General features: G+C 69.7%; 90 protein-coding genes, 1 tRNA gene and 1 rRNA gene (1 of these 92 running past the window's edge). 37 read left to right on the top strand and 55 right to left on the bottom strand.

Annotation, left to right across the window (positions count from 1 at the left end; all coding sequences use genetic code 11):
- From ABIA33_RS27800 to ABIA33_RS27770, 7 genes are all read right to left on the bottom strand, one after another.
- Positions 1-617 carry the 5' portion of a shikimate dehydrogenase gene (locus tag ABIA33_RS27800; RefSeq protein WP_370085366.1) on the bottom strand. Its footprint begins 220 nt before the window's first position, so only the first 617 of its 837 coding nucleotides appear in the window; its start codon is at positions 615-617; its stop codon lies beyond the left edge, outside the window.
- A 14-nt stretch (positions 618-631) separates the two neighbouring features.
- Entirely contained in the window at positions 632-2,167 is a 1,536-nt protein-coding gene (locus tag ABIA33_RS27795; RefSeq protein ID WP_370085365.1) for a hypothetical protein, read from the bottom strand.
- Between the two features lie 11 nt (positions 2,168-2,178).
- Complete coding sequence (locus ABIA33_RS27790) at positions 2,179-3,882, bottom strand: radical SAM protein (protein WP_370085364.1); 1,704 nt, start codon at positions 3,880-3,882, stop codon at positions 2,179-2,181.
- A 59-nt stretch (positions 3,883-3,941) separates the two neighbouring features.
- Positions 3,942-5,663, bottom strand: a complete 1,722-nt coding sequence (locus tag ABIA33_RS27785) for a carbamoyltransferase (RefSeq protein ID WP_370085363.1) — start codon at positions 5,661-5,663, stop codon at positions 3,942-3,944.
- Between the two features lie 17 nt (positions 5,664-5,680).
- The gene (locus ABIA33_RS27780; RefSeq protein WP_370085362.1) at positions 5,681-6,763 is read right to left on the bottom strand and encodes a Gfo/Idh/MocA family protein; all 1,083 of its coding nucleotides are present in this window, start codon (positions 6,761-6,763) and stop codon (positions 5,681-5,683) included.
- Positions 6,760-7,653, bottom strand: a complete 894-nt coding sequence (locus ABIA33_RS27775; RefSeq protein ID WP_370085361.1) for a sugar phosphate isomerase/epimerase family protein — start codon at positions 7,651-7,653, stop codon at positions 6,760-6,762. Before ABIA33_RS27775 ends, ABIA33_RS27780 begins: the two co-directional genes overlap by 4 nt.
- 72 nt (positions 7,654-7,725) lie before the next feature.
- The gene (locus tag ABIA33_RS27770) at positions 7,726-8,163 is read right to left on the bottom strand and encodes an ATP-binding protein (RefSeq protein ID WP_370085384.1); all 438 of its coding nucleotides are present in this window, start codon (positions 8,161-8,163) and stop codon (positions 7,726-7,728) included.
- An 850-nt stretch (positions 8,164-9,013) separates the two neighbouring features.
- Here ABIA33_RS27770 and ABIA33_RS27765 point away from each other — a divergent pair.
- Positions 9,014-9,247 (top strand): hypothetical protein, encoded by a 234-nt coding sequence (locus ABIA33_RS27765; RefSeq protein ID WP_370085358.1) that lies wholly within the window; start codon positions 9,014-9,016, stop codon positions 9,245-9,247.
- A gap of 115 nt (positions 9,248-9,362) precedes the next feature.
- Positions 9,363-9,734: an NUDIX domain-containing protein gene (locus ABIA33_RS27760; RefSeq protein ID WP_370085357.1), complete on the top strand. Its 372-nt coding sequence runs from the start codon at positions 9,363-9,365 to the stop codon at positions 9,732-9,734.
- Positions 9,735-9,753: 19 nt separating this feature from the next.
- On the opposite strand, the gene ABIA33_RS27755 is transcribed toward ABIA33_RS27760, so the two are convergent.
- Positions 9,754-10,302 carry an HD domain-containing protein gene (locus tag ABIA33_RS27755; protein ID WP_370085356.1) on the bottom strand — a complete coding sequence of 183 codons (549 nt, stop codon included), beginning with the start codon at positions 10,300-10,302 and terminating at the stop codon, positions 9,754-9,756.
- Positions 10,303-10,379: 77 nt separating this feature from the next.
- Positions 10,380-11,072, bottom strand: coding sequence for an HAD family hydrolase (locus tag ABIA33_RS27750; RefSeq protein WP_370085355.1), 693 nt, complete (start codon positions 11,070-11,072; stop codon positions 10,380-10,382).
- A gap of 99 nt (positions 11,073-11,171) precedes the next feature.
- Between ABIA33_RS27750 and ABIA33_RS27745 the strand changes: the two genes are divergently transcribed.
- Both ABIA33_RS27745 and ABIA33_RS27740 read left to right on the top strand, forming a co-directional pair.
- Positions 11,172-11,918 carry an XRE family transcriptional regulator gene (locus ABIA33_RS27745; protein ID WP_370085354.1) on the top strand — a complete coding sequence of 249 codons (747 nt, stop codon included), beginning with the start codon at positions 11,172-11,174 and terminating at the stop codon, positions 11,916-11,918.
- Between the two features lie 5 nt (positions 11,919-11,923).
- Positions 11,924-12,391: an NUDIX hydrolase gene (locus ABIA33_RS27740; RefSeq protein WP_370085353.1), complete on the top strand. Its 468-nt coding sequence runs from the start codon at positions 11,924-11,926 to the stop codon at positions 12,389-12,391.
- Positions 12,392-12,429: 38 nt separating this feature from the next.
- On the opposite strand, the gene ABIA33_RS27735 is transcribed toward ABIA33_RS27740, so the two are convergent.
- Both ABIA33_RS27735 and ABIA33_RS27730 read right to left on the bottom strand, forming a co-directional pair.
- The gene (locus tag ABIA33_RS27735; protein WP_370085383.1) at positions 12,430-13,008 is read right to left on the bottom strand and encodes an AAA family ATPase; all 579 of its coding nucleotides are present in this window, start codon (positions 13,006-13,008) and stop codon (positions 12,430-12,432) included.
- Positions 13,009-13,041: 33 nt separating this feature from the next.
- Entirely contained in the window at positions 13,042-13,233 is a 192-nt protein-coding gene (locus ABIA33_RS27730; protein WP_370085352.1) for an AbrB/MazE/SpoVT family DNA-binding domain-containing protein, read from the bottom strand.
- Between the two features lie 154 nt (positions 13,234-13,387).
- Between ABIA33_RS27730 and ABIA33_RS27725 the strand changes: the two genes are divergently transcribed.
- The 3 genes from ABIA33_RS27725 to ABIA33_RS27715 all read left to right on the top strand — a co-directional run bounded on the left by ABIA33_RS27725 (position 13,388) and on the right by ABIA33_RS27715 (position 15,035).
- On the top strand, positions 13,388-13,567 hold the full coding sequence (locus ABIA33_RS27725; RefSeq protein ID WP_370085350.1) for a hypothetical protein: 180 nt from the start codon (positions 13,388-13,390) through the stop codon (positions 13,565-13,567).
- Between the two features lie 122 nt (positions 13,568-13,689).
- The gene (locus ABIA33_RS27720) at positions 13,690-14,070 is read left to right on the top strand and encodes a very short patch repair endonuclease (protein WP_370085382.1); all 381 of its coding nucleotides are present in this window, start codon (positions 13,690-13,692) and stop codon (positions 14,068-14,070) included.
- 89 nt (positions 14,071-14,159) lie between these two features.
- Positions 14,160-15,035, top strand: a complete 876-nt coding sequence (locus ABIA33_RS27715; RefSeq protein WP_370085349.1) for an NgoMIV family type II restriction endonuclease — start codon at positions 14,160-14,162, stop codon at positions 15,033-15,035.
- 8 nt (positions 15,036-15,043) lie between these two features.
- Here the strand turns inward: ABIA33_RS27715 and ABIA33_RS27710 are convergent, their stop codons facing one another.
- Positions 15,044-15,937 carry a NaeI family type II restriction endonuclease gene (locus ABIA33_RS27710; protein WP_370085348.1) on the bottom strand — a complete coding sequence of 298 codons (894 nt, stop codon included), beginning with the start codon at positions 15,935-15,937 and terminating at the stop codon, positions 15,044-15,046.
- A gap of 244 nt (positions 15,938-16,181) precedes the next feature.
- Between ABIA33_RS27710 and ABIA33_RS27705 the strand changes: the two genes are divergently transcribed.
- Positions 16,182-17,039, top strand: a complete 858-nt coding sequence (locus tag ABIA33_RS27705) for a hypothetical protein (RefSeq protein WP_370085347.1) — start codon at positions 16,182-16,184, stop codon at positions 17,037-17,039.
- Between the two features lie 40 nt (positions 17,040-17,079).
- On the opposite strand, the gene ABIA33_RS27700 is transcribed toward ABIA33_RS27705, so the two are convergent.
- Entirely contained in the window at positions 17,080-18,240 is a 1,161-nt protein-coding gene (locus ABIA33_RS27700) for a DNA cytosine methyltransferase (RefSeq protein ID WP_370085346.1), read from the bottom strand.
- Between the two features lie 430 nt (positions 18,241-18,670).
- Between ABIA33_RS27700 and ABIA33_RS27695 the strand changes: the two genes are divergently transcribed.
- Entirely contained in the window at positions 18,671-19,729 is a 1,059-nt protein-coding gene (locus ABIA33_RS27695) for a DNA cytosine methyltransferase (protein ID WP_370085345.1), read from the top strand.
- Between the two features lie 98 nt (positions 19,730-19,827).
- Here ABIA33_RS27695 and ABIA33_RS27690 read toward each other — a convergent pair whose 3' ends face one another.
- Both ABIA33_RS27690 and ABIA33_RS27685 read right to left on the bottom strand, forming a co-directional pair.
- Positions 19,828-22,182 (bottom strand): hypothetical protein, encoded by a 2,355-nt coding sequence (locus ABIA33_RS27690; RefSeq protein ID WP_370085344.1) that lies wholly within the window; start codon positions 22,180-22,182, stop codon positions 19,828-19,830.
- Positions 22,183-22,254: 72 nt separating this feature from the next.
- Positions 22,255-23,418: a DNA sulfur modification protein DndB gene (locus tag ABIA33_RS27685; protein WP_370085343.1), complete on the bottom strand. Its 1,164-nt coding sequence runs from the start codon at positions 23,416-23,418 to the stop codon at positions 22,255-22,257.
- Between the two features lie 446 nt (positions 23,419-23,864).
- Between ABIA33_RS27685 and ABIA33_RS27680 the strand changes: the two genes are divergently transcribed.
- The 7 genes from ABIA33_RS27680 to ABIA33_RS27650 all read left to right on the top strand — a co-directional run bounded on the left by ABIA33_RS27680 (position 23,865) and on the right by ABIA33_RS27650 (position 32,860).
- Positions 23,865-25,763, top strand: a complete 1,899-nt coding sequence (locus tag ABIA33_RS27680; RefSeq protein ID WP_370085342.1) for a DEAD/DEAH box helicase family protein — start codon at positions 23,865-23,867, stop codon at positions 25,761-25,763.
- The gene (locus ABIA33_RS27675) at positions 25,742-27,103 is read left to right on the top strand and encodes a hypothetical protein (RefSeq protein WP_370085340.1); all 1,362 of its coding nucleotides are present in this window, start codon (positions 25,742-25,744) and stop codon (positions 27,101-27,103) included. The genes ABIA33_RS27680 and ABIA33_RS27675 overlap by 22 nt, the downstream gene beginning before the upstream one ends.
- Before the next feature lie 262 nt (positions 27,104-27,365).
- Positions 27,366-28,469, top strand: coding sequence for an MrcB family domain-containing protein (locus ABIA33_RS27670; protein ID WP_370085338.1), 1,104 nt, complete (start codon positions 27,366-27,368; stop codon positions 28,467-28,469).
- Between the two features lie 190 nt (positions 28,470-28,659).
- Positions 28,660-29,868 carry an HNH endonuclease gene (locus ABIA33_RS27665; protein ID WP_370085336.1) on the top strand — a complete coding sequence of 403 codons (1,209 nt, stop codon included), beginning with the start codon at positions 28,660-28,662 and terminating at the stop codon, positions 29,866-29,868.
- Positions 29,869-29,900: 32 nt separating this feature from the next.
- Positions 29,901-30,599: a transposase family protein gene (locus tag ABIA33_RS27660; RefSeq protein WP_370085334.1), complete on the top strand. Its 699-nt coding sequence runs from the start codon at positions 29,901-29,903 to the stop codon at positions 30,597-30,599.
- Positions 30,599-31,600, top strand: a complete 1,002-nt coding sequence (locus tag ABIA33_RS27655; RefSeq protein ID WP_370085330.1) for a hypothetical protein — start codon at positions 30,599-30,601, stop codon at positions 31,598-31,600. Before ABIA33_RS27660 ends, ABIA33_RS27655 begins: the two co-directional genes overlap by 1 nt.
- 144 nt (positions 31,601-31,744) lie before the next feature.
- Positions 31,745-32,860: a hypothetical protein gene (locus tag ABIA33_RS27650; protein ID WP_370085328.1), complete on the top strand. Its 1,116-nt coding sequence runs from the start codon at positions 31,745-31,747 to the stop codon at positions 32,858-32,860.
- Positions 32,861-34,394: 1,534 nt separating this feature from the next.
- Here ABIA33_RS27650 and ABIA33_RS27645 read toward each other — a convergent pair.
- From ABIA33_RS27645 to ABIA33_RS27630, 4 genes are all read right to left on the bottom strand, one after another.
- Complete coding sequence (locus ABIA33_RS27645) at positions 34,395-34,943, bottom strand: hypothetical protein (RefSeq protein ID WP_370085327.1); 549 nt, start codon at positions 34,941-34,943, stop codon at positions 34,395-34,397.
- A 1,068-nt stretch (positions 34,944-36,011) separates the two neighbouring features.
- Positions 36,012-36,085, bottom strand: a tRNA-Pro gene (locus ABIA33_RS27640).
- A 114-nt stretch (positions 36,086-36,199) separates the two neighbouring features.
- On the bottom strand, positions 36,200-37,672 hold the full coding sequence (locus ABIA33_RS27635) for an MFS transporter (protein WP_370085326.1): 1,473 nt from the start codon (positions 37,670-37,672) through the stop codon (positions 36,200-36,202).
- A 126-nt stretch (positions 37,673-37,798) separates the two neighbouring features.
- The gene (locus ABIA33_RS27630) at positions 37,799-38,659 is read right to left on the bottom strand and encodes an acyl-CoA thioesterase (RefSeq protein WP_370085325.1); all 861 of its coding nucleotides are present in this window, start codon (positions 38,657-38,659) and stop codon (positions 37,799-37,801) included.
- 256 nt (positions 38,660-38,915) lie between these two features.
- On the opposite strand from ABIA33_RS27630, the gene ABIA33_RS27625 reads away from it, so the two are divergent.
- Positions 38,916-40,877 (top strand): hypothetical protein, encoded by a 1,962-nt coding sequence (locus ABIA33_RS27625; protein WP_370085324.1) that lies wholly within the window; start codon positions 38,916-38,918, stop codon positions 40,875-40,877.
- 187 nt (positions 40,878-41,064) lie between these two features.
- Here ABIA33_RS27625 and ABIA33_RS27620 read toward each other — a convergent pair whose 3' ends face one another.
- Complete coding sequence (locus ABIA33_RS27620) at positions 41,065-42,423, bottom strand: ABC transporter substrate-binding protein (RefSeq protein ID WP_370085323.1); 1,359 nt, start codon at positions 42,421-42,423, stop codon at positions 41,065-41,067.
- A 30-nt stretch (positions 42,424-42,453) separates the two neighbouring features.
- Positions 42,454-42,789: a hypothetical protein gene (locus ABIA33_RS27615; RefSeq protein WP_370085322.1), complete on the bottom strand. Its 336-nt coding sequence runs from the start codon at positions 42,787-42,789 to the stop codon at positions 42,454-42,456.
- Here ABIA33_RS27615 and ABIA33_RS27610 point away from each other — a divergent pair.
- The 5 genes from ABIA33_RS27610 to ABIA33_RS27590 all read left to right on the top strand — a co-directional run bounded on the left by ABIA33_RS27610 (position 42,782) and on the right by ABIA33_RS27590 (position 47,198).
- Positions 42,782-43,015 (top strand): hypothetical protein, encoded by a 234-nt coding sequence (locus tag ABIA33_RS27610; RefSeq protein ID WP_370085321.1) that lies wholly within the window; start codon positions 42,782-42,784, stop codon positions 43,013-43,015. The genes ABIA33_RS27615 and ABIA33_RS27610 overlap by 8 nt on opposite strands.
- A 246-nt stretch (positions 43,016-43,261) precedes the next feature.
- Positions 43,262-43,864, top strand: a complete 603-nt coding sequence (locus ABIA33_RS27605) for a hypothetical protein (protein WP_370085320.1) — start codon at positions 43,262-43,264, stop codon at positions 43,862-43,864.
- Between the two features lie 4 nt (positions 43,865-43,868).
- Positions 43,869-45,824, top strand: a complete 1,956-nt coding sequence (locus ABIA33_RS27600) for a hypothetical protein (RefSeq protein WP_370085319.1) — start codon at positions 43,869-43,871, stop codon at positions 45,822-45,824.
- Positions 45,821-46,522 (top strand): ABC transporter ATP-binding protein, encoded by a 702-nt coding sequence (locus ABIA33_RS27595; RefSeq protein WP_370085318.1) that lies wholly within the window; start codon positions 45,821-45,823, stop codon positions 46,520-46,522. Before ABIA33_RS27600 ends, ABIA33_RS27595 begins: the two co-directional genes overlap by 4 nt.
- A complete protein-coding gene (locus ABIA33_RS27590) occupies positions 46,512-47,198 on the top strand; it encodes an ATP-binding cassette domain-containing protein (RefSeq protein ID WP_370085317.1) in 687 nt (228 codons plus the stop codon). Before ABIA33_RS27595 ends, ABIA33_RS27590 begins: the two co-directional genes overlap by 11 nt.
- On the opposite strand, the gene ABIA33_RS27585 is transcribed toward ABIA33_RS27590, so the two are convergent.
- Both ABIA33_RS27585 and ABIA33_RS27580 read right to left on the bottom strand, forming a co-directional pair.
- Positions 47,185-47,946, bottom strand: a complete 762-nt coding sequence (locus tag ABIA33_RS27585; protein ID WP_370085316.1) for a transglycosylase family protein — start codon at positions 47,944-47,946, stop codon at positions 47,185-47,187. The two genes, ABIA33_RS27590 and ABIA33_RS27585, sit on opposite strands and share 14 nt — an antisense overlap.
- Before the next feature lie 171 nt (positions 47,947-48,117).
- Positions 48,118-48,900 carry a transglycosylase family protein gene (locus ABIA33_RS27580; protein ID WP_370085315.1) on the bottom strand — a complete coding sequence of 261 codons (783 nt, stop codon included), beginning with the start codon at positions 48,898-48,900 and terminating at the stop codon, positions 48,118-48,120.
- 573 nt (positions 48,901-49,473) lie between these two features.
- Between ABIA33_RS27580 and ABIA33_RS27575 the strand changes: the two genes are divergently transcribed.
- The 3 genes from ABIA33_RS27575 (at position 49,474) to ABIA33_RS27565 (ending at position 51,848) form a co-directional block, all read left to right on the top strand.
- Positions 49,474-50,328 carry a hypothetical protein gene (locus ABIA33_RS27575; RefSeq protein WP_370085314.1) on the top strand — a complete coding sequence of 285 codons (855 nt, stop codon included), beginning with the start codon at positions 49,474-49,476 and terminating at the stop codon, positions 50,326-50,328.
- Between the two features lie 164 nt (positions 50,329-50,492).
- Positions 50,493-50,723, top strand: coding sequence for a hypothetical protein (locus ABIA33_RS27570; protein WP_370085313.1), 231 nt, complete (start codon positions 50,493-50,495; stop codon positions 50,721-50,723).
- Between the two features lie 141 nt (positions 50,724-50,864).
- The gene (locus ABIA33_RS27565) at positions 50,865-51,848 is read left to right on the top strand and encodes an acetylxylan esterase (protein WP_370085381.1); all 984 of its coding nucleotides are present in this window, start codon (positions 50,865-50,867) and stop codon (positions 51,846-51,848) included.
- Between the two features lie 107 nt (positions 51,849-51,955).
- Here ABIA33_RS27565 and der read toward each other — a convergent pair whose 3' ends face one another.
- The 4 genes from der to ABIA33_RS27545 all read right to left on the bottom strand — a co-directional run bounded on the left by der (position 51,956) and on the right by ABIA33_RS27545 (position 56,567).
- The gene (der, locus tag ABIA33_RS27560) at positions 51,956-53,401 is read right to left on the bottom strand and encodes a ribosome biogenesis GTPase Der (RefSeq protein ID WP_370085312.1); all 1,446 of its coding nucleotides are present in this window, start codon (positions 53,399-53,401) and stop codon (positions 51,956-51,958) included.
- Between the two features lie 124 nt (positions 53,402-53,525).
- Positions 53,526-54,236, bottom strand: coding sequence for a (d)CMP kinase (cmk, locus tag ABIA33_RS27555; RefSeq protein WP_370085311.1), 711 nt, complete (start codon positions 54,234-54,236; stop codon positions 53,526-53,528).
- 84 nt (positions 54,237-54,320) lie between these two features.
- Positions 54,321-55,412, bottom strand: a complete 1,092-nt coding sequence (locus ABIA33_RS27550; protein ID WP_370085310.1) for a prephenate dehydrogenase — start codon at positions 55,410-55,412, stop codon at positions 54,321-54,323.
- 177 nt (positions 55,413-55,589) lie between these two features.
- Complete coding sequence (locus ABIA33_RS27545; protein ID WP_370085309.1) at positions 55,590-56,567, bottom strand: DMT family transporter; 978 nt, start codon at positions 56,565-56,567, stop codon at positions 55,590-55,592.
- Between ABIA33_RS27545 and ABIA33_RS27540 the strand changes: the two genes are divergently transcribed.
- The gene (locus tag ABIA33_RS27540; protein WP_370085308.1) at positions 56,566-57,993 is read left to right on the top strand and encodes a PLP-dependent aminotransferase family protein; all 1,428 of its coding nucleotides are present in this window, start codon (positions 56,566-56,568) and stop codon (positions 57,991-57,993) included. The two genes, ABIA33_RS27545 and ABIA33_RS27540, sit on opposite strands and share 2 nt — an antisense overlap.
- A gap of 112 nt (positions 57,994-58,105) precedes the next feature.
- On the opposite strand, the gene ABIA33_RS27535 is transcribed toward ABIA33_RS27540, so the two are convergent.
- The 5 genes from ABIA33_RS27535 to ABIA33_RS27515 form a co-directional block, all read right to left on the bottom strand.
- Complete coding sequence (locus tag ABIA33_RS27535; RefSeq protein WP_370085307.1) at positions 58,106-59,251, bottom strand: M24 family metallopeptidase; 1,146 nt, start codon at positions 59,249-59,251, stop codon at positions 58,106-58,108.
- 21 nt (positions 59,252-59,272) lie between these two features.
- Positions 59,273-60,850 carry a glycosyltransferase family 39 protein gene (locus tag ABIA33_RS27530; RefSeq protein ID WP_370085306.1) on the bottom strand — a complete coding sequence of 526 codons (1,578 nt, stop codon included), beginning with the start codon at positions 60,848-60,850 and terminating at the stop codon, positions 59,273-59,275.
- A complete protein-coding gene (locus ABIA33_RS27525) occupies positions 60,847-62,490 on the bottom strand; it encodes an ArnT family glycosyltransferase (protein ID WP_370085302.1) in 1,644 nt (547 codons plus the stop codon). The genes ABIA33_RS27530 and ABIA33_RS27525 overlap by 4 nt, the downstream gene beginning before the upstream one ends.
- 79 nt (positions 62,491-62,569) lie before the next feature.
- Positions 62,570-63,826 carry a glycosyltransferase gene (locus tag ABIA33_RS27520; protein WP_370085301.1) on the bottom strand — a complete coding sequence of 419 codons (1,257 nt, stop codon included), beginning with the start codon at positions 63,824-63,826 and terminating at the stop codon, positions 62,570-62,572.
- A gap of 182 nt (positions 63,827-64,008) precedes the next feature.
- Positions 64,009-68,064 carry a beta strand repeat-containing protein gene (locus ABIA33_RS27515; protein ID WP_370085300.1) on the bottom strand — a complete coding sequence of 1,352 codons (4,056 nt, stop codon included), beginning with the start codon at positions 68,062-68,064 and terminating at the stop codon, positions 64,009-64,011.
- Positions 68,065-68,251: 187 nt separating this feature from the next.
- On the opposite strand from ABIA33_RS27515, the gene ABIA33_RS27510 reads away from it, so the two are divergent.
- Together ABIA33_RS27510 and ABIA33_RS27505 are read left to right on the top strand one after the other, a co-directional pair.
- Positions 68,252-68,623 carry a DUF952 domain-containing protein gene (locus ABIA33_RS27510; protein WP_370085299.1) on the top strand — a complete coding sequence of 124 codons (372 nt, stop codon included), beginning with the start codon at positions 68,252-68,254 and terminating at the stop codon, positions 68,621-68,623.
- Between the two features lie 218 nt (positions 68,624-68,841).
- Complete coding sequence (locus tag ABIA33_RS27505; protein ID WP_370085298.1) at positions 68,842-70,977, top strand: hypothetical protein; 2,136 nt, start codon at positions 68,842-68,844, stop codon at positions 70,975-70,977.
- Between the two features lie 78 nt (positions 70,978-71,055).
- Here ABIA33_RS27505 and ABIA33_RS27500 read toward each other — a convergent pair whose 3' ends face one another.
- The 11 genes from ABIA33_RS27500 to ABIA33_RS27450 all read right to left on the bottom strand — a co-directional run bounded on the left by ABIA33_RS27500 (position 71,056) and on the right by ABIA33_RS27450 (position 85,306).
- On the bottom strand, positions 71,056-72,552 hold the full coding sequence (locus tag ABIA33_RS27500; RefSeq protein WP_370085297.1) for an MFS transporter: 1,497 nt from the start codon (positions 72,550-72,552) through the stop codon (positions 71,056-71,058).
- Between the two features lie 97 nt (positions 72,553-72,649).
- Positions 72,650-73,234, bottom strand: coding sequence for a TetR/AcrR family transcriptional regulator (locus tag ABIA33_RS27495; protein WP_370085296.1), 585 nt, complete (start codon positions 73,232-73,234; stop codon positions 72,650-72,652).
- A gap of 4 nt (positions 73,235-73,238) precedes the next feature.
- Complete coding sequence (locus ABIA33_RS27490; RefSeq protein WP_370085295.1) at positions 73,239-74,405, bottom strand: pseudouridine synthase; 1,167 nt, start codon at positions 74,403-74,405, stop codon at positions 73,239-73,241.
- 62 nt (positions 74,406-74,467) lie between these two features.
- A complete protein-coding gene (gene scpB / locus ABIA33_RS27485) occupies positions 74,468-75,025 on the bottom strand; it encodes an SMC-Scp complex subunit ScpB (protein WP_370085380.1) in 558 nt (185 codons plus the stop codon).
- A gap of 956 nt (positions 75,026-75,981) precedes the next feature.
- Positions 75,982-76,857: a ScpA family protein gene (locus ABIA33_RS27480; RefSeq protein WP_370085294.1), complete on the bottom strand. Its 876-nt coding sequence runs from the start codon at positions 76,855-76,857 to the stop codon at positions 75,982-75,984.
- Positions 76,858-77,020: 163 nt separating this feature from the next.
- A complete protein-coding gene (locus tag ABIA33_RS27475) occupies positions 77,021-77,551 on the bottom strand; it encodes a hypothetical protein (protein ID WP_370085293.1) in 531 nt (176 codons plus the stop codon).
- Positions 77,536-78,741 (bottom strand): ParA family protein, encoded by a 1,206-nt coding sequence (locus tag ABIA33_RS27470; RefSeq protein WP_370085292.1) that lies wholly within the window; start codon positions 78,739-78,741, stop codon positions 77,536-77,538. The genes ABIA33_RS27475 and ABIA33_RS27470 overlap by 16 nt, the downstream gene beginning before the upstream one ends.
- Before the next feature lie 409 nt (positions 78,742-79,150).
- Positions 79,151-80,266 carry an alanine dehydrogenase gene (gene ald / locus ABIA33_RS27465; RefSeq protein ID WP_370085291.1) on the bottom strand — a complete coding sequence of 372 codons (1,116 nt, stop codon included), beginning with the start codon at positions 80,264-80,266 and terminating at the stop codon, positions 79,151-79,153.
- A 221-nt stretch (positions 80,267-80,487) separates the two neighbouring features.
- Positions 80,488-82,728, bottom strand: coding sequence for a tetratricopeptide repeat protein (locus ABIA33_RS27460; protein WP_370085290.1), 2,241 nt, complete (start codon positions 82,726-82,728; stop codon positions 80,488-80,490).
- A 72-nt stretch (positions 82,729-82,800) separates the two neighbouring features.
- Positions 82,801-83,466, bottom strand: a complete 666-nt coding sequence (locus tag ABIA33_RS27455; protein ID WP_370085289.1) for an NUDIX domain-containing protein — start codon at positions 83,464-83,466, stop codon at positions 82,801-82,803.
- Positions 83,467-83,605: 139 nt separating this feature from the next.
- Positions 83,606-85,306, bottom strand: coding sequence for a CTP synthase (locus tag ABIA33_RS27450; protein ID WP_370085288.1), 1,701 nt, complete (start codon positions 85,304-85,306; stop codon positions 83,606-83,608).
- 387 nt (positions 85,307-85,693) lie between these two features.
- On the opposite strand from ABIA33_RS27450, the gene ABIA33_RS27445 reads away from it, so the two are divergent.
- Positions 85,694-87,610, top strand: a complete 1,917-nt coding sequence (locus tag ABIA33_RS27445) for a glycoside hydrolase family 15 protein (RefSeq protein WP_370085286.1) — start codon at positions 85,694-85,696, stop codon at positions 87,608-87,610.
- A gap of 50 nt (positions 87,611-87,660) precedes the next feature.
- On the top strand, positions 87,661-88,335 hold the full coding sequence (locus ABIA33_RS27440; RefSeq protein WP_370085284.1) for an HAD-IA family hydrolase: 675 nt from the start codon (positions 87,661-87,663) through the stop codon (positions 88,333-88,335).
- A 52-nt stretch (positions 88,336-88,387) separates the two neighbouring features.
- On the opposite strand, the gene ABIA33_RS27435 is transcribed toward ABIA33_RS27440, so the two are convergent.
- Both ABIA33_RS27435 and recN read right to left on the bottom strand, forming a co-directional pair.
- Positions 88,388-89,527 carry a glycosyltransferase family 4 protein gene (locus ABIA33_RS27435; protein ID WP_370085282.1) on the bottom strand — a complete coding sequence of 380 codons (1,140 nt, stop codon included), beginning with the start codon at positions 89,525-89,527 and terminating at the stop codon, positions 88,388-88,390.
- 118 nt (positions 89,528-89,645) lie between these two features.
- On the bottom strand, positions 89,646-91,400 hold the full coding sequence (recN, locus tag ABIA33_RS27430) for a DNA repair protein RecN (RefSeq protein ID WP_370085379.1): 1,755 nt from the start codon (positions 91,398-91,400) through the stop codon (positions 89,646-89,648).
- 574 nt (positions 91,401-91,974) lie between these two features.
- Between recN and ABIA33_RS27425 the strand changes: the two genes are divergently transcribed.
- From ABIA33_RS27425 to ABIA33_RS27415, 3 genes are read left to right on the top strand one after another with little or no spacing between them, the layout of a single operon-like run.
- Positions 91,975-92,391: a GtrA family protein gene (locus tag ABIA33_RS27425; protein WP_370085280.1), complete on the top strand. Its 417-nt coding sequence runs from the start codon at positions 91,975-91,977 to the stop codon at positions 92,389-92,391.
- The gene (locus ABIA33_RS27420) at positions 92,388-94,712 is read left to right on the top strand and encodes a glycosyltransferase family 2 protein (RefSeq protein WP_370085278.1); all 2,325 of its coding nucleotides are present in this window, start codon (positions 92,388-92,390) and stop codon (positions 94,710-94,712) included. Before ABIA33_RS27425 ends, ABIA33_RS27420 begins: the two co-directional genes overlap by 4 nt.
- Positions 94,709-96,226, top strand: coding sequence for a glycosyltransferase family 2 protein (locus ABIA33_RS27415; RefSeq protein ID WP_370085276.1), 1,518 nt, complete (start codon positions 94,709-94,711; stop codon positions 96,224-96,226). Before ABIA33_RS27420 ends, ABIA33_RS27415 begins: the two co-directional genes overlap by 4 nt.
- Before the next feature lie 22 nt (positions 96,227-96,248).
- On the opposite strand, the gene ABIA33_RS27410 is transcribed toward ABIA33_RS27415, so the two are convergent.
- Positions 96,249-101,276: a PQQ-binding-like beta-propeller repeat protein gene (locus ABIA33_RS27410; RefSeq protein ID WP_370085274.1), complete on the bottom strand. Its 5,028-nt coding sequence runs from the start codon at positions 101,274-101,276 to the stop codon at positions 96,249-96,251.
- Positions 101,277-101,582: 306 nt separating this feature from the next.
- On the opposite strand from ABIA33_RS27410, the gene ABIA33_RS27405 reads away from it, so the two are divergent.
- Positions 101,583-104,579 (top strand): PQQ-dependent sugar dehydrogenase, encoded by a 2,997-nt coding sequence (locus ABIA33_RS27405; protein WP_370085273.1) that lies wholly within the window; start codon positions 101,583-101,585, stop codon positions 104,577-104,579.
- Positions 104,580-104,670: 91 nt separating this feature from the next.
- A complete protein-coding gene (locus tag ABIA33_RS27400; protein WP_370085271.1) occupies positions 104,671-106,230 on the top strand; it encodes a hypothetical protein in 1,560 nt (519 codons plus the stop codon).
- A gap of 41 nt (positions 106,231-106,271) precedes the next feature.
- Here ABIA33_RS27400 and ABIA33_RS27395 read toward each other — a convergent pair whose 3' ends face one another.
- From ABIA33_RS27395 to ABIA33_RS27380, 4 genes are all read right to left on the bottom strand, one after another.
- Positions 106,272-107,168: an NAD kinase gene (locus ABIA33_RS27395; protein WP_370085270.1), complete on the bottom strand. Its 897-nt coding sequence runs from the start codon at positions 107,166-107,168 to the stop codon at positions 106,272-106,274.
- Between the two features lie 145 nt (positions 107,169-107,313).
- Entirely contained in the window at positions 107,314-108,126 is an 813-nt protein-coding gene (locus ABIA33_RS27390) for a TlyA family RNA methyltransferase (protein WP_370085268.1), read from the bottom strand.
- A gap of 42 nt (positions 108,127-108,168) precedes the next feature.
- Positions 108,169-108,369 carry a hypothetical protein gene (locus ABIA33_RS27385; RefSeq protein ID WP_370085267.1) on the bottom strand — a complete coding sequence of 67 codons (201 nt, stop codon included), beginning with the start codon at positions 108,367-108,369 and terminating at the stop codon, positions 108,169-108,171.
- Positions 108,362-109,267: a histone H1-like repetitive region-containing protein gene (locus tag ABIA33_RS27380; protein WP_370085266.1), complete on the bottom strand. Its 906-nt coding sequence runs from the start codon at positions 109,265-109,267 to the stop codon at positions 108,362-108,364. The genes ABIA33_RS27385 and ABIA33_RS27380 overlap by 8 nt, the downstream gene beginning before the upstream one ends.
- A gap of 179 nt (positions 109,268-109,446) precedes the next feature.
- Between ABIA33_RS27380 and ABIA33_RS27375 the strand changes: the two genes are divergently transcribed.
- Positions 109,447-109,794 carry a sterol-binding protein gene (locus ABIA33_RS27375; protein ID WP_370085264.1) on the top strand — a complete coding sequence of 116 codons (348 nt, stop codon included), beginning with the start codon at positions 109,447-109,449 and terminating at the stop codon, positions 109,792-109,794.
- A 33-nt stretch (positions 109,795-109,827) separates the two neighbouring features.
- On the opposite strand, the gene ABIA33_RS27370 is transcribed toward ABIA33_RS27375, so the two are convergent.
- A complete protein-coding gene (locus ABIA33_RS27370) occupies positions 109,828-110,844 on the bottom strand; it encodes an HAD-IIA family hydrolase (protein ID WP_370085263.1) in 1,017 nt (338 codons plus the stop codon).
- A gap of 13 nt (positions 110,845-110,857) precedes the next feature.
- Positions 110,858-111,325: a hypothetical protein gene (locus ABIA33_RS27365; RefSeq protein WP_370085261.1), complete on the bottom strand. Its 468-nt coding sequence runs from the start codon at positions 111,323-111,325 to the stop codon at positions 110,858-110,860.
- Between the two features lie 86 nt (positions 111,326-111,411).
- Here ABIA33_RS27365 and ABIA33_RS27360 point away from each other — a divergent pair, with 86 nt between their 5' ends.
- A complete protein-coding gene (locus tag ABIA33_RS27360) occupies positions 111,412-112,752 on the top strand; it encodes a DUF1015 family protein (protein ID WP_370085259.1) in 1,341 nt (446 codons plus the stop codon).
- Positions 112,753-112,844: 92 nt separating this feature from the next.
- Here ABIA33_RS27360 and ABIA33_RS27355 read toward each other — a convergent pair whose 3' ends face one another.
- The 3 genes from ABIA33_RS27355 to rrf all read right to left on the bottom strand — a co-directional run.
- Positions 112,845-113,678, bottom strand: coding sequence for a hypothetical protein (locus tag ABIA33_RS27355; RefSeq protein ID WP_370085258.1), 834 nt, complete (start codon positions 113,676-113,678; stop codon positions 112,845-112,847).
- On the bottom strand, positions 113,663-114,871 hold the full coding sequence (locus ABIA33_RS27350; RefSeq protein WP_370085257.1) for a hypothetical protein: 1,209 nt from the start codon (positions 114,869-114,871) through the stop codon (positions 113,663-113,665). Before ABIA33_RS27350 ends, ABIA33_RS27355 begins: the two co-directional genes overlap by 16 nt.
- Before the next feature lie 379 nt (positions 114,872-115,250).
- Positions 115,251-115,343: ribosomal RNA gene (gene rrf / locus ABIA33_RS27345) — 5S ribosomal RNA — on the bottom strand; the annotation flags it as partial.

Raw genomic sequence — 115,343 nt, 5'->3', positions numbered from 1 at the left:
CCGGAACCCGGCGGCCATCGGGCCGCCAGGCGATCGGCCGCGCCCGGGGGCACGGTGGAGATGACGAGGTCTGCCGTTAGGTGTTGTTCGGCCTCGCTCCAGAGCCGGACCAGCAGTTCGATGCCCGTGCGCTGGGCGGTTTCCTCCAGCGGTAGGGCGCGGGCGGGGTTCCGAAGGACGGCGGTCGCCCGGACGGCCCCCAGGTTGCGCGCGGCGGCGAGGGCGGTGGCGGCGGTGGCCCCACCGCCGAGGATCGTCACCACCGTCGGCGCCGAGCTAACGATGCCGCGGAGCGCCTGGGTCATGCCGTGGACGTCGGTGTTCTCGCCGATCAGCGATGTCTCGCGTGCCACCACGGTGTTCACCGCCCCGGTTTGCCGGACGAGTTCGCTGATCTCGTCGAGCATCGGGATCGCGACCCGTTTGAGCGGCATGGTCAGGGAGAAGCCGGCCCATGCCCCGGCCCGGCACTCGGCGAGGTGGTTTTCGAGCTGGTCGGGCGGACAGTCGATTGCCGAGTACCGCCAGGGCAGGCCGAGTTCCGTATAGGCGGCCCGGTGCAGGATCGGGGACAGGGCGTCGCCGACGGGCGAGCCCAGTAGCGCGAGTTGCTTCACGGTATTTCTCCGCTTCAGGTGAAGAGGTTCTCGTACTTCCAGTACTGGATGTCCCACTGACTGGCCAGCGGGTCGGCCACGTCGTGGGCATCGAGCAGCTTCGCTTGCACCAGGGCGTCCTGCAGTGCGGTGAAGTCGTGCCAGCCCCAGGTGAGGAACTCGGAGACGTCCGCCATCCGCACGTCCGCGCGCCGCGCACCGAGGAGATCGGCGAGCTCGGGCGTCAGGTACGGCATGCGCTGTGACACCAGACGGTGCAGGGCCGGCGCTTCTGTCCCTGCGAGCAGTGCCTGCGCTTCGACGAGATGGTCCACCACCTGCTGCTGGTACCACCGGGAGGTGAAGAGGAGACCGCGCCGTGCGGCCTTGTCCGCGACGCGGAGTTTGCGCCAGATCAGGAAGTTGACGCAGCGCCAGCGCTGCCGACGGACGCGCCCGGACTCCTCGGCTAGCCCGCCCGGACCTGCGTGCTCGTCCAGCCAGCGCAGCTGGTGGGAGATGCGCATCTGTCGGTCGTAGCCGCCTCGCCCGGAGATGGCCAGGTCACTGCCGGTCTCGGAGGCCATGTACACCGTCGCGCCTGCGGCTGCGGCCTCGCGGACGGCGTGCAGGACGCGGGGCCCCGGGGCGCGCTCCCGCACCACGCGAACGGTCCCCAGCGCGTCGGTGAAGGTGTCCGCTGCACCGGCCAGCACCGACTGCCAGTCCGGCTCCGCCCGGACGCGGTCCGGCGGGCACTGGACGCCCAGGTGGCGTTCCAGGGCCGCGCTGACGGCGTCCAGGCGGTAGGGCGGTGTTGCGAGGACACGGGCGAGGTCCTGCTGGGCGGCCAGGAGCGGGCCCGCAGCGGGGTGGTCAGCAAGCAGCGTGTTGGCGTACGCCTCGCGCCACTTGGGGTGCGGTGCGAAGCGTTCGGCGCGCAGGTAGGCGGCTTCCAGGCCGGCGGTGGCGGCGCGGTAAGCCGCTCGGACAGCCGGGTAGGTCGGTCCCTGCTCAGCCAGGAGGCGGCGGGCGGTCGCGGTCCACGTGGTGATCCGGGTCCAGGCGTCGTCCTGGCGTTCGGCCAGGACGGCACGGGGCCAGCGCCCGGCCCGCCGATGGAAGGCGGAGTGCACGCCGGCGGGGTCGTGGACGGGATGGGAGTCGAGGAACCAGGCGAGCAGCCATTCGGTCTGCCGGTGCCAGTTCTCGGGGCGTTCGGGGTGGTGGAAGAGGCCGGCGAGGTCGGCGCGTGGGAGGCTCTCGATCTCAAAACGCATGCCCTTGTCGCAGATCCCCCCGTACAGCTGCTCCAGCCCCAGGCTCTCGACGAGCTTGGCCAGGGCTGAGGCGTGCTGCCGGTAGTCGCTCTCGCGCCGGAAGATCAGGAAGACGTCCAGGTCCGAGTACTGATCGGCAGTGCCGTAGGCCACGGAGGAGGTGATGGTAGCGGTGATCAGGGGCTCGACCTGCGGCAGGTGGTTGCGGATCGCGGGCAGCAGATGCTGGTGGAAGGCTTCGGTGGCGGCCTGGCGCAAGCGCTGGGAGTCGGGGGTGGGGTCTTGCGGCATCGGGTCCGTCCTCAGTCGAGTGTCTGGTGGCCGATGGAGTACGAGAGGGTGCGCGGGCGGGCGCTGACGGCTCCCAGGAGCAGGTCGCGCTCGGCGCGCGTGGGCAGGTACCACCAGCCCGGCGCTATCGGACCGGACGGGCGAATCTGTTCGAATAGGTCCTGGAGGAACAGGCGGTTGAAGCGCTGGGTGTACTCGCAGCTGCGCAGGTCGATGGCCATCTCGTCGCCGGAGTGCACCATCGCGTCGTACGCGCAGCCGTTGCCGCACATGCCCCGGGCCGCGCAGCCCTCGCAGTGCTGGTAGTAGACCGGTGAGCGCTTGCGCCACTGGGCGACCACGGTGGAGCGGTAGGCGTCGATGTCCAGGGCCCGCATGGCGAGCTTGTCCATCACCAGGAAGCTCTTGCACGGGCCGACGTTGCCCTTGGCGTCGACGTTGAGGTTGGTGCCCCCGGCTGCGCCGCAGTCGTGGAAGCGGTAGCGCTGCTCCACGAAGGGCTGGAGCTTGCGGTAGACGAGTTCAAGGAACAGACCGCGGTTTCGGAACGCCTTGTGGATGGCGTACATGCGCTCGGCGTAGTGGCCGGGGTCGATCAGCTGGTCGTAGTCCTGTTGGTCCGGGGTCGGGGGCTTCATGAAGTTCACGCCCAGTCCGGTGGGCTGGTAGGTGTCCATGAACCAGCCGATGATCTCCTCGGCCCGGCTCAAGTTGTGTTGACCCAGCACCATCGACAGCGACACCTCGGCTCCGGCACGTTGGAGCTGGCGGACCCCGGCGTCGACCATGCGCCAGGAGCCGCGACCGCCGTGGTTGCGGCGCAGTTCATCGTGGATCTCGGCGGGGCCGTCCATGGAGACGATGCACTTGACGTCGTGCTCGGCTAGGAACGCCGCCTGCCGCTCGCGGATCAGGGTGGCGTTGGTGCCGATGACGAACCAGAAGTTCTCGCCCGGACGGGCCAGGCGCTCAGCGGTGGTGACGATGTGCTGGACCTGGTGGAAGAACAGGGTGGGCTCACCACCGGTGATGTGGATGATCTTCGGTCGGGCCGGGTCGGAGTGGGTGAAGAAGAACGCGATGGTCTCCTCCAGCCGATGGGCCTCGGTGGGCTCCGCCTGCGGCGCGAGGACGTTGGGGATGACCTTGCAGTAGGAGCAGGACAGGTTGCAGACGTCCGTCAGCAGGATGCGCAGCAGCGTGAAGGACGGCTCGACGTCCTGCTTGGTGTCCTCCTGGGCCATCAGCTCTCGGTGGTACGCCTCGGGTGCGCTGCCGGCGTCGGCCAGGAGGCCGTGCTCCAGCAGGGTCCGGACGAGGTGTTCGTCGCTGGGCGTCCGGCCGACCCGGAGGTCCTCGACGGTGTCGCGGAGTAACTGTCCGCCGAAGACCTGCTGCTGGCGTAGGGCGTGGTTGAGGCACCAGGCACCGTCACCTAGGTCGATCAGCTGCGTGTTCGACTCCAGCTGGGGTCCGTCGCCCCTGACCGGGACGGGGGGTAGGGCAGTGGCGTCCAGGTAGACGGCACTGAGCGCCACAGCGCTCTGGTCTGCAAGCAGGGGCAGGCCGTCGCGGCCGTATTCGTCCGGCGCCGTGGTGGCCGGGCGCAGCCGCGGCAGGGGCAGCAGTACGGGCGTGCTGGCCGCGGCAGTTGTGCCGGTGCCGCAGGAGCCGCACCCGCTGGAGGTGGGATCGAAGGAGAGGGAGTGTGCCATGAGCGGTTCCTCCTGTGGGCAGGCCGAAGCGGAAGTGTCCGGCCCAGTGGACGGTGCGGTCAGCAGACCGAGGTGCGGGTGACGACGAGGCCGTCGAAGACCAGGGCGTCCAGGCCGAGTGCCAGGAACTCGGCGACCGCGTCGGCCGGGGTCTCGACGATCGGGTTGCCTGCCGCGTTGAACGAGGTGTTCAGCAGCACGGGGACGCCGCTCAGGTCGGCGAAGCGTTCGATCAGCGCGTGGTAGCGAGGGTTGGTCTCCGGTCGTACGACGTGGACGCGGGCGCTGCCGTCAGCGTGGACGACGGCCGGGATGCGCTCACGCTGCCCGGGGAGTGCCGCAGTGGCCTGCAGCATGAAGCCGGCCGGGGCGCCGGGTACCTGCTCGCTGGGCCGCAGGTCGAACCAGTCTGCGGCGGTCCGGGAAGTGACGCTCGGGGCGTAGGGGCGGAACGGTTCACGCTGCTTGATCTCCGTGTCCAGGCGGACCTTGGTGTCGGCGCGTCTGGGGTCGGCCAGGATGCTGCGGTGGCCCAGGGCACGGACGCCGTATTCGCTGCCGCCGGTGAACCAGCCGATGACCTGCCCGGACGCGAGTCGTAAGGCTGCCTCGGCCAGGTCGTCATTTGCGTGTTCGATGCGAACCTGGTCGCCGCGGGCCGCAAGCGCGGCGGCGACCTCGGCAGCGGTGTACGTGCGGCCCAGGGCGCTGCTGGTCATGCTCCAGCTTCGAGGCCCGTCGAGGTGGAAGCGGTGCGCCCACAGGGCGTTGCCCAGTGCCTGGCCGACGTCCGAGGCGGCGGGCTGAACGAACAGCGCGTCCAGGCCGAGTTCGCGGGTGATGCGGTGGTTGGCGACGCAGTTCAACGCCACGCCGCCGGCCAGGCACACCGAGCGGATGCCGGTCCGCTCCACCGCGTCGCCCACCAGGCGCAGCAGGGCGCGCTCCAGGGCTGCCTGGGCGAGGGCGGCGACCTCGAAGTGCACCTCGTCCAGCGGCGAACCCGGCTCCCGGGCCGCAGCGGTCACGCCGAGTTCGCTGCGGAGCCACGCTGCCGTGGCCTCGTTCTTATTCTGGTGCTGTTGCGGAAGTCGGCAGACCAGTCGGCCGTCCTGCCAGTCGAAGAGGTCGGTCTCGGCCCACTTGCCACTGCCGTAGGCGGCCAGGGCCATCGTCTGTCCGGCGTCGTGGTAGCTGGAGTAGCCGAGCCAGCGGGTGAAGTAGCCGTATGCCGCGCCCAGCGACAGCACGTCGGGGCTGTCACCGTGACTGGCGATCCGCTTCAGCTCCGGTGGCGATTCCCCGTCGTCGCGGCAGGCCCAGACCGTGGTGCGCTCCAGTGCGTTGAGCCAGTAGTCGCGGCGGCGACGCGGGCCAAGGATGTTGCCCTCGTTGTCCGCCACCACAGTGATCGCTTCGGGGAACGGGCTGGCGAGGAAGGCGCTGGCTGCGTGCGAGAGGTGATGTGAGGGGACCACGACGACCTGGTCGTCGCGTACCGCCAAGCCCTGGCGCCGTAGTGCTTGGGCGGCCCAGCGGGGCGAGGGCGACACCTCGCAGCAGATGCTCACGGCGACTGCGTCGACCTCAGCCAGGTCGATGCCCGCTGCGCTCAGGCAGTATCGGGCCGCGTTTGCCACGCCACCGCAGTGCTTGCGCCGTGTCAGCCGCTCCTCGGCGACCGCAGCGATCGGCACCCCGTTCAGCAGAAGCGCGGCGGCGCCGTCGTGCAGGTAGATACCCGTCGCGGTGCGCGTCAGGTTCAGTCCCAAGGTGTACATACTCGACCTCCTTCCGGTCATGTGCGGGGCCAGGTCGTGGCGAAGGCGGTGAACGACGGCCGATCTTCGCTGCTTACCGCCGCGGAAGCGATGCGGTACGGCAGACCGCCCAGGGCGGCGGAGTACTCGGCGGCTTCCAGTACGGAGGTGATGGCCAGCAGGTGCTCTGGTCCGGTCACGGTCGGGGTCCCGGTGCGGCAGGCGGAGGCGAACTCCTCCAGCTGGCGGTGCAGCGGTTCGACGTATCCGCCCAGTGCGTTCCGCTCGTCGCGCAGGCAACCGGAACCCAGTACTGCATCCTCCGGGCGTCCGGTGAGAGTGAGGACGTCTTGCCCGTCGAGGTGGCCGTGTCGGTAACGCAGCGCCCAGTCCTCACCGAGCAGCCGGAGCGACCGCTTCGCGCCGGGATGCCGCCAGCCGAGGTAGATCTCGCCTCGTGCCCCCGAGGCGAAGCCGAGGTCCACCGTCACCGTGTCCAGACGGCCACTGCCCGGGAATCGGTGCCCCCGTGCGGCGACCTCCACCACGGGCTCGCCGAGCAGGTGCAGTAAGAGGGAGACATCGTGCGGGCCGAAGTTCCACAGCACGCTGCAGTCGGCGCGCCGCCGCCCGCCCAGACGTTCGCTGCGCGCCAGCCACGGCCTGCTCGGACCGACGTCGCGAAGCCAGGACGCGATATTGCGGACCGGCTGGGCGTACAGGAACGTGTGTCCCGCCGACAGCTGCCTCCCTGCGCCCGCAGCGATCCGCACCATCTCGGACGCGTCGGCGACGCTCATTGCGGCGGGTTTCTCCACCAGGACGTGCCGTCCGGCCAGTAAGGCGCGGCGCACCAGCTCCGCGTGCGTGCCTGCCGGCGTCGCGACGATCACCGCCTCGACACGCCGGTCCTCCAGCGCCTGCTCCAGAGTCGACCAGGCGGGAACCCCGTGGCTCTGACCCGCCTGGTGCCGCTGTTCCGGGTCGGCATCCACGACGCCCACGAGCCGCACACCGGCGGTGTCGGCGGCGACGCGGACGTGGTTGGCCCCCCAGCGCCCACAGCCCACCACGGCGATGCCCAGCGGCGCGGGCCCCCGCGCCGTCCCGTGCGGTGTCATGCCGTCACCCACCGGCGCAGCGCCCGCAGCGAGCGGTCGATCCCGTCGAGATCGCCGCGCAGGTGCGACTCCAGCGTCACCGACCCCGTATAGCCGTAGGTACGTAGCCGTTCGAAGATCTGCGGCCACTGCAACTCGCCCTCGCCGACCGGCACATACCGTTTCCCCGCCCGGTCCTTGACGTGGACGTCCACGGTGCGGCTGAGCAGTTCAGGTGTGAGGTCCTGCAGTCCGTCCACTCCGGTGGCCAGGAAGTGGTTGCTCGGGTCGACGACCAGGTGCAGGCCCGTCGCCTGTCCGAGCGCCTCAAGTTCAGGCAGGGTCTTCACCCGGCACACGTGCTCGTTCTCGACAGCGGCTCGAACCTGGGAGGGCCAGCCGGCGATCACGCGGCTGATCGTGCCGAGCTCGACCGAAGACAACGGCCCCGCAGCCGACGTCTCGCTGTCCAGGAACGTGAAGATCCGCACTGCGGGCGCAGCCAGCATCGCCGCGACGTGACCGAGCCAGGCGGCTGCACCCAGGTGCTGCTCGAAGACGGGCGGCAGGCCGACGAAGTGCGGATCCACGAGGCCGTTCTCCGCGGCCCCCTGCGGGTGGCACTTGAACAGCGGCGACAGCACACTCGACACCTCGACGCCATACCGGGCGAACAGCTTGGCCAGACGCTCGACGTCCGCCTCGTCGCACAGCGCGATGTTCCGGCCCCACACGGAGCGCACAGCGATCTTCCGGACACCGTAGGCGCTGGCCAGCTGCAGCGCCTCCTCCGGTTCCTGACTGACCTCGTCGGTGATCAGGGACAGCTCCACAACGATCCTCCAATGGTCGGTGCTGCTACGGACGGGCCGCTTGCGCAGCTCCCGCAGTAGGTCTCCGAAAATGGGCATGGTTCTCCCGCGCCTCTACGGCGCCTGAACGAAACGCACAGTCGTACCCAAGGGAACGGGCAGATGCTGCGCCTACGCGGTCACGGTCTCCGGCACTGGGAGCTGCGACGCGAGTCGTACCAGCGCCCAGACGACCTTGCCGCCGTCAGCTGGATGCCATCCCCACCCCTGGCTGAGCTGCCCGACGAGCAGAAGCCCCCTGCCGTCCTCGCCGAGCACCTCCGCGGACCGGCGGACCGGGACGGCGCGAGCTCGGTCGTGCACTTCCACCAACAGGTCGGGACCGCTGGGCCGAACGCTGAGCCCCACTCCTTCCCCGGAGGCCGAGGCGGCGACGGCGTTGGCAATCAACTCGGTAACCACCAGCTCCAGATCGCCGAGCACATCAGGCGGACCGCATCCGCCGTAGTGCTCCCGAACCAGACGACGAGCCCTCTGGGTCGCCACTGGTTCAGCTGGAAACTCACAACACAGCGACGGGACAGCGGGCGCCGGCTCGAAGGCCACCATCGTGACGGCTGCTCCGAGGCCAGAGACCGTACGGTCTGCTGGAATGACGATCACCTCCTCCTGGCGCTTTCGCGGGCGGACCCGGAACGACGATTGGACTCGACTGCTGCTGCCTTCCTTCTCTGCGACCACACGGTTGATGTTCCAGCGCTGCTAAGGACGCCGGAACCGCAGGAAGGGACGCCCCTGGGACGTCCTGCGGACGTCCCAGGGGCGTCGAAGACCATGCCGGTGGATTGGTACCGAATCGGCCGCCTCCAAACGCCGACTCAATGAGTGAGGCATCGTCAACCCGAGGGCTGCGTTGGGGGCTTGCAGAAGGACGACCTGGGTACACCCGCTTGATGAAGCCGAACGAGCGACTGCGCGCAGCGCTTTTGTCGAAGGGGCTGACGTCGCAAGCCCTCGCAGCCGCGGTCAAGGTGGACGCGAAGACCATCGACCGGTGGATCGCGACGGGTCGCACCCCGTACCGCCGTCACCGACATGCCGCAGCCGCGCATCTCGGACTGGACGAGGACTACCTCTGGCCCGAGGCTTCCTCTGCTGATTCCCCGGCAGGTGCGAGCGGAAGCGAGATCCGCGCGGTCTACCCGCAGCGCTGGACGGTTCCAGGCGACCTATGGCGCAGGGTGTTCGAGAGCGCCGAGACGGACATCGGCGTCCTGGTCTACAGCGGCCTCTTTCCCTCCGAGGACACCGGTATCCACCGGATAATGCGCACCGAGCCCCGACTCGGCGTCCGGGTACGGATCCTGCTCGGAGACCCCGACAGCGAGCACGTCGTACAGCGCGGGACGGACGAGGGCGTCGGTGACGCAGTGGCGGCAAGATCAGGAACGCCCTGGTCATGTATGCCCCGCTGCGCGGAGTGGACGGCATCCAGTTCCGGCTCCACGACACGGTCCTGTACAACTCGCTCTACCAGGCTGACGACAAGCTGCTGGTGAACACCCACATCCACGGCTTCACCGCCGCGAAAGCCCCGGTGCTGCACCTGTGCCGAACCGAAGCTGGCAGCATGGTCGACACCTACCTGGACAGCTTCGAACAAGTCTGGGACAGCGCGATCCCCATGGAGTGATGCCGCGATGCCGAGCAGGATCGACTACTACGGTGACGACCCGAAGGCACCTGCCGCCAACAGCCGGGTTCCCTCAGTCAATGTGATCGTCGCTGACGAGTAGGGGCGCATCCTGATGATCCGCCGAACCGACAACGACAACTGGGCGGTCCCCGGTGGAGCGATCGACCTCGGTAAGTCTTTGGTCGAGGCGGCTGTACGCGAAACCGTGGAGGAGACCGGTATCACCTGCGAGATCACCGGACTCGTCGGCATCTACACCGACCCCGGCCACGTCATCCACTACACCAGCGACGACGAGGTGCGAGAAGAGTTCTCCATCGTCCTGACCGCCCGGCCGCTGAGCGGTGTGCCCACGACGAGCAGCGAGTCGAGCGAGGTGCACTGGGTCGAACCGGAAGGCGTCAGTCGGCTGACGATGGACCGGTCTATGCGGATGCGGATCGCGCATTACCTCGACGGTGGCCAACTGCCGTACCTCGGATAGCCGGTGCCACCTCGCAAGGTCAGGAGTCAGCGATGAGGTCGACGACCGTTCTGACCGAGCGCCGGATCTGCGGTGCCGCCTGCACGATGGACTCCGAAACGAGATGCCCCGGCCCGTAGCGGGAGAGGATCTCTGCGAGCCGAGCCTCGACGTCGACCGGCTCCCCGTCCGGCGAGGTCGTCATGTCGCAGAAGGTCAGTGCGGCGGCAAGCACCCCTCCGACGGGCGCGAACGCGGCGGCCATGCTCTCTGCGAGGCCGCGTCTGCTCGCCTCGATGGAAGCGCAGGAGTGATAGGCGACCAACCGGCAGACGTCCGGATCGACGCCCACCACGTCGCGCAGGTACACCGCGCCGTCCAGGGGGTGGAATCCCGTGGTCACCACGGCGGGGGCATACCCGATGTCGTGCAGCCAGGCCGCTGCGACCAGCACGTCACCGTCGTCGCCGAGCAGCCCGGCGATCGACTCCGCTTTACGGCCGACACCCCGGCTGTGTGCCCAGCGCCGCGGCAGAGGTCCAGCAAGCAGCCGCTCGGCCCGGTCACGGGCCCATCCAACCTGATCCATGGGAGTGACCATAACGATGCCCGCCTCACGACGACAGCGCGCCAGTCCAGACGTCCCGGACGTCCCGGCACCGCTACCTACCCGGTTGCCCAGGAGCGTAGTTGGGAGATCAGCCCCGCTGTGTCACAAAGATCAGGAAGCACGACTTCGGCCCCGGCCTCGCGAAGTTCCTGCGCGCCATTGACGCCGGTGGCCACAGCGACGACTTTCGAACCGGTGGCGAGCGCAGCCTCGACGTCCCGAGGCGTGTCCCCGACCAGGACCACCGGCGTGTCCGACGCAAGTCCGTAGGCGGCACCGATCCGCTGCCGGGCCACCGCCACCAGTCCGGCCCGGTCCTCGCTGTCGGCCCCGTACGCCCCTACCGTCAGGTCAAGCAGAATGTTCAGATCGAACGCGCGCAGCTTGACCAGGGCATTGGCGGCGATGTTGCCCGTCAGCACCGACGACACCGCCCAGTTCACCCCCGCCAGTGCCTTGAGCACCTCCCGTGTTCCGGGCAGTGCGCGGCCTCGTCGGCGCAGGTCGTCCTCCCGCCCGGCTCCGGCCTCCTCCAACGCCCGCGCCACCTGCTCCCACGGCGGCACCGACAGTCCGTGCCGACGGAACATCTCCGCCATGATCAGACGATCGGTCCGCCCCTCTGTCACCGCAGGCTCGCGAGACAGTTGCCCTGCTAGCGCCGTGAACGCCGCCGCGTAGATCTCCTTGCTGACACCCGAGTTCTCAATCAGGGTGTGGTCGATGTCCCAGAGCACGATGAGCGGCATCCCACCAGCCTATGCACGATCAAGGAGGCCGCCTCCGAGGAGTGGGACGTTTCGGGACGTCCTTGCGCACTGCGGTGCCGAACGGGTTGGATGACTCTCGTGAACGAGCGACTGCGCTCCGTGATGAACCAGCGTGGCGTCACCTCCGACGCCCTAGCGGCAGCCTGCGCCGTCGACCCCAAGACAGTCGGCCGATGGCTCTCCGGGCGCGTCCCCCATGCTCGCCACCGCTGGAACGCCGCCCACCACTTGGCCGTCGACGAAGCCGCCTTATGGCCTGCCGAAGCGGCGGCACCCCAGGCCCCGCAGGCAGAGATCATGTCCACGTTCCCAAACCGCGCCTGCGTCCCGCGTGACCTGTGGCTATCCCTACTCGCCGACGCTGAACAGCACATCGATGTCCTCGTCTTCTCCGGCACCTTCTTCGCCCAAAGCAACCCACACGTCGCCGCTATGCTCGCCGAACGTGCCCGCGCCGGCGTCCGGGTGCGCCTGTGCTTCGGCGACCCTGCCGGACAAGCCGTCGCCATACGCGACCGCGAGGAGGACCTCGGGGGCACACTCGCCGCCAAGGTCCGCGCATCCCTCACCTACTACCGCACCCTGGTCGACCGGACCGGCTGCGACGTCCGGCTGCATGACGCCACCGTGTACGCGTCTTTGTTCCGGTACGACGACCAGCTCCTGGTCAACCCGCACGTCTGGGGCCAGCCCGCCAGCGCCAATCCCCTGATCCACCTGCGCTGCACCCCCGACACCGGGTGGTTTGGCCAGTACACCGCCAGCTTCGACGCCGTCTGGGCCGCCTCGCGGCCCTGGAGCGGCCTCCCCGAGCATCAGGAGTGACCTGCGTGGGCCGCATCGAGTACCTCAACGACCCCACCGCCCCCAAGGCGAATACTCTCATCCCCGCTAGCAACCTCCTGGTCGTCGACGAAGCCGGCGCTATTCTGCTCCAGCGCCGCCGCGACACAGGTCAGTGGGCTCTGCCCGGCGGAGCGCAGGACATCGGCGAAACTGCTGCCCAGTGCGCCGTCCGCGAGTGCCTGGAGGAGACCGGCATCCTTGCCGAGGTCACCGGCTTCCTCGGCGTCTACACCGACCCTGGCCACATCGTCGCCTACACCGACGGCGAGATCCGCCAGCAGTACGAGAACACCTACATCGGCCGTCCCCTCAGCGGTCAGCCCACCGTCAACGACGAAGCCGACGGCGTCCGCTGGCTCGCCCCCGCCGACCTGGACACCCTCGACATCCACCCCAGCATGCGCCAGCAGATCGGCGACTACCTGAGTGGCCGATACCCGTACCTCGGCTAATCAGCGGCAGCACCCAGCGACGGTGTATGTGCTTCGCGTCAGGAATTCCGTCCCATCTCCGACCTCTGTGCCGTGCTGTGGTTCGAGCGGAGGGCAACGGGGTGCAGCATCAGGTGGGTGTCGCTCAGGATCTGCTCGACGCTCGCCTGCAGTGAGCTGGTCGCCGGGATCACCTGCTCCGCCCCGGTGGTCAGCAGATCAAGGCGGCGGTACCACAAGCGCATCTCGTCCGCACCGAATTCTCTTGAGTTCGGCTTGGTGGCATGCCTGGCAAGAGTCTCCTCGAAGGGGACGTCGAGGTAGTAGCAGCGTGATACGCCACGGTGGTCCCGAAGGAGCGCGGTCAGCATTGCTTCATAGCGAGTCGCGCCGAGGATCCCCTCGACGACTACGTGGAACCCCTGGTCCAGGGCGTATCTGGCCACGAGGTCAATCAGTCCGATGTTCGCGCCGTTGGAGACATCATGTTCTTGGAGCACACCGCGCCGGAGGAGGTCCTGGCTCACCACAGCGACGCCACGCCCGAATCGGGCGCGGATCTCCGCTGCGATCGAGCTCTTCCCTGAACCGGAGTTTCCCCGCAGCACTACCAAACGGGATGTCTCAGAGCCCACCATCATCCTGCGAGGCTATCGGGTAGGAACCGGCACCTAGGACAGGGTTCCATTGTCGACCAGGGCCTGCACGGCGTCCTCCTGCCGGCGCAGCACGACCCGGCCGTCGCCATCGCCGTAGGCCAGGACCTGGCTGCCCGCATCGAGGCCGGCTTCCGCCAGCAGCCCCAGGGGCAGGGCAACCTGCCCGCCGCTCCCGATTGTCAGTTCTACGGGTTCACGAAGCACAGGACGGAGTATGCCAGCAGGCGGACGTGGCCTGCTTGCAGCCCCGAGGCGTCGCGAAAATCGCATTGAGCTCCTGTTACGTAGCCAACGCGCCCATACTGCCGCTGTGGAACCAACCGAATCGTCCCGGCCCGACACCACGTACTCTGCTCCCGTGGGTAGTGTCGACCTCACCGCTGAGCAACGCGACGGAACACCGTACGAGATCTGGCCCTGCCACGATTGCCTGCCCTGGCACGCCGAGGCAATACGCGATGGCGACGAGATCCTGATCCGAGAGTGGCACGCCGTGGGCTGCCCCCAGTTCCAACGCCTGATCGCCGATGGACCGTGAACCGCAGACCCATGGGTGTTCCGCCCATGGTGGCTGGGCCGGGCGGCGCTCCCGCTGATCCAAGCCGATGGATACTTTGAAGTATGTCGCCCAGCGCATCCTCTCCTGCCGTCGCCGCTCGCATGAGCCGACAGGCGTCCCGTGATACGGAGCAGGAGCTCGCTGTCCGTCGTCTACTTCACCGAATCGGACTGCGATATCGGGTCAATACACCAGTTCCGGGAATACCTCGCAGATCAATCGACATTGCTTTCGGCCGCCTGAAGATCGCCGTGTTTCTCGACGGTTGTTTTTGGCACGGTTGCCCGCAGCACGCCACCAGCCCCAAGGCCAACGCCGAATGGTGGCGCAGCAAGCTCGACCGCAACATGGCTCGGGACCGGGAGTCCTCGGAACATCTCACCGAGCAGGGGTGGACGGTCCTCCGATTCTGGGAGCACGAGCAGCCGGACGCTGTCGCTGCTCGCGTGACCGAGGTGGTGCAGCTCCGTCGATCAACCTGATGCCCGCGCTCTGTCGGCGCGGTGAACCTCGATCCGGTTGTCGGACCGCGCTGATACGGTGCGCGTCCCGGCGGATGTGAGGAGTCCTGGTGACGGCACCCTTTTCAACAGCATTGTGCGGCTACCGCAATGGCTTGCCCAACACGAGCGATTCGAGCGACAAGCTCTCGATCGAGATCGGCAACGCGCTCTTCGCGCACCTCGATGTGCCGGTCGACCAGCCGGCGGTATCCGTGGCCAAGGCGTGGGCGGAGGCCATGTCCCACGACCTTCAGGAGAGGCTGACCATTCCGGCACCGCACCTGTTGGTCCGGACCGAGCGCAAGCTGCTCCAATTCGAGCAGTACGCACATCTGAACGTGGCCAGGAGCCTCGGGAACGAAGACGGTCTCGAGGTCGCCGACGCGCTGGCCGTTCTGGAGGCAGCTCTCGCAACCGATCCGTACCCTGTACATGACGGACTGGAACAGGCGGTGCTGGCGGTGCGCGCGGCTGTCGCGGGAGCCGAGGAACGCCGCAAACTGTTGATAGATCTCATGGCCGACGAGTCACCGCTGAATCTGGACCTGGCTGTCCAGCGGCCAACCACTGTTGCCGCTGAGGCGAGCACGTCGGTTCCCCCGCATCTGGTGGCGGGATTCTCCTTGAAGTGGTCCCTGCGCACCGACCGGCTCCAGGACCCGCGTACGCAGGGTTCCCAGATGGCGGCGATGCGCCGCGGACGGATGCCGCACTTCGCGGCGGTGACGATGGAGCCGCGCCCGTACTATCTCGGACGCCTGGGCATGGGCACCGGGGATCTCGATTGCGTGTACCACCTTGCCCTGCCAGAACTGGCGAAGGCAGTCGAGGATGTGTACGTCGGCCCGAAGCGTGCTAAGCAGCGAGACACCTTTCGCAGGCTCGTGGATCAGCGTCGGCTGCGCGACTACGACGATCTGGTGGCCTATCTCTCGACGCTTTGAGTCGCAGGTCAGTAGGAATCGGGAGCTGTCGTCGGTAGGTCGCCTTCGTCCTCTCGGAAGGCGACGTACCGCGTGCCGTCGATAACGACGTGCGGGCGAGGATCGCCAGGGAGCGCCAGTCCGAGGCGGACAGCAACGAAGGAGCCCTTGGTGGGCACCGGCAGATTCAGTGCGCGGGCGATCCGAGGGTGATCGTTTTGATGGCCGAGCACAAGGATGCCTTGTGGGGCCAGGAACTTGCGTGCGTCGCGTGCCCGCTTGAGCCCGTCCGCCTGGCTGGCGACCGTGACCAGCGTATTGCGATCCACCAGCTCCTCCTGGACCTGGCGAAAGAGCTCGTTGGTCCGGGACTGGCCGCTCGACTGCCGGTCCGAGCGGCGGCTGTCGTTTGAGGTGCCGAAGATCACCTGGATTGTCTCGTTCGACTGGCCGAGGAGCAGGTTGCGGGGCAACTGGCCCTCCGCCACGATCCATCGGATCGCCGCACGTCCGGCCTGGCTCAAGGACTTCTTCCTGTCCCGGTTCTCGCCCTCGTTGAGGGCCCTGTCGGTGATGCGGATCAGTCCTACGCGAAACGTTGAGTTCCTGTCATCTGCCTGCATCAGCAGGCAGATGTGGCCCATGGCCTCGAGCGGGATGGTCCAGTTGAAGGTCCTGCGCCCGCGGTTGCCGCTCCTGGTGCCGCTGGTGAACTTGGCGTCGACCTCGTAGCCCGCGACCAGGTAGTCCATCCGGTTCCCTTGGCCGAGGTCAAACTCTGCCCGGGCCACGATTTCGACCTTCGTCCCCAGGTAGGTCTTCTCCGTGGACGCCAGGGTGTCGATGTCGAAGCGGCCTGTTCGCTGGCCGTCCAGGACCTCGTCGATCGACTGGCGCAGTACCTCGCCGAAGCGACCGGCCACGTTCGGTTGCTGCCGGAACCAGTGCAGTACGGCTTCGAGACCCTCGTCCGCATCCGGACCATCAACCGTGCTGCGGGTCTCGGTGTCGCCGAAGGGCAGGGGATCGGCGACGTGCCTCGAAGGAGTGTCCACGCCAAGAACCTACCCGAGAGGCGGCAAACCGGCGCAGGAGCCTCCGGCAGTGTCAGACCCTCCTCGTACGATTGATGTGACTGATCATCAAGTACGTTCGGAGGATCGGGCTATGACGGATACGACGGCTCAGGATGTACTCGATCACTTCGCAGTGACCGACGCCGTGAAGGCGGCCTACCTTGCGTGGCAGACGGATGACCGATATCGCTCCGTGGTGGTTCCCCACGTCCTCAACCATCGCGTCGTGGCGGTCTATGCACTTACGCACGACGATGTGATGCAGGCCTGCGCGGCTACGGAGCTACCGCACGGACACGCTCTGGGCGACGTCCGCAAGGCGGAGGCAGAACGAGTTGTACCCATCAGGGACTGGAATCCGCCCTTTGCCTTCACTCAGGTCTTGCACCACCTACTGGAGCAGTCGGGCGGCATCCCGACCTGGCTGGAGTTCGTCAACTGTATCCGCTGGACAGGTGAGGGGAGGGCCATGCTCGGCGAGGACGCCGGGCGTGCAGTGGCGATTGCCCGTGCCTGTGTTGACGGCGCCGGCAACCCACGATGGACACCCAAGGCGATCAACAATGCCCTCCGGTGGCGGTTGGGCAACGCCTATTACTCATTTCTGCGTGAGCTGCACGTGCTGATCCACCTTCGTTCCCGCGGGTTGGACGTCCGCGTGCACCCTTTGGCCGATGCGCTCTTTCGAACGGATGCCTGGATCGACAGAACCGTCCTGAGTATCTACATCGGCAACCCCAGGTATCGGCACGAGCGCGAAGGGCGCAAGAAGGAGGCGCAGCGGCTCCTCGGCGGCGCGCCCCGGCCGTTCGTCTTCGAGTCGATCAACCTGCCCAACGATGCGCGGAGAGGAAAGGCCTATCTCGCGCCGGAGAATCTCTTGGAGCAGCGCAGCCAGGAGATTCTGCTGCAGCGCCGCGTCTCCGGCGCCGCAGCCGTGCGCGGCTGACCCGCGACTGTCCAGGTCGGGCAGCGCTGCGGGCTGTCGATCAAGTGGTGCTGTTGAAGCGGGAGTTCGCAGAATCCGACAGGTCGCTGGCGGTTGATTGCAGCAGGTAGGGCTTGAGGTGGTTGGCAATAGCAGTTGCCAGCACTGGAGGGACCGCGTTGCCGATCTGCTTGGCGATTTCGATCTTGCTTCCGCACCAGAGGAACTCGTCGGGGAAAGTCTGCAACCGCGCTGCCTCCCAGTGCGTGATCGGGCGATTCACGCGGTTCGCCGGATCGTGCGTATCCCACTGGGGGTGCAGATACTGCCCCTTCTCGGGCTTGAAGAACTCGGTCCTGATCGTCAGCGACGGCCGGTCCCAACGCATCCGACCCATCACGTCGGTGGTTCCGCGCTTCTTTTCGCGCCAGCATCTCGGCAGCAATCTCTCGGGCAGGTCGAACCTGCCGCCTCCGGGGGGCACATGGTCGTACCGCTCCAATGACATTGCCGTGGGCGTCCGTCCGAGGTGAAGCTCGCTGCTTCTGAAGCTGCCCGGCACCGTCGTACCGAAAATCTGGGTGGAGCCCGGCGGCAGGTCGGTCGCATGAGGAATCCTTGGCAGGTCGCTGATAGCGTCCCGAACCGTACGCCACTGTTCTGTGCCCAATAGGTCCGTCGGGCTGTGAGTTGCTGCGGGCATCGGGATCCTGCCGATCCGGGACCCGAAAATAATCGTGCGCCTCCTGCGCTGCGGAGCGCCGTAGTCGGTGGCCAGGAGCAGCCCGTAGGTGAGTTCGTAGCCGGCGAGCAGCCCGCCCGGACCAGTCGCCTGCAGGAGCATTTGGAATTCCGAGGAGGCGAGGAAGCGGTCGACGTTCTCGATCACGAAAACCTTTGGCTCCGCATGCTGCACGAAGCGAATGTACTCGCGCCACAGCCTGTTGCGCGGATCATTTGCGTCACGTGAGCCGAGATTGGAGAAGCCCTGGCAGGGCGGTCCACCGATAATCATGTCGGCCTTCGGGATCCGAGCATCCTCGATCTTCGAGATGTCAACCCACTGCATATGCGATTCGCCGAAGTTGGCTGAATAGGTGGCAGCGGCTGAGAGATCCCACTCTACTGCCATCAAGGGCTCATAGTCGAAGGCGTCCTTGAAGCCCTGAGTCATTCCCCCGCAGCCGGAAAACAGGTCAATTACTGTGATGGATTGCGTCATGTTCGACAGATTAGACGGACTCCCGGTCCGATGCATGGGACTGAATAGATTTCAAAACAGCGATCAAGTGAAAATGATAGAAAAATGCCGGAACGGCGAGGTGATCGTCGATCTTTTCTTCATTCGGTTCGCAATCGACGTCTCTCCCATTGCCTCTACGGTGTCCATCGGTGCATCCGACACAGACACAACCCCCGTCACCGCCTGGGGCCGGAGCTTCCAGCACCGGTCAAGGAGGGGGCGGCAGCCGCTCGGGGAGCCGTCCGTAGCGATCGAGAGGCGGCGAACGTTGACCGCACTCCGACCTTGCGGGCCGCGTCCCCTCCCTGTCGGTGGTCCACGGTACGCTGCGTGATTGCTGGTGAGTGGGTGGCGACTGGGCTCATCAATCTCGTGACAGCGACCTTGTTAAGACATATCTGGAGACCAAGTGCAGCCCACCAAGATCGTGGACCTATTCGCCGGCCCTGGCGGGCTCGATGTGGCGGCAGAGAAGCTTGGTATCGCCACGGCGGGGGTTGAATGGGATGCTGCCGCTTGCACCACACGCCGTGCCGCAGGCCTGGAGACGGTGGAGGGAGATGTCCGCCTGTACGGCCCGTCTGACTTCCCTGAGGCCGACGTGCTGGCCGGAGGGCCTCCATGTCAGACGTTCACCGTCGCTGGCAGGGGTGTCGGCCGCAAGGCTCTCGACGAGGTGCTGGACTTCGTCAAGCGGTTCGTCGCCCGCGAGGACCGCGACGAGATCGAGAAGGATCTCGCCAAGCTCGACGATGAGCGGACAGGGCTGGTACTGCAGCCGCTTCGTTGGGCTCTCGATGCGATCGATAAGTTCGACCGCCCCTACCGTGCGATCGTTCTCGAGCAGGTTCCAGCCGTGCTTCCAGTCTGGGAGGCCTACAAGGAGGCGCTTCTCGGCGAGGGCTACCAGGTGGACTGCGGGATTCTGCATACCGAGGCATTCGGGGTTCCGCAGACGCGTAGGCGGGCAGTGCTGGTCGCCCGGCGCGGGAGCTCCCCTGTGAAGCTCCCTGCCCCGACGCATCGGACCTATCGCAAAGGCGTTCCCCGTGCGGCAGGCGACTCGAGCCTTCGGCCGTGGAGGACGATGGCAGACGTAATTGGCCGCCCGTCCCCCTTTGAAGTGATCTCCAACTACGGAACCGGTGGCGACCCCAAGGCCCGAGGACGCAGGGGGTCCTGGGAGCCGTCGGCCACGGTCACGGGGAAGATTTCCCGAAATCGAGTCGTGGGATTGGACGGCTCCGAACTCGACCGTTTCTCCTTGTCCGAAGCCGGCCGCCTTCAGACTTTCCCGGCCGACTACCCGTGGTCAGGGCGCGACGTGGGCCAGCAGATTGGTAACGCCGTGCCTCCTCGCCTCGCGATGCATGTCCTCTCCGCGGCGTTCGGATGGGACGCTCCATCCGAGGCAACGCTGCAAAGGCTCAGCACATGGAACCTGGACGAAAGGGAACATGGCGCGTAAGGACCTCATCAGCTGATTCAAGACTCGTTCTGACCCTGGCCCTTGCGCCACGGGCCGCTGATCGATGCGCCGGGCCAACCTCCGCGGACACTTGCGTCCTAGTCGGTCAGGCCCGCTTCCTTGGCGATTTCATCGAAAGCTGGCATGACGGCGAGAACTGCATTGGCGGCGGCCCTGCGGGCTTCGTCGACAAAACCGTCGTCCGGTATCTCTCGTCCCGATGACTTCAGCTCGTCTAGTTTCTGCTGGAGGAGGAGAAGTGAAACTCCAACCCCGACAGCGTATTGCTCCCGAGGACGCTCGATGCTGGTCAGCTCCTTGTTGCGTGAGGCAAGGTACTTCTTGAATGGCGGGTATTCCTGATTGAGGAGCACTGTCGGGATGGCCGTATCGCCCAGAGTTCGCAACTCCGCGTATTCAGGTTGGAACTCCGCGAGAACGGAGGCGGGTGTGGACTCGACGCCCCCGACCGTGAGCCGCACCCACGTCTCCTCCGCCTCAGGGCTGGTCCATCTGAGTGCGACGTTCGGGCCCTCGCCGGGGCCGCCCTGGCCCTTCCCGCCCTTCGTCGGCTTACCTCTGCCGACCCCTGTGCCAGGGATCCCATCGACCAGTTCCAGTTTGGTGACGTGCTCGAGCGTGCGACCCAGTCCACCAGCGACGCGCATCCAATTCTCAAGGGTCACGCGTAGTTCGTAGGTACCAAGTTCTGCGGTGTCGGGAACGGCCACCATTACGCGTACCCGACCGCTGCGGCCCTTGCCGACGGTGATTTCCCTGTCCTCCCGGATGGCGGGATGGTCGCAAACGACGCGAAGATTGCCCCGGCCGTCATAGAAGGAGTCTTCGACGTCGACGGTGTACGTGATCGAGCGCGTTGATCCCACCACGGCGCGCGCCGTAACCGGGCCGGAGATCGTGCTGGGGTCGTGGTGGAGAAGAACCGGCTTGAGGCTGCCGCCGCCACCTCCTGCCTGCCCTGCACCTTGACCGCCGCCGTCCCCTCCTCCGGTGCCCTGTCCGGCTCCAGTTGAGAAGCCCTTCACAGAGAGGGCCCGACTGATCCGTCGCGCGACGTCGGCTGTCGGTTGACTCGACTTGGCCTGGTACGACTCCCGGATCAGCGCATTGTTGGCCTCCCTCAGTACCGCGGAATCGCGCACCAGTCCGCGTACCGCTTCCTCCAGGCGCAGGGCTGCGTCACCGCGTACGAGTTCATTGCGGTCTGCAGTGAAAAGGCTGGTACGCAGCTGAATCGGAAGCTCGTCTGTCTCCACGACCATGAGCAGGCGGTCGTAGAGCCGGTTCAGGCCAGTCTGATCGCGGACGTCACGGGGACTCCAATGATGATGGACCTGTCCGTTTGATGTGAAGAGCACCGCATGGTCGCGTGCCACGAACTTGTCGCGACCTCCCTCCTCTCGGGGGCCTGCGAGCAGCCAATATCGGACCGGAAGGTGATAGGTGGTCCCGTTGTGGTGAAATGGCAGGGCTTCTACACCCGACTCGAAGGTATGTTCCGATCGCTCCAGCCTGTGATCCAGGCCCTCAAGCGTTGTTGAACGTCCTCGTGTCGTCTCGTTCACGAAGCGGATCGGGAGCACTGGACGAAAGAGACGCGTGTTGGTGACCACGTCGAAAGCCCGCTCGTCGCCCTCACGCCGGCGTTGGTATCCGTCTACCCGGTATGAAACCAGGGCGAGATGAGTGCCAGGTTCGAAGTCCGGATAGTCCTCGGCCGGGCAGGACCATGGCTCTGCAATGTCCCCCGCTTCCGTCCACGGGCGGTCCACCAGGTAGTAGGCCGTCTGCCCCTTGGTGTTCTCCTGCCACTGGACCACTGCGACGGTGATCCGGTCCTCTTTGTCGTCCGCCAGGAGCGCGGGATCGCGTCTGGTGACCAGGACGACCGCTCGCGCGTTGCGGTAGGTCATGGCGCCGCCGAGGCCGAAGGCTCCCTGCAGGTACAAGGCATCTTCCTTGTGAGAGCCTCCGAGCCCGAATATTGTGCTGGGGACGTTGGCCGGCTCCATGCCGCATCCCTTGTCCCGGAATACTGCAGTGAGCCGCTTCGACGTACTGGCCGGGGGGTCCGAGTCCTTGAACGTCACCACGGCAAGCTTCGATTGCTCTCGGGAATCGACGGCAAGGTTCCCGAACAGGTCCCGGGCTGCCTCGTGCGGCCCACCGTAGGGAATGTCCTTCGATTTGCCGAATCGCTGGAGGGCGAACCGCTCGATGATGCTGTCCTGCATGTTCGTGACGTTCTCGATCAACTTGAGGTCGTAGCTACCCGAGGACCCCATGAGCCCGAAGTTGTTCTGCTTGTCACCGACCGGCCGACGGTACTCGTCACCGATCCCTTGCGCGATCAGTTGTTGGAGCGCCTGTGCGTCGGCGAGCGTGACAGCCTCAAGTGCGGCGTGGACGATCTGCTGAGCGGTTGGTACCACGGTGCCCTCCTGTACGGCGTATGGCTAAATCGGACGTCATGCCGGGATCACCGACACGTGAGGCGTCAACTCTCAGGACTGTGAGTCCAGGATGTGCTTTGCGATCACGTCTGCGGCACCCTCCCAGGCGCTGCGACCTGCGACTGCCTTACCCGTCTCGCGGTCAACCAGTGTGCCCGCCAAGGGGCTATCGGTACCCCGGGAGAAGTCGAAGTTGTGGAGTGCCTTCACGGCGGCGGCGATGGACAGATTTTGGTCTTCAACCGTGACTGCGTGAACGGCTGCTGCGATGGAGTACAGCAAGTTGGCGCTGAGCAGCCAGGTGTCGTTGCGGAGAAGCGCGACGCCCTTGTCACGTCCGAGCGCCTCCTCCACGGCGGGGATGTCTCCCAAGCCCTGCCAAAACTCGACGATCCTGCTGATGGTGCGCTTCTCATCCGACGCGATCTTGAGCTCTACGGTGTCTTCCCAGCCTCTGCTGTCCCGCAGACCTGTGCCGACGAGGAGGGTTCCACTTGCGTAGCGCAGCGCCTTGTAGGCCATAGTCTTGGTGCTCAGCTTGCCCGGGGCGTCGGTGAGGAACTCGATCCGCCGCCCTTCGTCGAACATCGGGATATCGTCCCGTTTGATGATCCTTTCGATCAGCACGCGGTTGAGGGCGCGCCTGCGGTCCATGGACTGGCCGATGCTTGCGCTCAGTGGCTTGGCGTTGCGCTGTAGATCGGTAAAATCCTGAGCGCGGCGGAGCTGATCATCGTCCAGCACCACGATGATCGGTTGACCGCTTGTTGTCAGGCGCTGGTACACATCGTCGCCGAGTTGGCGATGTGCGTCGATCACGTCTGTGTATGCCCCGGTGCGATGTCCACCATCGCCGACCTTGAACTTGGCGCCTGGGCGGACGTACAACACTCCGGTCTTGACCGGGAGTTCGTCGGGAGTGCCCTCGTCGGCAACGAACTTGGCGTCGCCCGCCCCGATGTACACGAGGATGGAGTTGAGGACGTAGTCCTCGGTCTCCTCGATGTACATGGCGATACCACGTCGATGGGCCTTGTCTTCCTTGCGGTTCGTCCCGCCGCCCGACAACGGGTCCCACTGCTCGCGCGGACCCACTACGCCGGTGTAGTCGACCGGCGTCATTGCGGTGGCGACCATCTGTCGTCCGCCCATCCGGTATCCGATTGCGGGGTACGGCACATAGCCGAACATCCGCTGCGGCTTTTCTTCCGCCATGTCAGCCTCCAAGAGTCAGCATCCTACGTCGAGAGTACGACTACGTGAGATGCGTGTCTATAGATTCCTGTGATCCTACGTACGACTAGCTGCTACGTAGGAGTATGACTGAAGTGCCGCGGGCTGCTGGCCAGGCCTGTAGCGCACCGCGTGACCACCGTCACACCTCAGGCCCCTAACTCGGGAGCGGTGCGGAGCCCAATGAGCGAAAGGCGTAAGCCACGAGCGATCACGCCGTCACCCGCCCGCGGCAGCGGCCGATCAGCCAGAGACGGGACCCGAAGAGCAGGCGTTCATCGCCGACGGCCCTCTGCCCAGCTGGGATGCCATCGCAGCAGAACGCCGTCCTCGGCGCCGGGATGCCGGACGGGGCCACCTTTGTCGCTGCCTCCCGATAGCCTTCGATCCGTCAGTCTCCTTCCGGGATAGGGGTACAGGGGATCTCGATGGCCGAACCTGATCCACGGCGCTTCTTCAATAGTCGTGAGCGTGTAGCCCTGTATCTCGCGACTGATGGCAGATGTACCGCGTGCGGCGCGGAGTTGTCTCCGGGATGGCACGGCGACCACAAGCGGGCATGGTCTCAGGGCGGATCGACTGACGTCAGCAACGGACAGGCACTCTGCCCCGAGTGCGACAACCGAAAGGGGACTGGCTCAATGGCGAGCGCGCTTGGACTGCGGGACTGGCAAGAAGAAGCCAGGGAGCGCTACCACGGTCGGCGGGGCGGGGCAGGCGAGAGCTTCCTCGTGGTTGCCACCCCGGGAGCCGGAAAGACGACGTTTGCGCTCACCATCGCCATGGACCTCATCAAGCGAGAAACAATCACCAAGATCGTTGTGGTCGTACCCACGGCCCACCTGCGCAAACAGTGGGCCGAGGCGTCGGCGAAGCTCGGCGTTCAGCTCGACTACCGCTTCGCCAACGCGCATGGTGCGGTCGGCCCGGATTTCGACGGCGTGGCGGTCACCTACCAGGCCGTTGCATCAGCCCCTCTGCTGTGGCGGAAGCTGTGCTCCGACCGGAAGACATTGGTGATCTTCGACGAGATCCACCACGCGGGTGAGGGCGACGAGCAGAGGTGGGGTCCTGCCCTCAAAGAAGCCTTCGATGTTGCCGCGCGTCGGCTCCTGCTCTCGGGAACTCCGTTCCGCACCGACGGGACAGCTATCCCGTTCGTAGAGTACGACGAGGGCCGCGCGGTTGCGGGCTTCAACTACGACTACGGTATGGCGCTCGCGGACCAGGACGTCGTCCGGCCGGTCGTCTTCCCTGCCATGGACGGAGAGTCGAAGTGGCGGCGGTCGGGGGAGTTGGCCGTCACCTCCATCGCCCTGGCCGACACGGACGAGAAGACCGTGCCTCCCGCTCTCCGCGCGGCCCTGGACCCCCAGGGGGAGTGGATTCCCTCGGTGCTGCGCGAGGCCGATGCTGCCTTGACGCAGGAACGCATGGACAACCCCGACGCCGGCGGCCTGGTGATCGCCTCCGACCAGAGCGCGGCCAGGGCCTACGCCAGGATCCTAGAGAGGATCACGGGTGAGATGCCGGCGATCGCGGTCTCCGACGAACCCGAGGCCTCACAGGTCATCGCGGACTTCGGGGAGGCGAGCAGTCGTTGGATCGTCGCGGTGCAGATGGTCGCCGAAGGAGTCGACATCCCTCGCCTCGCCATCGGCGTCTACGCCTCCCGCATCCGTACGCAGATGTTCTTCATCCAGGTCGTGGGGCGCTTCGTGCGCATGCGCGGCTCTGAGGACGAGACGACGGCGCGGCTGTTCATCCCCTCCATTCAACCGCTGGTTGGATACGCGCAGGACATCGAGAAGACCGTGGACGCGGTTCTTGCGCAGGAGGAGAAGCGCGTCCGTGAGGTGCAGGTGAGTGGCGAGGGTGAAAGCGGAGGGATGCCGATCCTCCTCCCGGCCTTCGAGACCGTCGGATCCTCGGCGGCGGTCCACCGGGCCACCATCGCCAGCGGCATGTCCATCACCCCAGAGGACCTCGCCTTCGCCAGGACCGTGATGACCCGGTCCGGAGCCGCTACGCCGCGCGGCACCACGCCCGAGTACATCGCCCTCCTACTGAAGACCGCAGGAGCCACCGCATCCCTGCCCGAGCAGCGGGCAAGCGCAAAGGCGACCCCGCTGTCGGACCAGAAACGGGACGTTCGCCGCGTACTGAAGCGCAAGGTCGGTCGGCTCGCGATCCTCCGCAAGGTTCCGCATGAGCACATCCACGGTGAACTGAACCGCCATTTCCGCAACCAGGTGACCACAGCGGACATGCCGTCGTTGCTCAAGCGCATCGAAATGGTGGATAAGTGGCTGGAAGAGGAGAAATGACTACACATGGCCCCACAGCAGAGGGAAACGCTGTCCTGGTCAACGTCCTCAGCTCGTCCCTGCGCTCCACGCTCAACGGTCTGGGCAGCGCCCCCGGTCTGATCCGCCAGGTTCTCGAAGAAGAATCGTGGCGCTCCTTCGTCACACCGCGGGGCGAACTGGTGGAGCATGACGACTTCGCGTCGTTCGTCACCACAGCTCCCACCGCGGGGCTCGGACAGACGCTCGACGAGGTGGTGCGCGTCATCGGTGACGACGTGTACACCCTGGACCTGCTCGCTCAGGCCCTCGGCGTGGCCAGTGATTCCCTGCGCGGGCTGCGACCTGCCGCCGACGGCACCGGCCCAATCGCGAAGGACGCACGCTTCTTCGGCGCCTACGCGCGGTCCGGCGGGTGGGTCTTCGGCCTGATGGTGGCCCGCAGTGTGCAGCCCGGCACTGGACAGCCGGGTTCCTCTTCTCGTTCCGAGCGACACGTGGCATCCAAGGTCTCGGCGAAGAAGTTCGCCCTGATGGCCGGCACCACGCCCGCCCGGGTGATGCGCTTCTACAAGGCATGGGACCGTGCGGCCCAGGCTGGGATCGTGCCCGCCTTCGAAGCCCTTGTGCCTGGGCAGGAGACCGTGCTACCCGAGCCGGAAGTGTGGGGCGAGTACTTCACCAAGTTCGAGCAGAGCACTGAGCGACGAGAAAGCATCGCAGAACAGGCGGAAGCTTCGGGCACCAGCTATGCCGAAGCGGTGAAGGTGGCCAACAATCCGGCTGCACTGCGCACGGCCATTCTGGGCGACGCGAAGACGGCAGAAGCTGCCCGCATCGCGCTCACCGATCGGATGCAGGACGACGTCGACTTGCAGATCAACATCGCCAAGACCCTGGCGCAGACGCCAGAGCTGAGGAAGGCGGTCTCGACTGAGACGCGCAGAGCGGAACGTACCGAGTACGTCCGCCAGGCAGCAGGGGACGGCAAGGTCAGAACCCCGGCCGGACAGGTCATCGAACTGCCCACGCAGGCCAAAGAGAAGGCCGCCGCGCACCTGGCCCTAGTCCAGGACCCCGGGGCAAGCCCAGAAGCGGTCAGCGAAGCGTACGAGGCCGTGCACGCGCTGATCAACGAGGCTGTGGAAGCAGACCCGGACATCCAGACCCGCGAGCAGCGGACTCGCTTCTCCAGGGCGCTGAGCGCCACAGCGAAAAGCATCGAGGGCATCGACCCCGACGATCTCATCGCGGTGGCCGACGACGACCTGAGGGAGAAACTGGCAAGCCTCCAGAAGCAGGTCAACGAGCTGGCCGGGCTGATCGTGAACGACAAGCCCGGAAATCTGCGGGCCGTGTAGTCCACGCTCAGAGTTGAGAGCCCCCCGCTCCAGCGGGGGCTGTCAACATGTCCACGGACGCTGCGCCTGTCGGAAGCCATATCCAGGGAGACCGAGATCACCGGTGCCGACCGCCGACGCCGCCCGGTGAACACATCCCCTCGACCGCGTCCACCTCGTCGGCACCCCCGACAGCAGGTTCCTGGGCCACTTCCCCGAGCCCGGAGCCCCAGGGAAGACCGGATAAGTGGGACTGTCAGACCCGATCACTAGGCTGCTTTCCATGGACTCGCTCTGGCGCCAAGCACTCGATCTACAGCAACTGTGGACGGCTGGCAGGACCCCCGATATGGACGAGCGGGGGCGGCTGATCCGCAGGGAGTTGCCGGCGAATATCAGGTCCGCTCTCCCGGATCTGGCAGCTGCCCTTGGAGTGGAAGAGAAGGAAGTCGGGGTCGAGGGAAGCGACGGTGCCGGTCTCAACGCCGAGATCCCCTGGGTCCGCGTCTTCGACCGACGACGCTCACCTGCCGCCACCACTGGTTGGTATGTCGTGTATCTCCTGAGTGCCACCGGAGACCGGCTCTACCTGTCGCTCATGCAGGGGACCACGGTATGGACGGGCGGCATGTTTATCCCCCGCAAGGCAGCGGATCTGAAGGCACGGGTCGTTTGGGCCCGCCCTCTGCTGGAGGACAGCATCGCCAGTCACGCCGACCTGCTTCATACCAGGATCACGTTGCAGGGCAACAAGTCCAAGCTTAGCCGCGGCTACGAGTCCGGCAACGTCCTTGCGATCGAGTACCGCCGTGATGCCGTCCCAGATCCGATGGTGCTAATGAGCGACCTCCGGTTCATGTGCGCGCTGTTGCGGAAGATCTACCGGGCTGAAGAAGCAGCCTCCTACATCCCCGGCGATCCGACGCCTGAGGTCGTGGAGGCGCAGGAGGTGGCAGCCCGGACATCAGGGCGCCGCCACGCTGCAGCAGGCCAGGGCTTCCGCCCCTCCGCTGAGGAAAGGCGTGTGCTCGAACTGCACGGCGTACGCCTGGCCGCCGAGCATTTCGAGAAGGAGGGTTGGTCGGTCAAGGATGTAGGCGCGAAGGAGTCGTTCGACCTGCTGCTGAAGCGTGATGGCAAGCGGTTGCACGTCGAGGTGAAAGCCACCACCTCTCCCGGCGGGCAGGCCGTCCTCACCCGGGCCGAGGTCGACTTCCAGCGGAAGCACGCACCGCACAATGCTCTCGTTGTGGTCCACTCCATCGTTCTGGACAGGAATGCTGCGCTCGTGACGGCGAGCGGAGGCCTGTTGGAATGCATCACCCCATGGACCATCGAGCAGGACGACCTGAGTGCGATCTCTTACGTCTATCGCACCGGCCTGTGAGCCCGTCGTCGCCGTACGAGGGACCGCAGTCGATCTTGTAGAGATACAGGTATTCAGATCAATTGCCCGAAATGTATGCGCAGCCACGGTCAGCGACGCCGGCCGACGGCCCCCTGGCGCGCTGGGTCGAGAGGCGCGCTTGAGGCCGCAAAGAAATAGCCCGGGAACCGGGCGTTCGGGGGACCACGCGGTGCCCACGGTCGAGGAAGGCGTTGTTCAGCTCACTGCTCGCCTCGGGCAGGAGGATGCACGAGCGGCAGGCTTTCGCGTCTCAGAGACGGCGATGAGTCATCTGCGACTAACATGCCGCCCGGAACAGGATGACCCGGCGGAGGAAGTTGAGGCAGCAGTGGGCAAGGAACCCTCGAAACTTTTGCTGGATGCGAATGCAATTGCCGATAGGTGCCAGAAGGTCATCAGGGAGGCTGCAGGGGAGCCGATGGTGCCAGCGGCGTGGCTCGAGTCTGCAGCTGAGATCGGCATTCTCTCCGCGGAATTGAGAAAGAAGACCTCCGATGTCCGCAAAGCACTGGGTATCAAATCGGCACGCGTCGCGATCCTGCTGTATCTACGTCAGCACGTCGGCGAATCCGTTCCTGGCGATGCGATCGCCGGAGTTGCGGGTATCAGCGATTGGGCGCGGCGGGTCCGCGAGCTGAGGGTTGAATTCGGTTGGCCGATCGAGTCCGGCGTTAATACGGACGGGATGTCTATCGATCACTATCGTCTGACTGCCGATGAACCCGACCCCGATCTGGCAGAGCGTTGGCAAGTGGCGAAGGGGGCTCGCAATCTCAAGAAGACTGGAGGCAAAATGGCCTCAGCAAAGGACCGCCTCATTCACTATCTCCAGGCCGTCTCGCCTCGCGTCGCCGATAAAGAGCAATTGTCCCATGTGGCGAATATCAATGAGTGGCCCCGGCGATTGCGCGAACTCGAGGAAGAAGGGTGGCGGATCGATTCAAATATTGATGATCCCAGTCTGCCTCCGGGCTCGTACAGGCTTTCCACTCTGGAGAGAAGGCCAGCTCGCGTACGTGAGGCTATCAAGCTGCGGTACGCAGTCCTGGAAAGAGATGGCAAAACCTGCCAGGATTGCGGCCGGACTCCTGGTCAAGGCGCAGCGTTGCAGATCCATCACATTCAACCAGTGCACGTCGGCGGTGGAAACGAGGAAGGGAACCTTGTCACACTGTGCTCGCAATGCCACGCAGGGCGTCACGCGCACATGAGTGGACCTGTAAAGGACGAATTGCTCAATCCCGAGTACGATCCGGCTCTCGCCGCTGAGCAGGGGCGTTTCAAAGTCTCGGCAGGCGGTGAGCCTGCCGGTAGCGATGGACAATGTGCCGGGACTGGCCCGCCACGAACGCAACGAAGCTCCGGTTGGACGGGGTGACGTCCAAGTCGCCTCGCACCACCGGAGCTTCGATGTACCGCAAGTCTGACACCGTCTGCCTGATCAAGTCGCCCGTCCTCGACGGCGTGGCGGGACTGCCGCTGGTGGAGCGGCTGAAGGTGCTGCCCGATCCGCGTCGGCGGCGAGGGGTCCGTCACCCGTTCGTGGCTGTGCTGCTGGTTGCCGCCTCCTCGGTCGTCGCCGGAGCGAAGTCGTTCGCGGCCATCGGGCAGTGGGCCGCGAACGCTCTGGGCTGGCTGGGGGCTCGCGTGACCGGTGCACTCTTCTCCCGGACAACGTGGGGCGCGGCGGGTACTACAATCGTGACGATCGCCACATTCAGGTCGATCATGGTGAGCGCGCTCAGCCCGGTCCCGGGCGGGGATGGGAGAGCGGTGCAGTCGGGCAAGCCGTCGATCACAGTGGGAAGCCTCTGGTGGATGCCAACCGTGGTGATCTCGGGCAACGACCCCAAAGAGCGTCGACCCATCGTCGTAGTGCAAGGAGTGCGGTACGGCTCCGCCCAGGTGATCACGCGCACCTCCGACGTTAAGATGAAGGGCATCCTCCACCCCGCGGAGCCCGAGATCGAGCTGAACAAGCCAGGCGTCTTCAGCATGCGGCACCTACACAGCATCGAGGAGCGCTACTTCAGCGGCAGCACGGTTCAGTACCTGGGCATGCTGGGGAACCCCTACCTGCAGCAGGTACTCGAAATGTGGGAGTCCTAGTGGGCGCTTACTCCGAACTCGCCCGTGAAGGAGCGCTGGGCAGGGACTGCGTGGACCTCCTGTACCGCACGACGTGGGCAGTAGTCCGGGCTCGACACTATCCAGATACCACCGGCCGCGGTTACTGGCTTCCCGACGAGATTCAAGAGCTCGCTCACGACATAATTGTGCACAAGCATGGCGGAGCTCCTTTCGCGGCATATCTCATCGCGCATTGCAGTGATGACTTGAGCATTGCGCGAGTCATGCAGGCTACGGTCCGCCACGAGTTGGCTGATCGGGCACGCAAGACAGAAAAAGGGCGCCTTATGCTGCGACTCCGAGAAGTGCTGAGCACTGACCCCTTTGTCAAGACGACGGGAGGCAGGGAGCGTTACACTGTTGTCCATTCGGCGCTAGCCAACGCCTCTCGTCTTGCTCAACTCGAGCCTCAAGAACAAATGCGCCAGGCTGCCCATATGGTCACGGACATCAAACTGATCAGGTGGAATCCCGAAGCGGCTCGGCGTTCTCCCATCGCGGAGAAGAAATCGATCGAGCGCATTCTGGAAGCAGCTCTGACTTCGGTCGAATCCCCCGTTGAGCTGGCAGATCTCGCGGACGTCGTCGCCGATCGCTTCGGTATTCTTCCGGCTCCCCAAATTATGTCTTGGGACTCAGAGGATGCCTTCGAGCCGATCGATACGTCGTATGTCGACGCTGGCCCCTACACGCCCGAGGCATTGCTCATCTGGTCCCAGCTTGAACTAGAAGAGCAGCTGATCTTGCCACTTCTCGGAGAGAGTGTTCGGACTGCGGCAGAGGCGTTGGGCTGGCGACGGACGAAAACTCACACTGTTATGCAACGCACAGCGTCTGTCCTGGCCAAGGCCCTCGACATCGAACATCCGGAAGCCTTGCCATCGTCCGCCTCAGGCCTTAGCGAGAGCGCCCAGATTTTCAACAGCCTCGTCGAACTGTCGGCAAGTAAATGGCGACCAGGCGCAAGCAAATCCAAGTAGCGCCCAACTGCTGGGGCATCAAGCTGCCGCTGCCCTCGCGGACACTTTAGCGACTTCCCTCGTCTGTCCATAGTGGAGGGGGTTAGACGTTGCCGAGGATCCCTCGTCGCGTCCGAATACAGCGCCACGCGAAGGGACTGGAAGATGTTCTTTGATCAACATCCCCTTGACCTGGATCTTGTTGCATTCATCGATCAGCCCAATAAAGGCACGAGCGAACGCGTCAGCGACCATATTCTCAATTGCAAGGTTTGCACAATCAGAGCCCATCAGGTTGCCTCAAATAGTTCCAGTCTTCAGCAAAGTGAGGGCGATGCCGTAGCGGTGAAGTCCTTGGCTGGTATTGTCCCAGAAGGCGCAAATTCGCGCCCTCTGGCGTCGCTTATTAATGCCGGGCGAGTTGTGGAGCCACAGCCTGGACAGCTCTGGCGACTGCACTGGGAGGATGTAACTCATCTTGCGTTGATCGCCAGCACTGCCTATGGGATTACTTTTTGGCCGGTCACACTTGACGTCGAATTGGCCGATGAGAGTTCCCTGCTTGTGCCGGCATCGGAGAGCGGTGGGATAGATCTTGAGCTTGCCATTTGGCCAGCAATTGAAACTGGCGTTGGCGCCTACGTTCTCGAGGTCTATATCACCGACATCCTGCCTCCCGAACGCCTTCAGCAGCTTCGGCGTGCTTACCGCAGTGGCGGCGATCTTCCCGTGCGGTGGCTTCCAGGCGCGGCTGGATCTGGGCCCGAGAGTCCTCGCGGGCGTCTTCGCACGGACTTGATTCAGGTAGCAGGATTCCTCGGCGAAGCCAGCTGGAAGCCTGAGGAATGGACAGAGTGCGAGTCGCCTGAACTTCCCTTGCTCGCCGACGCACTATCAGCGGCCAAAGTCACTGCCACTCAACTGGCCGACGCGCTTGGGATTCCTCCGCGCAGGGCTATTTCTTTGTGCCGCGGGCAGGTTGAGCCAACACCTCAGGAACTCGATGGAGTACGCGCTGCCTTCGGTTTGTCCGCATCAGGGCAGGCTGATGCGCCACCACAAAATGTAATTGATGCCCTAGACGACCCCCATACCCGCGGTCTGATCCTCCGAGCTGCGGCAGCAGAAGGCAAGAGCGAGATCTCGTTGCGCCGCGAGCTGGCGCAGGGCCACTTCGCCCTGGCGGCAAGGAAGTCTGGGGCTTGCGAGAATTCCACATTCGAGATGCTGGCGACGGAGCTCCGAAAGCGGATTGCCGCACCGCAGGGATCCGACGACTGAGCCTGGGGGGGTAATTTTGACAGACGAGATTCCTTTTTTTCAATCAAATGGGCACAATTACCTCGGACTGCAGGTCAAGCAGGCGGCAACTCGGTTGACGCGGAATCTCGAAGAGAGGATGCCTGGGGTCCTTGAAAGGCTGCGTGAAGACCCGTTCGATGAGCTCAGTCGCTGGGACGACATCAAGGTCATCAGGGTCTCTGCCGACGAAACCCGCCGGTCGGTTGACACTGGAAACGGATGCTCGGTCCTTGGCCAGTACAACGGGGAGGACACGCCACCTTCGATCACCGTGGTGGGCTCGACTGGACCAGGGCGGCCTTGGTTCACCGTGCTTCACGAGTTGGGCCACCACGAACAGCGGGGCGACCTCGAGTGGTTTGATTCAGCCCTCTCCCGGCAGGCAGATGATGGATGGGAACTCGAGGAGCAAGTCTGCGAAGCCTTTGCGGCCGATATTCTTCTCGGTGACGATGTTGCCACTGCAGTTCTCAACGGCAAGGCCGTAGATGCTTCGGCAGTGCCGCTACTGCACAAGGCCACGGGGGCTAGTCGGATGGCCTGTTGCGTCCGCGTATCTCAGCTCTTTGGCGGTGAATGCTTGGTGCTGATTACTGACCTGACTGGCCGAGTCTATTTCTCTGCCAGTGCAGGGGATATTCCCAGGCCGAAGATTGGGACCCCTCAAGCGTCTAATAGTCTCCCCGTTCGGGCAGCCTCTGCAGGATCGATCATCTCCTCTGACGCGGTTCTGACCTATGCAACCGGCAGGGTTAGGTCCGGATTTCGCGCGCATTCGGTCCGCGACGGCAAATACGTATATTCGATTTTTGCGACGGGATTTGCCCCATGGAGCAAGCTTGATATTTCCCGTCCCGTGGAGTGGTCGGAACTCGACTGGTTCTGCGAGAGTTGCCAGGAGCACTCTGACGGATACGAGTTGAAGCGATGTCCGACTTGCCAGCAGGGAAAATGCCCGAGCTGCAACGCCTGCCCATGCGGGGCCGCCAGCGAGAGGATCTGTTTGAGTTGTCACCTGACTTGGTCAATTGCACGATTCGCTAAGGGAAGCGACGTCTGCAGGGACTGTGATTAACTCTTGACCCGTATCGGGGACGGTCCCGTTGCCAAGTGCCAGCGGTCAGAGATTCCTCGGGTCAACGGCATCGTGGTGTCAGTCACCAGTTCATATGGCGCCGCTCCGATTCGGGTTGTGCAGGCGAGCCCCGGCTACCCAGCTGCATTCACCTGCATGGAACTACGGACTACAGGTAATCAGCTACTGGCGGTTACGGTCGCGCTTCTGCACCTGCCGCTCATCGCAGTGACCGGCACATCGCCCGCCTTCGGCGATGCGCTGACCTCCTTGGCCCCGCAGCCAGCAAGGCGAAAACCTTCGAGGAGTTCGGTATCACGGTCCTCGATGACGCCGCACTGCGCGTTCCGCTGGCAGACCTGGACCTGTTGGCCCTGTCCGCGGTCGAGCGCGAGCAGGTGCGGCGTTGGAACCCCGCGACGCTGGGCGAGCTCCTGTTCAACTGGTGGGACTGACCCCGCTGCCGACTGCGTCGACAATGTCCACCACCGCGACCATCTCCTGGTGATAGGCGTCCAGCTCCCTGTGATGGTGCTGTTCGCCGGGGCGGATGCTGTGGAACCGGAAGGTGGCGTTGCTGTCCCCGACGGAGACGATGCAGCGCACCGCTCCCGCATCCAGCAAGCGTCGCACCAGAGCGTCGAAGCCGTAGGTGATTGCCAATCCCTGGCGCAGCAGCAGAACTTGGTCGGCATCCGCGATCACCGGCGCGTCGTCCACGTAGGTGATCCGAACTGGGACGTGGCCTTCCAGATGGAACGAGCTGTTCGGGCACTCCCAGGCGGTCAAGTCGGGGAAGGAAGAGGGTGCGCCGTCGAAGCTGCTGGTGCAGTCGGCCCACACCAGTATTTGGCCGAGAAGTGCAAGGCCGATGTCGAGGCGTACGCGCAGCCCCGAAGCGAGGCCCTCGTATGAAGCAGTAACCGAGCCGCATCCAGAGGTGGCGAGTGCCGCGGCGGCAGTGTCGTTCAGGGCGATCGTCAGCACCGGCCCATCATGAACCATGCGGGCGCCAAGTTTGGCCCGCTTCCTTGTGCACCGCACCCACCTGGATGATGTCCTGGGAGACGCTGCGGGCTTGGTTTGAGGGGACATGCGGGTATGTCTGCTGGGCGGCAAGCGGGCCAGGAGCGCTCGCTGGTGGGAGCGTCGCGACGGGGTGGTGGGAGCGTGGTGGGAGCGGGGACACCGGTACGGGGTGACACCCGCCGGTACGGTCCGGCAGAGCTGACGCGGCCGACCTGCACCGGACATGCTGTCCTGCCATGGGCGTCACATCCTGATAGCGGCGAACCGGCTACGGAGCTGACTCTTAATCAGCTGGTCAGAACAGTCGTCCTCGATCATCGGCCTACGGCCGCGATGCCCCCCGAACACACCCCAGGGCAACGACGATCGGACGGTCCAACTCGCCACGCCGCCCACGGTTGAAGGTCTCGTCCAGCGCTCCCACCCGAGTGCCAATGATTCAGACGTGACATCCCGATGGGCTCCTGATCGAGCATCAGATCATCCTGATCGAGAAGATTGATGAAGATCATCCAGTGCAGCTGTACTGGTGCTATGAGGTGGCCCTCGTGGTGGTGCCCAGCCAGCAGCGGAGAGAGCGAACTCGGGGCCCCCGGGGTGCCCAGTTCCGACTCTGGGCGCCGAGAACGGATGTCTTCGCATCCCACCAGTCGCGCCGAACTGGCTGGGAGCGGCGGTTGACCTCTTTGACTACTCGTCAGGCGGACGCCCACGTGTGCAATGACCCCCTGACCCGTCGACCCCCTTTGCACTCCAGACACGACCCCATCTGCGCATCGAGTCACTGGCAGGTCAACCGGCGCATGCGCCCCCCGCACGCGCCCCCGCGAGCGAGAAAACTCCACGCCTCGACCCGATCGGGTGACCCCAGATCAACCGATGTTGACGTTGGGAGCGCTTTGGGAGCAGAGGGCTCCCAAAGCGCTCCCAATCCCAACGGCGCCGAGTAGCGCTGAAATGACTCAGGGGCCGTATCTGATTCATCAGATACGGCCCCTGAGCTGCGACTATGGACGTACGTCCGAGTCGGGACGACAGGATTTGAACCTGCGACCCCCTGACCCCCAGTCAGGTGCGCTACCAAGCTGCGCCACGTCCCGAGGCTGCGCTGCCTTGCGGCTTTGCGGCCTGTGCTCGGTCGCCCGGGCACAGGAAGAACAATACAGTACGGCGGGGCGTGCTCGCGCCCAGGTTTTGTGCGGCGGAATGGCTGGTCAGGGCGTCGGGCGGCGGGCGTCGTAGCGGGTGAAGCCGGGGTGGCGGACGGCGAGGAGGAGGATCGCGGCGACGCAGGCGAGGCCGCCGCTGACGGCGGAGACGGTCGGCGTGGTCAACTGGGCGACGGTGCCCGATTCGAAGTCGCCGAGCCGGGGGCCGCCGGCCACCACGACGATGAACACGCCCTGGAGTCGCCCTCGCATGTCGTCCGGTGCGGCTGTCTGCATGATCGTGTTGCGGAAGATCATGCTGATGGTGTCCGCGGCACCGGCCATGGCGAGCAGGAGCAGCCCCAGCCACAGCTGGCGGGCCAGACCGAACCCGGCGATGGACAGTCCCCACGCCAGGACAGCGCAGATCACCGCAAGTCCGTGCCGGTGCACTCGGCTCACCCAGCCGGAGAAGAGTGCTCCGAGCAGCGCCCCGACCGCCGGGGCGGCGGCGAGCAGGCCGACGGTGCGCGCGTCGCCGTGATAGAGGACGAGCGCCAGCGCCGGGAACAGGGCGCGGGGCATGCCGAAGACCATGGCGGCGAGGTCGGCCATGAAGCTCACCCGCAGGTTGGGCCGGTCACGGAGGAAGCGCAGCCCGTCCAGGACGGAGGGGCGCGCGGCGGGGCCGGACGGGGAGGATGCATACGCGGAGGAGTCGGGGGAGGCTGCGCCGGTGCGCTGCGGTCGCATGGACGGCAGCCGCCACATCGCGTAGAGCGAGGCGCTGAACGCCAACGCGTCGACCAGGTAGGCCGCCTGAAAGCTCCAAATGCCGATCAGCAGCCCGCCCAGCATCGGCCCGACCGTCATGCCGAGGTTCATGCTGACCGTCGACAGCGCGTTCGCTGCCGGCAACTGTTCGGCGGGGACGAGTCTCGGCACCATGGATGCCCGCGCGGGCGCGTTCAGCGCGAAGCACACCGCCTGCAGGGCCACCGCCGCGTACAGGACGCCCACCTGCCGTACGCCGAGCAGCGCCTGCACGGCGAGCCCCGCGGACAGCACGGCCAGCCCGGACGCACCGAACAGGCCCAGCTTGCGGCGGTCCATAGTGTCGGCGATCGCCCCGCCGTACAGGCCGAACGCGACCAGCGGTACCAGCGAGCACAGCCCTACCAAGCCGGTCGCGAAGGCCGATCCGGTGAGCGCGTACACCTGGACCGTGATCGCCAGGGCCGTCATCTGCTGCCCGATGGACGACACGCTCTGGCCAAACCACAGCCGACGGAAGTGCGGGCTGGTCCGGAGCGGCGTGACGTCGGCGAGCGCGCCGCGGGCGAGGCGGCGGAGGCGAGGGAGAGGGGGGCGGCCCTGGGTGGTGGCGGCGGTCGCAACGTGGGTCGCGGTGGAGGTGCTCGCGGCGGTGGGGGTGGCGGTGGTCGTCGCGGGGTCGGCCGAGCCGGAGGAACCGACCGGTACGTCGGGAATACCTGCTATGCCGGGGACGGGAGCGGGCGAGAGTTGGTCTTTGGGCACGTGACATCCTCTCCCGCGCGCTCTCGGGCACCCCGTCCGGGGCGGGGTGGGGCGGGGCGGGCGCGCGGGCACCCCGTCCGGGGGAGGGCGGGGAGGGCGCGCGAGGGGCGGCGGGGTCGGCGGGCCTCAGTCGGCGATGCGCCGGAACAGCCCCTCCTGCATCACCGACACCACGAGTTGTCCCTGCCGGTCGAACAGCTGCCCGTGGGCCAGCCCCCGCCCGCCTACGGCCACCGGCGACTCCTGCTGGTAGAGCAGCCAGTCGTCGGCCCGGAACGGCCGGTGGAACCACATCGCGTGGTCCAGCGACGCCATGTCGAAGTGACGTTTCCCCCACAGCGGCTCGACCGGGATCCGAACCGAGTCCAGCAGTGTCATGTCACTCGCGTAGGTCACCGCGCAGGCGTGGACGAGCGGGTCGTCCCCCAGCTCGCCGTTGGTACGAAGCCAGACCGCGCTGCGCGGCTCGACGCCGTCCAGTTCGTCCTTGTTCCAGCGGAGCCGCTCCACGTAGCGCAGGTCGAATGGCTGGCGGCGGCTGATGAACGGCGGCAGCTCACCGAGGACCGAGCCCACCTCCTCCAGTGCGGTCGGCAGCGTCTCCGGGTCGGGCACCGACGGCATGGGCGTCTGGTGACTGAACGGCGACTCCTCGGGCAGATGGAAGTCCGCCGTGAGCGCGAAGATCGTCCGGCCCTGCTGCACCCCGAGGACGCGGCGGGTGGTGAACGATCTACCGTCGCGGATCCGGTCGACCTGGTAGACGATCGGCACGCCGGGGATGCCCGGGCGCAGGAAGTACGCGTGCAGGGAGTGGACCGGCCGGTCCGGGGCCACGGTGCGTCCCGCGGCGATCAGCGCCTGCCCCGCGACCTGTCCGCCGAAGACCCGCTGCAGTGACTCCTCCGGGCTGCGCCCCCGGAAGATGTTGACCTCGATCTGCTCCAGGTCGAGCAGGTCGACCAGCTGGTCCACGGGGTTGCCCATAGGAAGTACGTCCTCTCGGTTGTGCGCTCTCGGATGCCATTCTCCCCGCCGCGCGCCCGGCGCGCGTCCACCCTGCGCCGGCATGCGGCTGTCCCCGACCGGCGGGGCGCGCGGTGGCGTAAGCGCGCCGCTCGTCCGGGTGATTCCTGGACCGAGCATGTCTCCCGGCATTCTTGCTGGTCAAGCGGCCGCGAAGGGCTGGTGAAGACGTGTCGGCAAGCCTCTGACGTGCCGTTCCTCGTGCCAGGATGCGCGCGTGCCCCTTGTCTCCCCCACGACCTCGGCAGGCGCAGCCCCCGACGGCCCGGAAGGCCCCGACGGCTCCGCGGCCCCCCGACGGCCGCTGCCGCGTCTGCGCCGCGGTCTCCGTGTCCTGCGCGCCCTCCGCCCGCCCGTTCTGGGCGGCGCGGCGCGGCGGGGACTTCGGCGTCCGCCCGAGCAGGTCAACCGGATGCTCACGGTGCTGGCCTGCTCCAGCATGCTGATCGGCGCCCGGGACGTGTGGAACCGCACGGTCATCAACCAGCACACGCACGCGTTCGCGGTGATCCTCTACTTCGGCGCCATTCTCGTCCTCGGCGTGCTCGCGCTGTCCGTACGGACCCGCCGCGCGATGATCCTGGTCGACGCCGGGGTACTGCTGGTCGCGGCGCTGGAATGCGTGAATCGTTTCTTCACGGTCACCGCCGCCCATCCGAACACCACCAGCCCCAGCACCCACGTCTACTACGGCACCGACGAGGGCTCCCTGGTGGACATGGCGGCCCGTACGCTGCTGCACGGCGGCCACATCTACGGAACGCAGTGGCCGCAGATCTTCCACATGTTCCATGTCGGCACCACCCCGCTGATGGACGGCGGCGCGGCGACCGGCCTTGACTACCCACCGCTCGGACCGGTGTTCACCGCCCTCCCGATGGGCCTGCATCTCAGCCATCCACCGGCCGGGCTGGCTGCGACCGCGATGCTGCTGATCGCCTCCGTGGTGATGTTCCTGCTGCTGCCGGCACCCTGGCGGGCGGTGTCAGTGATCGTCTGCTACGGCTTCGGGTGGCTGCCCAGCTACGCGCAGATGGGTTACCCCGGCTGCATGGAACTGCCCTTCCTGATGGTCGCCGTCGCGTACTGGCAGCGCACCGGGAGTGGCGGACGGCTCGGCCGCAGTGGTGTGGCGCGGGCGGTCTGCCTGGGGATCGCCGCCTGCCTGCACCAACTCACCTGGTTCCTGGCACCTTTCCTGGTGGTCGGTCTCTTCATGATCCGGCGCGGAGAGATGCCCGCGCGTGAGGCCGCCAAGGTGGTGGGCCGCTACGTCGCGATCGTGGCCGGCGTGGCTCTGGCGATCAATCTGCCGTTCATGGTGCAGGGGCCCTCGGCCTGGCTGCACGGGGTCTTCACACCGCTGTTCCAGAAGGCGATCCCCAGTGGCCAGGGACTCGTGGGCATCTCGTACTACTTCCGCAGTGGCAGCGGTGACATCCACCTCTACAGCGAGGCCGGTCTGCTGCTCGGCATGGCCATGCTGGTGCTGCTGGTGGTGTTCCCGCGCCGGCTCGGACTGGCCGTCACGGTGATGCCCTGGCTGGTCTTCTACCTGTCGGCGCGTTCCCAGGAGGACTACTTCGACCTGACCGTGCCGCTGTGGGTGCTTGCCGCGGCGACGGTGAGCGCCAGCGACTTCGAGCGGGCCTGGCATCCACGCCCGCTCCTGCTGAGGAGCCGGCTGACGCGGGCACTGCTGGTGCCGCTGCTGCTCGCGCCCACCGTCGCGTACCTGGTCGGCGCGGTGCTGACGCCGCCGCCGCTGGCGATGCGGGTCACCGCGATCGCAGGCTCATCGGGCAGCGGCGTCCAGGCACTGTCGAACGACGTGCGCCAGCTGCGGGTCGCCGTGAGCAACAGGACGGGCAGCACGCTCAGGCCTCACTTCGCCACCAGCACGGGGGCCACCATCTCCGACTACTGGACGGTGCTGGTCGGGCCTGCCGTTCTTGGCCCGCACGCCAGCGCCGACTATGTGCTGCGGGCGCCGTACGGAGCAGTCGGCGGCCCCGGTGTCCGGGGCCGGTTCCTGCTGCGCGCGGTCACCCCCGAGCCGATGAGCCTGTCCTCGGCGCTGATCGGGATCGGGCCGGAGCCGACGCCCGCGCCGAAGCCGGGGACCGTGGTCAAGAAGGCGCCGGCGCGGACCACCGCGGGTGCGGCTCAGGGACGGTAGCCGCGGGATGGAGGCATCGGTGGAAGCATCGGCGGAGGCATCGGCGAGGCGCGGGCGGAGGCATCGGCGGAGGCGCGGAGCGGAGGCGCGGGCGGAGGCATCGGCGGAGGCGCGGAGCGGTAGTGGAGAGGGGCAGGGCGTGGGGCTGAGCGCGGCGGCTGGGACGAGCTGACCTGGCCGACCCGAGTCAGGGGCGGAAGGGCAGGGCCGGCACCAGGAAGCAGTTGGTGTCCATGTCGGCCACCTGGGTGACCCAGCCGCCACCCTGCCAGCGGGCGACGTCCAGGCAGGCATGCTGCAGTCCGGTCGGCGCGGGGCGCGGGACGAAGTCGGTCGGGATGAGCAGCCCGTGCGCGTCGTAGGGCTGCGTGCGCTGCATGAAGCGGTCCAGGCAGTCGCGGCCCGCCCCTCCGTACACCTGTGCGCCGCAGGAGCCGGCCGCGTCGGTGAACCACTGCGCTGCTGCCCATCCCTCCAGCTCCCACTGCGACAGCTTCCCTTCCCTGGCTGGGAAGTAGCGACGCATCGCCGCCCGGAACGCGGCCACCGCCGGGTAGTGGACGTCCTCGTAGGAGCGGCTGTTGGCCGTGACCCAGAGTGCGTTGAGGCAGCCGGGGACGCTGCTGTAGTCGGTACCCGCCTGGGCGGACCAGTTCTGGACGTTCGTCACCTTCGCCGCCACCGAGACCCCCGCCGCCGCCATCGCCTGGCATAGGGCGACGTTCCCTCGGGTGTCCATGGCGTCCAGCAGCACCTGCGTGCCGTCGGCCTTCATCCCGGCGGCCACGGCGGCGAAGTTGGGCAGGGCGAAGTCGACAGTCTCGCTCAGCACCTGGTAGCCCTCGGCCTTGAGGCCCTGGGTCAGCTGAGCGGCATAGCGCGCAGAGTCGGCCTGGTTGTAGGAGACCACGGCGGCCGTGTGCAACCCGACTTTCTGCTTGAAGTACCGGTAGACCTCGGTGGTCTGGTACTCCGTGCCATTCCAGCCGACGGCCTTCCCGTTGCGCGGCTCGGAGCTGCCGTTGATCCCGTACAGGTGCGGGTAGAGGTCGTAGGCGTTGCCGATGGGCTCGCCGCCGATGTCGGGCACACCCTGGGCGCTGACGTACGGCGCGCCCGCGTAGTCGAGGGCGCTGGTGGCCACCAGCGCGACGACGTGGTCGTGGTCGATGAGCTTGTGGACGCAGGCCTGGTTGCCGCTTCCGCTTCCGCTGTCGTCACAGGTCACGACCTTGATCTGGCGTCCGTTGAGGCCGCCGGAGTCGTTCAGGGCGTGGAAGAACGCCTGTGCGCCGTACAGCGGCCCGCTGAAAGTCTCGGTGCCCAGGATGCTGGTCACCGAGGTGACGATGCCGATCGTGATGGGCGGTGCCGCGGCCGGTGCGGTGGCCGTGACGGGGGCGCTGCTCGGTGAGGCGAAGTCCCGCAGTGGCAGCCGACTACCGCACGCGGTCAGCGGCACGGCTGCCAGCAGCAGGGCCAGCGCGACCGATACTCCCGGCAGGGCGGCCCATGCCGGGAGCGGACGCACACGGAACGGACGCACCCTGAGTGGCACCTCGCGTCTCAGCCCGGGTCAGGCGCAGCCGGGCACGGGCGCCCCACCGCTGTTCAGCTTGACCAGGGTGCACAGCGTGGTGTCGGCGACCTTCCAGGTGCCGGACTCGTACACGGACTTGCCGGCCGAGTTCGGCAGCACGGGCGCTCCGCTCTCACAGAGGTTGAAGGTGACGTCGGCCGTGGTGGCGCTGGTGAAGCCGACCGACACAACCGTCACGGTGGCCTTGGTCGCCAATGGGTTGCTGGCGAAACCCTGCAGAACGGCGCCGAAGGCAGCGCCGTTCTGCAGCAGGCTGATCTTGGTGGTCGCCGGGGTCGCGGGGTCGAAGAACTTCTGGAAGTTCGTGGCCACCTGGGCGCCGGCCGACGCGGTGTCCGCCGGTCCGGTGCCGGTGATCGTCGGGGTACTGGTGCTGCTGCACGGCTGCGGGGCGGCGCTGCTCGGAGCGGCGCTGGTCGGAGCAGCACTGCTCGCGGCCGCGGTCGGCGTCGTGGCGGCACTGCTGGGTGAGGCCGTGGTACTGCTGCTACTGCACGCCGTTGCCAGAAGCAGGACGGCAGCGCCGAGGCCTACATAGGGGACGTACCTGTGACCGCTTGCGGAACCGTTGACCATGGAACCAACACCGCCCGACTCGGTATCCCATCTGACTCATCATCAGCTATCTTCCACGCTAACGGCTACCCGTCGTCGTGGTCCCGTCGCTGCACGTGTCGGCGAAATCGATGAAGGAACGTAACCGTCCGCAGAAGCTGGCCCGAAGGGCCATTCTACAGGGGAGACGATGACGGGTCCACGCGACTCCAGGACCGGGGCAGGCAGGATGACCAGGGCGGACGCTACTCTGCGGGCACTTCGGACGCATCTTGGGTGGATCTGTTTCGCGACCGGGGCGCTGCTCTGCGCGCTCGGTTGGTACGGCGTCTCCGGGGAGCGCTACAGCGCCCGCCAGATCCCCTACCTCGCGTCGGCCACCGCCCCCGGGACGGCTCTGCTCGTCGGCGGGCTCGTGCTCCTCGCGGCGCGCCGCGGCACTGCGGAGCCGAACCCCGAACAGGAGCGGATGCAGCGCCAGATCGCGGTGCTGTACCAGTTGCTGACGGAGACGGACGAGGCGCAGGCCGCCCGGCAGCCGACCGCCGCGGAAGGAACGGTCTCCGGGGCCCCCGGGGCCGCCGGGGGAACGGAGGGAACCGGGGGAACGGGGGGAACCGGGGCCTTTGGGGAAACCAGGGGAATCGGCTCCGGGGGAAGGAGCTCCGTGCCGTCCCGGGAAGCGCTGCTCACCATCCCTGGCGGCGGCATGTACCACCGGGCCGGCTGCCTCCTGGTCCAGGGCCGCACGGACGCGGAGGAGGTGGCGCCCGCCACGGCGACGGCACGCGGACTGCGCCCCTGCCCGCTGTGCGACCCTCCGGAGGTCTGAGCGCATGGCCACGCCGCTCGCCCTCGACCTTGCTGTCGCCGGGATCGCCGTCGGCAGCGCCGCCGCGCTCTCGGGTATCGGCCTGGTGGTCTGCTATCGCGCCACCGGGGTGCTGAACCTGGCGCAGGGGGCGGTCGCCATGGTCACGGCCTACGCGCTGCGCGAGACGGTGGTGGTGTGGCACTGGCCACGCCCCCTGGCCATCGCCTGCTGCCTGCTGCTGTTCGCGCCCGGCCTCGGTGTGCTCATGGACGTCGCGGTCTTCCGCCGGCTCCAGCGTCGCAACGCCGGGACGGCCGAGACGCTGGTCGCCGGACTGGGCGTGTTCGTGCTGCTGGTCGGCGGAGCGGCCCTGCTCTGGGGTCTGACCCCGCTCGGCGACGCCCCGGTACTGGTGCCCGCGACGCCGCTGGTGGCTCCTGGTGGTCTGCGGGTCACCCTGGACACGGTTGTCGAGCTGGGCACGGTGCTGGTCCTCGCGGCGGGCGTGGGCGCCGTGAACCGCTGGACCCGCTTCGGCACGACGCTGCGCGCCGTGGTCGACAACCGCCGCCTCGCCGAGCTCGCGGGGCTGGACGCGGACGAGGTCTCCTCGGTCGGCTGGGCCTTCGGCGCGTTCACCGCCGGTCTGACCGGCGTCCTGCTGGCTCCCGGGCTGCGACTCGACCCGTACGGGCTGCCGCTGCTGGTCATGGAGACCATGGCGGTCGCCGTCGCGGCCGGACTCCGCAGCCTGCCGCTCACCGTCGTCGTCGCGCTGGCCCTGGGCGTCGCGCAGAGCGAACTCACGGCGCTTCACCCCGCGGGCGGGAACCAGGCGTTGCTGCAGGCGGTGAGCGCGAACCTGTTCGTCCTGGCGCTGGTCGCGGCGGCGTTGCTGCCCGGCAGGCTGGCCTCGGCCGCGACGACGCAGACCATGCCGCTGCCGGGCGACCGACCTCACAGCGCGCTGGTGCGGCGCGTACTGCTGACGGCGTGCGCCGTCATGCTCCTCGGCCCGCTGGCGTTGCGCGGCGTCGACCTGCGGTCGCTGCTTCCCGGACCCGCCCTGGCGCTGGTCCTGCTCTCGCTGGTCGTGGTCACCGGCTACGGCGGCCAGATCTCGCTGGGCCAGGCCGGATACGCCGGTCTCGGCGCGCTGCTGACCGGGGCCCTCGCCGGCGGCGCGGTCCCCGGCGTGCCGCCCCTGCCCGCGCCGCTGGCGCTGCCCCTGGCCGTACTGGTCGCCGCCCCGTTCGGGCTGCTGGTCGGCTGGCCGGCGATCCGGCGACGAGGGCTCACGCTGGCTCTGACCACCTTCGCGGTCGGCACGGCGATGAGCCGGCTCGTCTTCCAACAGCCCGTTCTGACCAGCGGACTACGGCTCGACCGGACCGGTGCATGGGGCAACGACCGCGTCTTCTACGCCGTGGAACTGGTCTTGCTCGGCGTCGCCCTGCTGCTCGTTCGGGCGCTGCACGAGGGCAGGATCGGTCGCGCGCTGGGGGCGATGCGCGACCACGAGCCCGCCGCGTACGCCTCCGGCGTGGACGTGCCCCGGCTCAAGCTGCTGGCCTTCACCGCCGGTGCGGCCTTCGCCGCTCTCGGCGGTGGGTTGCTGGGACTGGGCGCGCAGGCGTTCGACCCCAATGCCTTCGATCCGATTCTCGGCCTGCTGTGGTTCGCCGCTGTGGTGGTCTTCGGCGCGGGCAGCGCTTCGGGCGCGGTGCTGGCGGCGGTCGCGCTCACCACGCTGGACGCCGCAACCACGGCCGGCGTCTCGGCGGCCGCTATCGGCGTTCTCGCCCTGCTGCGCGGACGCTTCACCTCCCCGACCGCGACCCGGGGCCAGCCGCAGACCCGGCCTCAACCACAGTCCCAACCCCAACCCCTTCCCGAACGCCCGGCCGAGGCCGCCGAAGTGCGCCTCAGCCCGCTCGGGCGGCGGCTCGCCTCCCAGCGTCACGGCAGTTCGCGATGAGCCCGCGCGGCGCCCGGGGCGCGCAGCTCTCCGCGCACGGACTGGTCCGCCGCTTCGGCGGCGTCATCGCGCTCGACGGCGTCTCCCTGGAGGTGCCGCCCGGTCGGATCACGGCTCTGACCGGCCCCAACGGGGCAGGCAAGAGCACCCTGTTCCGATGCCTCAGCGGTGCGGAGCGGCCCGACGCGGGACAGGTGCTGCTGGACGGGCGGGACATCACCCGACTGCCGGAACATACCCGGGCGCGGCTCGGACTGGCCCGGACCTTCCAGCAGATCGCGGTGTTCCCCGGCCTGTCGGTCGCCGACAACCTCCGCGTCGGCGCCGAGCAGGCGGGCCGCCGCCCGTCCAAGGAGGCCGACGCCCCGGTGGCGCGCACGCTGCGCCTGCTCGGCCTCGACCAGCTCGCCGACCTCCCCGCCGCCGACCTGCCCACCGGCACGCTGCGGCTGGTGGAGCTGGGCCGCGCCCTCGCAGCCGACCCTGGGGTCCTGCTGCTCGACGAACCGGCGGCCGGCCTCGACCGGGACGAGACCGAGCGCCTCGTCCTGCTGCTCACGGCCCTCGCCGGTGACGGACTGGCGGTGCTGCTGGTCGAGCACGACCGGGAGTTGGTGGACCGGATCGCGGACAGTGTGCACACCATGGCCGCCGGGCGACTCACCGACGGCGAGGGGAGCCGAGCCCATGGCCGTTGAGATCGCCCTGTCGCAGGCCCGCGTCCGGTACGGCCCTTTGGAGGCGCTGCACGGAGTGGACCTGGGCATCCCCGCCGGCCGCCGCACGATGCTGCTGGGACGCAACGGTGCGGGCCGCAGTACCGTCCTGCATGCGCTGGCCGGGACCGAGCCGCTGTCCGGCGGCCAGGTGCTCTGGTACGGCGGCGAGGCCGATGCCCGTGACATCACCGGGCTGGGCGCGTACCGCCGCGCGCGGCTGGGCCTGACCCTGGTCCCCGCCGAGCGGGCGGTCTTCCCGTCGCTCTCGGTGGCCGACCACCTGTCCTGGCTGGATGACGCCGCGCGGGACGCTGCGCTGGACCTGTTCCCCGAGCTGCGGCGCCTGCTCGGCCGTAGCGCGGGGACGCTGTCCGGGGGCGAACAGCAGATGGTGGCGCTGGCTGCGGCCTTGGCCGGGCCTTCGCGACTGCTGCTGCTGGACGAGTTGGGGCGGGGCCTCGCCGCGCCGGTGGTCGCGCGGGTACACGGGGCGCTGGCGGCGGCCGTCGCGGCGGGTCGGACCGTCGTCCTCGCGGAGCAGGTGCTGCCTTCCGGGCCGGCGGCACCCGATCTCGTGTACGTGCTGCACCGGGGTTCGGTGGTGTTCGCGGGCGAGCCGGGCGAGTTGGAGGGGACGGGGATCAGCGCAGGTTGAGGACCGTACCGGCTGTCAGGACGTCCGGGTTGGGGCCGACGACGGCGCGGTTGCGCTGGTAGAGCGCGGGCCAGCCGCCCTTGAGCGCGTAGCGCGAGGCGATGCCGGAGAGGGTGTCGCCGTCGCGGACCGTGTAGCGGGCGGGGGTGGGGGGTGTGGGGGTGGGGGTTGGCGTGGGGGTTGGCGTGGGCGTTGGCACGGGGGTCGGCGAGGGGGTGGGTTTTGGTGTGGGCGTTGGCGTTGGCTTAGGTGTGGACGTCGGCTTCGGCGTTGGGTTAGGCGTGGGCGTCGGCTTGGGTGTCGGCGTCGGCTTGGGTGTCGGCGTCGGCTTGGGCGTGGGCGTCGGCTTGGGTGTCGGCGTTGGCTGCGGGGGCGGCGTCGGAGTGGGCTTGGGTGTGGGCGTCGGTTTTGGCTGGAGCAGGCCCAGTTGGCGCGCGCAGTCCGGCCACGCCTCCCACCCCTGCCAGCGAAGGATCCGCTCCGCGACCGCGATCTGCTGGAGCCGGGTCGCCAGGTCCGGCCGTGCCGCGTACCGCGGTCCACCCGCCTCCCGCCAGGTCTCGGCTGAGATCTGGACGCCTCCGTAGTAGCCGTTGCCGGTGTTGATGTGCCAGTCACCGCTGCTCTCGCACTGCGCGAGCGTGTTCCACACGGCACCGGACACCCACGTCGACGCGGCGGCGTCGAAGCCCCACGGCGCGGTCCACAGCAACCCGGTGCACAACGGCACGGTCACTACGGCCGCCACGAGAACTCGTCTCCCTATGCTCACGGCAGGTGACGCTATGTCTGATCAACACACAGTCAGATGATATGACCGTGTGCCACGCCGTCAGATCACCCGTACGGCCGCCCGGACGCGCCGCAGCGCGGCACCCCCGGGAGGGGACGCCGCGCCGTGGGTCGAGCCGACGGAACGTCAGCCGATGGTGAGCTGCTGGCCCGGGAAGATCAGGTTCGGGTTGGAGCCGACCGTGCTCTTGTTGTTCTGGTACAGCGTCTGCCAGGAGGTACCGTTCGCCGCGGCGATCACGCTCAGGGTGTCGCCGGACTTCACCGTGTAGCTGGCGCCCGAAGCGGTCGCGTGGGCGTGGCTGGTGGAGCTGGTCGCCGGCGCGCTCGTCGCGCTGCTGGACTTGACCGTGCTGGAGGAACTGCTGCTGTCGCTGCTGCTCGTGGGCGCGGCGGCCTGCTTCGAGCTGGAGCCGCCCGTGCTGCTGGAGCTGCCCGTGCTGCTCGAGTTCGAGCTGCTGGAACCGGAGTTGCTGGACGAGGTGCTCACGCCGGCGGGAGCACCGCCCTGGGTCAGTCCGGCCTTGGGGCCGCAGACCGGCCACGCGCCGGGGCCCTGCGAGGCGAGGACCTTCTCGGCCACGGCGATCTGCTGGCCCTTGCTGGCCTGGTCCGCGGAGGCCGCGTACTGGGTGCCACCGTAGGCGGCCCAGGTGGACGGCGAGAACTGCAGGCCACCGGAGTAGCCGTTGCCGGTGTTGATGCTCCAGTTGCCCGTGCTCTCGCACTGGGCAACCGCGTCCCAAGTGGAAACGGAGGCGGCGGAGGCGCTGGTGGCAGCCACCAGGCCGGCCACGGGGGCGGCGACGACCACACCGGCGAGGACGACGGCACGCAGTCGGTTCCTCTTCGGGCCACCCTCGGGGGTGGCGGTGGTGCGGGCAGCGTCGGTCTCGCGGCGGAAGATCATGAAGTCCCTCTCGACAGCCCCGGCCGGACCGACGGGGTGGCGCGCCGAACGCGCTTCTCCCCCGTCGCCACGGTTCGCAGGACGGGCGGCTTCGCGGAGGCGTCGCCTTACCGTCCCGGCACCCACCACTCGCCACCGACCTGTCCTGCGGCGGCGGGCGCGCCTCCCAGGATTGAGCCGGGGAGACGTACGGAGGTGGGCGAACCCGGGTGGTGCTCGTTGCACCGGTGTCCGAACGTAGGCAAGTCTTGCTGCGCATTCAACTAAATCTGAATCACCGCATGTCAGCCTCATGTTACCCATGGTATTGATCAAGGAATCCAAGATCGTTTGCCCGGATTCATCCTCTTTTGGACAAGATCGATAGGGAATGGCGTGGGGTGCGCCACATGACCCCTCCGGTGAGCTGACCCACATTGTCGACAGAGCGTCATGCCCGACCAGCCCATCGTCACCAAGATGCCGACCTCTCCCCGACGCGGACCCCGTCAACCGTGACCCGAAGCACACCCGGTCCGTTTGTCATCACGGCGGAGGTGGACCCGCCCCGCCCCTGCGACCCAAGGAGTGTCCGTGCCCCGCTTGATCGACGTCAGTGACGAGGTACGTGCGGAGATCGGCGACGACGAGGCCGACCGTCTGCTCACCGGAGTGACCGCTCCGGACCAGTACGACTGCACCTCCTGTCGAGCCCCGGGCGATGTCACCCTCGAACCGACTGCGACCGTGCTCTTCGTCGGAGAGGAGACCGCCGTACTCGCCTTCGCCCACTCCCGCTGCATTCCGTCCCAGGTGGTGCCGGTGGCCGAGGAGCAGTTGCTCGGCGCCGTCCGCACCATCAGCCAGCAGTCCGGCGGCACCACCGCCGCCCCGGGCCCAGGAGCGGCGGCGCCGGCGGCGGTCGCCGATCCCGCAGCCGGCCCCGCCCCGGCGCAGCCGGCCGGAGCCGCTGTACTCGGCGTCACCTGCGGTCTCGTGCTGAGCCAGCGGGGCCCGTACGCGGGTGTCCCGCGGGCGGCGCTGGTCGTGGAGCCGACCGGTCCGGTGGGCCGCCCCGGCGCGGAGTCGGGTCCGGACCAGTTCGTCGAGATGCTCTTCGAGCACGGCCTCGGCCAGATCCCCGACGTGGAGCAGCCGCCCGGCCAACTGCCCGGCTGGTCGGTGCTGATGGCCATGGGCCAGCTGCACGCCATCCTCCAACCCGCCCAGGGCGGCGGCACCATGGCCTGGTGGCAGGCACACCAGCCGTTGCAGGTCACCGACGCCTGGCGGGCGGCGGCGGCCCAGCAGGGCGAGGTGATCATGTACGCCGCTCCGGCCGGCAGCATCGGCCGCCAGCCCCGCGAGGACCTGCTGCGCCAAGCCCTGGACGGCGCGGCCCGCCGCGGCCTGCTGCTCGGCGCGGTGCTGCCGCTGGCCGGGACCTGAGCTGAGCCGCCCCGGCCGCTGGAAGTCGAGCTCCCGGCCGGGGCGCATCGGTGGATGGCGCCCCGCATCCCGTGGCGCGCCCGGTCGTTGGCCATGGTGTGCAGACCTTCAACTCCCTCCCTCCGCAGCGTTGGGCCCCCGGCTACTCCCCCAGCGCCCCACTGATGCCCTCGCCCCGTTCGTACGAGGCGGAACCGCCCTCCACCACGCCCATCTACGACTCCCTGTACTCGGAGTTCCGCCGGCTCTTCCGCGCGTTGCCGGGGGACCGCTCGGGGGAGGAGGACCTGCGCTTCACCGGCTTCGGCCACTACCACGGCGCGAGCACCGAGTACGCCGCCCAGGGCGTGGGGCGGCACCGAGGCTATCTCTCGCTGCCTCCCGGCCGGAGCTGAACCCTCGCCGGGGCCAGGTGCTGCCGGGTGCGCCCGATGGGCCGGGACACCCGGCAGGGCCGTTCTTCCCCGATCCGGGGTCGGGGTGCTGGAATGACTCAGCGCTTGCTGATCATCGCCATCACTTCCCTGAGGACGACCATGCCGCTGACTGACCAGTCCTTCGAGGACCTCGTCGACTACCGCCCCGAGCTCACCGCGCCTGAGGACTTCGACGCCTTCTGGCAACAGACCCTCGCGGAGGCGCGGACCCACTCGGGCGCCCCGACGGTCACGCCGGTGCCCGACTCGCTGCTCACCACCGTCGACGTCTTCGACGTCCGGTTCCCGGGCTGGAACGGCGAGCCGATAGCCGCGTGGCTGCTGCTGCCCAAGGGCGGGGACGGGCCGCTGCCGACGATCGTGCGGTACATCGGCTACAGCGGCGGCAGGGGCCTGCCCACCGACCACCTGCTGCCGCCGAGCGCCGGCTACGCCCACCTGGTCGTGGACAGCCGGGGCCAGGGCCACGACACGCCCGACCGCGGCGAGGGCTCAGGCACTCAGTGGGTGCAGGGCTTCATGACCCGCGGCATCGAGGATCCGCGCCACCACTACTACCGCCGCCTGATCACGGACTGCGTCCGGGCCGTGGACGCCGCCGCGCAGCTTCCCCGGGTGGATCCGGAGCGGATCATCGTGGCCGGCAGCAGCCAGGGCGGCGGCCTCTCCCTCGCCGTCGCGGGTCTGGCGTCCGAACGGGTCGCGGCGGCGATGCCGGACGTGCCGTTCCTCTGCCACTTCCGTCGCGCGGCGGACATCTCCGGCGAGGGGCCCTACGTCGAGATCGCCACCTACCTGCGCCACCACAGCCGGGACAGGGTGGAGACGGCCTTCGACACCCTGGCCTACTTCGACGGGGTGCACTTCGCCACCCGCGCCACCGTCCCTGCGCTGTTCAGCGTGGGCCTGATGGACCCGATCTGCCCGCCGTCCACCGTCTATGCGGCCTACAACCGCTACGCGGGCGAGGACCGCGCCATCAGCGTCTGGCGCTTCGCCGACCACGGCGGCGGCTACGGCTCCTCGGCCCGGGTCCAGTTGGAGTGGCTGCGCGAGCGGGGACTCGCGCCCAAGTCGGTCTGACGGTTCGACACCTGCCCGACAACCACACCCGCCCGGCAACGCCGTCGGCCCCCGCGCTGACCTGCGCACGGGGGCCGACCTGTGGGCGTGTCCGCCTACTTCTTGGCCTACTTCTTGCGTCCGCGCTTCTCGCGCACCCGCACGCTGATCGAGATCGGCGTGCCGACGAAGCCGAACTCCTCGCGCAGGCGGCGCTCGACGAATCGGCGGTAGCCTGCCTCGATGAAGCCGGAGGCGAAGAGCACGAAGCGCGGCGGCTTCGCTCCCGCCTGCGTCCCGAACAGGATGCGCGGCTGCTTGCCACCGCGGACCGGGTGCGGGTGGGAGGCGACCAGTTCGCCGAGGAAGGCGTTCAGCCGCGCGGTGGGGATCCGGGTCTCCCAGCCGGCCAGCGCGGTCTCGATCGCCGGGACCAGCTTCTCCATGTGGCGGCCGGTGAGCGCGGAGACGTTCACCCGGGGCGCCCACTGCACCTGGACGAGGTCCTGCTCGATCTCCCGCTCCAGGTAGTAGCGCCGCTCCTCGTCGAGCTTGTCCCACTTGTTGTAGGCCACGACGACGGCGCGGCCGGACTCCACCGCCATGGTGATGATCCGGGTGTCCTGCTCGGCGAGGGTGTCGCTGGCGTCGATCAGGATCACCGCCACCTCGGCCTTCTCCAGCGCGGCCGCGGTGCGCAGCGAGGCGTAGAAGTCGGCGCCCGCCGTCTGGTGCACGCGGCGGCGGATGCCGGCGGTGTCGATGAACTTCCAGGTCTTGCCGCCGAGCTCGATCAGTTCGTCGACCGGGTCGCGGGTGGTGCCGGCCAGCTCGTTGACGACGACCCGGTCCTCCTTGGCGACCTTGTTCAGCAGGCTCGACTTGCCGACGTTGGGACGGCCGATCAGCGCGACCCGGCGCGGGCCGCCGACGATGTCGCCGAAGGTCTGCTCGGGCGCGGGGGGCAGCTTCGCCAGGATGGCGTCCAGCAGGTCGCCGGAGCCGCGTCCGTGCAGCGCGGAGACGCAGTACGGCTCGCCGAGGCCGAGCGACCAGAGCATGGCCGCGTCGGCCTCGCCGGACAGGCCGTCCACCTTGTTGGCGCAGAGCACCACCGGCTTGCCGGACTTGCGGATCAGCTTGACCAGCGCCTCGTCGGTGTCGGTCGCGCCGACCGTGGCGTCGACGACGAACAGCACCGCGTCGGAGTTCTCGATCCCAAGCTCGGCCTGCGCCGCGACCATGGCGTCCAGGCCGAAGACGTCGATCTCCCAGCCGCCGGTGTCGACCAGCTTGAAGCGACGGCCGTTCCAGGTGGCCTCGTACTCGACGCGGTCGCGGGTCACCCCCGGCTTGTCCTCGACGACGGCCTCGCGGCGGCCGATGATGCGGTTCACCAGAGTCGACTTGCCGACGTTGGGTCGGCCGACGACGGCGAGTACCGGCAGCGGGCCCTGGCCCGCGTTCAGGTCGCCGATGTCCTCGGGGTCGAAGCCCTCCTCGGCGGCCAGCGCCATGAACTCGGCGTAGTCCGCCTCGTCCAGCTCGCCGTTGCCGACGTTCTCGTTGCTCATTACCCGTGCCAACTCTCGTTCGTCGTCGCCCGGGAGGGGCGCGTAAAGCTCAGTGGATGTCCGAATGCGTGGTGGTGTCTGCGGTGCTGTGCGTGGTGGTGCCGGAAAGCCTGGTCGGTCGGGTCTACCGTGACGGCACGGCGGCGACCCGCTCGCGCACCAGCCCCAGGATGTGTTCGATGACCTCGTCCGGCGCCATCTCGCTGGTGTCGACCTCGACCGCGTCCTCGGCCTTCGCCAGCGGCGAGGTCGCCCGGCCGGAGTCGGCCGCGTCCCTGCGTTCGATGTCCGCCAGGATCTCGGCGATCCCAGCGGGGTCGTCCACACCGAGCTGCGCGGCTCGGCGGGCGGCCCTGGTGGTGGCCGAGGCGGTGAGGAAGACCTTGAGGTCGGCGCGCGGGAAGACCACGGTGCCCATGTCGCGTCCCTCGGCGACGATGCCGCGCGGCGCCGCCTCGGCCGAGCCGCGCTGCAACTCGACCAGCCGGGTCCGCACCTCGGGAACGGCGGATACGGCGCTGACGGCCGCGGTGACGGCCGCGCCGCGGATGGGCCCGGACACGTCCCGGCCGTCCACGGTGATCGTCGGACCGCTCGCGTCCGTGCCGGAACGGATCACCGGCTTGACCGAGGCCAGCGCGACAGCGTCGGCGTCGTCGACGTCGACCCCGTGCTGCAGCAGCCAGTGGGTCATCGCGCGGTACATCGCACCGGTGTCGAGGAAGCTGAGGCCGAGACGGGAGGCGATCTCGCGGGAGACGGTGGACTTGCCGGTACCGGCGGGACCGTCGAGGACGACGATCACCGGGGCATCCGAACGGTCGGCTGTATCCACGGTGGAAGGTCCTTCTCTGTCACGGCCTGTCGGTCCGCTCGGCGGCGGAACGAGGCACGGCACGGCTGGGGTCTCCACCCAAGGTTACCGGTCGGAGCGCACCCGCCAGCCCCGCTCCTGCAGGGCCGCGGTCAGCGGCCCCGCCGCGGCGGGGGCGACCATCAGCTGGACCAGGCCGACCTGCTGCCCGGTGGAGTGCTCGATGAGCACGTCCTCGATGTTGACCCCGGCCCGTCCGGCCTCGGCGAACAGGCGCGCGAGCTCGCCCGGCTGGTCGCCGATGACCACGGCGACCGTCTCGTAGCGGGTGGGCGGCGCACCGTGCTTTCCGGGGATCCGGGCCCGGCCGGCGTTGCCCCGGCGCAGCACGTCTTCGATGGCGCCGGCGCCCTCCTCGCGCTTGGCCTCGTCGGCGGCCTGGAGCGCGCGCAGCCCGGCGACCGTCCCGCCCAGGTCCGCCGCCAGCTCCTCCAGGATGTCGGCGACGACGCCGGCGTTGGCGCTGAGGATCTCCACCCACATCTGCGGGTTGGAGCCGGCGATCCTCGTGGTGTCGCGGATGCCGGGACCGGCCAGCCGGACCGCGTTCTCCTCGGCGTGCTCCAGACGGGCCGCGACCAGGCTCGCGAGCAGTTGCGGGGTGTGCGACACCAGGGCTACGGCCCGGTCGTGGGCGGCGGCGTCCATCACGACGGGTACCGCCCCGCACAGTGCGACCAGTTCCAGCGCGGCGTTCAGGGTGTCGGTGTCGGTGTCGGGCGTGGGGGTGAGCACCCAGGTCCGGCCTTCGAACAGGTCCGCCCTCGCCGCCAGCGGACCGGTGCGCTCGGCGCCGGCCATGGGGTGGCTGCCGATGTAGTGGACGGTGTCGCAGCCCAGGGCGGCGATGTCCTGGCGCGGGCCCGACTTCACGCTGGCGACGTCGGTGTAGCTGCGGGCCAGGCCGTGCTGCTGGGAGTCGGCGAGCACGGAGGCGATCAGTGCCGGCGGCACGGCGATGATGGCGAGGTCGACCTGGCCCGGCGGGTCCTCGGCGATGCCCGCGCCGAGCGAGGCGGCGGTACGGGCGGCGTCGGGGTCGACGTCGCGGAGGTAGACCGTTATTCCGCGCGCGGTGAGCGCGAGTGCGGCGGAGGTGCCGATCAGTCCGGTGCCGATGACGGCGGCGGTGCGCATGGCGGGCTACGTCCCTCGACGATTGGGTGTCCGTGAGATCCCATGATTCCGCATCCATGGTCCACTGTGCGGCGTGAGGCCGGTCGCCGATCGGGCCGGGGCGCAGGCCGACCCGATCAGCACGGCGGCACGACGCCCCCCACGTGGCGCCGTACTGCCTCGTCCTGCCCGTTCACACTAATCCGACCGCCCGCCATGCGGAATAATTTGTCCACTGGTCGAGACATGAGGAGGAGTGGCGACTGCCTGGGGCCGCGCCGGCCCGCTCGCCCGCTGGGTCACGGCGATGCAGGCGAGTACCAGCGTCGCGGTCGGCAGCGCGAGTGACGGCAACCGCTCGCCGATCAGGAGTGCCGACCACAGCAGCGTCAGCAACGGTTGCGCGAGCTGCAGTTGGCTGGCCCTCGGCACACCGATGGCCGCCATCCCCCGGTACCAGAGGACGAAGCCGCCGAACTGCGAGACGGCCGCGACGTAGGCCATGGCGGTGAGCGACCTGACCGTCGGGTGCACCGGCTCCGATGCCAGCGCCACCACCGTGGTCACAGCGGTGAGCGGCAGCGCCGCGACCACTCCCCAGGCGATCACCTGCCACCCCGGCAGGTGGCGGGCCAGCCGGCCCCCTTCGGCGTATCCGGCCGCGCACACCAGTAGTGCGCCGAACAGGTACAGGTCCCCCGCGGTGAGCCGCCCGTGGCTCTGCTGCAGGGCGAAGCCGACGACGATCGCGGCACCCGCGAGCGCGGCCCACCAGAACAGCCGGGGCAGGCGGGTACGGGTCAGCGCCGCCGAGATCGCCGCGGTGGCCAGCGGGAGGACGCCGATCACAACGGCGGAGTGTGCGGTGGAGGAGGTCTGCAGTGCCAGCGTGGTCAGCAGTGGGAAGCCGACGACGCAGCCGCCCGCCACCGCGACCAGCCCGCGCCAGTGCCGGCGGGCGGGCACCGGGACGCGGCCGCCGGCGAGGCAGGCCGCCGCCAGCAGCCCGGCTAGCACGCCCCGGACACCGGTCACGGTCCAGGGACCGAAGCCCTCCAACGCCCAGAACGTGGCAGGGAAGCTGAACGAGAAAAGGAGGACGGCCGCCCCCGCGAGCAGGGTCCCACCGCTTTCCGAAACCGAACGAGATCTGATAGCGCTATCGTGTTCTCTCATGAACGAGCGTAGCAGTGTGGCGAACCTGGCGGAATCGCTCAGGAGGGAGCTTCAGTGCTACTCTGATGGGCAGATACTTCCGCCGAGTCGGGTACTGGTGGATCGATACCATGTCAGCCCGGTGACCCTCTCCCGTGCCATCTCCGTGCTCGCCGCCGAGGGCCTGGTCGTGTCCCGGCCTGGTGCCGGGGTGTTCCGGGCTCGGCCGCACCGGGTGCCGTACGCCGCCGGGGACTTCTCCTGGCAGCAGGTGGCCCTGAGCTCCGAGGCAGCGGCCCGCAGCGTCGACGCCTCCGGCGTCCTGGCCACGCTCACCGTCCCGCCCGCCGACGTGATCGACCTCAACGGCGGCTACCTCCACCCCTCCCTGCAACCGGAGCGGGCCCTGGCGGCGGCCCTGGCCCGCGCCGGACGCAGGCCGGGCACCTGGAGCCGCCCCCCGGTGGAAGGACTCGCCGACCTGAGGACCTGGTTCGCTGCGGACATCAGCGGAGCCGGCGGCTCCCTCGGCGCCGCCGACGTGCTGATCACCGCAGGAGGGCAGAGCGCACTCAGCACCGCACTGCGCTCCCTCGCCCCGCCCGGAGCGCCGGTGCTGGTCGAGTCGCCCACCTACCCTGGGGTGCTGGGCATCGCCCACGCGGCCGGACTGCGTCCCGTCCCGGTCCCCGTCGACGCCGAGGGGGTCCGCACCGACCTGCTCGCCGACGCCTTCCAGAGCACTGGCGCTCGCGTCTTCGTCTGCCAGCCCCTGTTCCAGAACCCCACCGGCGCCGTCCTCTCCCCGCGGCGCCGGGGCGAGGTCCTGGCCGTCGCCCGCGCGGCCGGCGGCTTCGTGGTAGAGGACGACTTCGCCCGCAACCTGGTCCACGCGGACTCGCCCCCGCTGCCCCTCCCGCTGGCCGCCGACGACCCCGACGGCGTGGTGGTGCACGTCCGCTCGCTCACCAAGGCCACCTCGCCGAGCCTCCGCGTCGGCGCGCTCACCGCGCACGGCCCCGCGTTCGAACGGCTGCGCGCACTTCAGGCCGTGGACAGCTTCTTCGTGCCCCGCCCGCTCCAGGAGACCGCTCTGGAACTCGTCGCGGCACCGGCCTGGCGCAGCCATCTGCGGCTGATCGCGGGCGAGTTGCGCGACCGCAGACGGGCCGTGACCACCGAGCTGCAGCGGCTGGCTCCCGACCTGCTGACCGAACCCGCGCCGCTGGGCGGCTACCACCTCTGGCTCCGCCTCCCCGACGGCACCGACGAGACCGCCCTCGTCGCCGCCGCCCTCCGCGCGGGAGTCGCCGTCACGCCCGGCAGCGCCTACTTTCCCGCCGAGGCACCGGCTCCCCATCTGCGCCTGAGCTACGCCGGTGCGTCCAACACCGCCCAGCTCACCGAGGGCGTGGACCACCTGCTCCGCGCGTTCGGGGCCCGGTAGCGACTGGCCCCGGCAGCGCGCACCGCCCGAGCACCACCCGCAGCACCCGCTGCACCCGCTGCACCCGCTGCACCCGCTGCACCCGCTGCACCCGCTGCACCCGCACACCGAACTACGGGGCAAGCACCCGCAGCTCACGCGTCGTCAGGTTGAGGCGCTCGCCGCCCGACTCCGTGCAGACGGCGATGTCCTCGATCCGGGCGCCGAACCGGCCCGGGAGGTAGATCCCGGGCTCGATGGAGAAGGCCATGCCGGGCTCCAGCGCCCGGGACGAGCCGGCGACGATGTAGGGCTCCTCGTGGGTCTCCAGGCCGATGCCGTGCCCCGTGCGGTGGATGAAGCGGTCGCCGTATCCAGCCTCGGCGATCAGCTCGCGTCCCACGGCGTCCAGTTGCTCCGCCGTGATGCCGGGCCGGACCGCCTCGCATTGGGCGGTCTGGGCCGCCAGCAGGATCCCGAAGGCGTGCGGATAGTCGGCCGGGGGTTCGCCGACGCAGTAGTTGCGGGTGGAGTCGGAGCAGTAGCCGCTCGGCATGGTCCCGCCGATGTCGACCACGACCGGGTCGCCGGCCTGGATGACCCGGTCGGAGAGCTCATGGTGCGGGCTGGCCCCGTTCGGTCCCGAGGCGACGATGACGAAGTCCGTCGTGGCATGGCCCGCGGCGACGATGGCGTCGGCGATGTCCCGGCCCACCTCGCGCTCGGTGCGGCCGGCCCGCAGCCAGTCCCCCATCGCCGCGTGGACGGCGTCGATCGCGGCGCCGGCCGCCCGCAGTGCCTCGATCTCGTCGGCGGACTTCCGCATCCGCAATGCCGCCAGTACCTCGCCCGCGAGCGCCTGCTCCACGCCGGGCAGGGCGTCCCGGAAGGCCAGGACCTTCTCGGCCCACATGTGGTTGTCGACCCCGACCCTCCGCAGACCCCTTCCCGCGGACGGCAGCCGGGAGGCGACCAGCGCGTACGGGTCGTCGGTCTCGGGCCAGCCGACGATCTCCACGCCGAGGCCGCCGACCGGCGAAGCCTCGGCGGCGGGCTGCTCCAGCAGCGGGACGACGAGGAACGGCTCTCCCGCGGCCGGGGCGACCAGGCAGGTGAGCCGTTCCAGTGGCAACGCCTCGTACCCGGTCAGGTAGCGCAGGTCCGGACCGGGCGAGACCAGCAGGGCGTCCAGACCGGCATCGGCCGCCGCCTTCTGGGCGCGGACGATGCGGTCCGCCCCACTGGTCTCTTCAGGGAGGTGCTGAGTGTCATGGGCCATGCGCCCCAGTCCATCACGGCGTCAGGAACGTTGCCAGATGGAGTAGTACTGCACCCCGTGGCTGGTCTTCCCCGGCACCTTGGCGACCAGGTGGTAGCCACCGCCGGAGCCCTTGAGCGCGGTGGTGATCTGCGCGTCCACCGGCGCGGTCGGGCCGAAGTCCAGTACCACCAGGTCGAAGTAGCGGTCGTTGATGGCGGCCTGGTAGGCGGGCAGCCCGACCAGTGACTTCCCCGTCTTGTCCGTGTACTGGAAGAAGTACGTGGTCAGCCACTCGTACGGCTGCACCTGGTCGCCGAGGTAGTAGCGCGGTATCTCGTTCTCCTCGACGAGGTAGTGCTGCGGCCCCTGCTGCACCAGCGGGCGCAGCGCGGCGACCATGCCCGAGGAGTCGGGCCAGCCCTCGTACATCGGGCCGACCACGTGGTTCGCGTAGAAGGCGAGCAGCACGCAGACGCCGAGGGCGAGTCCGGGCACGGCCCTCAGGGCGGGGCGGAGCCCGGCCGTGCCGAGCCGGTCGAGGCGGGCGAGCCCGGCCAGGCCTGCCCCGGCGACCGGGGCTGCGAACAGCAGTCCGAAGCCGATGTGCTTGTGCAGGGACACCGAAGTGCCCAGGTGCGCCTGGTAGGCCGTCGCGAGCAGGGCGGTCCCGGTCAGGGCCGCGGCCAGCAGCACCGGTCCCGGCCTGCGCGCCTCCGGAGTGCGCCGGCGCGCCACGTAGACGCAGCCGATGGCCCCGAGCACGAACACCCAGCCGCCCCAGACCGCCGAGAGGCGCAGGATGTTGGACACCGGCTCCGCACCGGCGGCCCGGTTGACCGTCGTCTGCGACAGTCCGGCCCGCAGCTGCGGCCCGGCCAGGTCGAGACCCAGGGCGATCAGGCCGGCGACCGCGCCGCCGAGCAGCAGGCCCCGGACCGCGCCGCGCAGCCACACCCGTCGCCGGATCACGGCGGCCGTGGCGGGCACGGCCAGCACCGCGACGACGACCACGGTGGGCAGGTACAGCGTGGAGGCGTACTTGACCCCGGCCGCGAGCGCAAGTGGCGGCGCCGCCAGCAGCACCAGCGCCACCGGGCCCCTGGCGGTGCGGACCGCGATCCACAAGGCCAGTGCCAGGAGCAGGACCGCCGGGGCGTCGTAGGTGGCGAGCCTGCTCAGGAAGAGCGTCGGCGCGGCCACCGCGAACAGTCCGGCCGCGACGACGGCTGCGGGCTTGCCGTAGAGGCGTCGCGCGGTCATCCAGACGAACGCGGTCGCGCCGAGCATCGCCAGCAGGCTCAGGGCGCGGACGCCCTCCAGTCCGAAGGGGGTGTCGACGACGGCCGCGGCCACCGGATACAGGAAGGGCGCGCCCGAGAAGTAGCTGGCGTAGGTGTCGTAGGTCGGCGTCCCGTGCAGCAGGAAGTCGAGCTCCCGGTGGCCGGCGTAGACGTACAGCGCCTCGTCCTCGAACGCCGTGTTGGCGAGCTGGTAGGCGAGGAATACCTGCAGCAGCAGGATCAGCAGCAGCGGCAGCCGGTCGATCAGGGCGAGCTTGATCCTGGACGTCCTGGCGGGCGCCGGGGCGGGGACGCGTGTTTCGACTGCCGTGGTCACTGGCCACCCCCGGTGCGGTCGACCCGCAGGATCTGGATCTGCTGGTCGCCGGCGCCGAAGGTGGCGACGACCTTGGAGTGCGTCATGGCCGCGCGCACGATGGGCAGGCCGTTGGGGTCCTGCCGGATGATCGAGGTGGAGACGACGTAGTCGAGGTCCCGCCAGCCGTGCGGCAGGGTCTTGGTGACCGCGGGGTCGAGGTCGACCTTGTAGAACCAGATGGCGCCGAGTCCGGGTTGGAACCCGTCGTCGACCATGTCCGGCCACAGCGCGTCGTCGACCACTATCCGGGTGTGCGCCGGGTCCGCGATGTTGGCCTTCACCCAGGCTGACGCAGCGACGTAGTTGTCGTTGGTGGTGGAGGTGTCCGCGGTCTCGTCGCCGGTCTCCCAGAACGGCGCGACCAGGCCGACCGCGATCACCGCGGCGAAGGCGACCAGGTCGCGGCGGCCGAACCGGACCCGGGACAGGATGCGGAAGAAGCGGTTGTCGGGGCGGGGCACCAGCCGCCGGTGCGCGCCGACGGTCAGCACGGCCCTGACGCCCGCGTGGACCACCCCGGCGACGGCCAGGGCGAGGAAGGGAATGACCTGGATCACGTACATCGCGGGGAGGTAGCCGTTCGGCCGCGCCGCGACCACCAGCAGGATGACGGAGGCCACCGCGATCGGGCGCAGCCGCCGCACGGCCAGTGCCACCACCGAGGCGATGGCCCCGGCGTAGATCAGGATCGGGTCGCGGACCAGCCACCAGTGCATGGTCATGTTGGATACCGAGCCGCGCTGCAGGATGAAGCCGGAGCCGCCGCGTCCCAGCTGGTACTGGACGGCGCCGATCAGGGAGTTGTGGTTGGCGCCCGGCAGCAGCTCGCCCTTGAGTACGGCGTAGAGCACGTACTGCACGCCGATCAGGGAGAACGCCGCGGCGAAGCCGACCATGGAGAACTTGCGGGTGGCCCGGTCCGAGCCGCGCCAGACCGCCATCAGCAGCGCGGGGGCGACCACGACCATCGTCTCCTTGGAGAGGACGGAGACGGCCGCGCACAGCCCGGCGGCGATGTGGTGCCAGAGGTGGCGCCGCGGGGACAGTGCCAGGACGAAGGCGGCGAGCATCCAGACCACCGCGAAGTTGTCGAGGTAGATCTCGCGCTGCATGGTGACCGACAGCGGGGAGAGACCGAACACGACGGTGGCGAGGGCCGCTGCCCAGCGCGGCAGGTCGAGCCTGCGGGCGAGCAGGTAGACCAGCGCGGAGCCGGCCGCGGTGACCGGGAGCATGATGACGCGCGCGTGCATCACGACCTGGGAGCCGTGGTCGAAGAGCGCCGGTATCCAGGAGAGCATCGCGATCTGGATCCAGCCCAGCGGGGGATGGTCGTACCAGTAGCTGTAGTGGGCCAGGCCGTGTCCGTGCTGGATGGCCCAGGCCTGGGCCAGGTAGGTCCCCTCGTCGTCGCTCACGGTCGGGAAGTTGCCGATGTTGACTGCCTGGACGGCCACGATCGCGATCACCAGCGCGACGACGATCACCGCGTCGATGTGGCCCGCGAGGAAGCGGGTCAGCCGCGCCGGTGCCGGTGCGACTGCCTCCTCGAACTCGTTCGGGTCCTGTTCCGTTCTCTGTTCGATGACAACCGTCATCGCATCCATCCCCCTCCTGGCCGGCGCTCAGCGCGCCGGCAGCTACCTGACTGCCCGTCCCCAGCCCTGTGAAGGACCGTCAGGACGTGGCCTCTACCTCGCTGACCAGGTGCGCTCCGACGTGCTTGGTCAGCTCCCAGTCCTTCCTGCCACGCATCTCCCGCCAGACCGCGCGCAGCGCCGCGCCGGCCAGGATGAGCTGGTAGAAGGGCCCCCCGATGATCAGCTTTGCGTAGTGCACAAACGTGACGTGCAGTTGGTACTGCTTTCCGAAGTCGTGGAGTCCGACCACCTCGAAAGCGAAGGTGGCGGTCATCGGGATCAGCGGCGAGAAGGACACCAGGGCCACCACGATGGAGACCTGGGAGAAGATCGCGATGGCGATCCCGACCAGGATCAGCAGACCGGAGAAGGCCTGGATGAACGGGGTGACCAGGGTGTAGCGGGCCAGCAGGCGCTGGCGGAACGTGGGCAGGCGCTTCCAGTCCTGCTTGCGGTAGACCTGCAGGAAGCCCTGGTTCCAGCGGGTCCGCTGCTTGAACAGCGAGACCACCGAGCCCGGGGTCTCCTCCTTGGTCACCATCTCGGAGTCGTAGGCGACGACGACCTTCGCGCCCTGGCTGGACAGCCGGACGCCCAGGTCGCAGTCCTCGGCGAGGCAGTCGGCGTCCCAGCCGTCGTTGGCGCGCAGCAGCGGCGTGCGCACGAACACGGTGTTGCCGCCGAGCGGGATGAAGCCCTTGGCCGCGTGCAGGTGCAGCCGGCTGCGGAACCAGAAGAAGTACTCCAGGCAGTTGCGCAGGCTGTACCAGCTGGAATGGAAGTTGATCAGCTGGACGCCGCCCTGGACCACGTCCGCCTCGGTGTCCCGGAAGGCGTGGTCGACGTGGGCGAGCAGGTCGGGGTGCACCTGGTCCTCGGCGTCGAAGACTCCGACGACGTCGCCGCGACAGTGCGGCAGCGCGGAGTTGAGAGCCTTCGGCTTGTTCTTCTTCTCGTGGGTGTCGGTGACGACGGAGACCAGCCCCGGGTGCGCGGCCGCGAGGCGGTGCGCGACGGCGGCCGTGTCCGGGTCGTCGTGGCCGACGATGACGATCACCTCGTAGTCGGTGTGGCTGGACTCCAGCAGGCGCAGCACGGTGTGTTCCAGCACCTCCTGCTCGTGTCTGGCCGGAACCAGCAGCGAGAAGGACAGCGCCCCGGTGCCGTCCGGGTCCGCGAAGCGGGTGGCGGCGAGGGTCTCCGGGGTGCGCCAGGCGTGGAGCATCCACCAGAGCGTGAAGACGGCGACGGCGAAAAGGGCAAGCGAGCACAACACGATGAGCGTTGAAACCATTGAACGTGTCCCCCCTGAAGGACCCCGGCGGGCCGCGATCAGGGAGCCATTCTGTCCAGAGCTGCGGCCCGCCGGGGCTACTTCATCAGCTATTGACCGGTACTTAACGTGACCGACCCCGGGTGCATGCGAATTCCTTGCCCAGGGCTCATACAGCCCTGGGCAAGGAGACTCACGGTGGGTCAGGAGGTGTAGCTGATGGTCGGCGCGGAGACCGCGAAGGTGTCGGTGGATGCGCCGACTCCGGCGGTGAACGCGGCAAGCACCTTGCTCGGCAGGGTCACCGCGACGTCCAGCACCTGGCTGCCGTCGATCTTCACCACGAGGTGGCTCGCCGCGGTGACGGTGATGTCGATCAGGTGCGTGGCCCCCTGCAGGGCCGGGATCGAGGTGTTGTTGCCGAGCGGCGTGAACGCGGACGATCCGACCGTGGCCGTGGCGACCCCGACCACGGGCGCGGTGCCCGAGCCGAAGTTGGCGAACACGCACAGCCCGGTGACGACGGCGTTGAGGCCGGACACACCGAGCCCGCTGCCGTCGTGTCCCAGTGACGTCGAGGTGCTGGTCGATGCGTCCAGCAGCGAGAAGGTCATCCCGTCGCCGGTCGCCGCACTGGTTCCGGTGATCTGCTCGGTGAACGTCGCGTGCAGGCCGATCGGTGACATGGCCTTGCTGTTGACGATCGCGCCCTTGGAGGAGTGCATCCCGTCCTTGGTCAGCGAGACCACGCCGGCGCTCGAGGTGGCCACGCCGTTGAGGTGCCAGGAGGTGTCGGTGAAGCCGGGCAGGTTGCCTCCGGCGGAGGCGGGCTGGCCGGTGCCGGACAACGAGACGGTGACCGTCCCGCTGGTGGTGGTGACCGCGAAGGTGCTGTTCTGCGCCCCTGTCAGGGTGGGTGCGAAGGCCACCGGCACGGTGACCTTGCCCCCGACCGGGACCGCCGTGCCGACGGCGGGCAGGGTCGCGGTGAACGGCGCGGTCGGCGCGGTGACCGCCGTGACGGCCTCGGTGACCGTGCCGTTGTTGACCAGGGTCACCGACTGGTTGGCGGTGGTACCCAGGGTCGCCGAGCCGAAGCTGACGACGCTGGGGGTCGGGGTGAGCGGCTGCGGTCCGGTGTTGGCCGCGGGCGGGGTGACGGTGATTCCGCTGACCGCGTGGATGTCGGTGCTGGCACCGGTGGCGCCGGTGAAGCCGACATAGGCGTTGGTGGGGATCACACCGGTGGCCGGAACGTAGTCGAGCAGTTGGGCGCCGTCCACGGAGACCTTGATGTGCCCGCCGGCGACGGTGACCGCGACCGGATGGGTTCCGGTCTCCAGCGACGTCGGGATCTTGGCGTAGGCGAGATAGCTGACGTTGTCCTTGCCGGTACCGGGGCCCTGGGCGATGCCGACGAAGTTGCCCATGCCGGTCTGCCCGCTCCAACTGCTGGAGAGGACCACACCGAGGCCGGTCAGGCCGGAGAAGCCCATGCCGCCGCCGTTGACGCCGACGCCGGTGGCCGTGCCCTTGGTCGAGTCGACCAGCGCGAAGGACATGCCGTCTCCGCCGGTCCCGCCGCTGGACTGCGCGGTGAACGAGGCGGTCAGGCCGTCGGTCGCGACCGGGCTGCTGTAGAAGGCCGACCCGGCCTGGCCCGTCGTCGCGGGCGTGAGCTGGATCGCCCCTGCGGACTGCGTGGCCGAGCCGTTGACCTGCCAGCCGGTCGGCGGCGCGGGCAGCGAGGCGACGCCGGTTCCGGTCAGTTGGACGTAGAGCGCGCCCTGGCCGGTGTTGCCGGTGATCTCGTAGCTGTCCGCGGCGGCGCCGACCGCCGCGGGCGTGAACACGACCGGGACGACCACGGACTGGTTCGGGCCGATCACGGTGCCTTCGGCGATCGCGTTGGGCGAGCTGAAGGTCCCGACCGGGGCCTTCGCCTTGTTGAGCGTCACCGGGACGTTGCCGTCGTTGGTGACGGTGAAGGAGAGCGGCGCCGAGCTGGTGCCGACCGGGATGGAGCCGAAGGCCAGAGTCGTCGGAGTGATCGTCAGATGGCCCTGCCCGGTGACGGCCGAGCCGCTCAGCGGGACCGAGAAGGTGCCGGAGGTGGAGGTGACCGACAGGGTGTCCGTGCTCGAACCGGCCACGGTCGGGCTGTAGGTCACCGATTCGATGAAGGAGTTCCCGGGAGCGATCACGGTGCCTGCGGCCGGGGCGCCGGTGACGCTCCAGGGCGCGGCGGGTGTGCTGGTCGAACTGATGGTCTCGTTGCCGGTGCCGGTGTTGGTGAACTGGACGCTGGCCGAGATCGGGACCCCGGTCGGCTGGTTGGCGAAGCTCACCGAGCCGGGTGTGGTGGACAGGCCGGCCTTGACGCCGGTGCCGGTGACCGAGAAGCCGACCGTGCCCGCGTCGGTGACGATGTTGACGATGCCGCTGGCGGAGCCGGCCGTGGTCGGAGTGTAGGTGACCGGGATCGACAGGGTGGCTCCGGCCGCCATCGCGTAGGGCAGCGTGGGCGCGGTCGCGGCGAACGGCGCGGCCGCGGTGATGCCGGTGACGTTCAGCGCCTTGGTGGCGGTGACGGTCAGCGTGCCGCTGCCGCTGGCACCGACGTTGACGCTGCCGATGGCGACCGGCGAGCCGGTCAGCGCGGAGGCGGCGGGACGGCCGAAGGCCAGCAGGTGTCCGTCGCGGCTGCCGATGTAGACACGGCCGTTGCTGGTCGCGGGGGTAACGAACTTGGGTGCGACACCGATCGGCCCGGACCACAGCAGGGTCAGCGTGCCGTCCGGGTTGGGCGTGCCATTGTAGGCGTAGAGCGTGCCGCTGTTGCCGTACATGTCGGCCGCACGCTCGACCCAGACCACGGAACTGCCCGCAGTGGTGCCGGTGGAGGTGACGACCGGGGAACCCTCGGACAGGTAGCCGAAGTTGACGGCGCCCTGGCCGGTGAGGGCCAGCGCGGGGTTGCCCGAGCCGTCGGTGCCGAGCTTGAACGCCTGCAGCGGGCCGCCGTTTCCGGAGTAGTAGACGTAGGCGCCGCTGCCGCTGCCGCCCCAGAACGCCGGGTGGCAGTAGCAGCCCTGGTACGGGCCGAGGGTCTGCACGTTCGCGTCGGTGCCGCCGGTGCCCTGGGAGTGGCCGCCGAGGTTGTCCCGGTTGAGCAGGAAGATCCGGCCGTCCTTGCCCTCTTCGACGGCGAGGTGCGGGATCGCGGTGGTGCCGTACGCGTCGGGGAGCGCCATGACGCCGCCGGAGCCGAGGTCCCGGTCGTTCTGGTCGAGGAACGCCGCGTCGGAGGGGCTGAAGAAGTCGGTGGCGGCCAGCGAGCCGTCGGACTTCACGCCGAGGCTGATCACGGACTCGGACATGCTCGCGGGAGGGGCGTTGCCCGGGCCGACCGGCGGGGACACTCCGTTTCCGGTGGAGAACATGATGTGGCCCGAGGAGTCGGCGACCAGTCCGCCGCCACCCGACCAGATGCCGCCGCCCTTGTTCGCGGTGCCGACCTCGTCGACCCACAGGGCGGTCTGGGTACCTGCGGTGGAGACCCCGGCCACGTAGCCCCGCCAGTTGCCGTGGTCGCAGACCGAGCCGAAACCGGCGTAGATGACGCCGTTCAGCAGCAGCAGTCCGGGGCGCTGGCCCTCGTCCACCGGGTTGAAGACGGAGGAGGCGTCGTTGGACGGCGAGCCGCCGATGACGACCGGGAAACCCGCCTTCTCGGCCCCGGTGGCGGGGTCGACCGCGTGCATCTTCCAGGTGGGGGCGTCATGGTACTGGCCGCCGTCCTCCTTGGAGGTCAGGTACACATAGCCGGAGGCGGGGTCGTACACCGGGGTGGAGGTGATCCCGATGTAGGGAGCGAGGTCGCCGCAGGACCAGGTCGCGCCCGGTTTGGTCACCCCGGACGCGGGCCAGGGGGCGCCGTAGGTGTCGGTCCACTTGATCGCGCCCGTGGCGGGGTCGAGTCCGTAGACGTGGTTGGTCTCGGTGCCCACCACGACGGTGTTGCCGGTGACCACGGGCGAGGCGTAGACCTGCCCGTCGAGGGCGGTGGAGAACTGCTGGCCGAAGTCCGAGGACGTGACCTGGGCGGGAGTGAGGCCCGGCTCGTTCGGGTCCCAGCCGGTGCGGTAGGTGTCCTGGGAGATGGTGGTCACGTCCGCGTGCGCCGACGGCGCGACGACGGTGGAAACAGTAAGAGCCGTGAAGGCGGTGAGGATGAGGCTCATAGCCCCGGCGGACATGCGTCTGATGGTGTTCGGCACTCTCGGAAACCCCCCTGGGTCCTGTTTGGCTGACCGCGGCTCCCCCGCCGAACCGGACAACTCTGGGAGCACGGTAGCCAAAGATCATGGACCTTGATGGCGTTTCTGTGTGTTTCTTTGGTTTCGCCCGGGTGACCAAGTGGCAGCGATCGGGTACAACCGGAGCATGCTGATGCACCTGACGACGCTCGACGGCTGGCTGGCGCACCCCGACCGCCCGTACGCCCCGGCCTCCCTGGCGCTGGAGGGCTTCATCCACTGCTCCGCGGACGAGGCGATGGTGCTCGCCGTCGCCAACGACCGCTTCGCTCGAACGCCGGGCCCGCTGATGGTGCTGCTGATCGACGAGGACGCACTGGACTCTCCGGTCCGCTGGGAGCCGGGCGTCCCTCCGGCCGGGGCGGGGGCGGCGGACAACACCGCGGAGGTGCTGTTCCCGCACATCTACGGCCCGGTGAACCGTGCCGCGGTGGCCGGGATGCTGGAGGTCGAGCGGGACGCCGGCGGACGCTGGGCCACCCTCGCCCTCTGGAGTTGACGGATCGTCATCCACCGTGGCAGGGCGGCCTCCCCGCCTGCCTGATCCACCTGCCGTTAACCTTCTTCTTACCTTAGGTGACCCAAACGCACCCTGTTGCGTTGGGTTTCGCTGTGGAACTCTGATGCGCGTGCGACGGGGGGCGCAAGGGTGCTCCCGCAGACCACGATCTACGCGCGTCATCACCGGCGCGCGACCGCGTCCACAGAGGGAGCAGGATGCGCACCAGAAAGGTACTGGCGCTGGCGCTGGCCGCCGGGCTGGGAGTGGGGGCCCTGTCGGCCACCACCGCCTCGGCGACGGCGGGACCCGCACCGAGGAGTGACCACGGCATGCAGTCGGGCTGTCAGCTCTCCGCCGGGGGGCGCGACGTCAGCCACGTGATCTACCTGCAGTTCGACAACGTCCACTTCACCAGGGACAACCCCAACGTCCCCTCGGACCTCGAGCAGATGCCCCACCTGCTCAACTTCCTGCAGAGCAACGGTGTGGTGGACACCAACCACCACACCCCCCTGATCGCACACACCGGAAACGACATCCTCACGTCGCTGACCGGCCTCTACGGCGACCGCCACGGCCAGCCGGTATCCAACTCGTACCGCTACTACAACCCGGACGGGACCTCCAACTCGGCGAGCAGCTTCGCCTACTGGACCGACGGCGTCGCCGACAACTCGGTGCCCACCCCGAGCGACTCCGCTTACACCATGACCGGCCAGGACGGGAAGAACACCCCGGCCCCGTGGACCGCCTACACCAAGGCCGGATGCGACTTCGGCGCGGTGTCCGCGGCGAACACCATCCTGGAGAACACCACGGTCGACATCAACAAGGTCTTCGGCGCCAACTCCCCCGAGGCGGCCGAGGCCAAGGCCAACCAGTCCATGGCCCAGGCCGACTACGTGGGCATCGGCGTCCACTGCGCCCAGACCTCGACGGTCTGCGCCAAGGGCGGCGCCCGCGCCGACCTGCTGCCCGACGAGCCCGGCGGCTACAACGGCTACCAGGCGCTGTTCGGCGCCAAGGCGGTGGACCCGGCGATCGCCCCCGGCGGCGTGGTCGACTCCACCGACGGCAAGCAGATCGCCGACTACAAGGGCAACCCGGGCTTCCCCGGCTTCGACGCCATGACGGCGAACAACTCCCTCGGCTACGTCGCCCAGATGCAGGAGGCCGGCGTCCCGGTCACCTACGCCTACATCTCCGACGCGCACGACCAGCACGGTGCCAACAGCGGTGCCTACGGCCCCGGCCAGGCCGGGTACGTGTCCGCCCTCAAGTCCTACGACGACGCCTTCGGCAACTTCTTCACCCGGCTGTCCAAGGACGGCATCAACGCGTCCAACACCATGTTCGTGGTGACCTCGGACGAGAACGACCACTTCGTCGGCGGCGCGCCCACCCCGGCGAACTGCGACGGCGTCACCGTCCCGTGCAGCTACGCCCAGATCGGCGAGGTCAACGCCAACTCCCGTGGCCTGCTGGCCACCCAGCAGGGCGTGACCACCCCGTTCCAGGTGCACGCGGACTCCGCGCCGAACTTCTACCTCAACGGGAACCCGGCGCAGACCGCGCCCACCACCCGGGCGTTCGAGCAGGCCTGGTCGAAGGTGACCGCGACGAACCCGATCACCGGGACGACCGGCGCGATCAACAACTACCTCGCCGACCAGACCGAGATGAAGTTGCTGCACATGGTCAGCGGCGACCCGCTGCGAACCCCGACCTTCACCTCCTTCGCCGATCCCAACTACTACGTCTACGCGGGCGCATCGAGCTGCGCCTCGCCGTGCGTGGCACTGGGCCCGGCGTTCGCATGGAACCACGGTGACTTCGCCAGCGACATCAACACCACCTGGCTCGGCCTGGTCGGACCCGGCGTGCGCAAGCTCGGCCTGGACGACAAGGTCTGGTCCGACCACACCGACATCCGGCCGACCATGCTGGCGCTGCTCGGCCTGACCGACAGCTACCGCAGCGACGGCCGGGTGCTCACCGAGTTCATCAAGCACGACGCACTCTCCGGATCGCTGGCCGACCACACCGACTCGTACCAGCGGCTCGCCGCCGCGTACAAGCAGCTCAACGCCGGTGTGGGCCAGTTCGCTGCGGCCACGCTCACCCTCTCCAACAAGGGTGTCGCCTCGAACACCCCCGGCGACGCCACCTACACCGCGACCGAGGCGCAGCTCGCCGCTCTCGGCACCGCCCGCGACCAGCTCAGCTCGCAGATCGCGCAGCTGCTGGACGACGTCGCGTTCCACGACGGCCGGATCAACCGGCACCAGGCAGGGACGCTGCAGCAGAAGGCGGAGGCGCTGATCAAGCAGGCGCAGCAGGCCGCCGCCTAACGCTGACGCTTCGTCAGCAGGCAGGAGGAGGCCCCGTACGCACCGGTCGATCCGGCGGGTACGGGGCCTTCCCGCACGTCACATGTGAACGGCGACCGGGGCGTCGGGGTCCTGCTGGACCCGGCCGCGGCGGTAGAGCACCGCCGTCAGCAGCAGGCCCACCGCGAAGAACCCGGCCGACCACCAGTAGGCGGTGGAGTAACTGTGCAGCTGCGCCTGGGCGATCACCTGCGGGCCCGGCTGCCTGCCCTTCAGATAGTCGGTGGCAGCGCTCGCGGCGAGGGTGTTCAGCAGCGCGGTGCCGATGGATCCGCCGATCTGCTGCATGGTGTTGACCGCGGCGGAGGCGACTCCGGCGTCCTCGGGGCCGATCCGGTCGGTGGCCAGGCTCATCGCCGGGGGCAGCACCAGGCCGAGGCCGAGGCCGGTGACCACCAGCGCGGGGAGCACACTGGCCGCGTAGCCGCTGGTCATGTCGAGGCCGGTGAGCCAGACCATGCCCGCCGCTGCCAGGCCCATGCCGAGCGGGACGACCGGCTTGGGCCCGATCCGGGGGATGAGCAGGTTGGTGGAGAGCTGGGCGGTGACCATCAGCGCGCCGATCATCGGCAGAAAGGCCAGTCCTGTGCTCACCGGGCTGTAGTGCCGCGACGCCTGCAGGTAGTAGGTCAGGAACAGGAAGACCCCGAACATGCCCGCGCCGGAGATGGCCACCGCGAGGAAGGACGCGCCCCGGTTGCGGTCGAGCAGGACCCGCAGCGGCAGCAGCGGGTGCGCGGCGCGGGTCTGCCACCAGCCGAAGACCGCCAGCAGGACGCCTCCTGCCGCCAGGAAGCCCCAGGTCTGCGGCGAGGACCAGTGGTGCGTCTCGGCGTTGGAGAATCCGTAGACCAGCCCGAACAGTCCGGCCGAGACGAGCACGGTGCCCGGCAGGTCGAGCTTGGGGCGGTTCGCCGGAGCGCCGCGCCTGAGCAGGACCACTCCCCCGGCGAAGGCCAGCACGGCGAAGAGCAGGTTCACGTAGAGGGTCCAGCGCCAGCTGAGGTGCTCCGTGAGCAGGCCGCCGAGCAGCAGGCCGATGCCGCCGCCGGCACCGGCGATGGCACCGAAGATGCCGAACGCCTTGGCTCGTTCCCTGGCCTCGGTGAAGGTCGTGTTGAGCAGGGACAGCGCGGCGGGCGCGAGCAGCGCGCCGAACAGGCCCTGCAGGGCCCGGCCGGTCACCAGGACCTCGAAGTTCCCGGCGGCGCCGGCGAGGGCGGAGGCGGCGGCGAAGCCGACCACGCCCACCAGGAAGACGATCTTTCGGCCGATCAGATCGGCCAGCCGCCCGCCGAGCAGCAGCAGGCTGCCGAACGCGAGCGAGTAGGCGGTGACGACCCACTGCCGGTCGCTGTCGGAGAAGCCCAGGTCCCGCTGGGCCGAGGGCAGGGCGATGTTCACGATGGTGGCGTCGAGCACGACCATCAGCTGGGCGAGGCCGATGACGGCCAGCACCCACCAGCGGTGCGCGGGGGCGGACCCCGCGCCGGGCGAGGTGTCGACGCGTGCGTCGACGGTGGTGGTCTGGGTCATGGCCCCTCCAGAACGAAACGGTTTCGTACAGACCCAAGGTACGACGCCACTTATCGAAACGCAAACGTTTCGTTAAGTGGCGGGCTTCGTGGTGGTGTCAGCTGTTCCGCAGCGCGGGCAGGACCACCGCGTCCACGTAACGGATCATGTAGTCGGCGTCCGCGAACCGGTCCTCAAGGATCTTCCGGGACGGCAGCGCCCCGAGCAGCATGTGGGCGAAGAACTCCGCCGCCGCCGCGTCCGCCCGGACCTCGCCGCGATCCACGGCCCGCTGCAGCAGCCCGTCCAGCACCGCCCGCTCGGGTTCGACCAGCATCTCCCGCAGCGCGGCGGCGAGATCGGCGTTCTGCTGGACGGCGTGACCGATCGCGCTCAGGAAGACCGTGTCCTTGGCGGCCGCCGAACCGAGCTGGCGGGCCAGCTCGTGCAGGTCGCCGCGCAGACTGCCGGTATCGATGTGCTGCATCGCCACCGGCGCCGTGTGCCGCATCGCCGCCGCGACCAGCTGCGGCTTCCCCTGCCACTGCCGGTACAGGGTCGCCTTGCTGGAACGGCTGCGGGCCGCGACGGCGTCCATGGTCAGGGCCTCGTAGCCGACCTCACGGACCAGGTCGATCACGGCCTGGTAGAGCTCGGCCTCCCGCTCGCTGCTCAGGCGGGAACGGCGCGCCGTCGCGGTCATCCGGCTACAGCCCGACGGACTTCATCAGCTGGCCGACCTCCGGGTTGGTGAGGCGGCGCAGCCAGCCCGACTTCTGGTCGCCCAGCGGGATCGGGCCGAACTGCACCCGGACCAGCTTCTCGACCGGGAAGCCCATCTCCGCCAGCAGGCGGCGCACGATGTGCTTGCGGCCCTCGTGCAGGCTGATCTCGACCAGGTAGTTCTTGCCGACGTTCTGGACGACCTTGAAGCTGTCGGCACGGGCCCAGCCGTCCTCCAGCTCGATGCCCTTGGCGAGCTGCTTGCCGAGGTCACGCGGGATCGGGCCCTGGATCGCGGCCAGGTACGTCTTGGCAACGCCGTACTTGGGGTGGGTGAGACGGTGCGCCAGCTCGCCGTGGTTGGTGAGCAGGATGATGCCCTCGGTCTCGGTGTCCAGGCGTCCGACGTGGAACAGCCGGGTCTCCCGGTTGTTGACGTAGTCGCCGAGGCACTGGCGGCCGTCCGGGTCCTCCATCGTGGCCACGACGCCGACCGGCTTGTTCAACGCGAAGAAGAGGTACGACTGGGTGGCGACGGTCAGGCCGTCCACCTTGATCTCGTCGTGGGCCGGGTCGACCCGCTTGCCCTGCTCGCGCACGCGCTCGCCGTTGACCTCGACGCGGCCCTGGTCGATCAGTTCCTCGCAGGCGCGACGGCTGCCCATGCCCGCACGGGCCAGGACTTTCTGCAGCCGCTCGCCCTCGGGCTCGCCGTGGGTCTTCGGCAGCTTGACCGCGGGCTTGTCGTGCCGGGCCCGAACCGCGTCCTCGACCTTGGCCTGCAGCTCGCGGGAGCGCACCGGCTTCGCCGGGCCGCGCTTGGCACCCGCGCCGCCGCCGAGACCGCCGGGGCGGATCTGGCCCACCGAGCGTCCCTGACCCGCCGGGCGCGCACCGAACTCCGGGCGGTCGTACGAGCGCTGCTCGGGACGCGGCGCCTCCTTCTCCCAACCACTGCCACTGCGGCGCTGGCCGCCCTGCTGGGCACCCTGCTGGCCGCCGCGCCCTCCGGCCGCACCACGGGCGCCACCGGCTCCGCGAGCGCCGCTGTTGCCGCCACCACCGCTGCGCTGGCTCCCGCCGCGCCCACTGCCCCCGGCGCTACCGCCGCCGCTGCTGTTCCTACCGTTACTGCCGTTACCGCTACGCATCAAGAAGTCCGTTGTCGAGTCCGTCGTCGGGGCCGCGTCCCAGGGCGGGTGTCACTGCCTGTTCACCTGCTCCGTGCGACCGCCTCGGCAATCGCGGAGCCCTCCTGCGAGTCCGCTTCCACGTCGTCGGCCTCTGGCAGGAAGGGGGCCAGCTCCGGCAGCTCGTCCAGGCCGCGCAGCCCCATCCGTTCCAAAAATTGTTGCGTCGTCCGGTAGAGGATCGCTCCTGTTTCCGGTTCGGACCCGGTCTCCTCGACCAGACCCCTCTGTACCAGGGTACGCATTACGCCGTCACAGTTCACACCACGGACAGCGGATACCCGGGAACGGGACACCGGCTGGCGGTAGGCGATGACCGCGAGGGTCTCCAGCGCGGCCTGGGTGAGGCGGGCGTGCTGGCCGTCCAGCACGTAGCGGTCAACGGCGGGCGCGCAGGTGGCGCGGCTGTAGAAGCGCCAGCCGCCGGCGACCAGACGCAGGTCAAAGCCCCGTCCCTGGGCGGTGTACTCGTCGGCGAGCTCGCGCAGGGCGGCGGCAACGGCGCGCTTGGGGCGCTCCAGCACTTCTGCGAGGTGCGCGACCGTCGCGGGCTCGTCGACGATCATCAGGATCGCCTCCAGCGCGGGCTTGAGCGGCGTGGCCGCGACGGCGGAGGGGAGCGGGGCAGCGGGCGCCGGGGCGGCGGGGAGCGGGGCAGCGGGTAGCGGTGGAGGGGTGGGAAGCGGGTGGGGTTCGGGCACGGGCAGGGGCGAAGGAGCGGGCGGGAGCGGTGGCGGCGCGGGGGCCGGCGCCGCCGGGTCGGGCATGGGGTTCGGCGTCGGCTCGGGCTCCGGAACCGGGGCGGGCCCAGGGGGCGGGGCAGGAAGGGGCTGCGGATCCGGGTACGGCTCGGGGCTGGGCTCCGGCTCCGGGACCGGCACGGGACCAGGGCTCGGCATGGGACCGGGGCTCGGCTCGGGACCGGGGCTCGGCTCGGGACCGGGCTGCGGGCTCGGCTCGGGAATCGGGGCTGGGCCGGGCTCGGGGCGCGGTGCTGGGCTCGGCTCGGGAATCGAGCTCAGGCTGAGGCCGGGGGCAGACTCGTGCTCGCGCTCGGGGGGCTGGACGGGGTCGGGCTGGACGGGGTCGGGGCTCGGCGCCGGGCTCGGCTCGGGAATGGAGCTCAGGCTGAGGCCGGGGACAGACTTCTGCTCGCGCTCGGGCTGGGCGTCCTCGGGCTGGACGGGGTCGGGGCTGGGCCCCGGGCTCGGCTCGGGAATCGAGCTCAGGCTGAGGCCTGGGACAGACTTCTGCTCGCGCTCGGGCTGGACGGGGTCGGGGCTCGGGGCCGGGCTCGGCTCGGGAATGGAGCTCAGGCTGAGGCCGGGGGCGGATTCGTGCTCGCGCTCGGGCTGGGCGCGCTCGGGCTGGACGGGGTCCTGGTGGGCGGGGTCGGGCCGGGCGACCGGCTCCAGCCAGGTGTTTTCCAGCTGCTCGCCGGGGCGGGGGCGGCCGGGCATACCCAGCCGCCGCCGCGCGGAACGCAATCGACCGTCCTGCGGTCGGGTTCCGTCGGCCTCGTCGCCACCGTTGCCGGTCATGCGTCCTCGCTCTCCTCGTTCCCGAGCTGCGGCGGAGTGTCGAACTCCTCGCTCACCCCGACCTCCGCCCCTTCCGCGCCGATCCACTGCACCAGCAGTTCCCCCAGCGCCTCCGGCTGGTCAAACAGCAGCACCCGCTCCCGGTACAGCTCCAGCAGTGCCAGGAACCGCGCCACCACCGTCAGCACGTCGGGTGCGTCCTCCGTCAGCGTGCGGAAGCTCGCCTGGCCCAGCTCGCGCAGCCGCTCCACCACCAGCGCCGCCTGCTCCCGCACGCTGACCAGCGGCGCGTGGATGTGGTCGACGTACACCACCGGCTTGGGCCGGGGCACCATCGCCCTCGCCGCGAGCCTCGCGAAGCCCTCGGGGCCGATGCTGATCACGACCTCGGGCAGCAGCGCCGCATGCCGCGGCTCCAGGCCGACCGAGCGCGGGCGTCGCAGCAGCTCCGCCGCCCAGCGCTCCGCGAACAACGCCGCGACCTGCTTGTACGCCCGGTACTGCAGCAGCCGGGCGAACAGCAGGTCCCTGGCCTCCAGCAGCGCCAGGTCCTCCTCGTCCTCCAACTCGGCGACAGGCAGCAGCCGGGCCGCCTTGAGGTCCAGCAGGGTCGCGGCGACCACCAGGAACTCGCTGGCCAGGTCGAGGTCCCAGTCCGGGCCCATCGCCCGGATGTGCGCGATGAACTCGTCCGTCACCCGGGAAAGGGAGACCTCGGTGACGTCCAGCTTGTGTTTGGCGATCAGGCTGAGCAGCAGGTCGAAGGGGCCCTCGAAGTTGTCCAGCCGCACCAGGAACCCGCCCGTCGGCTCAGGCTCGAGCTCGGGTGCGGATTCGGCGGCGGATTCTTCGAGGGGTGCGGGTGTGGTCATCAGGACTCATCGTGCTGGCCGGTGGTGGTACGACGACCCGACCGTACGGCGACACGCTGCAGCGTGTACCGGCCCGGCGGCATCGTGGGATCACCATACGACCCGTGCCGAGAGCCCGGCCCGACACCTCCGCCGGCTCATGACGCCCTGGCCGCGGGAGGCGTCAGCGCCCGCGCAGCCGCCGAACCAGGATGCTGGCCTCGCCACGCTGCTCCAGGTCGGCCAGGACGACCGCGACGGCTTCACGCACTATCCGGCCGCGGTCCACGGCCAGGCCGTGCTCGCCGCGCAGGACCAGCCGGGCGTGCTCCAGGTCGATCAGTTCCTCGGCCGACACATAGACCGTGATCTTTTCCTCGTGCCGCTCGCGCCCGGTCGGCCGGGAGCGGCCACCGCCACGGGGCTTCCGCCGGGCCGGGGCCTCGCCGCCCGGCGCGGGGACGCCGTTGTGGTGGGTGGACGGCTGCTGCGTGGACGACTGCTGAGCCGGGGGCTGCTGGCGTGGCGGGGTGCCGGGCTCGGCTCCCGCCGCACCGTGCTCCCCCGCCGGGTCGGCGGGCTGTCCCTCACGCGCCGCCTCGCGGCCCTCGCGGGCCTGGGCCGAGTCCGGCGCCCGGGGCGCGGGCGTGAGCGACATCCCACCGGTGGTCCGGAACAGTTCGTCCGCTCCCGGGAGGCTCACTCGACGGGGCACCGGGCGAGCACCTCCCTGGCGAGCTGGCGATAGGCGGCGGCGCCGACCGAGTTGGAGGCGTAGGTGGTGATCGGCTCGCCGGCCACCGTGGTCTCCGGGAAGCGCACGGTACGGCCGATGACGGTGTGGAAGACGTGCTCGCCGAACGCCTCGGTCACCCGGGCCAGGACCTCACGGCTGTGCACCGTACGGGAGTCGTACATGGTCGCCAGGATGCCGTCGAGGCGCAGATCGGGGTTGAGCCGCTCGCAGACCTTCTCGATCGTCTCGGTGAGCAGCGCGACCCCGCGCAGTGCGAAGAACTCGCACTCCAGCGGCACGATGACGCTGTTGGCCGCGGTCAGGGCGTTGACGGTGAGCAGACCGAGCGACGGCTGGCAGTCGATGATGACGTAGTCGTAGTCGGGCAGCAGCGGCTTGAGCGCCCGCGCGAGCGCGGACTCCCTGGCCACCTCGCTGACCAGTTGGACCTCGGCGGCCGACAGGTCGATGTTGCTGGGGAGCAGGTCCATGCCCGGGACGGCGGTCTTCAGCAGCACCTCGTCGGCGGTCAGACCGCGCTCCATCAGGAGGTTGTAGACCGTCAGGTCCAGCTCCATCGGGTTGACGCCGAGGCCGACCGACAGGGCGCCCTGCGGGTCGAAGTCGACCAGCAGCACCCGGCGGCCGTACTCGGCAAGGGCCGCACCGAGGTTGATGGTCGAGGTGGTCTTGCCGACGCCGCCCTTCTGGTTGCACATCGCGACGATCTTCGCTGGGCCGTGCTCGGTGAGCGGCGACGGGATCGGGAAGTACGGCAGAGGGCGGCCGGTGGGGCCGACCCGCTCGCGGCGCTGCCGGGCGGCGTCGGGGGCCAGGGTCGCGGCGTACTCGGGGTCGGGCTCGTACTCGGCGTCGGGGTCGTAGAACTGACCGTCCGGCAGCTCGGCGTAGACGAGACCGGGCTCGACGGCGTCGAAGGCCGTGGCGTTGTACACCTCGGCATTGCGCACACCCTCGTCGTAGGGCGCCGAAGCGCCCGGGTAGTGGTGTGTGTCGTGCTCGGAGGCCTGCTGGCGCGCGTCAAAGGTGCGTACCGTCACCGAGCCGACGGACTCCGTCCGGGCTTCCAGGTCCTCCCCGGAGTGACCGGTGACGTTCTGCACCAGTCCTGGCTGACCACCCCCGGGAGCAAATGTCGACTCATTCACAAGTCGTCTTACCTCCTTGGCGACCGCCGTTGACACCGGAACATTGGTGGGGCTCTGGGGCTGTGCCCCCTCCACTGGGCGGCATGTGCCGTGCCGCAGCCTAGCAACGACACAGTAGCGCCAACCACCACGCCAGCGATGCACGAACCAACATGTCGATATGACTAGCTCCCCGCGCGACGGCCGACGACACGCCTGCACACCGCCACGATGCCAGAGCACAGGCGGCAGAACAGCTCTTCCGACCACCGTCATCACGATCGCGCCAGGGTGACAAACAGGGGCGACAAGTTGACGATCTGTCGACATAAGCCGGGTACGACGGCCGGGTGCGCCGCGGCAGCGACGACGGGCGGGGCACCGCAGCGTGAACTGCGGTGCCCCGCCCGCGCGGGGGGAACGAGACCGATCAGGCCAGGACGTCGGCCAGGTCGGCGGCGTGCAGGCCGTGCGCCTCGGCGACGGGGCCGTAGGTCAGCTGGCCCTCGTGCGCGTTGAGGCCCTTGGCCAGCGCCGCGTCACGTGCGCAGGCCTCCTTCCAACCACGGTTGGCCAGCTCGACGATGTACGGCAGCGTCGCGTTGGTCAGCGCGTAGGTGGAGGTGTTGGGCACCGCGCCGGGCATGTTGGCCACGCAGTAGAAGACCGAGTTGTGGACCGGGAAGGTCGGCTCGGCGTGCGTGGTCGGCCGGGAGTCCTCGAAGCAGCCGCCCTGGTCGATGGCGATGTCGACGAGCACGGAGCCCGGCTTCATCCGCGAGACCAGCTCGTTGGTGACCAGCTTGGGAGCCTTGGCACCGGGGATCAGCACGGCGCCGATGACCAGGTCGGCGTCCAGGACGGCCTTCTCCAGCTCGAGCGAGTTGGAGGCGATGGCCCGGATCCGGGTGCCGAAGATCTTGTCGGCCTCACGCAGCTTGTTGATGTCGCGGTCCAGCAGGGTTACCTCGTAGCCCATGCCGATCGCGATGGTCGCCGCGTGCCAGCCGGAGACGCCGCCGCCGATGACCACGCACTTGGCCGGGTGGGTACCGGGGACGCCACCAGGGAGGGTGCCGCGGCCGCCTGCCGGACGCATCAGGTGGTACGAGCCGACCTGCGGGGCGAGCCGGCCCGCGACCTCGGACATCGGTGCGAGCAGCGGCAGCGCGCCGTTGGCGAGCTGCACGGTCTCGTACGCGATGGCGGTGGTGCCGGAGGACAGCAGGGCGTCCGTGCACTCGCGCGAGGCGGCCAGGTGCAGGTACGTGAACAGGGTCTGGCCCTTGCGGAGGCGGTGGTACTCCGAGGCGATGGGCTCCTTGACCTTGAGCAGGAGGTCAGCGGTGGCCCAGACCTCGTCGGCGGTGTCGAGGATGGTGGCCCCGGCGGAGACGTACTCCTCGTTGGGGATGGAGGAGCCGACGCCGGCGTTGTTCTCCACGAAGACCTGGTGTCCGTTGCGGACCAGCTCGTGGACGCCTGCGGGCGTGATCGCCACTCGGTACTCGTGGTTCTTGACCTCGCTGGGGATGCCGACCTTCACGGCTAAACACGTCCCTTGCACATGGGGGAGCCCCGACGGCGGAGACGCCGAAGGGTGGCCGCGCACTGGTTGCGGCACTTACGAGTGTAATGAAGCCGGAGCGATGCGCCAGCCTTCCAATCTGACCAAATGCATGAGATCGGTTGGCAGTTTCGTAGGCTTGCGCGACCGGGGCGTCAGACAGACGGGCCAAACACCACAGATGTGATAATCGCCCTATTTTACTCTGAACCGGGCATCCTGACCCCGGCCTCGGCCCCCTCGGGCCTGCGCGTGGCGGGCAGGCCCAGAGCCGCCGCCTGCTCTCGCTGCACCCGCGCCCCGGCCGGGTCGCCCGCCCGCTCCAGGGCGTCCGCCATCCGCAGCAGCACCAGCGCCTGCAGCCGGACGCTCGTCCTGGCGTCCTCCGACGCAGCACCGTCGGCCCCCACTCCAGCGCCCGGTCCGCCGGCCGATCCGGCGCCCGATCTGGCCTGGGCGGCCTCGGCGCCGAAGGCTCGCGCCGACGCCAGCGCCTCGCGCTGGGTGCGCAGCGCCTGCTCCACGTTCCCGCCCAGCTCCTGGACCCTCGCCGCGCCCAGCGCCGCGCCCACCGCTCCGGCCTCGTCCCCCATCCGACGGTGCAGCACCACGGCCGCGCGGTACTCACGCAGCGCGTCGGCCAGCCGTCCCTGGGCCGTGTGCGCTGCGGCGAGCCGGCCCAGCAGCCGGACCTCGTCCGCCTGCTCGCCCCGGCTGCGGCGCAGCGCCAGCGCTCGGCCGTACCAGTCCGTGGCGCGGACCAGGTCGCCTGACGCCCGGTAGGCGCCCGCGACCGCCTCCAGGATCCTGCACACCGCGATCTGGTCGTCGGCGGCCCGCGCCGGACCGAGCGCTGCCCGGTAGCGCTCCAGTGCCCGCTCATGCTCGCCCGCCGCCGCGTGCAGGTCGCCGAGGTTGACCAGCGCGGCGGCCTGCTGCCGGCGCATTCCGCCACGCAGCGCCAGCTCCAGGACCTGCCCGTGCAGGGCGTAGAGGTCGGCGGCAACCGGCTCGGCCGAGCCCGCCCACAGCGGTAGCGCCCGCACCATCGCCGTGGCCAGGCGCATCGCCACTCCGTCCAGCGCGCCGTCGCCGGTGGCGGTGCGGACGGCGGCGCGCAGCACCGGCAGCTCGGTGTCGAGCCAGTCCCAGGCTTCGGCGGAACCGGCGAAGCGCAACGGCCCCGGCAACGGTTCCGGAGCACGGCCGGCCCCCGGCGCCAGCTGGTGGGCGCACGCGGTGAGCAGGCGGGTCAGGCGTTCCAGCAGGCGGGCGCGGGCGAGTTCGGTCTCGGCGGGGCGGTCGTCGGCAAGCCGCCGGGTGAGCGGAGCTCGGAGGCAGCCGGGCAGCCGATAGCGGCCCGGGACGGAGGTGGAGAGCAGCAGCTGCTGCTCGGCGAGCGTCGCCAGATGCGCGGCGGCGGCATCCACCGGGCACCCGAGCAGAGCCGACGCGGACCTGGGGTCGGCGACGCCGCCGGACGCGAGGGTCAGCAGCCGCAGCAGCCGGGCGGCGGCGGTCGGCAGTCCCGCGTGGACCAGCTCGAAGGCGCGGAGCAGCGGTTCGACTCCGGGCCCGGCCGCCCCCGGCTGCTTCGCCAGCTGGACCGGCGCGGCGGCCGAAGAGGGCAGGCTCACGGAGGCGAGCAGCCTGGCGGCGTCCGAGACGGAGGCGCGCGGCCTGGCCCTGAGCCAGCCGCCGGCCAGGCAGAGCGCGGTCGCGTGGCAGGCCAGGGTCTCCGCGAGCGCCCTGGCGGCCACCGGGTCGCAGACGATGCGGGTGTCCCCGGCGAGGCCCACCAGCACCGCCGTCGCGGCACGGAGGTCCAGGCCGCCGATCACGCAGGGTCGGGCGTCGGCGACACCGGTCAGCGGGCCGGAGCTCACCGCGACGACCAGGCAGCCCGGCGCGTCCGGCAGCAGCGCCCGTACCTGCTCCGCCTGCTGAACGTCGTCGAGGACGAGCAGGACCCGCCGCCCGGACAGCGCGACCCGCAGCGCCGTGCAGTCGGGGTCGGCGCCCTGGTCCGACTCCTTGGCTGACGCCTCGTCAACGTTTCCCGGGGTGAGCGGCTCCCCCAGCGCGACGAGCAGCACCCGGGCGGCCTCGCGCGCCGGTACGGGCGTCCCGTCGGGTTCGCTCAACCGGACAAAGAACTGTCCGTCGGGGTACTCCGTCGCGACGGTGCGGGCGAAGCGCACGGCGAGCGCGGTGCGCCCCGAGCCCGCGCGCCCGGCGACCAGCAGGACCCGGGTGGGGGCAGGCCCCACGTCGTGCGCCTCACCGCCGGGCACCGGACCGCCCAGCGCCGGACGTCGCACCTCGTCGCGCAGTTGGGCAAGCTCCGCCTGCCGCCCGGAGAAGTACGGCGGGTCGTCGGGTAGCTCGGCTCCTGAGCGGTGTGCCTGGCGCGTCTGACGTGCCGTCTGTGCTGCAGCCACGTGCGCAGCGTAGTTCACCGGACCGGGGCTGCTCCGCTGCTGCGCCGGTCCGTCACCATATAGTCCGCCGAGTCACTCGAACGGACGCGCGGGCCAGGGTGCGTCGGCCGGACGCAGCGCGTCCAGCCCCTCGGCTCCCGTGCTGCCCGAGGCGGAGGCTCTGCCGTCGAGCGCCGCCCTGGCGGCGAGCACCGAGGCCACCAGCGCGCCGTTGTGCAGCTCACCGGCGAGGACCAGCCGGACGAGTTCGTCCAGGTCCACCCGGTCGACCTCCAGGTCGAGCTCCTCGTGCTCGGCCTGGAAGCGGTCGCCGTCGGCCTCGGCGAGGTCCTGGGCGAGGAAGATCCGCAGGGCCTCGGAGGAGCCGCCGGGCGAGCTGTAGAAGTCGATCAGTACCCGCCAGTCCCCCGCCTTGGCGTGCGCCTCCTCGTAGAGCTCGCGCTGCGCGGCGTGCAGCGGGTTCTCGCCGGGCACGTCCAGCAGCCCTGCCGGGAGCTCCCACAACCGCTGCCGCACCGGGTGGCGGTACTGCCGCACGAGCAGCACCCGCCGCTCCTCGTCCAGCGCGAGCACGCCGACTGCGCCGGGGTGGCGCAGGTAGTCGCGGGACGCGGCGACGCCGTCCGGCATCACCACCTCGTCGGTCTGGACGTCCCAGATCTTTCCCTTGAACGACGTCCGCGAGGAGGCCACGGGCCACTCCTCCGCGCTGTCCCCGACAGGTTCCCGCCGCGCCATGTCACCCTCCACCGTTGCCGCACCAAAAGGAAATGCTTCAGCCACTGACTACCTAGGGGTGCGGGCGACTGCGCTGCCAGCCCTCTACGGAGCTGCATGGTTGGCAGCGCAGTTCCCCGCGCCCCTGGGTGGTGCGTGGTTACTCGGCTGCCGAGTCCTCGCCGTGCTGGCGGCGGACGGCTGCCGCGACCAGGCCCGCGAAGAGCGGGTGCGGCCGGGTCGGACGGGACTTCAGTTCCGGGTGCGCCTGGGTGGCGACCAGGTAGGGGTGGACCTCGCGCGGGTACTCGACGTACTCGACCAGGTCACCCTTCGGGGAGAGCCCGGAGAACACCAGTCCGGTCTTCTCCAGCTCGTTCCGGTAGGAGTTGTTGACCTCGTAGCGGTGACGGTGGCGCTCCTCGACGTACTGCTCGCCGCCGTAGACCTCGCGCACGATCGAGCCCTCGGCGAGCTTCGCCGGGTACAGGCCGAGGCGCATGGTGCCGCCCAGGTCGCCCTTGCCGTCGACGATCTCCAACTGCTCGGCCATGGTCGAGATCACCGGGTGCTGCGCCGCCGGGTCGAACTCGGTCGAGTTCGCCTCGGGCAGCCCGGCCAGGTTGCGGGCCGCCTCGATGACCACGCACTGCAGGCCCAGACACAGCCCGAGCAGCGGGATCTTCTTCTCGCGGCCGTAGGTGATCGCGGAGACCTTGCCGTCCACGCCCCGGTCGCCGAAGCCGCCGGGGATGCAGATCGCGTCGACGTCGCTGAGCTGCTCCTCCGCTCCGGCCGGCGTCCGGCAGTCGTCCGAGGTGACCCACTTGATCTCGACCTTGGCACGGTTCGCGAAACCGCCCGCGCGCAGCGCCTCGGTGACGGACAGGTAGGCGTCGGGCAGGTCGATGTACTTGCCGACCAGAGCGACCTTCACGGTGTGCTCGGGCTCGTGCACACGGCGCAGCAGGTCGTCCCAGACGGTCCAGTCCACGTCGCGGAAGGCCAGGCCGAGCCGGCGGACGACGTACGCGTCCAGGCCCTCGGAGTGCAGCACCTTGGGGATGTCGTAGATCGACTTGGCGTCGATCGCGGCGACCACGGCCTCCTCGTCCACGTCGCACATCAGGCTGATCTTGCGCTTGATGGCCTGCGGGACCTCGCGGTCGGCGCGCAGCACGATCGCGTCCGGCTGGATGCCGATGCTGCGCAGCGCCGAGACCGAGTGCTGGGTGGGCTTGGTCTTGAGCTCGCCGGAGGGGCCGATGTAGGGCAGCAGCGAGACGTGCACGAAGAAGACGTTGTCCCGGCCGACCTCGTGCCGGACCTGGCGGACGGCCTCCAGGAAGGGCAGCGACTCGATGTCACCGACGGTGCCGCCGACCTCGGTGATCACCACGTCGACGTCGTCGGTCGCCATCCGGCGGATCCGGGACTTGATCTCGTTGGTGATGTGCGGGATGACCTGCACGGTGTCGCCCAGGTACTCGCCCCGGCGCTCCTTGGCGATCACGGTGGAGTAGACCTGGCCGGTGGTGACGTTCGCCGAACCGTGGAGGTTGGTGTCGAGGAAGCGCTCGTAGTGGCCGATGTCCAGGTCCGTCTCGGCGCCGTCGTCGGTGACGAAGACCTCGCCGTGCTGGAACGGGTTCATCGTGCCGGGGTCGACGTTGAGGTACGGGTCGAGCTTCTGCATGGTGACCCGCAGACCGCGCGCCTTCAGCAGGGCCCCGAGGCTGGAGGCGGTGAGCCCCTTGCCGAGCGAGGAGGCGACGCCCCCGGTGACGAAGAGATGCTTGGTCGTCGTGTTGTTCCGGTTCGAGCTACCGCTGTAACCCTGAGCGGAATGGGGCTGTGCCAAGAGGGGGCTCCCGTGGTTGCGTTTTCACGTCGGTGGCGACCAGCCCCGGACCCCGTCTGCTGAGTCGCTGCAGCTGCCGGAGGGGGCGGTTCGGCGGCGGTGCCTCGCACCACTCCACGGAGTACCAGGGTATCAGCGACCACGGCGCCCCGCGTTCGCACGGGCCGCGGGCGGCGCGCCGTGATCACCGAGTTCCCACCCACCCCGGTCGGCGTCGTATCCTGCACGGACGCACCGCCCACTCCATCACGTCGGAGCCCGCAGACCCCACGAGCGCCAGCCATCCACACTGGTTCTGCTCCGCGCGAGCGCCTCACCCCCTGGCGCCCTCCCCAGACTCCCCCGCACCGGCGATGCCGTGTCCCACCTGCGAAACTGGAGATCCCCGTGGCCGCCCGCATCGAGGACTACGCACTCATCGGCGACATGCAGACCGCCGCCCTGGTCAGCCGCGACGGCGCGGTCGACTGGATGTGCCTGCCCCGTTTCGACTCGCCCGCCGTCTTCGCCGGCCTGCTCGGCACGGACGAGCACGGATTCTGGCGGATCGGCCCCGCCGAACCGCTGTCCGCCGCGAGGACGACGGCCCCGCCCGCAGCGCCCACCAGCTTCGTGGAGTCCGGCGAGTTCCGGGTCCTGCCGCCGACCGCGGCCGCGCCCGCACAGCCGGCGACCCGCCGCCGCTACCGGGGCGACTCGCTGATCCTGGAGCAGGAGTGGGACACGCCCCGGGGCACCGTCCGGGTGATCGACTTCATGCCGCCGCGCGGTCTGCCCGAACGTGGCGCGGTCCCGCAGATGATCCGCATCGTGGAGGGGGTGAGCGGACGGGTCCGGATGCGCTCGGCGCTGCGGATGCGGTTCTCCTACGGGCGGATCGTGCCCTGGGTGCACAAGGTCGAGGACGGCGAGAGCGTGCGCACCGTCGCCGTCGCCGGGCCCGACTCGGTGTGGCTCGACGGCGAGGCCGAGACCTACGGACGCAACCTCACCACCTACGCCGACTTCACCGTGCAGGCCGGCCAGCGCATCGCCTTCGCGCTCACCTGGCAGCCCTCCCACCTCGGTGCGCCGGACCAGCCCGACGCCGAGGAGGCCCTCGTCACCACCGAGGAGTTCTGGCTGGACTGGGCCTCCCAGTGCACCTACCAGGGCCCCTACCGGGAGGCCGTGGTCCGTTCCCTGATCACCCTCAAGGCCCTCACCTACGCCCCCACCGGCGGCATCGTCGCCGCCCCCACCACCTCCCTCCCCGAGGACATCGGCGGCGTCCGCAACTGGGACTACCGCTTCACCTGGCTGCGGGACGCCACCATCACCCTGTCCTCGCTGCTGCGCACCGGCTACCGGGACGAGGCCCGCGCCTGGCGCGAGTGGCTGCTCCGAGCGGTCGCCGGCGACCCGGAGAACCTGCAGATCATGTACGGCATCGCGGGCGAGCGGGAGCTCACCGAGGCCGTCCTCGACTGGCTCCCCGGCTACGAGAACTCGGGACCGGTCCGGATCGGCAACGGCGCCGCCGACCAGCTGCAGCTCGATGTGTACGGGGAGGTCGTGGAGGCGCTGCACCTCGCCCACATGACCGGTCTGGCCCGCAACGACCACGCGCACCTGCTGCAGCTGCGTCTGATCAGCTATCTGGAGCAGCACTGGCGCGACCCGGACGAGGGCATCTGGGAGGTGCGCGGCCCGCGCCGCCACTTCGTCCACTCCAAGGTGATGGCCTGGGTCGCGGTCGACCGCACCATCCGCATGATCGAGGAGACCCCGCACGAGGGTCCGCTGGAGCGCTGGCGGGAGCTGCGCGACGCCATCCACGAGGACGTCTGCGAGAACGGCTACGACAAGGAACGCAACACCTTCACCCAGTCCTACGGCTCGCGCGAGCTCGACGCCTCGCTGCTGCTGATCCCGCAGGTGGGCTTCCTTCCGCCGGACGACAAGCGGGTCATCGGCACCATCGAGGCGATCCAGCGCGAACTGCTCACCTCCGACGGCTTCGTGCTGCGCTACCCCACCAGCGGCGACGTCGCGGGCGTGGACGGGCTGCCTGGCGACGAGGGCGCGTTCCTGGCCTGCTCGTTCTGGCTGGCCGACGACCTGGCAATGATCGGCCGGGTCGCCGAGGCACGGGACCTGTTCGAGCGACTGCTGGCGATCCGCAACGACGTGGGGCTGCTCGCGGAGGAGTGGGACCCGCAGTTGCAGCGGCAGGTCGGGAACTTCCCCCAGGCCTTCAGCCACGTTCCGCTGATCGACACGGCACTCCGGCTGAACGCCTGCGGGGGCCTGCCGGAGCTCTGACGGGCTGTTTGTATGCTTGAGGAACAAAAAAGGTTCTTCAAAGGAGCGCCATGCCCGTCACCTCCATGAACGGCACCACGCTGACCGGCCGCGCCCTGCTGCTCGACATGGACGGGACCCTGGTCGACTCGGGACCGGCGGTGGAGCGGGTCTGGCGTCGCTGGGCCGCCGAGCACGACCTCGACGGCGACCAGGTGCTCCAGGTGGTGCACGGGCGGCAGGGCTTCGCCAGCATGGCGATCCTGCTCCCCGGCCGGCCGATGGAGCAGAACCACGCGGAGAACCGGCGGATGCTCGCCGAGGAGACGGCCGACACCGAGGGTGTCGTTCCCATCGGCGGCGCGGCCGCCTTTCTCGCCTCGCTGGTCGGCCTGCCGCACGCCCTGGTCACCTCGGCGGACGACGCCCTCGCCCGCGCCCGGATGGGCGCGGCGGGACTGGCACTGCCGCCGGTGGTGGTGACGGCTGAGCACGTCGCCGTGAGCAAGCCGGACCCCGAGGGCTTCCTGAAGGGCGCCGCGGAGCTGGGATTCGCCCCCGAGGACTGCATCGTGTTCGAGGACTCCGAGGCGGGGGTCGCGGCCGGTCTCGCCGCCGGGATGCGGGTGATAGGCGTGGGCGCGGCGAGCGCCGCGCACGGAGCGACGGTGGCGGTCGACACGCTGACGCAGGTTCAGGTCGCGGCCGACGGCGACGGCGTGCTGACGGTCACCGTCAGCCACTAGCCGCCGGGCAGAGGCGCCAGGCGTGAAGCGCCAGGCAGAGCCCCGTCAGGCTTTAGCTGCTGCTCGTCAACTCGTCGTAGACGCTCAGCACCTGAGCCACTGTCGCCGCCTCGTCCGGCCAGGTCGCGGCCTGCAACGGCCCCGCCGCCGCCAGCTCCGCGCGCCGCCCGCCGTCGGCGAGCAGCCCGGACACGGCGGCGGCCAGGGCCGTCGGGTCGCCCGGCGGCACCAGCACCGCGGCGTCACCAACCAGCTCCGGCAGGCCGCCAACGGCCGTGGCGACCACGGGCACTCCCGCCCGCAGCGCCTCCTGGGCGACCAGCGAGCGTGCCTCCCAGCGGGATGAGATCACCACCAGGTCGGCGGCGGCCAGCAGTTCGGGGACGTCCGAGCGGTGGCCGAGCAGCCGGGCGCGCAGCTTCTCCGCCTTGATCCGCGCCCGCAGCGCCCCGTGCTCAGGGCCCTCCCCCGCGATCAGCAGCAGCGGCTCCTCGCCGCCGCGCCAGCCGGAGGCCGCGTCGAGCAGCAGGTGGAAGTTCTTCTGCGGGACCAGTCGCCCCACCGCGAGCACGATCGGACGGTCCGTCCGGTCCTTGGCACCCAGCAGCGCCTTGCGGATCTCGCCCCGGCCGGGCTCCGACGCCGGCACGGGCAGCGGCGGGGCCGCGACCGGACCGAGCCGGGCGTCGGCGGCGCCGAGGTCACGGGCGCGGGCGACCAGATCGGAGGAGGCGCCGAGTACGAGGTCGGCGGCCCTGGCGACCCGACGCTCCATCAGCCGCAGCAGCCGCCGCTCCACGCCGGTGGCCAGGTTCGCGTGGTGGGAGGTGACGACCAGTGGGGTGCCTCCCCGCGCGGTGCGCAGCGCCAGGTCGGACAGCAACGCCGCACGCAACCCGTGCGCGTGCACCAGCGAGGCGCGGGCGAAGGCCCGCCGCAGCTCGCCCACGGCCGCCGCGTCGGTGCGTGGTCCGGGTGTCGGCGTGATCTCCACCGGGTGGAAGCGGGCTCCGGTGCCCGAGAAGCCGAAGAGCTCGTCGGTCTCGGCAGGGCCGCAGACCGTGACCTCGAGTCCGTGCGCACTCAGTCCGGCAGCCAGGGACCGGACATGTGCGCCGATGCCGCCGGAGCTGCCCGCCAGGACGAGGACGGCGTGCAGCTGGCCGTCAGAGGCTGTAGAGGTGTGCTCCACGGTCTGCGTCGTCTCCCTGTCACTGTCGCCGACGGTCGGATGATTGTTTGCTGGCGCGGCTCCACGATGCCAGCTCAGGAGTGGTCTTGGACAGTCGGCGGGGGCACTGCGGGCCCCCTCACCCGTTCGGCGGCACTGCTCCCTGGGCGACCCCGGTTCGGGCCGCGGCGAGCAGTTCCTCGGCGTGGGCGCGACCCAGCTCGGAGTCCTCCAGGCCGGCCAGCATTCGCGAGAGCTCCCTGACCCGCTCGGCGTCGGTGAGCGTGGTGACGCCGCTTCGGGTGACGGTGCCGTCGACGGTCTTCTCGACGACCAGGTGCCGGTCCGCGAAAGCGGCGACCTGTGGGAGGTGGGTGACCACGATCACCTGTGAGGTGCGGGCCAGCCGGGCCAGCCGACGGCCCACCTCGACCGCCGCCTTGCCGCCCACGCCCGCGTCGACCTCGTCGAAGAGGTAGGTCGGAACGGGGTCGGCGCCGGCGAAGACGACCTCGACGGCGAGCATCACCCGGGACAGCTCGCCGCCGGACGCACCCTTGGCGATGGGGCGGGCCGGGGCGCCGGGGTGCGGCGCGAGCAGCACCTCGACCTCGTCCACGCCGTGCGGGCCGAAGTCGGCGGCCCGGGTGATGCCGAAGCTGACCCGGGCGTGCGGCATGGCGAGCTCGGTGAGCTCGGCGGTGACCGCCTTGGCGAAGATCTCGGCGGCCTCCTGCCGAGCGCCGGTGAGCTCTGCCGCGAGCACGGACACCGCTTCCCGCAGCGTCTCCTGCTCCGCTTCGAGAGCACTGATCCGGTCGTCGTCGCCGTCCAGCTCGGTGAGCCGCACGGCCGCGAGCTCGGCCCAGGCGAGCACCTCGGCCAGCCCGCTCTCGGCGCCGCCGGCCGGGCCCCCGTACTTCCGCACCAGGTGCGCCAGGACCGAGCGGCGCTCCTCCACGGCGGCGAGCCTGGCCGGGTCGGCGTCCAGGTCGTCGGCGTAGCCGGCGAGGTCCCCGGCGATGTCCGAGAGCAGGTAGCCGACCTCTTCCAGCCGGTCCGCGAGCCCGGCAAGGCGCGGGTCGTGGTGGCGCACCGACTCCAGGGCGCGCCGGGCCTGGGCGAGCAGGGTGCCCGCGTCGACCGCGTCCGGGTCGGACGGTTCCCCGGCGAGCGCGCCGTGGGCCTGGTTGGCGGCCGAGGACAGCGCGTCGGCGTGGCCGAGCCGCTCCGACTCCGCGGCCAGCTCGACGTCCTCCTGGGCCACCGGCTCGGCGGCGGCGACCTCGTCCAGGCCAAAACGCAGCAGGTCTGCCTCCTGCGCCCGCTCCCTGGCGCGGGTGGTGAGCTCGTCGAGCAGCGTGGTGACCTCGCGCAGCCGCCGGTAGGCGGTCTGGTACTCGGCGAGCGGCTCGGACACGGTGTCCCCGGCGTAGCGGTCGAGCGCGCCGCGCTGCCGCGCGGGCTGCAGCAGCCGCTGCTGGTCGGTCTGACCGTGCACGGCGATCAGGTCCTCGCCGAGGGTGGCCAGCAGGCTCACCGGAACCGACCGGCCGCCGACGTGCGCCCGGGAGCGCCCCTCCGCGGAGACGGTTCTGCTGAGCAGCAGCGAGCCCTCGTCGAGTTCGGCCCCGGCTTCGACCGCCCGCAGCGCCACCGACGAGCTGGCGTCGAGCACCACCCGGCCCTCGACCACCGCCCGCTCGGCGCCGTTGCGGACCAGCCCGGGGTCGGCCCGTCCACCGAGCAGCAGCCCGAGGCTGGTCACGACCATGGTCTTGCCCGCGCCGGTCTCGCCGGTAACCACGGTGAACCCGGGCGACAGCTCGACCACCGCGTCCTCGATCACGCCCAGCGCCCGTATCCGCATCTCTTCGAGGCGGGGGCGCCCCATGTCGTTGACCTGCACCTGTTCCTCTCGGCGAGTGCTCACTAGCCCCTCTGGCCCCTCTGCGGAGATGTCTGGGATGTCTGGGATGTCTGGGATGTCTGCGGGATGTCCGCAGCCATGTCTGCGGGTACGTCGGCGGGAGTCTTGCGGTCTGCCCTGAGCGTAGTGGTCCGGCGCTGCGGTCGGCGAAGCCGGATACCCGGGTCGCCTGCCTCGTATGCGGGTCCCGGGCGCGCACAAGCGGCAGAATCAATTCCATATGGATGTGTGTATTCCAAGTAAAGTATTGGTATTCAATTGCGGAGTTCGCCCGGGGATCATCCTGCCTGAGATTCACTGGAGGACCGTCCGCCCCATGACCCCGGGCGGCGGATTTCGATGATTCCGAAGCACCCCGACAAGGGACCCGAATATCCGGGTGGGGAGCTTCCGGAGGTCGCCCCCTGGGCGACACGGTCACGCAATCGTATTGTCACCGCGCCTGACTAACGTGTTCACACGATCATGCTGACGCAATGACAGGGGGGCCATGAGGCCATTGTTACGAGGGCGTACACGCGCGCTGAAATTCGCGCTCGTGGGCGCCCTCTGCTTCGCCGTGCAGTACCTCGCTCTTCTGCTCCTGGCCAGGACCGGGCTCGTCCGCCCGCTCGCCGACGGAGCCGGTTTCCTCCTCTCCGCGCAACTCAACTTCGCCCTCAGTACCGCCTTCACCTGGCGCGACCGGCGAGGTGCGCGGGCCCGCGGGCTGGTCGCCCGCTTGGCCTCGTTCAATCTCACAGCCCTGCTCGGGCTCGCCATCAACACCGGCGTCTTCTCCCTGCTGTACCCCTCGCTCGGAAACCTCGCGGCCAGCGCGCTCGGCGTGCTGGCCGGCGCCGGGTGCAACTACCTGGTCCTCGACCTGCTGGTGTTCCGCCGCCGCCCGGCCGCGCCCGCTCCCGCGCCGCACGCCGCCGTGCGGCTGCCCCTCCCCGCGAAGGAGTACTCGTGAGCACCGTCGCACCGGTGCGCACCTGGACCGAGGGTGTCGCCGTCGTCATGCCCGCCTACCAGGAGGAGGAGAACCTCGGCGCGACCGTCGAGGACTTCCTCGACACCCTCGCCGAGGCCGGTCACCCGCACTGCGTGGTCGTCGTCAACGACGGCAGCCCCGACCGCACCGGCGAGGTGCTCGACCGCCTCGCCGCCCGCTACCCGGGACGGGTACTCGCCGTCCACCACCCCGAGAACCGGGGCTACGGCGCCGCGGTCCGCACCGGCATCCGGGCCGCCCTGGAACAGACCGACCTGCGCCGCCTGCTGCTCACCGACTCCGACGGGCAGTTCCGGGCCGACGACCTGCTCGGCTTCCTCGCGGTTCAGCACGAGGAGCGCGCCGACGCCGTCATCGGCTACCGCGCGGTGCGCGCCGATCCGCTCGCCCGCCGGGTCAACGCCGCACTGTGGACGGCCCTGAGCCGCCTGCTGCTGCGCCACGGCAGCCGGGACGTCGACTGCGCCTACAAGCTGATCGACCGTCACTCCCTGGACGGCATCGAGCTGCGCGGCGAAGCCGCCGCGATATCCCCCGAGCTGCTGGCGAAGATCCAGGTCGGCCGCCCGCGGATCCTGCACCATCCGGTCAGCCACTACCCGAGGCTGCACGGCGACCAGACCGGGGCGCGGTTCAGCGTGATCCTCCGCTCCCTGCTCGGCCTGCTCCGGGTCTACGCCGACCTGGCCCGCACCGGCCACAAGTGGCGCCGCACCCTGCGCCTGCTGCACCCCAAGGACCCCGGCCTCGCCCTGGTCACCCTCGGCGCCCTGGCCGTCTCGGTGGTCGGCTACCTGCACTTCCTGCATCGACACGTGATCCTGGCCTACCCGGACGCCCTCTCCCACGTGCTGATCGCCCGCCGGGTCGTGGCCAGTCCGACCGCCGGAGCGGCCCAACTCGGCGGCGTCTGGTTACCGCTGCCGCACGTCCTGGAACTGCCCCTGGTCTGGGTCGGCAACTGGTACCAGTCCGGGTTCGCCGGAAGCGTCGTCTCCATGGCGGCCTTCGTCCTCACCGCCCGCTACCTCTACCTGCTCACGGCCCGGATGGCCGGCGGCAGCCGACTGGCCGGGCTGACCGCCGCAGCGGTCTTCGCGGCGAACGTCAACGCGGTGTACCTGCAGAGCACCCCCATGACCGAGACCCTGCTGCTGGCCTGCACCGCAGCCGCGGTCAACCACCTCGACGACTGGTGCCGCACCGGGCGCTACGGCCGCCTGGCCGCCTGCTCGGTCGCCGTGCTGCTGGCCACGCTGACCCGCTACGAGGGCTGGGTGCTGTGCGTCGCCGTCAGCGTGGTCGTCGCCTACACGGCGCTGCGCCGCCGACGCGACTACATCCGGTTGGAAGCGCACCTGATCTTCTACGGGCTGGTGGCGCTCAGCGGCATCGCCGCCTGGCTGGTCTGGAACGCCGCCATCTTCCACAACCCGATGTACTGGCAGGACGGCTCCTTCGCCAAGCCCTCGCTGTGGGTCGCCAAGGGCGAACCCGCAATCGGCCACCCCTGGGTGGCCCTGCACACGTACCTCATCGCGATGGTCGACGACATCGGGCTGCCCGCGCTGGTCGTCGCCGGCTGCGGACTGCTGCTGCACCTGGCCAGGACCCGGCTGCGCCCCGGCGATGCCGCCCCCTACGCGCTGCTGGCGCTGCTCCCCTTCTACGCCTACGCGCTGTGGTCGGGCCAGCGTCCGCTGCACGTCCCGCAGATCAGCGGGAGCCTCTACAACGTGCGCTTCGGGATCGCGATGCTGCTCCCGACCGCGGTCTTCGCCGGGTACCTGGTCTCCCTCGCGGTACCGCTCGCGCGGGCCTGGCGGCGCCCACGGGTCCTCGTCCCGCTGACCGCCCTGATCGCGGCCGGCGTCGTCTCCTGCGCCTTCTGGCTGCCGGGACTCGCCACCCTCGACGAGGCGCTGGCCTTCCGCGCCGCCCCGTCGGAGCAGGCCAATACCAGCGCCGCCGCCTGGCTGCACCGGCACTACGACGGCGGCACGGTGCTGATGGAGTCCTTCGGCAACGAGGCCGTCACCTTCGAGTCGGGCATTCCGACCCAGCACATCGTCTACGAGGGCAGCTTCCGCATGTGGCAGCCCGCGCTCACCGACCCGGCCGCGCACGGCATCCGCTGGATCTACCTGCGGCGCACCCCCGGCACGCCCGACGACGCCTACCTCGCGCTCAAGGGCAACCCCGAACTCAGCACCGGCTACCGGCTCGTCTACCAGGACGTGGACCGTGTCATCTACCAGAAGCGGGAGGCCGCCCGATGACCACAGCACCGATCCGCCGCCGATCTGACGGCCCCGACACAAGCCCCAACCACAGTTCGGTCGCGACCCTGGGCACGACCGTGGCTGACCCCGCGGAGATCGCCGAACTGCCGGACCGGCTGAGCGGCCGACGGCTGCTCGGCACCGGTCAGGCGTACGGCATGGCGGCCGTGCTGCTCGCCGTCGTCGGGGTGCTCGGCTGGCACGCCGTCACCGGCGGCGGCCCCTCCTTCACCTGGTGGGGCCGGCTGTTCATCGCCCTGATCACCGTCGTGTACGTCGTCGTCATCGGCTTCAAGCTGGCCCTGGTCTTCGGCGCGGGCGGGGCCCCGGTGCTGCGCTTCGAGCCGGAGGACCTCGGCGCCCTGCCCGACTCCGTGCTCCCCGGCTACACCATCCTGGTCCCGCTGCACCGCGAGGGCGCAGTCCTCCCGCACCTGCTGAGCCGCCTCGCCGACCTGGACTACCCGGCCGACCGGCTGCAGATCCTGCTGCTGATCGAGGAGGACGACGACGAGACCAAGGGCGCGCTGGCCAAGCTCACGCCCGGCCCCCAGTTCCACACAGTGATCATCCCGCCGGAGGGGCCCAGGACCAAGCCCAAGGCCTGCAACGTCGGCCTGCGCCAGGCCACCGGCGAGTTCTGCGTGATCTTCGACGCCGAGGACCGTCCCGAGCGGGACCAGCTGCGCAAGGCCGTCCTCGCCTTCCGCACCATGCCCGACCGGGTGGTCTGCATCCAGGCCGAGCTCCAGTACTGGAACCCGTGGACCAACTGGCTCACCCAGTGCTTCGCCGCGGAGTACGCGACCAACTTCAGCCTCTCCCTGCGCGGCCTGGACCGGCACCGCCTGGCGATACCGCTCGGCGGGACGTCGAACCACTTCCGTACCGACGCACTGCGGCGGCTCGGCGCCTGGGACCCGTACAACGTCACCGAGGACGCCGACCTGGGCATCCGCATCGCCCGGCGCGGCTGGGACGTGCGGATGATGGTCTCGGTCACCGAGGAGGAGGCCAACAGCCACCTGGGCAACTGGATCCGCCAGCGCAGCCGCTGGATCAAGGGCTACTACCAGACCTGGCTGGTCCATATGCGCAACCCGTGGCTGCTGTGGCGGGAGCTCGGCACCCGCCGCTTCCTGGCCTTCCACCTGACCCTGGGCTTCTCCACCTTCACCACCCTGGTCAACCCGCTATTCTGGGCCATGACCATGCTCTACTTCGCCACCGGCACCCGCTACATCGCCGGCCTGTTCCCCGCTCCGGTGCTCTACCTGGGCATGGCCACGATGGTCCTCGGCAACCTGATGATGTGCTACTGCCTGATGACCGGCTGCATGGAACGCGGACTGCACCGCGCGGTCCGGGCGATGCTCACCGTCCCCCTCTACTGGGGGCTGATGAGCATCGCCTCCTACAAGGCGTTCCTGCAGCTGCTGCGTCCGAGTCGGCGCCACTACTGGGAGCTGACGGTGCACGGGCTGGTCGAGCAGGAGCCCGAACCGGAGTGAGACCGACCGGTTCGGGCCGCTGTCACGGCGTGCTCACCGAGACGTTGTCGAACGTGGACGTGTTCAACTGCCCGCCGTTGTGCGAGCAGACGAACAGGCCGATGGTGACCGGATCGGTGAGCGCGACCGTGACCGGAGTCCCCAACTGCGTCCAGGTCACCCCGTCCGCCGAGGTGTAGGCGGTCACCGCGGTGCCCACCCGGGACAGTCTCAGCCAGTCGGGCAGGGTCGCCGCCCCGCCCGACTGGTCGGCGTTGAAGTTCGACTGCAGATGGACCCCGTTGCCGGGCGTCACCAGCAGCGCCGCGTAGGCGCTGCCCGAGGCGGTGCTCTGCTTCACCATCAGTCCCGACTTGGCCCACCCGCTGGTGTTCTGCTGCGCCGTCACCCGCACGGTGAGCGTCCCGTTGCCGGTCAACGGCTGTGACAGGTAGTGGAACTGGTCGGTCGACCCCCAGATGTCGTTGCCGCCGCCGTTCACCGTGTAGACGCCGTTCTGGTAGCTCGCGGACCCGGCGAGCGCGGGGCTGCCGACGTCGGAACTCGTCCACACCGCCGGCAGCGCGCCGGACACCGCGACGTTGTCGAAGGTCGTCGCGTTGAGCTGCTGGTTGTTGTGCGAGCAGACCTCCATGCCAACCGTGGCGGCACTGGCCATGGTCTGGTTGAGGGTCGCGACCGCGGTCCAGTGGGCGCCGTCGGCGGAGGTGTAGCCGGTGAAGCTGTTGCCGGTCCGGGTCAGCCGCAGCCAGGCGTTGGGGAGATTGAAGGTGCCCACCGCGATGTCGGAGGCGTAGCCGTACTCCAGGTGCAGCTGGTTGCCCGGGGTGACCGCGAGCAGCACGTACGGGGAGCCGGGCGTGGTGGACTCCTTGAACATCACCCCGGACTTGGCCCAGGGATCGGTGATGTCCTGGCCGGTGACCCTGGCGGTGACGCTGCCGTCGCCGGTGAGCGGCTGGTAGGCGTACTGCTCCTGGTCCGTGCTGCCCCAGATGTCCGCGCCGGAGCCGTTGAGGGTGAACACGTTGCCGTTCGCGGCCGAGTAGTTGGCCGACCCGGGGATGCCGGGGCCGCCGATGTCGGTGCTGGTCCAGGGGCTGGGCAGCGGTCCGCCGCCGATGGGTGTGACGATGACGTTGTCGAAGGTGGTGGTGTTCAGCACGGTGGCGCTGTGGGCGCTGACGGCGAGGCCGAGGGTGACCGTCGGCGTCATCGCGATGGTGGCCTGGCCCAGCCTGGTCCAGTTGAGGCCGTCGGCCGAGCTGTAGGCGGTGAACACGTTGCCGGTGCGGTCCAGCCGCACCCAGGCGTTGGGAAGGCTGTAGCCGGCCCCGCCGACGGTGGTGTTGAAGCCGTAGCTGAAGTTCACGCCGTTGCCCGGCGTGACGGCCACCATCGCGTACGCGGATCCGGCAGTCGTGGACTGCTTGATGATGATCCCCGACCTCGCCCACGGGTCGGTGTTCGACTGCGCCGAGACCCGCGCCACCAGGCTGACATCACTGCTCAACGGCTGGTCGACGTAGTGGAACTGGTCCGTGCCGCCCCAGATGTCGGTGCCGCCGCCGTTCACCGTGAAGGTCGAGCCGGCGTACGAGGCCGAGCCCGCCAGGGCCGGACTGCCGACGTCGGTGTCGGCCCAGGGGTAGGGCAGCCCCGCACTGGTCCCGGTCCCGGTGATGGTGACCCCGGTGTACGCCGTGGTGTTGGATGCCGCGGTGTTGTGGGAGCACACGGCCATCCCGCTGAGCAGGGTTCCGGAGAGGGCGTTGATGGTCTGCGCCGAGCCCGGGAACGCCGTCCAGGTGGTTCCGTCCGACGAGGTGTAGGCGGTGAACGTCTGGCCGGCCCGGCCGATCCGCAGGTACAGCGGCGGAGTGCCGGAGACGCCGCCGAGCTGCGTGCTCTGGCCGTTCTGGACGCTGCGGTACTGGACGATCACCCCGTTCGCGGGGGTGACGAGTACCGCGTAGTAGGGGGCGTTGGGCGAGTCGTTGAGCCTGGTCATCAGCCCTGACTTGGCCCAGCCGTCCGAGTTCTGCTGTGCGCTGACCTGCGCGCTGGTGGTGCCGTCGGTGTTCTGCGGCTGGGACACCAGCCGGAACTGGTCGCTGCTCCCCCACAGGTCGCCGCCGCCGCCAATGACGCTCCAGGCGCCGGTCGCGGCGTTGTAGGACTGGCTTCCGGCGGGCAGCGGCGAGCCGATGTCCTCGCAGGACCAGCCGGTGGCACAGAGGTTGGGCGGGGTCGGCGCACTGGCGTCGATGGTCACTCCGCCGATCGCGGCCGTGCTCAGGGTGCCGGTGTTGTGGGAGCCCACGGCGAGCCCGGCCAGGATGCCGCCGCCCAGATTGGGCAAGGCGATGGTGGAGGCCGGAACGGCCGTCCAGGCGCTGCCGTCGGCGGAGGTGTAGGCGGTGAAGGACGTTCCCGAGCGGGCGATCCGCAGGTAGGCGGGGGCGGCCCCGGACGGGTTGGCGATCTGGGCGGAGCTTCCGCCGGCCGTGTCGCGGTACTGGACCTGGATGCCGTTGCCGGGGGTGACGAACGCGGCGTAGTAGGCGGCGCCGGCGTCGGTGCCGCCGCGGAGCATCACCCCCGCCTTGGCGCTGGCGTTGGTGTTGCTCTGGCTGGTGACCTGCGCGCTGACCGTGCTGTCGCCGGTGACCGGCTGCCAGACGTAGTGGAACTGGTCTCCGTTACCCCAGATGTCGCCACCCGCGCCCTTGACCGTCCAACTGCCGCCGGTCAGCGTCTGGTCGCCGACGAGGGCGGGGTTGCCGACGTCCTGGCAGCTCCAGCCGCTCGGGCAGGGGTTCGCGGAGACCGCGGGCTGCAGGCTGCTGGTGGGCGCGCCGACGGAGACCGAGGTGAGCTTCGCCGTGGCCTGGACCCCTACCGCGCCCGAGTTGGCGGCGACGCCGGCGAGCGAGGTGTACGGCAGGGCGATGCTGGTACTCGTCCCCGGCAGCAGGGTGAAGCCCGTGCCGTTGCTGGAGATCGCGGCCTGGAGCAGGTCGCCGGTGCGTTGGACGGTCAGGTAGACCGGCAGCGCGGGCCCGGGAGAGTTGTAGACGACGGAGGTGGCGCCGCCGAAGGCCCTCCGGTACATCACTTTGATGTTGTGGTACGGGCCTTCGAGCAGGGCGTAGTAGGGCGAGCCGGGATCGCTGTTCTGACGGATCATCACTCCGGTCAGCGAGCTGCCGCCGGAGGGCTGGGCCGTGAGCTGCGCGGTGACCTGGGCGTCCCCCGCCGTGGGCCGGCTCAGCAGCCGGAAGGCGTCGGCGCTGCCCTTGGGCGTTCCGGCGGCGCTGATTCCGGGACCGCCGGTGACGGTCTTCCACTGGGCGGTGCCGCCGGTCCCGGTCACCGTCTCGACGCCGGCCGGCGTGGGGCCGCCGATGTCCTGGCAGGTGAAGCCGCTCGGGCAGGACGGATCGGCGGGCGGGGTGGTGGTGCTCGCGGGCAGGCCGAAGGCGACGACCTGGCCTGCGGTGTTGCCGGTGAAGATGATCCCTCCGGCGACGGAGGGTCCGCCGTAGATCTGCGTGCCGGTGTCGTAGCTGTAGAGCCGGTTGCCGGTGTTGGCGTCGAGGACCTCCAGGACGGACCCGCCGCCGTCCAGGACCAGTCCGTTGTCGTAGGCGAGCGCCCCGATCACCATGCCGGGGGCCGCATGCTGCCACAGGTACCCGCCAGTGGCCGGATCGAGTGCCCGTACCGTGCCCGGGTACTCGACCCCGTTGATGGCGCCGGTGGCCCCGGCCAGATAGAGGGCACCGCCGCCGAAGGCCCCGGAGGAGACGCTGCTCTGGCCGCAGGTGGGGCAGGTGCCGCCGACCGCGATGCCGGCCTGCCAGACCGGGCCCTGGGACAGATGCGCCCGGTCGAAGGCGTAGGCCACTCCGTTCTTGTTGATCGCGGCGACCAGCCCGCGCCCGTTCTGGTCGGTGAACAGCGTGGTCGAGGTGCCGAAGTCGGAGTCGACCACGGCGACGGAGTCGGGCAGCGCCCAACTGTCCTTGACCTCCATGGTGGTGGAGTCGACGGCGAGGAACGCCTGGGCCCAGGTCTGCGACGGCAGGTTGCGGGTGCCGGTCGCGACGTAGATCAGACCGGTCGCCGTGTCGTACGCCGGAGAGGTCCAGATGCCGCCGCCGACCTGGCCGTTCGGGACCAGGTTGGCGGTGTTCTCGATGGCGTGGGTGGTGAGGTTGACCTTGAGCAACTGGCCCTGGACCAGCGGGCAGTCACCGAAGCTGGCGACTCCCACGTAGGCGTAGTTGCCCACGATCAACGGCCCTGACCAGTTCATGTGCCCGTCGTAGACGCCGGGGACGCCGCTGCCGCCGACCCAGACCCGCCAGTCGACCGCACCGGTCACCGTGTCCAGTGCATACCAGTAGCTGTCCGCGCCACCCACGTAGACGACGTTGCCGACGACCGTGGCCGGGGAGGAGGGCCCGGCCGAGGGCGGGTTGCCGCAGGGCTGGTTCGGGGTCATGTAGCCGATGTTGGTCTTCCAGAGCACCGCGCCGGTCGTCGCGTTGACGGCGTACTCGTTGCCGTCCCAGGAGGCGAAGTAGGCGACGCCGCCGGTCACGGTGGGGGTGGTGGCGACGGGGCCGCCGGTCTTCAGGGTCCACAGCCGGGTCAGCGAGGGGGCGTTGGCGGTGCTGAGGGTGGTGTCGGCGGAGGCGGCGGTGCGCGCGGCGTCGTGCAGCGAGGTGGGCCAGTCGTCGGTGCTGCCTGCGGCCCTGGGCTGGATCCGCGGTTTGGTCGAGGTTTTGGGCTGTGACCTGAGCGGCGTACTGGTCGGCGTGCCTGTCGGCGTACGTGCTGGTGACTTGGCCGGTAACGTGGCCGGCGACTGGGCCTGACGGCTGCTCGCCGTGGGCCCCGGCGCCTTCCCCGGCGCCACCGGTCCCGCCGCGTACGCCGCCCCGGGGAGCAGCGCACACGCTGTCGCCAGCGCGGTGAGCAGTCCCGTCAGCAGCCTGAGTCGCGTCCTAGGTCGTCCGGTCTCCCTGCATCTGCGCAACACGGCGGAGCTCCTCCCCGGTCGTGCCCGCGCTGCGGATCCCCCCGGCCGGGCAGTATGAACAGCCAGCTGTTGTTGCAGTGCATTTCCGATGGTGCCACACGCCGACAATGGGGCACCGCGGAATGGCTCAATTCCCACTCGGCCTCGGCCGACAATGGATCACTCAAGAAAACGAAGAGTCCTCCAGCAGTTTTCCGACACCTCCGTGAATTCCGCGGACCAACGCTGCCACCCACTGTCGGAAGAGTGCGGACTTCTCCTACGATGCCGATGTTCTCCGCACAGGAGACCGACCAAGGGGGGCACGTGAGGTTACGAAAATCCACTGCGCAGATACTGGCGGCGATCGCGACAGTGATCGCCGTTCTCCTCGGCTGGGGCACGAGCGCGCTCCCGGCGGGTGCGGCCACGCTCCCGCCGCCGAACCTGCCGGCCGGTTTCACGCAGACGCAGCTCGCGCACGGGCTGACCAAGCCCATCGCCCTGGCCTTCGCGCCGAGCGGCGACCTCTACATCGCCGAGCAGGGCGGCACGATCCTGATCGACCGCAACGGCACGATCCTGCCGACACCGCTGGTCACCGTGCCCAACGTCTACAGCCAGGGCGAGTGCGGGCTGCTCGGGATGGCCTTCGACCCGAACTTCGCCGCCAACGGCTACCTCTACCTCTCGTACACGGCCTCGGTGACCAACAGCGCCGGCGTCACCCAGCCGTTCGCGCAGCTCTCCCGCTTCACCGTGACCGGGGACAGCGTCAGCCCGGCCACCGAGAAGGTGCTCTACCGAGGCAACCAGTCGCAGAACCTGCACCACGCGGGCAACGACCTGAAGGTCGGCCCGGACGGCAAGCTGTGGTGGGCCGTCGCCGACAACGTCCCCGCCATCACCAACGGCGAGACCCTCGGCAACCCGTACGGCAAGATGCTGCGGCTCAACCTGGACGGCTCCGCCCCCGCCGACGACCCCTTCGTCAACGTGCCCGGCGCCGTCAAGCAGATCTACTCGTACGGGCTGCGCAACCCGTGGCGCTTCACCTTCCTGCCGGACGGCCGGGCGATGACCATCGACACCGGTTCCAACTACTGGGAGGAACTGGACACCCTGCAGCCGGGGGGCAACTTCGGGTGGCCTGTCGTGGAGGGCGACGCGGGGAGCAACGGCTTCGTCAACCCGGCCTACGCCTATGGCCACGCACCGGTCGACGGCGCAGCCTCAGCCGTGGCCGCGTACAGCGGGCCGACCTTCGGCGCGGCCTACAGCCACACCGTCTTCGTCGGCGACTACAACCGCCAGGACATCGAGGCGGTGACCTTCGACCCGACCTACACCACCGAGACCTCGCAGACCGTCTTCGACCAGGCGGCCGGAACCATCGCCGACCTGATCGAGGGACCGGACGGCAACCTCTACTTCGCGAGCATCTTCGAGGGCACCGTCAACGAGATCTCCACCACCGGCGCCCCCGGCACGGCCCCCGCGCCGTACACGCCACCGCAGCCGGTGGTCGGCGCCCCCACGGCGACGATCAACGCGCCCGCGAGCTACAACGCAGGTGACACCGTCTCCTTCAGTGGCACGGCCACCGACCCGACCGACGGCACACTCCCGCCGAGCGCCTACACCTGGCAGGTGGACTACTACAGCAACGGCGTGCTGCGGCCGGTCTACAACGCCGAGGTGCCCGGGCCTGTCTCAGGGCCGACCAGCGGGGCGACCGGCGCGAGCGTGACCATTCCCACGGACACCTCGCAGACGCCGGGGAGCAGCTACCGGATCACCCTGTCGGTGACCGACTCGACCGGCAGCCGGACCGTCGTCACCAAGGACCTCACGCCCAACCTGGCCTCGATCTCCGCGAACACGGCCGTCCCAGGCGCGGGCTACTTCGTCGACGGCACCTGGCACACCGGCAGCTACACGGCACAGGGCGTGGTGGGCGTCCGGCACGTCCTGGCCGGGCTCCCGCTGGCGCAGAGCGTCGCCGGATCGCCGTACCGGTTCAGCGGCTGGTCCGACGGCAGCGCCCTGACCGACGTCGTCGGCACCCCCGCGGCGGGCGCGAGCTGGACCGCGCAGTTCGACCCGGTCGGCAAGACCCTGCCCGGCGGCTGGTCCAGCACGGACGTCGGCGCGCCGATCACGGCGGGAACGACGGACTACGCCGCCGCCAGCGGCACCTTCTACACCGACGGGGGCGGTGCGGACGTCTACGCCGCCAACGACCAGTTCCACTACACCTACCAGAGCCTCGTCGGCGACGGCACGATCGTCGCCCGGGTCCGCTACCAGTCCGACAGCAGCGACTGGGCCAAGGCCGGACTGATGGTCAAACAGAACACCACCGCGGGCTCGGCGTTCGTCGACGCCCTGGTCGCCCCCGACGTCTCCGCGACCATCCCCACCATCAACGGCACCGGCTGCACCCCCAACGGCTGCAACTCGCCGCTGCCGCCGACCGTCTACACCACCGGGCACGGCGTGCGGATGCAGTACAGCGGCTCGCACTCGATCACCCCGGCCGCCGCACTGCCCGGCTACTCCTCGCCGCAGAAGTGGCTGAAACTGCAGCGCAGCGGCGACACCTTCACCTCCTGGCAGTCCGCGGACGGCAGCAGCTGGACCCAGATCGGCATCGCCACCGTCCCGATGACCGGACCGGTCACCATCGGACTGTTCGACACCTCGCACAACATCGGCCAGGTCAGCTCGGTGGCCTTCGACCAGGTCAGCGTCACCGGGTCCAGCGTCACCCCGCCCGGACCGCTGCCCGCTCCCTGGACGGACGGCGACGTGGGCAGCCCCACGTTGACCGGTTCGGCCGGGTACGCCAACGGCAGCTACACGGTGCAGGGCGCGGGCGCCGACATCTGGGGCACCAGCGACCAGTTCAACTACGTCTCCCAGCCGACCAGCGGCGACGGGACGATTGTGGCCCGGCTCACCTCGGAGTCCAACACCAGCTCCAACGCCAAGGCGGGAGTCATCTGGAAGCAGTCCACCGCCGCCGGCTCCCCGTACCTGCTGATCGCGCAGGCGCCGGGTGGTGGCGTCAAGGTCCAGTACTCCTTCAACGGCTCCGTCGCCGGCGGTACCTACGCCTTCCCCGACGTCTGGATGCGGATCCAGCGCGTCGGCAGCACCTTCACCGCCTCCCTGTCCGCCGACGGAACCACCTGGACCCAGGTGCTGTCCAAGACCGTGGCCATCACCCCGACCGCCACGGTGGGCCTCTTCGAGTGCTCGCACAGCGCCACCGCGCTGGGCACCGCCACGTTCGACAACGTCAGCTACACCGCGGGCTGACACCGCGTCGCCAGGGGCCCCGGAGCGGCGACGCTCCAGGGCCCCCCTCACCACGAACTCTCCAGGAACTCTCCACGAAGGGTCGTGTCCAGTGGTCCGCACTCGTCACCTCGCAGCCGCCTTACTGCTGCCGCTCCCGCTCCTCGCCCTCCCGACCGCCCTCCCGACCGCCCGCGCGGCGACACCGGCCGCCGCGCCCGCCACCACCCGGCTGCCGACCACGGCCGCGCCGCCGGCCGGCTCGACCGTCGCCGGGCTGGTCGTCTCCGTCGGCTACGCCGAGGACAAGGAGATCAACACTCCCGATCCCGCCTCGTTCCCCGTGCCGTGGGCCGGGGCCCCCGACACCGTCTTCCTCGGCGGCACCGTCCCCGGCCAGACCGCCTGCGGCACACTCCCCGCCTGCTATGACGCGGGCGCGCTGCGGCTGGACAACCCCACCTCCGCGCCCGTCACGGTCAGCCGGGTCGACGTCGACATGCACTCCTCGCTCACCGGCGGCAAGGTCTTCCCGAATCTCTGGGGCTCCTTCACCGTCCCGCCGGGCCGGAGTGTGATCCTCACCGAGAACCCCCCGGGCAACAATCCGAGCTACGACAACTTCGACACCAGCGGCTTCCCCGGCAACAACTGCACCCCCCTCACCGTCGCCCCGACGGTCACGCTGACCGTCGGCGGGGTCGCCAGCACGCTGGTCGACAGCACCCATGTCCTCGACACCAACGGCATCGACCTGGGCTTCTGCAAGCCGGCCCACAACGAGTCGCTCCAGTGGCGCCCCATCGGCACACCCAGCGCCACCCCCGGCAGCAGCCGGGCCTCGGTCACCCTCGACGACGCCACGCCGGCGGTCACCGCAGGCCAGGCCCGGACCACGAGTGCGATCCTGCTGGACAGCGGCGGCTTCGGCCTGCCGGACGTCACGGTCTCGTTCAAGGTCATCGGAGGCCCGGACGCCGGCCTCACCGAGACGGCGGTCACCGCCGCCGACGGCCGCGCGGCGTTCAGCTACACCCCGTCAGGCACCGGCCAGGACGACCTGCTCGCCTCGGTCACCACCGTCGGCAGCTTCAGCTCGCCGCCACCGCTGCCCTGCCCCGCGCCCTGGACCTGCGCCGACATCGGCAGCCCCGCGCTCACCGGTCAGCAGTCGTACGACCCGAGCGCCGACACCTGGACCATCTCCGCAGGCGGCACCGACATCACCGGCACCGCCGACCAGTTCCGCTCCGTCTCGCAGCCCCTGACCGGCGACGGGAGCGTCGTGGCGCACCTCGACACGCAGAGCGCCAGCAGCTCCAACGCCAAAGCCGGCCCGATGCTCAGGGCGAGCAACGACCCCGGCGCGGCCTACTACGCGGTCCTGGTGTCCCCGGGGGCCGGGATCAAGGTGCAGAAGCGCGCCACGACCGGTGGCGGCACGACCAAGCTGGCCAATCCGGCCGGGACCGCCCCGGCCTGGTTGAAGATCACCCGATCGGGGGCGGTCTTCACCGCCTACACCTCAGCCGACGGCACCACCTGGACGCTCATCCCCGGCTCGACCACGACGCTGGCCCTGACCGGTCCACTGCTCGGCGGCCTCGCCGTGACCTCCCACAACGCCGCCGCGCTCGGCACGGTGACGGCCAACGGGCTCCGTGTCGGCTGACCTTCACCCGGCGCGAAGGCTCAGCCACTCGACCCGCGGGCTCAGCGCCCCGCCGCACCCCGCCAGCCGGTCACCGGAAGCGCGAACTTGGCGACGAGCCGGTCCGTGAACGGGGCCCGGTGCAGGCGCGCCAGCCGTACCGGCGTACGCCCCCGGCGCACCTCCACCCGTGCGCCGGGCGGCAGCTCCACGGTGCGCCGCCCGTCACACCAGAGCACGCCGTGCGGCGTCTTCGGCTGCACCTCGACCGCGAGCACCGACTTCGGCGAGGTCACCAGGGGCCTCGCGAACAGCGCGTGCGCGCTGATTGGCACCATCAGCAGCGCCTCCACCTCGGGCCAGACCACCGGCCCACCGGCCGAGAACGCATACGCCGTGGAGCCGGTCGGCGTCGCGCACACCACCCCGTCACAGCCGAAGTGGGACACCGGACGGCCGTCGACCTCCGTCACCACCTCGATCATGCGCTCGCGGGAGGCCTTCTCCACCGATGCCTCGTTCAGCGCCCAGTCGGTGTGCACGATGTGCCCGTCGGTACGCACGACCACGTCGAGAGTCATCCGCTCCTCGACCTCGTAGTCGCTCTCCACGACCCGCTCGACGACCTTCTGCAGGTCGTCGCGCTCGGCCTCGGCGAGGAAACCCACCCGTCCCAGGTTGACGCCGAGCATCGGCACGCCCGACTCGCGCGAGAGCTCGGCACCGCGCAGCAGCGTGCCGTCCCCGCCCAGCACGAGGATCAGCTCGCAGCCCTCGACCGCCCCCGGTCCGGTCGGCACCGACTCGACCCGCGCGGGAAACCCCATGTCGGGGGCTTCGGCGGCGAGCACCCTGAGGTTTATCCCCGCCTTCAGCAGCCCCGTGACCAGGGATTCGACACTCTGCAGGGCCTCCTCGCGACCCGTGTGCGCGAGCAGGAAGACGGTACGGTCACTCATCTGATCCTCCAGCGCCTACCAGGACGTCGTCGTCCCGGCAGCGCCTCCCCCTCGTGTTGGGACTTCCCATGCTGGAACTCATTCGGGAACTGCGGTCCGACTGACGCAGTTCCCCGACCTTACCCGCTGGTCCGTCTGGCCAGCCCTACTGCGGCCCCTGTTCGACGGCCCGGCGCGCATCGGCGACGTCCAGTGGCTCGGCGTCCCGCCGGAACCACAGGAAGTACTCCACGTTCCCGGACGGCCCCGGCAGCGGACTCGCGGTCACTCCGCGCACGCCCAGCCCCAGCAGGGCGGCCTGCCCGGCGACCTTCTCGATCATCTCCTGCCGGACCACGGCGCTGCGCACGACGCCACCGTTGCCGAGCCGCTCCTTGCCGACTTCGAACTGCGGCTTGACCATCAGCACCAGATCGCCCTCCGGCGCGGTGCACGCCGCGAGCGCGGGGAGCACCAGACCGAGCGGAATGAACGACAGGTCGCTCACCACGAGGTCCACATGCGTGCCGCCGATCTGTTCCAGCGTCAGCTCGCGCACGTTCGTGCGGTCCATCACCGTCACCCGGTCATCGCTCTGCAGTGACCAGGCCAGCTGCCCGTAGCCGACGTCCACCGCCAGCACCTCGGCCACACCGGCACGCAGCAGCACATCGGTGAAGCCGCCGGTCGACGCGCCCGCGTCCAGGCAGCGCCGCCCCTCCACGGTCAGCCCCTCGGGAAGGAACGCGGCCAGGGCGCCGGCCAGCTTGTGCCCGCCCCGCGAGACGTAGTCGGGGTCGTTCTCGTCCTTCGCGACGACGACCGCCGCCGCGGTCTCGACCTGGGTCGCGGGCTTGGTCGCCGTCGTCCCGCCGACGGTCACCCGTCCGGCGGCGATCAGCTCGCTGGCGTGCTCCCGGGAGCGGGCCAGCTTACGGCGGACCAGCTCAGCGTCCAGACGGCGTCGTGCGACTGCCACGTGCGGTTCAGCTCCTGCGGTTCGGGGTGACTCGGGTCGGTCCTACGGAAGGGGAGGAAGGGGCGGGCGCGGTTCGTCGAGCGCGCTCAGGGTGTCACGCAGCTGCTCGTGCACGCCCTCGTACACCCCGGCGTGGGCCTCGGTCGGCACCCCGTCCAGTTCCCCGAGGAGCGCCAGCGCGGCATCGACCCGGGCGTGCCCGGTCTCGGCGAGCCCTCCGAGAGAGCCGGCTTCGCTACTCATCCCCGGCCTGCCCCTGCGCCGACGCCTGAGCGGGTGGCTGCGCCGCGGACTTCCGCGCAGCGGTCTTCTTCGCGGCGGTCTTCTTCGCGGCGGTCTTCTTCGCGGCGGTCTTCTTCGCGGGTTCCTTCTTGGCAGGCGCCGTCGTGGCGACCGCCTTCTTGGCGGGGCCGCTCTTCGAGGCCGCCGCCGAGCTGTCCGCCTCCGTCTTCTTGGCCGGGGGCTTCTTCGCGATCGACTGCTCGGCAACCGGCTTGTCGGCGACAGCCTTGGTCGCGACCACCTTCTTGGCCGGTGCCTTCTTCGCGGCCGCCTTCTTCGCGGCCGCCTTCTTCGCGGCCGCCTTCTTCGCGGCCGCCTTCTTCGGCGTCGCCGACCGCTCCGCTGCCGCGTCCCCCGCTCCGTGCGTCGCGGCCTTCCGCGCCGCCGCCTTCTTCATCCCCGGCACCGCCGCGCGCCGCCGCGCCGCCGCAGCTTCCGCCTGCTCGTCCTCGTCCACGACCACCCGGACCGGCCGCGGCGCGTTCGACCGCTGCCTGGGGGCGGGAAACGCCTGCTCCGCGCGCGCCGCCGCCGACTGCTCCGCCGTACCGGCGTCCGCCTCGGCTCCCCCGTCCTGCCCCTGCAACTGCCGTACCTGCTGCTCCAGGAACTCCAGCACCACGCCGACCTGGACCACCCCGTCGCCGAGGCGGCTCCACACCTTGTCGGCCTCGGAGCGAACCACCCCGACCACCAGCAGCACCGGGTCCGGCACCCGCTCGCGCAACTCCTCCGGGTCCACTCCGGCCAGGTGCAGCAGGTCGCGGGCACCCGACTCGGCCCGCCGCCGAGCCTCCGCGACCACCCCGGTCGCAGCCTCCGCCGCGACCCTGAGACTGTCACGCACCACGTCGCGCATCCGGCCCTCCCTCTTCCGCTCTCATCCGCACGTCCACCATCCGACTGCGAGCTTCCACACCGACGCTACCGCCTCTCCCCGTCCCACCGCGTATCCGCGCCACACACCCGCCTGCGGTAGCGTCGCGGTACCACGCCCCCGTCCGCGGGCCTTCCGCACCAACAGGAGCACAGCGCATCATGGCGACCCCCGCCGAGTGCCGCGAGGCACTCGACCTGCTCAGCGAGAACCTCGGCAAGTCCACCGGCGACGTCCGCACGGCAGCATCCCTCGACCGCTCGCTGACCTGCTGGATCACCGACCTCGACGTGACCTTCACCGGTCGGCTCCGGGACGGCCGCATCACCGAGGTGACCGAGAAGCCCGGCCGCCCCGCCGAACGTGCGCAGATCCGGCTGGCCATGGCCGGGGACGACCTGGTCGCACTCGTCGAGGGGCGGCTCCACTTCGCCTCGGCCTGGGCCTCGGGACGGGTCAAACTGGAGGCCGGCATCCGCGACCTGCTCCAGCTGCGCAAGCTCCTCTAGCCGCAGCGCCGCCGGCCGCAGCAGACCGTCGCGCTAGAGCCCCAGCTCCGCCAGTGCCTTCCGCCACTTGGGCGCAGAGCCGCCGGTCGCGTCCGCCGTCGCCCAGGCCGCCGCGCAGAGCGCGCGCAACCCGTCGTACGGATCCTCTCCGCGCGCCTCGCCGAGGCTCAGCTCACCCTCGCGCACGACCACGGTCCAGCCGCCGCAGCTGTAGGAGCCGTCCGCCCCCGCCCGCAGCTCCGGCTGCACCCGCAGCAACCCACGCAGGTCCGCCGCCACATACGTCGGCCGGTACTTCGGCGGAGCCTCCGGCAGCTCCTCGGCCCGACTCACTCCGGTGAAGACCAGCAGGCTGTCCACGCCCCCGTTGAAAGCGCCCTCGATGTCCGTGTCCAGCCGGTCCCCTACCACCAGGGGATGCTTCGCCCCGGTGCGGATCACCGTCTCGTGGTGCATCGGGGGCAGCGGCTTGCCCGCAACCTCGGGCTCCACGCCCGTCGCCGTCCGAACCGCCGCGACCAACGTCCCGTTGCCCGGCGCCGTGCCCCGCGCCGTCGGGATCGTCAGATCGGTGTTGGACGCCACCCACGGCAGCCCCTGCGCGACCGCGTACGAGGCCTCAGCAAGCTGCTCCCAGCCGACAGTCGGGTCATAGCCCTGGACCACCGCCAGCGGCCCGTCGTCGAGCGAGCGCACCGGGCGCATCCCGCGCTCACGGACCGCCTCGACCAGGCCCTCCCCGCCGATCACGAGCACCGCCGAGCCCTGCGGCACCTTGCCCGACACCAGCCGGGCCGCCGCCTGCGCCGAGGTGATCACATCACTCGGCTCGGCAGGCACTCCCAACTCGCTCAGATGAGACGCCACGGCCTGCGGGGTGCGCGAGGCGTTGTTGGTCACATACGCGAGCCGCATCCCCGCCTCCCGCGCCTGCGCCAGCGACTCCACCGCGTGGTCGATCGCCCGAGGCCCGGCATAGACCACCCCGTCCAGGTCCAGCAACGCCGTGTCGTACAGCCGGTACAGCGGCTGCTCGGGAAGCTCAGGCATCAATCGACTCTTCCTACTCGTCCTGGTCGTGCCTCTTGTCCTGCTTCTGCTCTGCCCCGACGGTACCGAACCCGCCGGCCCGCGCTTTCAGGGTCGCCCGGGTCTGCCGCAGCGCAGCACGGTAATGCGCGATGTCCGGGCGCATCGCCACCGCCAGCGCCAGATGCACCGCCGACTCCTCGAAATCCCCGGTCCGGGCTGCGGCGAGCCCCCAGCCGAACTGCGCGTAGTCGTCCGCGGGGTGCGCCATCGCCACCACCCGGAAACTCTCCAGCGCCGCCGCGTACGAACGAGCGTCGAACTGCGCCCGCGCCAGCGTCTCCCGGATCGCCATCGACAACGGCTCAGCCGCCGCGGCCCGCGACAGCAACTGCTCCGCCGCCCCCGGGTGACCCCCGGCCAGCAACTCGCTCCCGCGCCGGAACCAGTCGTACACATCCCCGCTCGGAGCACCTTCGTCGCTGCGTGCCCGCTCCCTCATCTTGGCCCCTCTCCGGGTGGTCCCTCAGCCGTCGGCCCAGTGATCAGCCATACCGATGATCAGTCAACCGGGCATACCCGATTAACATGCCCAGAGTGAGAGCAGTCAGTGCAGACGACTCAGGAGATTTCCGGTACGGCGACGCGGGCCGAGTGGCCGCCGCCGGGCTGTCGCTCGCCCCCTTCCGGGGGTTGCGCTACAACCCGGAACGGGTGAGCTCGCTCGCCGCCGTCACGTCCCCGCCCTACGACGTGGTGGATGCCGACGGACGGCTGCTCCTGGAGACCGGCGACCCGCACAACATCGTCCGGCTGATCCTGCCCCGATCCCAGCCGACCGCCGAGAGCGGCTACCGCCACGCCGCCCGGCTCCTCGCCGAGTGGCAGCGCGGCGGCATCCTCACCCCCGATCCCGAACCCGCCCTCTACGTCTACGAGCAGCAGTCCCCGCCCGAGGACGGCGGCACCCTCCAACGCGGCCTGATCGGCGCGCTCGCCGTCAGCGGGCCCCAGGCCGGTGTGGTGCTGCCGCACGAGGACGTGATGCCCCGGCCCGTCGCCGACCGGGTCGGCCTGATGCGCACCACCAAGGCCAACCTGGAACCGCTGCTGCTGACCTACCACGGCGACGGCGGAGCCGCCAGCGTCATCGAACGCACCGTCGCGGGCCCTGCGCTGCTCACCACCACGACCGGGGACGGCACCACCCACCGGCTCTGGTCCGTGACGGACTGCGAGGACCTGACCGCGGTCAGCGCCGACCTCGCGACCTGCCGCGCCCTCATCGCCGACGGCCACCACCGGTGGGCGATGTACCTGCGCCTGCAGCGCGAACACCGCTACCTCGCCCACAGCCCCTGGGACCGGGGCATGGTCCTGCTCGTGGACACCGCCCGCTACCCTCTGCGGGTCCGCGCGATCCACCGTGTGCTGCACCGCCTGCCCGTCCCCAATGCCCTCTCCGCCCTCGGCTCCGCCTGGCAGGTCACCGAGCTCGGCAGCGCGCAGCATGCCGCTATGGAGGCCCTCGCGGCAGCCAAGGCAACCGGCCAGAACGCCTTCGTGCTCGCCGGGGACGGCAGCTTCCACCTCCTCACCGGGCCGGACGAGGCCACCCTCGACGCCTGTGTTCCGGTGGACCGCCCTGCTGAGTACCGGAGCCTGGACGCGACCGTGCTGCACTCCGTCCTGCTCGACAACGTGTGGCACGTCCCAGACGCCCCCGAGCACATCGGGTACCTGCACGACACGACGGCCGCGGTGCGGGAGGCCGAGCGCAACGGCGGCACGGCGGTGCTGCTGCACCCGGTCGAGGAGGGCGTCGTCCGCCGCCTGGCCGAGCAGGGCGTGACGATGCCCCGCAAATCCACGTCCTTCGGCCCCAAGCCCGCCACCGGCCTGGTCCTGCGCAGCCTCCTGGTGCGCTGACGCCGCAGGGCCTCGGACACGACCGCCCGGACATGACTGTGGCCCGGCACCGGAAGATCCCGGTGCCGGGCCACAGTCAGTTGCGAGCGAGGTCAGCTCTGGGAGTCGTGCTCCGAGTCAGCCTTCGGCTCGTGGGAGGGGCTGTCGGCGGCAGGGCTCACAAAGCCCTCCTCCTCGTCCTCTTCCTCGTCGTCCTCGTAGTAGTCCTCGCCGTCGCCGGTCGCGAACTCCGCATCGCCCTCGTCGTCGCTGTCGGTCTTCGAGGCAACCTCGTCGTCGAGCTCGACGTCCGGGTCGAGTGCGTCGACGAACTCGATGCCGTCGATCTCCGCGAGCCGCTCCGCCGCGTTGGTCGTCCCGCTCTGGTCGGCCTCCGCCGCCTTCGCGAACCAGTCCCTGGCCTCGCCCTCACGACCGGCGCCGATCAGCGCGTCGGCGTAGGCATAGCGCAGACGCGCCGTCCACGGCTGCACCGAGTGAGACCCCAGCTCAGGGCACTCCAGGGTGACCACGGCCGCGTCGAACTGCTCCATGTCGGTGCGAGCGCCGGCCGCGACGAGACGCATCTCGATCTGTCCGGCCTTGTCGAGTTGCTTCACCTCGGGCGCACCTGCCATCTCCAACGCCCGCTCCGGTCGGCCGAGACCGCGCTCGCAGTCGGCCATGACCGGCCACAGCTCGGCGGAGCCCGTCATCCGGCGCGCGGCACGGAACTCCGTCAGCGCCTCCGAGTAACGCTCGGTGACGTAGGAGGCAAAGCCCGCCGCCTCGCGCACGGCAGCGACGCGAGAAGCGAGTCGCAGCGCGACGCGAGAGTAGGCGTACGCCTCCTCCGGCTCGGTGTCGAGCAGCCGGGCGACCATGACGAGGTTCTTGGCGACATCCTCTGCGAGAGTCTTCGGAAGGCTCATCAGCTCCTGGCGCACATCACCGTCAATCTCCTGCCCGGTGACATCCTCATCGATCGGCAGCCGACGAACCGGCTCGCTCCGCCGCTCGTCGCTCTGCGCGCGACCACCCTCATACCGCCCACCGCTGCTGGGGCGGTCATCGCGTCGGTAGTTGCCACCGCCGCTGGGCCGGTCGTCGCGACGGAAGCCACCGCCGGTGCTGCTCGGCCGGTCATCGCGACGCGGTCCACGGTCGTCGCGGTTGAAGCCACCACTGGGGCGGTCGTCCCTGCGGAACCCACCACCGGTGCTGCTCGGCCGGTCGTCACGGCGCGGGCCACGGTCGTCACGGTTGAAGCCACCACCCGACGGCCGGTCGTCGCGACGGAAACCGCCACCACTGCTCGGACGGTCATCGCGACGCGGGCCACGGTCATCGCGGTTGAAGCCACCACCCGACGGCCGGTCATCGCGACGGAACCCGCCACCACTGCTGGGACGGTCGTCACGGCGCGGGCCACGGTCGTCCCGGTTGAAGCCACCACCACGGGGGCGGTCGTCGCGGTTGAAGCCACCACCCGACGGCCGGTCATCGCGACGGAACCCGCCACCACTGCTCGGACGGTCATCGCGACGCGGGCCACGGTCGTCACGGTTGAAGCCACCGCTGGGGCGGTCGTCCCTGCGGAACCCACCGCCGGTGCTGCTCGGCCGGTCGTCACGGCGCGGGCCACGGTCGTCACGGTTGAAGCCACCACCCGACGGCCGGTCGTCGCGACGGAAACCGCCACCACTGCTGGGACGGTCGTCACGGCGCGGGGCACGGTCGTCCCGGTTGAAGCCACCACCCGACGGCCGGTCATCGCGACGCGGGCCACGGTCATCGCGGTTGAAGCCACCACCACGGGGGCGGTCGTCGCGGTTGCCGCCGCCACCCGACGGCCGGTCATCGCGACGGAACCCACCGCCGCTGCTGGGACGGTCGTCACGGCGCGGGCCACGGTCGTCACGGTTGAAGCCACCACCCGACGGCCGGTCATCGCGACGGAACCCACCGCCGCTGCTGGGACGGTCATCGCGACGCGGGCCACGGTCGTCACGGTTGAAGCCACCACCACTGGTGGGGCGGTCGTCACGGCGCGGGCCACGGTCGTCGCGGTTGAAGCTGCCACCCGACGGCCGGTCGTCGCGACGGTACCCGCCTCCGCCGCCACTCGGGCGGTCGTCACGGTTGTAGCTTCCGCCACGGGGGCGGTCGTCGCGGTTGTAGCTGCCACCGGTGCTCGGGCGGTCGTCACGACGCGGGGCACGGTCGTCCCGGTTGAAGCTACCGCCACGGGAGTCACGCCGGCCCGCGCCCCCTGCACCCTGCGATCCGTCGCCCGAACGGCGCTCCGGGCGTCCCTGAGGGGGGTTCGACATTGACATGACTCCTTCTGGTCTACCAGCAACATCCTGGCGACGGCCCTCGAGGCACGCCACCATCACTCCATTGTCCCGCACCCGGCAAGCAGTCGCTCCCGGCTACCGGCCATCTCTGTACCAACCTGCAAAAAAACAAAAAGCCGCGGCCCCAGCGAATCGCTGGGGCCGCGGCTCTGAATGATTGTTCGGCGGCGTCCTACTCTCCCACAGGGTCCCCCCTGCAGTACCATCGGCGCTGTGAGGCTTAGCTTCCGGGTTCGGGATGTTACCGGGCGT

The organism is Streptacidiphilus sp. MAP12-16, assembly GCF_041262165.1.
Classification (GTDB): domain Bacteria; phylum Actinomycetota; class Actinomycetes; order Streptomycetales; family Streptomycetaceae; genus Streptacidiphilus.
The sequence above is the reverse complement of the archived record's forward strand: the minus strand, read 5'-3'. Positions and strand labels throughout refer to the sequence as shown.

Bases quoted from the DNA above. Each gene is read 5' to 3' on its own strand.
- ABIA33_RS27795 (WP_370085365.1), bottom strand. From the start codon at position 2,167: ATGCCGCAAGACCCCACCCCCGACTCCCAGCGCTTGCGCCAGGCCGCC.
- ABIA33_RS27790 (WP_370085364.1), bottom strand. From the start codon at position 3,882: ATGGCACACTCCCTCTCCTTCGATCCCACCTCCAGCGGGTGCGGCTCC.
- ABIA33_RS27785 (WP_370085363.1), bottom strand. From the start codon at position 5,663: ATGTACACCTTGGGACTGAACCTGACGCGCACCGCGACGGGTATCTAC.
- ABIA33_RS27780 (WP_370085362.1), bottom strand. From the start codon at position 6,763: ATGACACCGCACGGGACGGCGCGGGGGCCCGCGCCGCTGGGCATCGCC.
- ABIA33_RS27775 (WP_370085361.1), bottom strand. From the start codon at position 7,653: ATGCCCATTTTCGGAGACCTACTGCGGGAGCTGCGCAAGCGGCCCGTC.
- ABIA33_RS27770 (WP_370085384.1), bottom strand. From the start codon at position 8,163: ATGGTGGCCTTCGAGCCGGCGCCCGCTGTCCCGTCGCTGTGTTGTGAG.
- ABIA33_RS27765 (WP_370085358.1), top strand. From the start codon at position 9,014: ATGTATGCCCCGCTGCGCGGAGTGGACGGCATCCAGTTCCGGCTCCAC.
- ABIA33_RS27760 (WP_370085357.1), top strand. From the start codon at position 9,363: ATGATCCGCCGAACCGACAACGACAACTGGGCGGTCCCCGGTGGAGCG.
- ABIA33_RS27755 (WP_370085356.1), bottom strand. From the start codon at position 10,302: ATGGATCAGGTTGGATGGGCCCGTGACCGGGCCGAGCGGCTGCTTGCT.
- ABIA33_RS27750 (WP_370085355.1), bottom strand. From the start codon at position 11,072: ATGCCGCTCATCGTGCTCTGGGACATCGACCACACCCTGATTGAGAAC.
- ABIA33_RS27735 (WP_370085383.1), bottom strand. From the start codon at position 13,008: ATGGTGGGCTCTGAGACATCCCGTTTGGTAGTGCTGCGGGGAAACTCC.
- ABIA33_RS27720 (WP_370085382.1), top strand. From the start codon at position 13,690: ATGAGCCGACAGGCGTCCCGTGATACGGAGCAGGAGCTCGCTGTCCGT.
- ABIA33_RS27705 (WP_370085347.1), top strand. From the start codon at position 16,182: ATGACGGATACGACGGCTCAGGATGTACTCGATCACTTCGCAGTGACC.
- ABIA33_RS27700 (WP_370085346.1), bottom strand. From the start codon at position 18,240: ATGACGCAATCCATCACAGTAATTGACCTGTTTTCCGGCTGCGGGGGA.
- ABIA33_RS27685 (WP_370085343.1), bottom strand. From the start codon at position 23,418: ATGGCGGAAGAAAAGCCGCAGCGGATGTTCGGCTATGTGCCGTACCCC.
- ABIA33_RS27680 (WP_370085342.1), top strand. From the start codon at position 23,865: ATGGCCGAACCTGATCCACGGCGCTTCTTCAATAGTCGTGAGCGTGTA.
- ABIA33_RS27670 (WP_370085338.1), top strand. From the start codon at position 27,366: ATGGACTCGCTCTGGCGCCAAGCACTCGATCTACAGCAACTGTGGACG.
- ABIA33_RS27660 (WP_370085334.1), top strand. From the start codon at position 29,901: ATGTACCGCAAGTCTGACACCGTCTGCCTGATCAAGTCGCCCGTCCTC.
- ABIA33_RS27650 (WP_370085328.1), top strand. From the start codon at position 31,745: ATGTTCTTTGATCAACATCCCCTTGACCTGGATCTTGTTGCATTCATC.
- ABIA33_RS27630 (WP_370085325.1), bottom strand. From the start codon at position 38,659: ATGGGCAACCCCGTGGACCAGCTGGTCGACCTGCTCGACCTGGAGCAG.
- ABIA33_RS27605 (WP_370085320.1), top strand. From the start codon at position 43,262: ATGACCAGGGCGGACGCTACTCTGCGGGCACTTCGGACGCATCTTGGG.
- ABIA33_RS27600 (WP_370085319.1), top strand. From the start codon at position 43,869: ATGGCCACGCCGCTCGCCCTCGACCTTGCTGTCGCCGGGATCGCCGTC.
- ABIA33_RS27595 (WP_370085318.1), top strand. From the start codon at position 45,821: ATGAGCCCGCGCGGCGCCCGGGGCGCGCAGCTCTCCGCGCACGGACTG.
- ABIA33_RS27590 (WP_370085317.1), top strand. From the start codon at position 46,512: ATGGCCGTTGAGATCGCCCTGTCGCAGGCCCGCGTCCGGTACGGCCCT.
- ABIA33_RS27580 (WP_370085315.1), bottom strand. From the start codon at position 48,900: ATGATCTTCCGCCGCGAGACCGACGCTGCCCGCACCACCGCCACCCCC.
- ABIA33_RS27570 (WP_370085313.1), top strand. From the start codon at position 50,493: ATGCCCTCGCCCCGTTCGTACGAGGCGGAACCGCCCTCCACCACGCCC.
- ABIA33_RS27565 (WP_370085381.1), top strand. From the start codon at position 50,865: ATGCCGCTGACTGACCAGTCCTTCGAGGACCTCGTCGACTACCGCCCC.
- der (WP_370085312.1), bottom strand. From the start codon at position 53,401: ATGAGCAACGAGAACGTCGGCAACGGCGAGCTGGACGAGGCGGACTAC.
- ABIA33_RS27550 (WP_370085310.1), bottom strand. From the start codon at position 55,412: ATGCGCACCGCCGCCGTCATCGGCACCGGACTGATCGGCACCTCCGCC.
- ABIA33_RS27540 (WP_370085308.1), top strand. From the start codon at position 56,566: ATGAACGAGCGTAGCAGTGTGGCGAACCTGGCGGAATCGCTCAGGAGG.
- ABIA33_RS27545 (WP_370085309.1), bottom strand. From the start codon at position 56,567: ATGAGAGAACACGATAGCGCTATCAGATCTCGTTCGGTTTCGGAAAGC.
- ABIA33_RS27535 (WP_370085307.1), bottom strand. From the start codon at position 59,251: ATGGCCCATGACACTCAGCACCTCCCTGAAGAGACCAGTGGGGCGGAC.
- ABIA33_RS27525 (WP_370085302.1), bottom strand. From the start codon at position 62,490: ATGACGGTTGTCATCGAACAGAGAACGGAACAGGACCCGAACGAGTTC.
- ABIA33_RS27520 (WP_370085301.1), bottom strand. From the start codon at position 63,826: ATGGTTTCAACGCTCATCGTGTTGTGCTCGCTTGCCCTTTTCGCCGTC.
- ABIA33_RS27515 (WP_370085300.1), bottom strand. From the start codon at position 68,064: ATGTCCGCCGGGGCTATGAGCCTCATCCTCACCGCCTTCACGGCTCTT.
- ABIA33_RS27510 (WP_370085299.1), top strand. From the start codon at position 68,252: ATGCTGATGCACCTGACGACGCTCGACGGCTGGCTGGCGCACCCCGAC.
- ABIA33_RS27505 (WP_370085298.1), top strand. From the start codon at position 68,842: ATGCGCACCAGAAAGGTACTGGCGCTGGCGCTGGCCGCCGGGCTGGGA.
- ABIA33_RS27500 (WP_370085297.1), bottom strand. From the start codon at position 72,552: ATGACCCAGACCACCACCGTCGACGCACGCGTCGACACCTCGCCCGGC.
- ABIA33_RS27495 (WP_370085296.1), bottom strand. From the start codon at position 73,234: ATGACCGCGACGGCGCGCCGTTCCCGCCTGAGCAGCGAGCGGGAGGCC.
- ABIA33_RS27490 (WP_370085295.1), bottom strand. From the start codon at position 74,405: ATGCGTAGCGGTAACGGCAGTAACGGTAGGAACAGCAGCGGCGGCGGT.
- ABIA33_RS27480 (WP_370085294.1), bottom strand. From the start codon at position 76,857: ATGACCACACCCGCACCCCTCGAAGAATCCGCCGCCGAATCCGCACCC.
- ABIA33_RS27455 (WP_370085289.1), bottom strand. From the start codon at position 83,466: ATGGCGCGGCGGGAACCTGTCGGGGACAGCGCGGAGGAGTGGCCCGTG.
- ABIA33_RS27440 (WP_370085284.1), top strand. From the start codon at position 87,661: ATGCCCGTCACCTCCATGAACGGCACCACGCTGACCGGCCGCGCCCTG.
- recN (WP_370085379.1), bottom strand. From the start codon at position 91,400: ATGGGGCGCCCCCGCCTCGAAGAGATGCGGATACGGGCGCTGGGCGTG.
- ABIA33_RS27415 (WP_370085276.1), top strand. From the start codon at position 94,709: ATGACCACAGCACCGATCCGCCGCCGATCTGACGGCCCCGACACAAGC.
- ABIA33_RS27395 (WP_370085270.1), bottom strand. From the start codon at position 107,168: ATGAGTGACCGTACCGTCTTCCTGCTCGCGCACACGGGTCGCGAGGAG.
- ABIA33_RS27385 (WP_370085267.1), bottom strand. From the start codon at position 108,369: ATGAGTAGCGAAGCCGGCTCTCTCGGAGGGCTCGCCGAGACCGGGCAC.
- ABIA33_RS27380 (WP_370085266.1), bottom strand. From the start codon at position 109,267: ATGCGCGACGTGGTGCGTGACAGTCTCAGGGTCGCGGCGGAGGCTGCG.
- ABIA33_RS27375 (WP_370085264.1), top strand. From the start codon at position 109,447: ATGGCGACCCCCGCCGAGTGCCGCGAGGCACTCGACCTGCTCAGCGAG.
- ABIA33_RS27370 (WP_370085263.1), bottom strand. From the start codon at position 110,844: ATGCCTGAGCTTCCCGAGCAGCCGCTGTACCGGCTGTACGACACGGCG.
- ABIA33_RS27365 (WP_370085261.1), bottom strand. From the start codon at position 111,325: ATGAGGGAGCGGGCACGCAGCGACGAAGGTGCTCCGAGCGGGGATGTG.
- ABIA33_RS27360 (WP_370085259.1), top strand. From the start codon at position 111,412: ATGCCCAGAGTGAGAGCAGTCAGTGCAGACGACTCAGGAGATTTCCGG.